The following is a 104,661-nucleotide window of genomic DNA, read 5'->3' on the forward strand; positions in this document are numbered from 1 at the left end:
CGTTGCTCTTGGTCGCCACCGTCAGGCGCTGGCGCGGGCGGCTGGCGGCCAGCTCGAAGGCGTACTGCAGCACCCGGTCGGCGCCGAAGCGGCTGAAGACCGATTCCTGGATGACGATCTCGCGCTCGGTGCCGGCGAACATCGTGCCGCCGAGGTTGGTGTACTCGCCCTCGGTGTTCTCGCGCACGATCATCATGTCGATGTCGCCGGGCTTCCTGCCCGCCAGCGGGCAGGGCACGCCGTCGAACAGCCGCGCCGGGCGCAGGTTGATGTACTGGTCGAACTCGCGGCGGAACTTCAGCAGCGAACCCCACAGCGAGATGTGGTCCGGCACCGTCGCCGGCCAGCCGACCGCGCCGAACAGGATCGCGTCCATGCCACCCAGCTGCGCCTTCCAGTCGGGCGGCATCATCTCGCCGTGCTCGACGTACCAGTCGCAGCTCGCCCACGGGAACTCGGTCGTCTCGATGTCGAGGCCAAAGCGCTCGGCGGCGGCGCGCAGCACGCGCAGGCCCTCGGGCATGACCTCCTTGCCGATGCCGTCGCCGGCGATGACGGCGACGCGAAAGGGACGGGAGGATTCGGTGGACGGCAGGCTCTGGGACATCGGTGACTCCGGAAAGGGTCGAAGAAGGAATGCAGCGATGCTAGGCCCGTGCTCACGGTTTCCAATGCCCCGAATCGTTCACCCATCTTCCACGATCGGTTGACAATTCGGAGGATGACGATCTCTCCGGCCACGCCCCACCCCGACGACCTGCGCCTGTTCCTGACGGTGGTGCGCCGCGGCGGCTTCTCGGCGGCCGCGGCCGAGCTGGGGCTGTCCACCGCCGGCGTGAGCAAGCGGGTGCGGCTGCTGGAGGCGCAGCTGGGCGCGCCGCTGCTGCACCGCACCACCCGCCGCATCGGCCTGACGGCGCAGGGCGAGCAGCTGTGCCTGCGCGCGCAGCCGCTGCTCGACGCGATGGACGATCTGGTCAGTCAGGTCTCGGCGGTGCGCGCCGAGCCGCGCGGGGCGCTCAAGGTGTGCAGCAGCTTCGGCTTCGGGCGGCGCCATGTGGCGCCGGCGCTGGCGGCGCTGGCGCGGGCGTATCCGCGGCTGACGGTGCGCTTCGAGGTGCTCGACCGGCTGGTGGACATCGCCGCCGAGGGCTATGACCTCGACATCCGCGTCGGCGACGAGATCGCGCCGCAGTGGGTGGCGCACCGGCTGGCGGCCAATCACCGGGTGCTGTGCGCCGCGCCCGACTACCTCGCGCGGCGCGAGCCCCCGCGCAGCCCGGCCGAGCTGGCCGGCCACGACTGCCTGGTGGTGCGCGAGCGCGATCATCCCTTCGGCGTCTGGCGACTGCAGCACGCGCAGCAGTCTGAGCGCGACGAGACGGTGCGCGTGACCGGCCCGCTGTCGACCAACCACGGCGAGATCGCGGTCGACTGGGCGCTGCAGGGCCACGGCATCGTGCTGCGCTCGCTGTGGGACGTGGCCGCGCCGCTGGCTCAGGGGCGGCTGGTGCAGCTGCTGCCCGACTGGCGCCAGAGCGCCAGCATCTGGGCGGTGCACGCCGGCCGGGCCGACGGCTCGGCGCGGCTGCGGGTGGCGCTCGACTTCCTGGCGGACTGGTTCGCGCGCCGCACCCCCGGCTGAGACCGGCGTCAGCTATGGATGTAGCTTTCGAGCTGGGCGATCATGAACTGCTGCTCGGAGATGATCTCCTTGACCAGGTCACCGATCGAGACCATGCCGACGACCTGCCCGGCGTCGAGCACCGGCAGGTGGCGCAGGCGCTTGTCGGTCATCAGCGCCATGCATTCCTGCGTGGTGGTGGCCGGACTGACGTGCAGCACGTCGGGCGTCATCACCTCGGCCAGCCGCGTGGTGGCCGAGGCACGCCCGCGCACCTCGATCTTGCGGGCGTAGTCGCGCTCGGTGAAGATGCCGACGATGCGCTCGCCCTCGGCGACCAGCAGCGCGCCGATGCGCTGCTCGGCCATCAGCTCGATGGCCTCGCGCACGGTGGCATCCGGCGGCAGCGTGCGCACCGGCTGATTGACGGGCTTGGACTTCAGGATCTGGGCAACGGTGCTCATGAAGACTCCTTGGCGGCGATCAGCGGATCAATGGCCCATCTTCGCGTAATCGCGGCTCCGGCGGGCTGATGGTCTTTCCGGATGTGTGCCGGAAATGAAACCTCAACCACCGGGCGATCCTCGGGATTCAGGAAACGCGACACGGGCGCCGATCTCATGCAAGGATCGCGCCCCTCAACCTCGAACCGACACGTCTCCCGATGGCCCAGTTTCCCCAGGGCTTGCGCCAGATCGAATCCCGCTGCAACGCCGGCGAGCGCCGCGTGCTCGACCAGCTGCGCCAGTGCCTCGACGACCAGCACCTCGTCTGGCATGACCTGCCGGTCGGCGAGACCGCGCGCCAGCCCGACTTCATCGTGCTTGGCCCCGGCCTGGGGCTGCTGCTGCTCGAGGTCAAGGACTGGAAGCTCGCGACGATCCGCCAGGCCACGCCCGACCGGGTCGAGCTGGCCACCGCCAGCGGCCCGGTGATGACCGCGCATCCGCTGCGCCAGGTGCGCGACCACGCGATGGCGCTGGCCGACGCGCTGCAGCGCGATCCGGCGCTGGTGCACGACGAGGGCCCGCACCGCGGCCGGCTGGCGCTGCGCTACGGCTGGGGCGCGGTGATGTCGAACCTGCGCCGCGCCGAGGTCGCCGCGCTGCCCGGCTTCGACGCGGTCTTCCCGCCCGCCCGCACGCTGCTGCGCGACGACCTCGACGACAGCGTCGACCCGGAGGCCTTCGTGCAGCGCCTCTCCGGCCTGTTCACCGTCGACATGGCGCAGCGGCTGACGCCGGCGCAGCGCGAGCGCATCCGCTGGCACCTGTTCCCCGAGCTGCGGCTGGGCGCACCGGCGCCCGTGCCGCCGGCCCAGGACAAGGCCGAACGGCCGGACCCGCGGCCCGACGAGGTGCCCGACCTGCTGCAGGTGATGGATCTGCAGCAGGAGCAGGTCGCGCGCACGCTGGGCGAGGGCCACCGGGTCATCCACGGCGTGGCCGGCTCGGGCAAGACGATGATCCTGGTGCACCGCGCCCGGCTGCTCGCGCACGAGGCCGAGCCGGCGCGCCCGGTGCTGGTGCTCTGCTACAACCGCGCGCTGGCCGACCGCATCGAGGCGCTGATCGCCCCCGACGAGGCCCTGCGCCCGCGGCTGCAGGTGCGCACCTTTCACGGCTGGTGCGCCGAGCTGGCGCGGCGCCACCGCATCGCGGTGCCCCCCGCGCCCGAAGGCCAGGACGACACGGACGCGCCGGCGCGGCTGGCCCGGGCGGTGATCGCCGCGGCCGATGCCGGCCGGGTGCCGCTGGGCGGCCACCACGCGGTGCTGATCGACGAGGCGCACGACTTCGAGGACGGCTGGCTGCGCCTGGCCGCAGCGATGAGCGATCCGGCCGCGCGCCGGCTGCTGGTGCTCTACGACGATGCGCAGTCGATCTACCAGCGCCTGCGCCAGCGCTTCAGCTTCGCCAGCGTCGGCATCCAGGCGCGCGGCCGCACCAGCGTGCTGCGGCTGAACTACCGCAACACCGCCGAGGTGCTCGGACTGGCGCTGCGCTTCGCGCGCGGCCTGCTGCCCGAGCGCGGCCGCGACCGCGAGGCCGGCCGTGGCGACGAGGACGGCGTCGCCGGCGTGGCGCCGAGCAGCTCCGGCCGGCGCGGCCCGCGCCCGGTGCTGATCCGCGCTCGCAGCGAGCATGAGGAAGCCGAGCTGCTGGCCGCGCGCATCGCCGACGCGGTGGCTGCCGGCACCGCGGCCGGCGAGATCGCGGTGCTGTGCCGCACCCGGGCGCAGATGGCGCCGATCGCCGAGGCGCTGGCGCGGCGCGGCCTGCCGCTGCAGTCGATGGGCAGCACCGGCTTCCAGCATTTCGACTGGAGCCAGGCCGGCATCCGGCTGGTCACGCTGCACAGCGCCAAGGGGCTGGAATTCGCGCATGTGCATGTCGCCGGCCTGCAGCGTCTGCCCTGGCGCGACGAGACGCTGGAGGACGCGGTGCGGCTGGTCTATGTGGCGATGACCCGCGCGACGCAGTCGCTGGTGCTGTCGTGCTGCGGCAGCTCGCCGGTGGTGGAGCGGCTGCAGGCGGCGCTGCAGGAGCAGGGACTAGAGCCTGCGCTCCAATGATTGCTGCAGTGCAGCAAAACCCTTGCACCCCGGACCGGGACGTCTCTATACTGAAGCCATGCTGCAGTGCAGCAAAACTTCTTCAGTTCTCATCCTCGCGGAGCCCGACCATGTCCCTGACGCCCGAACAAATCGCCGCTGCCAACAAGGCCAACCTCGAAGCGCTGGTGTCGCTGACCCACAAGGCCTTCGAGAGCATCGAGAAGCTGGTCGAGCTGAACATGCAGGCCGCGCGCAGCACGCTGGAAGAGAACGCCGCGCACGCCAAGGCGGTGCTGTCGGCCAAGGGCCCGCAGGAGCTGGCCGCTCTGCAGACCGAATACGTCAAGCCGGCCCAGGAAAAGGCGCTGGCCTATGGCCGCCAGGTCTATGACATCGCCGCCTCGACCCAGGCCGAAGTGAGCAAGATGGCCGAGGCCCAGCTGGCCACCGCCAAGGAAAAGTTCACCGAGCTGGTCGACCAGGCCGCCGAGAAGGCTCCGAAGGGCAGCGAGAGCGCCGTCGCCGCCGTCAAGACCGCGATGGCCAACGCCGACGCCGCCTTCGAGAGCGTGCAGAAGGCCGCCCGCCAGGCCGTCTCGCTGGCCGAGACCAATCTGAAGACCCTGAGCGAGACCGCTGCCAAGGCCACTGGCCGCCGCTGATCCGCGCTCCGTACCGCTTGTCTCCTCGGTACCTTTCTCGGTACCGTTCCATGCCCGACCCGATGACGGTCGGGCTTTTTTTCAAGGAGACAAGCCGATGACCCCCGCCTGGCAGGCCGCCCCCGGCCGCTACGAGACGATGCCCTACCGGCGCTGCGGCGCCAGCGGCCTGAAGCTGCCCGCGCTCTCGCTCGGGCTGTGGCACAACTTCGGCGACACCACGCCGCTGAGCGTGCAGCGCGAGATGGCGACCACCGCCTTCGACCTCGGCATCACGCACTTCGATCTGGCCAACAACTACGGCCCGCCCTACGGCAGCGCCGAGATCAACTTCGGCCGCCTGCTGCGCGAGGACTTCAAGCCCTACCGCGACGAGATGATCATCTCGACCAAGGCCGGCTGGGACATGTGGCCCGGCCCCTACGGCCAGGGCGGCGGCTCGCGCAAGCATGTGCTGGCGAGCCTGGACCAGAGCCTGAAGCGCCTGGGCCTCGACCACGTCGACATCTTCTACTCGCACCGCTTCGACCGGGACACGCCGCTGGCCGAGACCGCCGGCGCGCTGGCGCACGCGGTGCGATCGGGCAAGGCGCTGTACGTCGGCATCTCGTCGTACTCGCCGGGCAAGACGGCCGAGATGGCGGCGCTGCTGAAGGCCGAGGGCGTGCCGCTGCTGATCCACCAGCCGAGCTACAACCTGCTGAACCGCTGGATCGAGCGCGGCCTGCTCGACACGCTGGCGGCCGAGGGCGCCGGCTGCATCGCCTTCACCGCGCTGGCGCAGGGACTGCTGTCGGACAAGTATCTGAACGGCATTCCCGCGGACGCGCGCATCAACCGCCCCGGCGGCGGCTCGCTGATGCGCGAGCACCTGAGCGAGGCCAACCTGGCGCGGGTGCGCGCGCTCGACGCGATCGCGCGGCGGCGCGGCCAGTCGCTGGCCCAGATGGCGCTGGCCTGGGTGCTGCGCGACCCGCGGGTGACGACCACGCTGATCGGCGCCAGCAGCGCCGCGCAGATCCGCGAGAACGTCGCCGCGCTGCAGAACCTGCACTTCAGCGCCGAGGAGCTGGCCGAGATCGACGCGCATGCGCAGGACGGCGGCGTCGACCTGTGGCGGGCGCCGAACACCGACTGGGCGGACTGATCGGCATTCACGTCGAAGCGCGGTTCAACGCTCTCCGGCGCGATGTGGCCCCAGCCCGAGCCGCGCCAGCTTGTCGTAGAGGGTCTTGCGCGGCAGCTGCAGCCGCTCGGCCGCCCGGCTGACCTGGCCCTCGCAGACCGCCAGCGCCTCCTCGATGAGCAGCCGCTCGACCTGATCGAGCGTGTGCACCAGCCCCCCCGGCTCGGACAAGGTCTCTCCAGGCTCATCCAGCCCCAGGCAGAGACGATGAGCCACGTTCTTCAGCTCACGCACATTACCGGGCCAGTCGTGCGCCAGCCAGCGAGCCAGCTGCGCAGGCGACAGGACCGGTGCCTGGCGGCGGTAGCGTGCAGCCGCCTCGGCCAGGAAATGGGCCAGCAGCAGGGGCACATCCTCGCGGCGCTGGCGCAGCGGCGGCACCTGCAGCGGCGCCACATGCAGACGGTAGTAGAGGTCGGCACGGAAGGCGCCCGTCTCCGACAGCGCCAGCAGATCGACCTTGGTCGCGGCCAGGAGTCGACAGTCCACGGCGATGATCTGGTTGCTGCCGAGCCGCTCCAGCGTGCCCTGCTGCAGCACCCGCAGCAGCTTGACCTGCAGCGAGAGCGGCATGCTCTCGATCTCGTCCAGGAACAGCGTGCCCCCCTGCGCATGCTCGATGCGGCCGATGCGGCGCCGTCCTGCACCGGTGAAGGCCCCGCTCTCGTGGCCGAAGACCTCGCTCTCGAAGACCGATTCGGGAAGCGCGGCGCAGTTCAGCGCGACGAACTCGCCGCGCCGACCGCTGGCTTCGTGCAGTGCGCGGGCCACCTCCTCCTTGCCGCTGCCAGTTTCACCCTGGATCAACACCTCCACATCGAGGGGCGCCAGCGCCTCGATGTGGCGGCGCAGCGTGCGCATCGCCGGGGCGTCGCCGAGCAGCCTGCCACTGCCCTGTCCCCCGGCCGCCAGGCGCTCCAGCCGCGCGCGCAGGTCCTGGTTCTCCAGCGACAGCCGCTGGCGATCAAGCGCCCGGCGCACGCTCTCGACCAGACGATCGCCACCGAACGGCTTCTCGATGAAGTCGTAGGCCCCGTCGCGCATGGCCTCGACCGCCATCGCGATGTCGCCGTGGCCCGTCACCAGGATCACCGGCAGCGACAGGCCCTGCCGAGGCAGCCGCTGCAGCAAGACCCGTCCGTCCAGGCCAGGCAGGCACACATCGGAGACGACCGCCCCCCAGGCCAGTCCGTCGGGCAGCGGCGCGGCCAGCCGCGCCAGGCCCTCCTCGGCGCTGCCCACGGCCACGACCGGCAGATCGGCCAGATCCAGCGCCTGGACACAGACACGCCGCAGCACCGCGTCATCCTCGATGAGCAGCACCTGCAGCGAGCCTCCCGCGGTCGACGACAGAGGAGGCAAGGACATCGGATTCATGCAGAGGACTCCGGAGAAGACGGAGAAGGAGCAGGCAGCACCAGCGTGAAGATCGCCCCGGATCCGGCCTCGGGGGCGACATTGCCGCCCGACAGCTCGCCGCCCAGGCCCTGGGCGATCGCGCGCGAGATCACCAGCCCCAGCCCCAGCCCCCGGCTGCGGGTGGTGAAGAAAGGCTCGAAGAGATGCTCGCTGGCCGACGAGGACAAGCCCTGACCATGATCGCGCACCTGCAGCGCGATGCGGCCGTCTGATCGCCGATCGACATCGATCTCGACACGGCCGCAGACCCCGGCGGCAGCCATCGCGTCAAGCGCATTGCTCAGCAGGTTCACCAGGACCTGCTCGAGCCGGACCCGGTCGGCCAGCACGCGGCCGGCGTCGGCGGCGATCCGTCGCGCGATCGTGACCCCGGTCTCGCGCAGCCGGGGCGCCAGCATCGTCTCGGCCATGTCGAGCGCATCCGTCACTGCCACCGGCAGGCAGATGGCCGAGCCCGCCCGAGCAAATCCCTTCAACGGCGCCACGAGGGCTCCCAGTCGCCCCGCCAGTTCACCCACCAGGGACAGAGACTCGCGCAGATCGGCATGGCGCCCGCGGTCAAGCTGCTTGAGCGCGTTGTCCGCGCAGGTCGCCAGAGCCGCCAGCGGCTGGTTGATCTCATGCGTGACTCCAGCGGCGAGCTGCCCGAGCACCGCCAGCTTGCCGGCCTGCACGGCCTGATCTCGGGTGGCTTGGAGAATGCGCTCGGCCTCGTTCAGGGCCTCGATGCGCTGGTGCAGCGTCTCGTTGGCCGCCATCAGCTCGGCGGTGCGGCCAGCGACCTGCTGGGCCAGGTCTTTCTGGAGGGCCTCGAGCGCCAATGCGGCATGGCGGCGCTCGTCGAGCCGGCGACGCTGCAGCCACCACAGACCGCCCCCCGCCACCGCCAAGGCCCCCAGCAGACCGAGCGCAGCGGCCTCGATCGCCGCCGCCCGGTGCACCGGACGCAGATCGGCCGCCAGCAACAGCGTCCAGCCCCAAGCCTCGAGCCTGTGCGCCTGCAGCAGATGGCGCCCTTCGGAATCGATCACGTCGCGCTGCAGCCCGCCGGGGGACACCGGTGGCCACAGCGCCGCCAGCGGCGCCAGCTCCGGCAACCGCTGCAGATCATGCCGACCATACTGGCGCGACTCGGCCAGAGCGGCCCGGTCAGCAAGCGTCAGCGGCGCCAGCGTGCGATAGCGCCAGTCCTCGCGCGAGGCCAGGAAAAGCACCCCGCGCTCGTCGGCCAGCGCCAGCGGCTCGCCGCCGGTCGCCCAAGCCCGCTCCAGCGCCCCCAGACCGATCTTGACGACGACGACTCCGACCGCGCGGCCTTGCGCGTCGCGCAGCGCCTGCGACAGGAACAGCCCCGGGGCCTCGGTCGTCACCCCCACGGCATAGAAGACGCCCGCCCCCGCCGCCATCGCATCGCGAAAATAAGGCCGGAAGGTGTAGTTCCAGCCGACGAAGCTCGCCGGCGTGTCCCAGTTGCTTGCCGCCAGCACCAGGCCCTGACGATCCATCAGGAAGACGGCCTGCAGATCGAGCTGCTGACCGACGCTGGTCAGATGTCGGTTGACCACGTCGACAGCCGAGGCTGGCCGGTCGGGGCCCAGCACGGTCAGCAGCCGAGGATCCATCGCCAGCAGCCGTGGCAGGTGCCGGTGCTTGTCGAAGAGCTGCATCAGGCTGGCGGCCTCTCCGGCCAGCCGGGCTGCACCGTCGGCGCGCAGGCGTTCCCGCCCCGCCTCCAGCCGAGCGTTCCAGGCCAGCCATCCGCCGGCCAGCATCAGACCGGCCACCAGCCCCAGGGCCAGCAGCAGCACGATCGGGCGGCGACGCAGCGACGAGACGACGACAGGAGCGGGCGCGGTCATGGCCCGATTGTCGACGGCCTCAGTCGATCGTCGCGCCGCTGAGCTTGACCAGGCGGCTCCACTTCTCGGTCTCGGTGCGCACGAAGGCGGCGAAGGCCACCGGCGTGTCGCCGACGAAGTCCGAGCCGGTCTCGGCCAGCACGCGCTGGAAGTCGGGCGACTTCATCACCTTCAGCGCCGCCTCGCTGAGCTGCTGCACGATGGGCGCCGGCGTGCCCGCGCGCACGAACAGGCCGTACCAGCCGTAGGACTCGATGCCCGGCAGGCCGGCCTCGGCCAGCGTGGGCACCTGCGGCAGCAGCGACGAGCGCTTGGCGCCGGCCGTGGCCAGCGCGCGCACCTTGCCCGAGCGGATGTGCGGCAGGATCGACGACAGGCTGTCGAACAGCATTGGCACATGGCCGGCCATCAGGTCGGAGATCGCCGGGGCCGAGCCCTTGTAGGGTACATGCGTCATCTGCGCGCGGGCGGCGTCGGCGAACAGCTCGCCGGTCAGGTGCTGCGGCGTGCCGTTGCCCGAGGAGCCGAACACGAAGCCGGGCTTGGCGCGCACCTGCGCCAGCAGACCCTGCACATCGTTCACGCCCAGGCCGGGATGGACCACCAGCACCTGCGGCACCTTGATGACGTTGGTCACCGGGATCAGGTCCTTGGCCGGATCGAAGGCCATCTTCTTGTACAGGCTCGGGTTGATGACGATCGGCGCGCTGCTGGTCACCAGCAGGGTGTGGCCGTCGGCCGGGGCCATCGTCACGGCGGCGGTGCCGATGTTGCCGCCGCTGCCGCCGCGGTTGTCGATCACGAAGGGCTTGCCCAGCAGGTCCTGCAAGCCCTTGGCCAGCGGCCGGGCGGCGATGTCGGAGGGGCCGCCCGGCGGCCAGGGCACGACCATCGTGACCGGCTTGGCGGGCCAAGCCTCGGCCTGTGCGAACAACGGCGCGCCCAGACTGAGCGCGGCCAGGCCGCCGATCACGGTGCGGCGGGAAGGATCGAAGGATTCAGGGATGGACATGGTCAGGTCTCCTCTTGCGTTGGACGAATCTCGAAGCGGTCACGCCCTGCGAGACGCGTGCCAGCGCGCGCACGGGCTGCTGCATGGGCAGCGCGCTCACGCCGCGTGCGGCCTGCCGCACGCGCACCGGTACGCGCTGTGCGATGCCTCGGACAGATTCGCTTCAGTCCCCGCCCGGCACTGGCAGCGCCAGCCCGACCTTCAGCGGCTCGATGACCACCTGCGTGGTGATACGACCGATCTGCGGCACCTGCGCCATCAGCCGCGCGCAGAGCTGGTCGTAGGCTGGCATGTCGGCCACGCGCAGGATCACCACCAGATCGTTGTCGCCGGTGGTGCTGTAGGCCTGCTGCACCGCCGGCTCCGCCGCCAGGAGCGCGCGCAGCCGCCCCAGCGCCGCGTAGTGCTCGCGCTCGAAGCCGATGCCGGCGATCAGCGTGAGACCCGCGCCCAGCGCGGCCGGATCGAGCAGCGCGACCTCGGCGCGGATCACGCCGCGCTCGCGCAGGCGCCGCAGCCGGCGCTGCACCGCCGAGGCCGACAGGCCGATCTCGGCGGCGATCGACTCGGCCGGGCGGTGGCAGTCCTGCTGCACCCGCGCGAGGATGCGGCGGTCGAAGGCATCGAGCGCAGGGCCGGGCTCGGCGGCGCTCAGGTCATCGGAATCGGACATGGAGGCGCAGTCTAGCGGCGCGCGGCCGCGCCAGGATGCCGCGCCGCAGCGCCGCGGCCCCGGCGGATGCGGCCGCACCGCGCATCACCGCCGCGAGACTGACGGGCATGAACGCCCCCTCCGATGCCCTGGCCACGCTGGCGCTGCACGCCGGCCTGCAGATCGACCCCACCACCGGCGCAATCGCGCCCGGTCTGTGCGCCTCGGTCAATCATCTGGTGAAGCCGGGCGAGGCGGCGTTCTCGGCCGAGGGCGTCGAGGATCTGGCGCAGCTGCCCTTCATGTACGCGCGCTGGACCAACCCGACGGTGCGCCAGCTCGAACAGCGCCTGGCCGCGCTGGAGGGCGGCGAGGACGCGCTGGCCACCGCCTCCGGCGTGGCCGCGATCGCCGCGGTCTGGCTGTCGCTGCTGCGCGCGGGCGACCACCTGATCGTCAGCGACGTCTGCTACGCCGGCGCCCGCGAGCTGGCCTCGCGCATGCTGCCGGACTTCGGCATCGAGGTGAGCGCCGTCAACCTCGCCGACCCGGCGGCGCTGGAGGCCGCGCTGCGCTCGAACACCCGCTGGGTCCATGCCGAGACGCCCTGCAACCCGCTGCTGCGCCTGACCGACCTGCGCGCGCTGGCCGAGCGGGTGCATGCGCACGGCGCGCGGCTGTCGGTGGACTCGACGCTGGCCACGCCGGTGGTGAGCCAGCCGCTGGCGCTGGGCGCCGATCTGGTCATCCACTCGCTGACCAAGTTCATCAACGGCCACGGCGACGCGCTGGGCGGCGCGGTGATCGGGCCGCGCGCGCTGATCGCGCAACTGCGCGCCCGCGCCGGCGTGCACCTGGGCGCAGCGCTGTCGGCGCAAGCCGCGTGGCTGATCCTGCGCGGCATCGACACGCTGGACGTGCGGCTGCGCCGCGCCTGCGACAGCGCCGGGCGCCTCGCGCGCTGGCTGCAGACGCACCCCCAGGTCGAGGCGGTCGTCTGGCCGGGCCTGGAGAGCCACCCGCAGCACGCGCTGGCGCAGCGGCAGATGCCGCTGGGCGGCGCGGTGCTGACCTTCCGCACCGCGCGGCCGCAGGCGATGGCGCGCCAGCTCGCCGCGCGGCTGCGCCGGGTGCACTACGCCTTCTCGCTCGGCCACCAGCGCAGCCTGGTCGTGCTGCTCGACACCGCGGCGATGATGGAGAGCTCCTACGATCTGCACGGCGAGGCGCTGGCCGACTACCGCCGCTGGGCCGGCGACGGCATCTTCCGCCTGAGCGTCGGCCTGGAGCACCCGGACGACCTGATCGCCGACCTCGACCAGGCGCTGAGCACGCCCCTCGACACCGAATGAATCCCGCCATGACCTCGCCCCTGACCCCGACGCCGCCCGCCGCCGAGCCCATCGATCCGATCGCCGAATGGCTGGCGCGGCGCCCGCACCTGATCCTCGACGGCGCGCTGGCCACCGAGCTGGAGCGCCGCGGCGCCGACCTGCGCGACGCGCTGTGGTCGGCGCGGCTGCTGATCGAGCAGCCCGAGCTGATCCGCGCGGTCCACCTCGACTACTTCCGCGCCGGCGCCGATGTCGCCACCAGCGCCAGCTACCAGGCCACCTTCGAGGGCTTCGCCCGGCGCGGCCTGGACGCGGAGGCCGCCGCCGCGCTGATGCGGCGCTCGGTCGAACTGGCGCAAGAGGCCCGCGCACAGTGGCTGCGCGAGCGCCCAGGCGACGACCGGCGTCCTGCGCCGCTGGTGGCCGCCTCGGTCGGCCCCTACGGCGCGATGAAGGCCGACGGCTCGGAATACCGCGGCGACTACGGCCTGGACGAGGCCGCGCTGATGGCCTTCCACCGCCCGCGCCTGGAGGTGCTGAAGGCCGCCGGCGCCGACCTGATGGCCTGCGAGACCCTGCCCTGCCTGGCCGAGGCGCGCGCGCTGGCGCGGCTGATGGACGAGCTGGGCCTGCGCGGCTGGATCAGCTTTTCCTGCCGTGACGGCGGCCACACCAGCCAGGGCGAGCCGATCGGCGACTGCGCCGGGGCGCTGGCGCCCTTCGCCTCGGTGGTGGCGATCGGCGTCAACTGCACCGCGCCGCAGCACATCGCGTCGCTGGTGCGCGCGATCCGCGCCCGCACCGAGCGGCCGGTGCTGGTCTACCCGAACGCGGGCGAGGTCTGGGACGCGCAGGCCAAGGTCTGGCGCGCCGGCCCCGAGTGCGCGCACCGCGCCTTCGACGCGCAGGCGATGGACTGGTCGGAGGCGGGCGCGCGGCTGATCGGCGGGTGCTGCCGCACCTCGCCGGCCGACATCGCCGCGCTGTGGCGGCGCTGGGCGCAGCAGGGCTAGGGCTGATCAGGGCCGAGCCGCCCCACCCGGCCGTTAGCTGACCGGCAGGAAGCCCAGCGGCGCATTGGCCGCGGTGACGAAGCGCGACAGATTGGGCAGCACCGTCGTCAGGTCGGAGGCCGAGGCGCCGAACCAGCGCGCCAGCGTCGCCGCATAGCGGTCGACCGGCGTGGTCGGCAGCAGCCGGCCCTGGCCGACATCCTCCGGCCCGCCCAGCGCCACCGTCGGCCACTGGCCGTAGAGCCGGTTGCCGTTGACCGCGCCGCCCATGACGAAATGATGGCTGCCCCAGCCATGGTCGGAGCCCCGGCCGTTGGACTGCAGGCCGCGGCCGAAGTCCGAGGCGGTGAAGGTGGTCACGTTCGAGGCCACGCCCAGCTCGACGGTGGCCTCGTGGAAGGCGGCCATCGCGCTGGCCAGCTCGCCCAGGCGCAGCGCCTGGTTGTCGAGCAGGTTGTCGTGGAAGTCGTAGCCGCCCTGAGCGACGAAGAAGATCTGGCGCCGGTGGCCCAGGCCGCTGCGCGCGGCGATCAGCTGCGCGACCATGCGCAGCTGCGCGGCCAGACCGTTGGCCGGAAACACGGTCGCGAGGGCCGGCACCGACGCCAGCGCCTCCTTGGCGCGCTGGCCGGTGGCGATCGAGCGCGCACCGATGGTGGTGTAGGCCTGCTCGAGCATGTGGCTGCGCGGCTCGGTCAGCAACTTGTTCATCGCCGTCGCCATGGCCGGATCGTGGCGCCAGTGGCCGGGGCTCATCGTCTCGATCACCACCGGGCCCTGGGTGGTGACCTGGTACTGCACCACCGAGGCGCCGGCCTGCATGATGTTGTTGCCGGCCAGGGACATGCACATCGACACGCCCGCGCCGGCGTTGTAGGCGCTGCTGGTCATGTCGGCGACCCGGCCGAGCCAGCCAGTCGTCGAGGCCCGCGTCGGCAGACCGGTCTGCCAGGAGGACTGCTGGTCCGAGTGCGAGTACAGGCCCAGCGGCGTCTGCACCGTGCGGTTCTTGTACTGGGTCAGCGTCGTCGGCCAGGCCAGCGTGCCGACATTGGCGACGATGGCGCAGCGGCCGGCATCGAACAGCGGCCGGATCGGCGCCAGCGCCGGATTGAGGCCGAGCTGCGGCCCGGTGAAGCCGCTCAGCGTCAGCGGCAGCAGCGTGGCCTGCGGCAGCGCGATCGCCGGGCGGGCGCTCAGGTAGCGCGAGTAGGCGCTCGACTCGACCGGCACGATGGTGTTGCTGTTGTCGTTGCCGCCGTGCAGGAAGATGCACACCAGCGCCTTGTGGTCGCCGGCGGTCTGCGCTGCCGCCGCACCGATGACGGCGAGGTTGGCGGCGAAGGGCGTGCCGGCCCAGGCCGTCGCCAGGGCCGTGCGGCGCAGGAAGTCGCGGCGGGCCAGATGCTTGTGGATGTAGCTCATGGGGAAGGGTCCTGTCCGTCGCGCGTTCAGCGCTGCACCACGTACTCGGGCGAGGTCATCACCAGATAGACCGCCTTCCAGACCCGCAGCCGGCGGGCGTTGGGCAGCGTCACCGGCAGGGTGTTCATCACCTCGGTGATGGTCGCCTTGGTCGAGGCGCTCATCTGCCCGGCGGTCAGCTCCAGGTCGAGCAGGCTCAGCAGCGTCTCGGCGTTGTCGGCCACCGCCTCGTAGCGGCTGTAGCTCGGCAGGATCTTGCCGCCGAAGCCGCGCTCGGCCAGGTAGGACATGAAGTTGCTGTAGCCGGTCAGCGTCGTCTCGTGGGTGATCTGGAACTCCGGCGCGGTCAGGCCGGCGCTCAGGATCGGGCCCGGCGGCGCATAGTCGGGCCGGAAGAAGTTGAAGACGCTGGGCGAGCGCTGCGGGTTCTGGCCCAGGCTGGTCACCGGATCTTCCAGATTCCAGATCGTCCAGACGCCGTCGTTCGGCTGGGCATTGAAGGCGCGCAGCCAGTGGCCGAAGCGGATCATCGGCTCGCGCAGCTTGCCGTGGCGGGCATCGGCCAGCATGGTGTCGCTGCGGGCTTCGGTGTCGAGCAGGATGGCGCGCAGCACCGCCGCCAGATCACCGCGCACGCCGCGGCCGTTGTTGGCCCAGACCGCCGCGACCCGGGCCACGTAGGCGCGGCTCGGATTGCTGGTGACGAAGCGCTTGATGAGCTGCTCGCTCATGAAGGGCGCGACGTTCGGATGGTTGGCCAGCGTGTCGAGCGCGATCTTCAGCGAGGTCGGCCCGTCGGTGCCGGCCGGGATCACCACCCCGTTGACGATCGCCTTGGCCGAGGTCGAGGTGATCGCCGGGTTGTTCATCATCGGCGCGTTCCAGGCCCGCACGCCGTTGAAGGTCCAGCCGGTGAAGACCTTGGCCATGCCCATGACCTCGGGAATGCCGTAGGTCGGGATCGGGTTGCCGCTGGCGTCGAGCTGGCGCGAGCCGTCCTGGTTGAGCTGCCACAGGCCGATGCTGAAGAGCTGCATCACCTCGCGCGCATAGTTCTCGTCGGGCAGGCGGCCGGTGGCGGCGTCTTCCTTCTGATTGTTCATGTGCGACAGGTAGATGCCCATCGCCGGACTGAGCGACACCGCCTCGAGCAGCTGGCGGTAGTTGCCGAAGGCGTGCCGGGCCAGCAGGTCGATGTAGGCGGCATGCGCGGCCGGCTGGGTGTCGATGCCGCTGTTGACCGCGCTGGTGACGAAGATCTCGGCCAGCGCGGTGGTCATGCGCTGGCGCAGCTGGTCCTGGCCGGTCACCGCCTGCGACCAGAAGCTCTCCATGAAGGCGTTGATGTGCTCCGAGGTGCCCAGCGGGCCCTTCATCGCCACATAGTCGAAGTGGCTGGGCGTGCTCAGCGGCCGGGCCAGCTGGTCGTCGATCCAGGCGGCCGGCGTCATCGTCGCGGCCCGGGCGATCTCGCTGGCGGTCGCTCCCCAGGTCGCCTGGTTCAGCAGCCGGGCGGCCTGCTTCTGCGCGGGCGTCAGCGGCGCCGGATACGGCGTGGTCGGCGGAATCAGCACCGTCGAGGCGGTGGCGTAGCAGAACTTCTTCTTGCCGAAGGCCGGATCCTTGCCGAAGGCCGGGCTGGAGCAGGCCTGGCTGCCGGTGGCATAGCGGTAGAGCCACTTGCCCGGAATGCCGTAGGCGATGCGGCGGGTGCCCTGGAAATAGCAGGTGCCCCACTCGGCAGCGCAAGGCGCGCTGGTGTAGGGCACGCCATCGATCAGAAAGGTGGTGCCGGTCTGGGCGACGGCTGGGGCGCCCGCCAGCAGCAGGCCCCCCAGTGCGGTCGCCGCGCGGGCCGCGAGGCGGATCGGCAGACGCCCGGGGCGCCGCTGTCGTCGTTCTTCCACGATCTTCTCCAAATCCTGTTGCCGCGCGAACTCCCGTTCACGCCCGATGCTTTTGCATTTTCGGCAACAGTCCGTGACATATCAGTAACCGAGCGTCAGGCGGCTGGCGAGATGCCCCCCGCAAATCAGGTGCCGGACGAGAATTCGTGTGATGCGTCACGCCCGGACACCGGGGCCAGTGTTGTCCGGGCAGCACACCCGGTCGGGCAGAGCCGGCGGGATGCGCCTATCGTGGCGCCATGCTGATGCGCATCGTCTCGATCCTGTTCCCGCTCTTCGCGATCACCGCGCTGGGCTATCTCGTCGGCCGGCGCTACCGACCCGACCTGGCCGAGGCCAACCGGCTCAACATGGAGGTCTTCACCCCGGCGCTGGTCTTCGCCGCGCTGGCCGGGCGCGAGGTCCGGCCAGCCGACGATCTGCCGCTGCTGGGTGCGACGCTGGCGGTGCTGGCCGGCAGCGGCGGCGTGGGCTGGGCGGTGGCGCGCTGGCGCGGCATCGACCCGCGCACGCTGGTGCCACCGATGATGTTCTGCAACAGCGGCAACCTTGGCCTGCCGCTGGCGGTGCTGGCCTTCGGCCCGGAGGCGCTGGCGCCGGCGGTGGTGATGTTCGCGGTGACCAATCTGGTGCACTTCTCCTTCGGCGTCTGGCTGCTGGATCACCGCGCGCGGCTGGTCGACGCCTGGCGCTCGCCCTCGGTGCTGGCGGCCTTTGCGGGCGTGGCGGTCAGCCTGTCGGGCCTGGGCGTGTGGCCGCCGCTGATGACCGCGATCCGCATGGTCGGCGACATCGCGGTGCCGCTGATGCTGCTGGCACTGGGCGTGCGGCTGGCGGACTCGCGCATCGCCGCGGTCGGCTTCGGTCTGGCCGGCGCACTGCTGCGGCCGCTGGCCGGTGCCGGCGTCGCCTGGCTGGCCGCGCTGGCCTTCGGCCTGCCCGAGCGCGAGCAGGCGATGCTGCTGATCTACGGCGCGCTGCCGCCGGCGGTGCTGAACTACATGTTCGCCGAACGCTACGCTCAGGAGCCTGACCGGGTGGCGTCGATCGTGCTGCTCGGCAACGCGATCGCGCCGCTGGTGCTGTCGGTCGCGCTGGCGGTGGCGCTGCGCTGAGCCACCACGCACAGCGCGGCGCACAGCCAGGCGCTCCACAGCGTGTGGCTGGGGTAGTGCGCGCCGCGCAGCGTCTGCGCCAGCCCGAACAGCGCCCCGGCCAGCAGCGTGCCGGCCAGCCAGACCCGCGCCAGCCGCGGCCGGTGCGCACGCAGCAGGAAATGGCCGCTCAGGAAGCAGAAGGCGCCGGCCGCGTGGCCGGACGGAAAGCAGTGGCCGGCCCCGCCATCGAACACGCCCCATGCCCAGTGCGAGACATGCAGGACCGGTGCGGCCGCCTGACCTCCGAACTCAGTCAGATCCCAGGGACAGCTGGTGGTGCTGATGCGCTTGAGGCCCGGCACCAGCAGCGCCGCGGCCAGCGTGACCGCCAGCCAGCGGCGGCGCTCGGCGCGCGACGGCCCGGCCAGCAGCGGCCGCCAGGCATCGACGGCCAGCAGCGCCAGCAGCACCCAGCCGAGCCGGCGGCCGCCGTCATGCAGCAGCGTGCTGGTCCACCAGGCCTGGCGCAGCGGAAAGCCGCCGGCATCGCCCAGCAGGCGCATCACCGTCAGGTCCAGCCCGGAGGCATCCCAGGCCAGCACCGCCAGCAGCGTCGCCAGCAGAATCTGCAGGTCACGCCGGTGCACGGCCATGGGTGTGGGCGTCACGAGCGGCGGCATCCGGCCAGCAGGTCCAGCGCCGGCTCGTGCAGCGCGGTGCGCACGTCGAGCAGGCCCAGCAGCGTGTGGAACAGATGGTCATGCGCGGCCGGCTGCGCGGCGCGCCGGCGCAGGCAGTCGAGATCGATCCGCTCCTGGCGCGCCAGGCCGTCGGAGAACCACATCACCATCGGCACGCGCTTCTGCACCTCCGGCGCGATCGCCCAGGGCAGGCCGTGCAGATAGAGGTTCGACTCGCCCAGCGACTCGCCGTGGTCGGAGAGATAGATCATCGCGGTGTCGACCTGGTCGGACTGCGCCTGCGCCTTCAGCCGCACGATCAGCGTCGCCAGCACATGGTCGGTGTAGAGCAGCGCGTTGTCGTAGGCGTTGGCGATGGCGGTGCTGTCGCACTGGCGCAGGTCGTCGCTCGGGCAGGCCGGCTGGAAGCGGGCGAAGCGCTCGGGGTAGCGGCGGAAATAGGCCGGGCCGTGGTTGCCGAGCATGTGCAGCACGATGAGGCCGCTGCCCTGGGCGCGGGCCAGCCGCTCGTCCAGGCCCGCCAGCAGCGCCTCGTCGAGGCAGCGGCCGTCGGCGCACAGGCCCGGCGGGTTGATCTGGACCATCTCCTGGCTGGGCAGGCCGTCGCAGACGCCCTTGCAGCCGGACTGGTTGTCGCGCCACAGCACCTCGACGCCGGCCCGCGCGAGCACATGCAGCAGCGACTCGCTGCCGCGGATGCGCGCCTCGTCGTAGTCGCGTCGGCCCACCGGCGCGAACATGCACGGCACCGAGACCTCGGTGTTGGTGCCGCAGCTCGACACCTGCGGGAAGTTGATCAGGCCGGGCACGGCCGCCAGCTCCGGCGTGGTCTGGCGCGCGTGGCCGTTCAGACCCCAGTTGGCGGCGCGGGCCGTCTCGCCGACGACCAGGACGACGCGCATCGGCCGGGTGCGCGCGCTCATGCGCGGCCCCGGCGCGGCGTCCAGACCGATCGCCTGGCGCGGCTTGGCCGCGCCCTTGAGGTCGGCGGCGACGACGCTGCCGGTCGACCAGACCAGATTGGCCGGCGTGACCAGATAGCGCAGATCACGCTGGTTGCGCATCATCGACGACAGCGGCCGGAACTCGACCAGGATCGCCGCCACCAGCAGCAGCAGCGCGCCCAGCAGCCACAGCGCACGCCGGCCCTGCGCGCGCCAGAACGGCAGCCGGCGCAGCGGCACCCGCCACATCAGCGCCGCGGGCAGCACGCCCTTGAACAGCAGGCTGGCCAGCAGCGCCAGGCCGATCAGCTCGCCGGCCTCGGCCGGATCGGTGCGCAGCGCGTTGCGCAGCATCGACGGATCGAGATAGATGCCGAAGGTCGCGATGAAGTGGGAGCCGCCAGCGGCGAGCAGGATCAGAAGCGCCGCCACCGGCTTGAGCAGCCGGCCGTGGCACATCAGGCCCAGCACCAGGAAGTTCAGCGCCAGCAGCGCCACGGCCAGCGTCAGACCCCAGCCCCAGGAGGACGGATCACCGAGCGAGCGGCCGGTCAGCGCCTGACGGAAGAAGGCGGAGTTGGCGCTGAGCAAGAACACGCTGATGGCCAGCAGCAGCCCTTCCGCCGACCACGATCGGCGCCAGGACGGCGGCAGCCGCACCGGGGCGGGAAGAGCGAAGAAGGCGGAAAGATTCATGCAGTCGACATGTCCAGGGCGCCCGATTGCGCCGAGCACCGATGAAGCCAGCCTGAACCTGCGTGAAGGTGCAGCCGCCCGCCGGGACATCGCCCCGCAGCGGGGGCGGAAATGCTAGCGTCGCGCGTCATGAGACTGCTCCTTCTTGAAGACGACCCCATCCTCGGCGAAGGCCTGCGCGATTTCCTGCGGGTGGAAGGCCACGGCGTCGACTGGTTCCAGCGCCTCGGCGACGCCATGCTGATGGCCGGCGAGCCCTATGACGCGCTGCTGGTCGACTGGCAGCTGCCCGACGGCTCCGGCATCGACTGGGTGCGCACGCTGCGCCGGCGCGGCCTGAGCACGCCGATCCTGATGCTGACCGCGCGCGACCGGCTCGGCGACCGCATCAACGGCCTGGACGCCGGTGCCGACGACTACCTGGTCAAGCCCTTCGAGCCGGAGGAAATGGCCGCGCGGCTGCGTGCGGTCTGCCGCCGCTCGGCCGGCAGCGCCAGCGACGTGCGGCGCATCGGCGCGGTCGAGATCGAGCTGAGCGGGCGCACCGCCCGGCTCGAGGGCCGGCGCGTCGAGCTGACCGCGCGCGAATGGGCGGTGCTGGAGGCGCTGGTGCTGCGCGCCGGGCGCATCGTCTCGAAGACCGATCTGGACGCGCTGGTGCTGGGCAACGATGCCGAGGTCGTCAGCAATGCGCTGGAGGTGCACATCTCGGCGCTGCGGCGCAAGCTCGGCCGCGAGCTGATCGAGACGGTGCGCGGCATGGGCTACCGGCTGGCGACGGCATGAGCCGCACCGCCGCCGCAGTGCAGTCGATCGGTGCCCGGCTGTCGTCGGCGCTGCTGTGGATCGCCGTCACCTGGGGCCTGCTGGCGGCGCTGGCGGTCTGGCTGGTGGTCGAGCACGAGGTCGACGAGCTGCTCGATGACGCGCTGATCGCCTCGGCCGGGCTGATCTCCGGCCTGCTGCCGGATGCGGCCACCCAGGACGCGGTGCTGCGGCAGGCCGCGGCCACCGTCTCGCTGGCGCCGGGCAGCAGCCGCTTCTCCTGGCAGGTGGTCGACCGGGGCGAGCATGTGGTGATCCGCTCGTCGCGGGCGCCGACCGAGCCGCTGCTGCCGCGCCACCGCGAAGGCCTGAGCCATTCGCCCGAGGGCTGGCGGGTCTATGGCCTGGCGCTCGGCCGCGAGGGGCGCATTCTCTATGTCGCCCAGTCGCGCGAGGAGCGGCTGGAGGCGCTGGGCGATGTCACGCTGGGCACGCTGGTGGCGGCGCTGCTGGTCGGCGTCGGCGGCGCGACCGCGCTGCGCCGGCGCGCCCGGCGCGAGCTGCTGCCGCTCGACCAGCTCTCGGCGCAGGTGCAGCACCATGATCCGATGGACAGCGGCACCGCGCTGCCGCCGGCCGAGCGGGTGGAGCTGCAGCCGATCCGCGACGCGATCGACGAGCTGGGCCGGCGCCTGGCGCAGCGCATCCGCCAGGAGCGCGCGGTGGTCGCGCATGCGGCCCACGCGCTGCGCACCCCGCTGGCCGGCATGGACGCGCAGCTGGCGGTGGCCCTGCGCGAATGCCCGCCGGAGGCGAGCGGCACCCACCAGCGCCTGCAGCGCACCCGCGAGGCCGCCGCGCGGCTGGCGCGGGTGGTGACCGCGCTGCTGACGCTGTTCCGCTCCGGGGTGGACATCGAGCGCCGGCCGGTGGATGCCGCCGAGCTGCTGGCCGACATCCCGATGCCGGGCCTGCGGCTGGACTTTGCCCCGGCCTTCACGACGGAGGGACCGACACGCGCCGAACCCCTGTACGCCGATGCGGACCTGCTCACCGCCGCGCTGGCCAATCTGCTCGACAACGCGGTGCGCCACGGCGCGCGCCAGGTCAGCGTCGAGTCGGTCGACGCCGGCCTGCGTCTGATCGACGACGGACCCGGCATCGAGCCGGCGCGGCTGCAGGCGCTGCAGCAGGCGCTCGACACCCAGGCCTACGAGGGCCGCACCGGCCTGGGCCTGATGCTGGCCGACCTGGTGGCGCGTGCGCACGGCGGCAGACTGAGCCTGGGCCCCTCGCCCTACGGCTGCGGTCTGGCGGTGACGTTGACGCTGGGCGAGCCGGCAGATCAGCGCGACGACGGCGCCGTCGCGGCCGGCAGCGGACCGTACTCGGCCGGCACCCAGCGGTAGGCCTCGCCCTCGCGGCCGACCCGGCCCAGGCCGGGGAAGGGCAGGTGCGCGCCGGCGATCGACCAGCCCTCGCGCACCGCCTGCTCGAACACCTTGCGCCGGGTCGCGATCGCCTGCGCCGGATCGGTGTCGAACTCGATGCTGACCGCCGGCCGTGCGAACTGCACCGCATGCGAGTGCACCAGATCACCCCAGACCAGCAGCCGGCGCCCCTGCGACTCGACCAGGAAGGAGCTGTGGCCGGGCGTGTGGCCGTTCGTCGCCATCGCGGTGACGCCGGGCAGCAGCACCTCGCCCGGCGCGAAGGTCGACAGCCGGCCGGCCTCGCGGTAAGGCGCCACCGCCTCGCTCGCCATCCGGAAGAAGCCCTGCATCTCCTTGGGCGCACCGGCGGCGATCTTCTCGTCGAGCCAGAAACCGGCATCGCGTTCAGCCACCCGCACGGTCGCGTTCGGGAAGGCCGCACGGCCCTGCGCGTCGCGTAGGCCGCAGAGGTGGTCGGCGTGCATGTGGGTCAGCAGCACCGTGTCGACCTGCTCGGGCCGGTAGCCGGCGGCCTTCAGGTTGTCCTGGATGCGGCCCAGCGTCGGGCCGAAGCACGACGCGGCACCCGCATCGACCAGCACCAGCTTCTGCCCGGTGTGGATCAGGAAGGCGTTGACCGCGGTCTGCACGCCCGGCGTGCTCTCCAGGAACATGCGCGCCAGCAGCGTCTGGATCTCGTCGGCGGCCAGGCCCTTGAGCAGCCCCGGCGCCAGCGGCACGACGCCATCGAACAGCGCGGTGACCTCGAAGTCGCCGAAGGCGGCGCGGTAGTAGCCCGGCACCTGGCTGCGCTGCTGCGCGGGCGGCGCGGCCTGCGCCTCGGCCAGCGGGGCCAGCGTCGCGCCCAGCGCGACCAGCGGCAGCAGCGCGGCGGCCACGGCGCGGCGCAGCGGGAATCTTGTGGTCTTCTTCGTCGTCTTCGGCATGATCGTCATCGGAATCTCTCCTGGGAGGGTCGGCACATCGATGTCGACAGCGTAGGCGGGCCGACGTGCGTGCAGCGCTCAGAGTCGTGCGCGAAACGCTCAGGCCCGGTGCTCAGGCCGCCAGCGGCTCGGGCAGCGGCACGCCCAGGCCGAGGCGCGAGGGCTCGACGCCGTAGCGCTCGCCGAAGCGGCGCACGAAGCTCGACACCGAGCGATAGCCCACGCGCTGCGCCACCGTCTTGACCGGCAGCCGCGTGGTGTAGAGCAGCTGCAGCGCGCAGGCCAGCCGCGCCTCGACCAGCACCCGGCGCAGGCTGGTGCCCTCGTCGGCCAGGCGCCGGCGCAGCGTCGCGCCGCTCAGATGGGTGGCGCGCTCGATGTCGTCGGAGCTCCAGTCCCGCGCCGGGCGCTCGGCGACCATCGCGTGGATGCGTGCGGCCAGCCGCAGCTCGACCGGCGCGAGCAGGCCGGCGTGGCCCAGCTCGCACAGCCTCAGCACCAGCCCGAGCAGCGCATGATCGGCCTGCAGCGTGCGGCGCTGCTCGACGGCCAGCGCCCACTGCAGCCAGCCTTCGGCCAGCTCCGGGTGCGTGCCCAGCGTCAGCACCGCCGACACGCCGGGCTGCCCCGGCGGCGGCGCGCGCCAGAGCCGGCGTGCGGCCTCGCGCACCGGCTCTGGCACCACCAGGCCGATGGCGATGTATTCACCCGCGGCAGCATCGGGCAGGTTCTCCATGTCGATCTGACGCGCGCCCGGCACCAGCAGCAGCTCGCCGGAGCCGACAGCCAGCCGCAGTTCGCCGTCGCGCAGCCGCTTGTGCCCGACCAGCGGCAGCACCAGCAGCGGCCCGCCCAGCTCAGCCGACCTGATCGCATGGCCCTGCACCGCGCGGATGCAGCCGCACGGCGGCTGGCGCTCGTCGCGTGCCAGCGCCAGCAGTCGCGACAGCAGCAGATCGATCGGGGCGGCGGGAGCATTCATCGGCGGACCTCGGCAGATTCCCGCGCATGATGCCGCGGGCAGGCCCGGCACGCCGCTCAGGCGCCCGACGGACGCGGCGCCAGGTGAATGCCGGCGAGCATGCAGCGCACCGAGCCGCCGGCGCGCTCGATCGTCGGCACCGCCAGCGGCAGCAGCGGCGCGCTGCGCTCGATGCGCTGGCGCTGCGCCGGGGTCAGCGCCGCAGCCGCCCGCGCCGACAGCGCCAGCCGGCGCCCGCCCTCGCGGGTGGACAGCTCCAGCGCATTGCCGGCGAACTCGCGGATCTGTGCCTCGCTCAGCGTGATGATGTCGCGGCCGCTGTCGTGCAGCCGGCGCAGCACCTCGGCGCGCTGCCCCGGCGAGGCGATCAGGTCGGCGCCCACCAGCACGAAGTCGGTGGCGATGCACATCAGCACGTTGGTGTGATAGACCGGCCGGCCGTCGGCGTCGGCGGTGTCGAAGAGCACCGGCTCGTAGCCGAACTGGGCGCAGAAGCGCTCGAGCAGCACCGGATCGGCCCGCCGCGAGCGCGCCACCCAGGCCAGGCGGCCGACCTGGTCCAGCACCATCGCGCCCGTCCCTTCCAGGAAGCGGTCATCGGGCTCGTGGCCGCTGTAATCGACCACGTCGCTGACGCGGTAGTAGCGCTTGAGCCACTCGATGATGTCGGCGCGGCGCTCGCGGCGTCGGTTGGGCGAACACATCGGATAGAGCGCCACCCGGCCGCCGGCATGGGTGGAGAACCAGTTGTTCGGGAAGACCGCGTCGGGCGTGTCGTGGCGGCCGTCGTCGTCGAAGCGGTGCACGGTGACGCCGGCCGACTCCAGCCGGTGCACCGCCGCGTCGAACTCGTCGCGGGCCTGGCGGGCAATGCGGGCAGTCTCGGCCGACGCGCCACACGCGCCGCTCTGGAAGGCGTTGTCGGCCGCGGTCTCGGGATTGGGGTGGAATCGGTGCGGTCGCACCATCACCACGGCGGCTGGGGCCTGCACCGAGGCAGGCAGACGGGGGGCGTGCATCAGGGCCTCCATGCGAATCGCTCCCCGCTCAGGCCGCGCGGCGCAGCGCCCGGCGAGCGCGACCCCGGCGGGTGTGGCGGAACAGGTCCTTCGGATCGTCGGCCGAGGGCACCAGCTCGATCGTCTCGCCCAGGCCGAGCGCCTCGGCCCGGGCGGCCACCAGCCGCAGCGTCGAGAAGTCCTCCAGCGCGAAGCCGACCGAATCGAAGACCGTCACCTGCTCCGCCCGCTGGCGGCCCTCGACCTGGCCGGCCAGCACCCGCCACAGGTCCACGACGGGAAAGTCGGCCGGCAGCTGCTGGATGTCGCCCTCGATGCGGGTCTGCGGCTCGTATTCGACGAAGACCCGCGCTCCCCACAGCACGTCGGCATGCAGCTCGGTCTTGCCGGGGCAGTCGCCGCCAACGGCGTTGAGGTGCATGCCTGGCTCGATCATGTCCGGCGTCAGGATGGTGGCGCGGGTCTTGTCGGCGGTGATCGTCGTGACGATATCGGCGCCGCGCACCGCCTCATGCGTGCTGGCGGCGCGGCGCACCCGCAGGCGGGGTGCGGCCTGTGCGAGGTTGCGCATCAGCTTGTCGGTCGCGGCCGGGTCGACGTCGAAGGCGACGATCTCCTTGATGCCCAGGTGGGCGTGGAAGGCCAGCGCCTGGAACTCGGCCTGCGCGCCGTTGCCGATCAGCGCCAGCCGCCGCGCGTCCGGCCGCGCCAGCGCACGCGCGGCCATCAGCGAGGTCGCGGCGGTGCGCAGCGCGGTGGCCAGCGTCAGCTCCGACAGCAGCACCGGCCAGCCGGTCTCGACATCGGCCAGCACGCCGAAGGCCATCACGGTGTAGAGGCCGCGCCGGGTGTTGGCCGGGTGGCCGTTGACGTACTTGAAGGCGTAGCGCTGGCGGTCGGCCGCCGGCATCAGCTCGATCACGCCGACCTCGGAATGGCTGGCCACGCGGGCGGACTTGTCGAACTCGGGCCAGCGCACGAAGTCGGCGGCGATGGCGTCAGCCAGATCGCCCAGAAAGGTCTCGAGGCCGCATTCGGCCACCAGATCGGCCATCGTGGCCACGTCGATGAAGCGGGTCATGGGGGGCTCCCCTGCCGGAAAGGTTGTGGGATGCCTGAGATTCTTCCGGCGCCCTCTGCCAGAAAGAAGCCCACAGACCGATCGAAGTGCTCGCAAAATCGAGCATTCAGATCACCGCACCGCGCAACATGAGCCGTTCATCGACGAGCCTCGACGAGACCGACCTGAAGCTGATCGCGCTGCTGCGCCGCGACGCACGCACGCCGGTGGTGGCGCTGGCGCGGGCGCTGGGCGTGACCCGCGCGACGGTGCAGAACCGCATCGCGCGGCTGGAGCGCGAGGGCACGATCGTCGGCTACACCGTGCAGCTGCGCCCGGACGTCGAGCGCCACGCCATCCGCGCGGTCATGAGCATCGCGGTGGAGGGCAACCGCGCCGCCGAGGTCCGCCACGCGCTGACCGGCCACCCCAACGTCGTGGCGCTGCACACCACCAACGGCCGCTGGGACCTGATCGCCGAGCTGCGCACCGACAGCCTGCAGGCATTCGACCAAGTGCTCAACACGGTGCGGCTGCTCGACGGCATCTCGACGACCGAGACCAGCCTGCTGCTGGGGACCTACAAGTAGGCGGCAGGCGGCGCCGGACTCAGCTCAGGCGTCGCGGCCATCCTGGACAGGCAGGGCCGCCAGGGCCGCGACCGCGCCCTCGATGGCCTGGGGCGTCAGCGCCGCGAAGCCCAGACGCCAGCCCTCGGTACGCGGGGCCGCGTGATAGAGATCCCCGAGGCTGGGCGTGGCGATGCCCTGCTGCGCGGCGGCGCGCGTCAGGCGCTCTTCGCTGCCCGGCGGCAGGCGCACCGCCATCTGCAGGCCGCCGCGGCTGTCGAGCGGCTCGGCCCAGGGCAGACGGGTGTGCAGGGCCTGCAGCAGCGCGTCGCGCCGGCCGCGGTAGAGCTGGCGCATCAGCCGCAGGTGGGCCGCGAAGTGGCCCTGGTCCATGAAGTCCGCCGCCACCGCCTGCATCGGCTGCGAAGGGTGGCCGTCGCAAATGGTGCGCGCCGTCACCAGGGGCGCCACCAGCGCCTCGGGCAGCACCATGTAGGCCAGCCGCACCGACGGGAACAGCGACTTGGAGAAGGTGCCGATGTAGATCACCCGCCCCTGCTCGTCCAGCCCCTGCAGCGCGGGCATGGGCAGGTGGTCATAGAGAAATTCGCTGTCGTAGTCGTCCTCGATCAGCCAGGCGCTGCTGGTGCGGGCGTGGGCGATGAAGGCCAGCCGCCGCTCCAGCGACAGGGCCCGCCCGGTGGGGAACTGGTGCGAGGGCGTCAGGTAGACCAGGCACGGACGGGGACGCGACGGGTCCAGCGTGGCGCCGTGCTCGTCCAGCGCCATGTCCACCAGCCGGGCGCCGGCGGCGGCAAAGGCGGTGCGAGCGCCGGGGTAGCCGGGATCCTCCATCCACACCGCGTCGCCCTCGTCCAGCAGCGTGGACGCCAGCAGCTGCAGTGCCTGCTGCGAACTGGTCAGCACCAGCACCTGGGCCGCGGTGCAGCGCACGCCGCGCGACTGCGCGAGGTAGCGCGCGATGGCCTCGCGCAGCGCCGGCAGGCCTTGCGGGTCGCCGTAGAACATCAGCGCCGCCGCGTCGCGGCGCAGCCGCCGCTGCATGAGCTGGCGCCACAGGTCGGTGGGAAAGGCCTGCAGGTCCGGGCTGCCGGCCACGAAGGCACGCGGCCGGTCCGGCTCGGCGCAGCCGCCGGTGCCCACCATGCGCTGGCCGCGCCGTGACAGCAGCGCGGTGCCTTCCGGCACCGCCCGCGCCATCGCCGCGCGCACGGTGGCCCGCGTGGCCGCCGCGCCCATGTCGATGGCGATGAAGCTGCCCCGGCCGACCTGGCGACACAGATAGCCCTCGGCCTCGAGCTGGCCGTAGGCGGCCTCCACCGTCACGCGCGACAGGCCCAGGTCCTGCGCCAGATCGCGGCTGCTGGGCAGGCGCTCGCCCAGCCGGGTCTGACCGCTGCGCACCGCCTCGCGCAACGCCGCGCACAGGCGCTCGCGCCGGCCGTGACCGGTCTGGCCTTCGAACAGCTGCAGCAGCAGGCGCGGCTTCATGGCGGACAGTCTCCCAGGAAAATGGGTCTCATCAACTGCAACAGATTGGAATTATCGATAAGACCATGACGGCGCACACTGGCTGCATCCATCCCAAGCAAGCTGCTGACCCGAGAGGCCCACGATGTCATTGCCCGCCACGCCCGCCGCTGTCGTCTCCCATGTGCTGGCCTTTCCGGCACCCACGCCCGAGCAGTCGTGCGACTACATGGCCGCCAAGCTCAGCTACCACGCCGATGCCTGGGACGTGGCCGAAGACCTGCGCAACGGCATCGAGGCCATCGTCGTCATCGACACCCGCTCGGCTGCGCACTACGCCGCAGGCCATGTGCCCGGCGCGGTCAGCTTCCCGCACCGCACCATGGACGCGCAGAGCACCGCGCAGCTCGACCGCAGCAAGGTCTATGTGACCTACTGCGACGGCATCGGCTGCAACGGCTCCACCAAGGGCGCCTACAAGCTGGCGCGGCTGGGTTTCCAGGTCAAGGAAATGCTGGGCGGGCTGGATTTCTGGATCCGCGACGGCCAGCCGGTGGCCACCGGCCCCGAGCCGGGCCGGATGCCGGCCGCCCGGCCCGCCATCGAGTGCGCATGCTGACGCGGCGCCCGTCGCCCGCAGCGTGGCGGTTGCGCCCGGCCGATGCGGCCGACGCGCCGGTGCTGGCACAGCTCTGCGCAGCGCACGCGGAGCACGAGCGCATCCCGCACCGCACCGAAGGCCACGCCGATCGGCTGGCCCGGGCGCTGGAGGCCGGCCGGCTGCAGATGTGGCTGGGCCAGCTGGACAGCACGCCGGCGGGCTACGCCAGCGCCACGCTGGACTTCTCCACGCTGGCCGGCGCGCCGTTCCTGCATCTGGACTGTCTGTACCTGGTGCCCGCCGCGCGCGGCCGGGGCCTGGGCGCGGAACTGCTGGCCGCGGTGGCCGCCCAGGCCCGCGCCCAGGGCTGCCGGCAGATGCAGTGGCAGACCCCGGTCTGGAACACGCAGGCCATCCGCTTCTATGACCGGCTGGGCGCGACCCGGCGGGACAAGTGCCGCTACACGCTGGATCTTGCGCACTGAAGACCGCGGATCTACCCGAAGGCGTGCCGTGCCAGCTGCTCGGCCAGCAGCAGCAGCGCCACCGCGATCATCGCCACGCCCGACAGGCGGCTGACCCGGCGTGCGGCCGCCGGCCGGCTGCGCAGCACCCACCGCGAGGCCACCGCCACCAGCGAATAGACCACCGCGCAGTTGATCATCTGCACCAGCCCCAGCGCGCCGATCTGCAGCTCCACCGCCCACGGCGCCTGGGCGCGGGTGAACTGCGGCAGCAGCGCCAGCATCAGCAACAGCGCCTTCGGGTTCATGCCGCTGACGAAGAAGCCGCGCCGCACCCAGTCCTGCGCCCGCCCCGCCGCGCCCTGCCCCGCCTCGGGCACCGCCGGATGGCGGATGACCTGCGCGCCCAGCCACAGCAGATAGGCCGCGCCGGCCAGGCTCATCAGCGTCAGCAGCTCCGGGTGCCGGGTCACCAGCGCGCCGACCCCGGCCGCCACCACCAGCGTGATCGCCAGATAGCCCAGCAGCATGCCGGCGATCGCCGGCGCGATGGCGCGCTCGCGCAGGCCGGCGGCGATCGCGTAGGCCCAGTCGGCGCCGGGCACCAGCACCAGCGAGATCGACACGGCCCAGAACGCGAGCAGCAGAGCGGCGGACATCGTGGTTTCCTTTCATCCTGGTCAGGAATCGTAGGAATTCCGGCCGGGAAAGTGCTGCCGATCTTTCCTGCCGAGACACGCATCCTGAGTAGAATTTTCCACATGGATGCCATTGACCGGAAGATTCTTGCCGAGCTGCAGCAGGATGGGCGCATTTCCATCACCGACCTGGCGCAGAAGGTGGGCCTGAGCCTGTCGCCCTGCCACCGCCGGCTGCGTGCGCTGGAGGCCGGCGGCGTCATCACCGGCTACGCGCCGAAGATCGCCGCGGCGGCGGTCGGGCTGCAGTTCTCGGCGATCGTCTTCGTCTCGCTGCGCGACACCAGCGGCGAGCGCGTGCAGGCCTTCGAGGAGGCGGTGCTGGGCGTGCAGGCGGTGATCCGCGCCGAGCGCCTGTTCGGCGATCCCGACTTCATGCTCCACGTCGTGACCCGCGACCTCGGCGCCTTCCAGATGCTGTACGACCGCGAGCTCTCGCGGCTGCCGGGCGTGCTGCGCCTGTCGTCCACCCTGGTGATGAAGAGCATCATCGCGGACCGGCCGCTGCCGCTGTGAGCGACTGACACGGCCGCTTCACCGCGCTGTCACCCCCGCTTTACAGAATCTCCGTCGACATCGACACGCACGGAGACCCCTCATGCGCATGCGCATCCTGGTGACTGCCGCCACCCTCTCGCTGCTGCAGGCCTGCGGCGGCGGCGACGACGACACCGCCCCGGCGCCCGCCGCCGCACCCTACAAGACCCTGAGCGGCGCGGCCCCGCTGGTCATCGGCCACCGCGGCGCCAGCGGCGAGCTGCCCGAGCACACGCTGGCGGCCTACGAGCGCGCGATCGCGCGCGGCGCCGACTTCATCGAGCCCGACCTGGTGCTCACCAAGGACGGCGTGATGATCGCCCGCCACGAGCCGATGCTCGACGACACCACCGACGTCGCGACCCGGTTCGACGCCAGCCGCAAGACCACGAAGCTGGTCGACGGCGTCTCGACCACCGCCTACTTCGCCAGCGACTTCACGCTGGCCGAGATCAAGACGCTGCGCGCGAAGCAGTCGCGCGCCGGCCGCTCCACGGCCTATGACGGTCTCTACGAGATCCCGACGCTGGCCGAGGTGATCGCGCTGGCGCAGACCGAAGGCGCCAAGGTCGGCCGCAGCGTCGGCATCTATCCGGAGATCAAGCACTCGACCTTCCACAAGGGCCTGTTCGGCGCCAATGTCTTCGAAGACAAGCTGGTCGCCACGCTGCACCCGATCTACGGCAACACCGCGACGGCACCGGTCTTCATCCAGTCCTTCGAGGTCTCGAACCTGCAGTACCTGAACACCAAGACAAACATTCGCCTGGTGCAGCTGATCGACGCCGACGATGTCAAGGACGACGGCTCGATGTCGCTGGTGGCGCCCTACCGCCAGCCCTACGACTTCGTGGTGTCGGGCGACACGCGGCTGTTCTCCGACCTGCTGACCAGCACGGGTCTGGATTTCGTCAAGACCTACGCCGACGCGGTCGGCCCGTGGAAGCCCTATCTGGTCAAGACGGTCAACGACCAGGTCGATCACAACGGCGACGGCAAGATCACGATCAACGACCGCCGCGTCGACGGCAGCACCGGCGTGATCGAGATGGCACACGCCAAGGGCCTGATGGTGCACACCTGGACCTTCCGCGACGACGCCAGCGGCTACGGCTTCGCCGACCCGAAGGCCGAGATGCAGTACTACATGAAGCTCGGCATCGACGGCGTCTTCACCGACTTTCCCGCCGCCGGCGTGGCGGCGCTGAAGGGGCTCTGAGACGGGGCCGCTCAGTCACGCCGAGCACCCGGCTCGGCATCACGGCGGGAATGGCGATGTCCATCAGCGCCAACAGGGTCGGCGCCACGTCCCGGTTGCTGCAGTCGGGCAGACGCTGGCCGGCGGCGAGCGCTCCACCACCGACTGCACCACCCAGGCGCCCTGCTGGCGCAGCCGACGGAAGTTCGGCAGAAAATGCCAGTGGCAGAAAATCTTCAAAGATTTGCGGGGCAGCTTCAGATCGACAGGCAGGCGACAGATCGACAATTTTCCAGATCAGGTCTGGCTTCTTTCGGCATGAAGATCCCGATCTGAACCTTCTCGGAGAACAAGAGAAGCAACCCTGATGCGATCCGGCGGGCAAGCGGAAACATCATGAAACGAATCGGCCCGTGACCGGAAAAAGAGGCTCGCCTGCTGAGCCACCCAGTCCGGATCGTCCAGCGGCAGGTCGTGCCCGGCCTGAGGGTGCTCGAGCAGCGGCACCTGCCAGGCCCGGGCCAGCCGGCGGCTGCAGACGGGATCGACCAGCCGGTCGCCCGCGCCGGCCAGCAGCAGCAGCGGCACCGGCGGCGCCTGCTCCGGCGCATGAAAGCGCGCCGCGGCCAGCAGCTGGCGCAGCGCGTTGCTGTGGCGCACCGGCCAGGCCTGCTGCCAGCCGACCCAGTCGTCCAGCAGCGCCTTCACGCCGGGCGAATCGGCCGCGATGCGGCTGGTCAGCGCCAGGATGGCTGCCTCGCGCTCGGGCAGCGACATCAGGCCAAGCTGGCTGCGCAGCAGCACCGGCCAGGCGCGCGGCTGCAGGCGCTGCCAGAAGGGATTGAGCGGCCGCACGCTGGTGTTGATCAGCACCATGCCGGCCAGTTCGTCGGGATGGCGCTGTGCCCAGGCGATGGCCACCATCGCGCCCAGCGACATCGCCAGCAGATGCAGCGGCCGACCGCTCAGGCCCGCCGCGCCCAGCTGCGCGCGGACCTGCTCGCGCAGCGGCTCGACCATGTCCTCGACCCGGCTCGCGCTGGTCTGCAGATGCGCGCGGCCGTTGCCGGGCAGGTCGGGCCGCAGCAGCAGCGGCCGCTCGCCCGGCCAGGCCCGCGACAGCCGCGCCGGGAAATCGCCCCAGTGGCGCGCATCGCGGCCCAGCCCGCGCAGCAGCACGCAGACCGGCTCCGTGCCCGCGCCGGCCACCGATGCACCGGCCGGCACCCGCTCATCAGGCCGGCGTGACGTCATCTCGCTCAGGTCCATCATCGATCGCCTCATGCTCGGGCTTCATGCTCCGGATACCAGTGGGCCAGCGCCGCGCGGCGACAGCGCTCGCGCTCGGCGCCCTGCGGCAGCCACAGCGCATGACCGCTGGCCGCTCGGGTCAGGAAATCCAGCCAGCCGATGTGCCGCCGCAGCACCCGCTGCTGCCGATGCGCGATCAATGGATTGAACAGGCCGTCGCGCGAGAAGAGCTGGCGCGGGTTCTTGCGCACCCACAGCCAGGAGCCCATCTCCAGCGTCAGCGACAGAAAGACCGCTCGGGCATCGCGCGCCTGCGCGCTCAGGCTCAGGTGGTCCCACAGGTCCCCGTGCGCGAGATAGAGCCGGCTCTGCGGCTCGAAGACATAGGGGTGATGCACCTGGCTGGCGTCGAGCAGCGCCTTCAGCGCGTGCAGCTCCGGCAGCCACCCGATCGGCTCGCGGCGGCAGGCGTACGGAAACCAGATCCGGTCATGCAGCCCGAAGCCGGAATGGCAGTCCACCGCCAGGCTGAAGGGCCGGCCGAGCAGCTCCTGCTCGACCACCTCGCACAGCGCCTGGCTCTCGGCCTGCATCGGCGCGTCGGCCGGACCGCGGTACCAGGGCAAGGCCGCACTCAGGCGCTGGCCGCCCACCAGGAAGGGAACGCGGCCGACGGCATCCTGCGGCGCATTGCGCATCAGGTCGACGCCCTGCGGATTGGCGCGTGTGCCCAGCCACAGCCCGCCCGGATTGACCAGCGGCATGAAGACCAGCCTGAGCGACTCCAGCTGACGCTGCTGCACCCGGTCCCAGGGCAGACGGCTCACCAGGGTGCGCAGATAGGCCAGCACCACCTCGGCACCGATGCGCTCCAGGCCATGCACGCCGCCGAACAGGCCGACCGCCGGCGCCTGCGGGTCCTCGCTGCCCATCGTCACCACCGGCACCGGAAACCGGCGCCCCGCCACCTCGACCTCGCAGGCGGTGCGAACCCGAACCCAGGGGCCGGCCTCGGCCATCAGCCGCTCCAGCTCGACCAGCGCCGCCAGTTCAAGGCGTGCCGCCTGCCGATGGACCTGATCTGCTGCCGTCACTCCGCCCTTTCCGTGCTGCTCGTTCGTGCAGCTTCTTGTATCGCCTTCGGGTCAGACAGGCTAGCAACCGGAAATGACAGAACCGCGACAGCTCGCCCACGTCACGGCGCTGACATCGGCGCCCGCCACGATCGCGCCTTTGCCCACCCGCCCAGGAGCCCGCCATGACCCGTGCCCGCCTGCCTCTCACGATGCGCGTGCTGACCCATCCTCTGTTGATTCTCGGCGCCGCGGCGCTGGCCGGCACTGTGGAAATCTTCGCCCTGTGGAAATGTCGCCGCCAGCGTCAGCGCTGAGCCGATCCGAACTGTGGATAAGTCGAAAAAAACAGCAGGTCGTGCGGCTGCCCCCGTGAGCTCATTCTGTGGACAAGCTTGTGCATAACTCTGATGATCCTGTGCACAAGCATGATAGTTCCTGTGGACAAGTTGATCATCAGACTCAGCACGTCATATTTTTTATTAAATGAAATCAATGGCTTGTCATGATTCATCTGGTTGGATTGGACAAGTCTGTGCATGACCTGAAGAGAAGCTGTGCATAGCATGGATGATCTGATGGCTTCTGGATCACGTTCTTGCAGCAGCCTGTGGATAAATTTGTGGACAAGCCTGTGAATAACTTCACCGCTCCGCTGATCTTCTCCCCGCGAACACCGCACTGCAGTCGCTGACGACAGGCGGCCATGCTGTGGATAAGATGCCGTCGCCCCTCTGCCTTTCCGACGTTTCGATCTGTCTGTAGCAACCCCATGGCGACCGCACTTCCTCCCCTGTTCTGGACCGAACTGGACACCCCGCTCGGCACGATGATCCTGGCGGCTCGAGGCCGGGACGACCGGGCCGCGCTGGCCGGCGCCTGGTTCGTCGGCCAGCGCCATTTCGACGGACCGCAGGCCGACTGGCAGCGCGACGATGAGCACCCGCTGCTGCGTGAGGCAGCCACCCAGCTGCGCGACTGGCATGCCGGCCGGCGGATCGACTTCGACCTGCCGCTGGCGCCCGAAGGCAGCGCCTTCCAGCAGCGCATCTGGCAGGCGCTGGGCCGCATCCCGCATGGCCGCACCTGCAGCTATGGCGAGCTGGCCGCGGCGGTCGGGCGCCCAGGTGCGGCACGGGCAGTCGGTGCCGCCACCGGACGCAATCCGCTGTCCATCCTGGTGCCTTGCCACCGGCTGGTCGGACATGACGGCGCCTTGACCGGCTATGCCGGCGGCATCGAGCGCAAGCGCCAGCTGCTCGCCTTCGAGGCGGCCACCGGGCGCTGACCACCCTCGGCACCCCTCATGGACGATTGATCAATAATTCAGCCATTTTCTTGATTCTGGTTCAGGCTTCAGCCCCAGAAAAAATGGCTCAGAATGACCGTCTGGCAGCCCTTCTGCCGTGTTTTCCGCTGCGTGCCGGGCCGCTGACGGCCCTGGACCTGTCCTGCGGGCCCCAGGTCCTGACCGGTTCGGGCCGTCTGCACCTGCTGCTGCGCGGCCCGGTGCAGATCGAGGGTGATGGCGAGGATGCCCGGCGCCTGCCGCGCGAGCAGTGGCTGCAGCCGGCGCTGGTCTGGCTGCCGGCCCCCGCACGCCACCGGCTGATGCCGATGAGCGACCCACCGATGCAGGTCTTCGACGTACCTGTGGATTTCGGCGAATCCGGACTGAATCCGCTGCTCGATGCGCTGCCGCCCCGGCTGGTGCTGGCGCGGCGCGATCTGCCCGCCCCGATGGGCGCCACGCTGGCCCTCATCGTCGAGGAAGTGGAAGGCCAGGGCTGCGCGCACGCGCCGATGCTGTCGCGGCTGGTGGAGGTGCTGCTGCTGCAATGGCTGCGCCATCAGCTCGACAGGATGCGCGGCAGCAGCGGCAGCCTGCTGGCCGGACTGAGCGATCCCGCACTGCGCCCGGTGCTCGATGCGATCCACCGCCAGCCGGAGCATGCCTGGTCCCTGGCGGAACTGGCCCGGCTGGGCGGCCTGTCGCGCACCGCGCTGGCCGAGCGCTTCGCCAGCGTCGTCGGCCAGCCTCCGGGCGACTATCTGCTGGACTGGCGCCTGCGCCGCGCCCGGCTGCTGCTGCGCGAAGGCCTGGGCGTGGCCGAGGTGGCCACGGCCGTCGGCTATGGCTCGGCCGCGGCGCTGACCCGCGTCTTCAGTCAGCGTCTGGGCATGGCGCCGGCGCGCTGGCGTCGAACGGATGCGGATGCCCTCAGGACCACAGATTCCGCTCACTGAATAATTGCATGTCGGTCGTGTAAATCAGGGTAAACCCTTGAACTTTGCAGAGGAGCCCCCTACTAACCCGTCATCTCGGCCGAGATTCGTTCCGCTCCCCGGGCTGCCTTTTTCCAGACAGCCGGTCGCGCGGATTCAAACGTCATACCGCATGGAGTCCCGAATGAACGCGCATACCACTGCTCTGCTGAAGAAGACCCTCTCCGCCCTGACCCTGGCGAGCGTCATGGCCCTGCCCGCAGCCCATGCCGCACCGGCTGTCGATGACGCCACCCTGAGCAGCAAGATCCAGACTGCACTGCAGCAGGACCAGAAGCTGGTCAAGCCCGAGATCAAGGTCGAGGTGCAGCCGGGTGGCCGCATCCATCTGACCGGCTGGGTCCACAACACCGATGACATCAACGAGGCCGCCTATGTGGCCAGCCAGATCGAGGGTGTCAGCTCGGTGACGACCTTCCTGCGCTCGTGGACGACCAACGACTGAGGTCGCGCCTCACGCGCGCTCACATGCCGGCCTTCGCGCTCGGCCGTTCAGCGACGCGGTCGCGCCAGGCCTGCAGATTCGGCAGCCCCTGCTCGCCGGGCTGCCAGCGCATCAGCCCGCGCACGAACTCGATCGCGCAGAAGGCGGTGATGTCGGCGATGCTGAAACGCTCGCCGGCCCACCACGGGCGCGACGCCAGTTCGGCATCGAAGACCTGAGCGAACTCGCGCAGCTTGCCGGCCTGCGAGGCGGCGAAGTCCGGGAACTGCGGCTGCTCCAGCGGCGCCAGGCCAGGGTGGCCGTGGCGGATCCAGTTCGCGATCGGCAGCAGCAGGTGGAACTCGGCACGGCGGTCGTGCATCTCGATGAAGGCGCGCTCGTCGACATCCCGCCCCATCAGGTTCGGCTCGGGGTGATGGCCTTCGATCCAGGCGCAGATCGCACGGGTCTCGCCGAGACAGCGGCCGTCGTCGAGCTCCAGCACCGGCACCCGGCCGAAGGGGCTGCGTGCCAGCAGCTCGCCCGAGCGGTTGGCGACGCCGTCGAGCGCGACCTCGACCGTCTCGATCTCCAGGCCCTTCTCGGACAGGAACATGTGGACGCGGCGCGGGTTGGGCGCGCGGCGGGTGGTGTGCAGTCTCATCACGGGTCTCCTCGGTTCGGACCGGACAAGGATGAGGCCAGGCCTCGGGGCACGTCAGTCCGCTGCGCGACGCCCGGGCAGATCAGGCGGCGGGTCCGACTGCGGACAGGTCTGATCCTCCAGATGCCCGAGCCAGCGCAGCGCCTGCTCGCGGCTGCTGCCGCACATGTCCTCGTCTGGCTGCAGGCCGCCACAGACCGCCGGGCGCTCCGGTCGGCCGAACAGGCGGCAGCGCAGTTCCTCGTCGAGCTGCACGCAGGGCACGCCCGCCGGCTTGCCGTCCGGCATGCCGGGAATCGGGCTGGAGATCGAGGGCGCGATGCAGCAGGCAGCGCAGCGGGGGCGGCATTCCATGGTGATCCGATCGTGCCACACTGCGACCTCCCCTTCAGCGAGGCCAGACCCGTGAAATTGCCCCAGTACAACCCTGCCATCGACAACCCGCCGCTGACCGAGCAGGAGATGGACGAGCTCGACGAGCTGCTGTCCTTCATCGAGGCCGACGATGCGGTCGCCGACATGGAAAGCCTCGACGGCTACCTGACCGCGCTGCTGCTGTCGCCCGCGCTGCCCGAGGCCGATGTCTGGGTCACGCGCGTCTGGGGCGGCCAGGATCCCGCGCAGGCGCCCTTCGGCAGCGGCAAGCAGACCAAGAAGGTGGCCCAGCTGGTGCTGCGCCATCTGGCCTCGATCGACCGCCAGCTGCGCGCCGATCCGGAGGCGCTGGAGCCGCTGTTCGGCATCGCCGAAGTCGAGGCCGAGGACAGCGGCGAGGTCCAGGAGATCGTCGATGCCGAGCTGTGGTGCATCGGCTTCCTGCAGGGCACCGCCATGACGCCGGAGCACTGGAACCGCATCTTCGATGACGCCGAGCTGGCCGATGCGCTGACCCCGATCGTGCTGCTCGGCAGCGATCCCGAGACGCTGACGCCGCAGCAGCAGGAACTGGTCGGCTCGCCGGAAGGCCGCGACACCCTGAGCCGCCAGGTGCCGGAGGCCATCGCCGAGCTGGCGCGCCACCCGCTCTGCACCAAGGCTTGAGCGCATCTATCGCAGCCATTTGATAGTCTCATCCAATGATGCAGGTCGGCATGGGAAGATGCCTCCATCGCCATCCCGCCCGCATCACCAGGACAAGGAGACCCTCATGGCCAAGTCAGCGACCTTCGGCGTCATGCACATCGGCATCGCCTTCGGTGTCAGCTACTCGCTGACCGGCAGCTGGACCATCGCCGGCGCGATCACCTTCGTCGAGCCGGTGGTCAACACCGTGGCGCACTACTTCTTCGACCGCTGGTGGATGCGGCGCGAGGACAACAGCGAGATCGTCACCGCCTGAGGCCACCCCGATGCTGACGCGGAACGCGGTCAAACCTAGAATAGAAGGTTTGTCCGCGCGCCCCGCGCGGGCCCCATCTCAGGGAGCCCGTGATGCTCTACCCCCAGGAATTTGACGTCATCGTCGTCGGCGGCGGCCACGCCGGCACCGAGGCGGCACTGGCCGCAGCCCGCATGGGCTGCGCCACGCTGCTGCTGACCCACAACATCGAGACCCTCGGCCAGATGAGCTGCAACCCGTCGATCGGCGGGATCGGCAAGGGCCATCTGGTCAAGGAGGTCGACGCGCTCGGCGGCGCGATGGCGCTGGCCACCGACGAGGGCGGCATCCAGTTCCGCACCCTCAACTCGAGCAAGGGCCCGGCCGTGCGCGCCACCCGCGCGCAGGCCGACCGCATCCTCTACAAGGCCGCGATCCGCCACCGCCTGGAGAACCAGCCCAATCTGTCCATCTTCCAGCAGGCGGTCGATGACCTGATGGTCGAGGGTGACGGCGAGGGCGCGCGCGTGGTCGGCGCGGTCACGCAGATCGGCATCCGCTTCAAGGCGCGGGCGGTGGTGCTGACCGCCGGCACCTTCCTCGACGGCAAGGTCCATGTCGGCCTGCAGAACCATCCGGCCGGCCGCGCAGGCGACCCGCCGTCGGTGAGCCTCTCAAGCCGGCTGAAGGAGCTGAAGCTGCCGCAGGGGCGCCTGAAGACCGGCACGCCGCCGCGCATCGACGGCCGCTCGATCGACTTCTCGAAGTGCGAGGAGCAGCCCGGCGACCTCGACCCGGTGCCGGTGTTCAGCTTCCTCGGCTCGGCCGACCAGCACCCGCGCCAGGTGCCGTGCTGGATCACGCACACCAATCTGCGCACGCACGAGATCCTGCGCAGCGGCTTCGACCGCAGCCCGATGTTCACCGGCGTGATCGAGGGCGTGGGCCCGCGCTACTGCCCGTCGATCGAGGACAAGATCAACCGCTTCGCCGACAAGGACTCGCACCAGATCTTCCTGGAGCCCGAGAGCCTGACGACGACCGAGTTCTACCCGAACGGCGTCTCGACCTCGCTGCCCTTCGACGTGCAGCTGGCGGCCATCCGCTCGATGCCGGGCCTGGAGAACGCCTACATCACCCGCCCCGGCTACGCGATCGAGTACGACTACTTCGACCCGCGCGAGCTGCAATCGACCTTCGAGACGCGGGCGATCCAAGGCCTGTTTTTCGCCGGCCAGATCAACGGCACCACCGGCTACGAGGAAGCCGCCGCGCAGGGCCTGTTCGCCGGCATCAACGCCGCGCTCAAGGTACGCGAGCAAAGCCCCTTCACGCTGCGCCGCGACCAGGCCTATCTGGGCGTGATGGTCGACGATCTGATCACCAAAGGCGTGACCGAGCCCTACCGCATGTTCACCAGCCGCGCCGAGTTCCGTCTGCAGCTGCGCGAGGACAACGCCGATCTGCGCCTGACCGAGCTGGGCCGCGCCATCGGCCTGATCGACGACGCGCGCTGGGACGCCTTCAACCGCAAGCGCGACGCCATCGCCCGCGAGACCGAGCGGCTGAAGTCGACCTGGGTCTTCCCCACCATCCTGCCCGCCGAAGACGCCGAGCCGCTGCTGGGCAAGGCGATCGAGCGCGAGTACAGCCTGGCCGACCTGCTGCGCCGCCCCGGCATCACGCACGCCACGCTGACCCAGGTGATGCAGATCGCCGACCGGCACCGCGCGAATCCGGCACCGGAACTGATCATTTCACGTGAAACGCTCCGGGCCCAGCTCGGCGCGACGCTGGCCGACGCGGTGATCGAGCAAGTCGAGATCGCCACCAAGTACGCCGGCTACATCGACAAGCAGAACGACGAGGTGCAGCGCGCCAGCCAGTACGAGCATCTGAAGCTGCCGCCGGAGCTGGACTACGCGCAGGTCACCGCGCTGTCCTTCGAGGTGCGGCAGAAGCTCGACCGCCACCGCCCGGAAACGCTGGGCCAGGCCTCGCGCATTTCGGGCGTCACGCCGGCGGCCATCTCGCTGCTGCTGGTCCATCTGAAGAAGAACCGCTTCCGCGGTTTCACCCCCCAAGGAGCCGGCGATGTCGATGCGGCCTGAACTTCTGCGCGGCGCCGAGGCGCTCGGCTGCACGCTCGACGATGCCCAGGCCGATCGCCTGCTCGGCTACCTGGACCTGATGGCGCGCTGGAACAAGGTCTACAACCTGACCGCGCTGCGCGACCCGGCGCAGATGCTCACCCACCACCTGCTCGACAGCCTGGCAGTGGTGGCGCCGCTGCGCCGCCACCGCGCGCAGGCGGCGGGCGCCGACACGCTGCTCGATGTGGGCAGCGGCGGCGGCCTGCCCGGCGTGGTGCTGGCCGCCACCGACCCGGCGCTGCAGGTGACCTGCGTCGACGCGGTGCAGAAGAAGGCGACCTTCGTGCGCCAGGTCGCCGCCGAGCTGCGCCTGCCCAATCTGCAGGCGCTGCACGCGCGCGTCGAGACGATCACGACGCAGCGCTGGCCGGTGATCACCGCGCGCGCCTTCGCCTCGCTGCCCGACATCGTCGCGCTCACCCGGCCGCTGCTGGCCGAGGGCGGCGTCTGGATGGCGATGAAGGGCCAGCACCCGGCCGACGAGATCGCCGCGCTGCCGGCGGACATCGAGGTCTTCGCGATCGAGCCGCTGGCGGTGCCCGGCCTCGGCGCCGAGCGCTGCATCGTCTGGATGCGGCCGCGCTGAGCGCGCGTCCGCACCGATCGGAGCCACGCCATGCACGGCATCGCCGACTTCTGGGCCTTCTGCGCCGCCATCGTCGTCTTCCTGGCGCTGCCGGGGCCGGGCACCTTCGCGCTGCTGGGTGCGACCTCGAAAGGCGGCTTCAGGGCGGGCGCAGCGGCCACCTTCGGCCTGATCCTGGGCGACCAGATCCTGCTGTGGCTGGCGGTGGCCGGCGTGGCGGCGGTGCTGGCAGCGCATCCGGCCTGGTTCGAGGCGATCCGCTGGGCCGGCGCCAGCTACCTCGGCTGGATCGGCTGGAAGCTGCTGCGCGCCCGCGCTGGCGAAACCGCCAGCCCGGTCGAGATCACGCCCGGCCGCTACCTGCGCCAGGCGCTGCTGATCACCGTGCTGAACCCGAAGGCCATCGTGTTCTACATGGCCTTCTTCCCGCTCTTCATCGATCCGGCCCGTCACCAGGGCCTGCCGACCTACGCGGCGATGGCGCTGACGATCGCGCTGATCACCGCCGTCTGGTGCCTGACGCTGTGCGCCTTCGCCGAGCGCATCGCCGCGCGGGTGCGTGCGCATGCGCGCGTCGGGCTGGCCTTGCAGCGCCTCGCCGGCCTGTGCATGATCGGCTTCGGCCTGCGCCTGCTGCGCAGCTGAGGCCACCACAAGAACTCCATTCCTCTCCCACGACCCATGGCACGCATCTTCTGCATCGCGAACCAGAAAGGTGGCGTCGGCAAGACGACCACCACCGTCAATCTGGCCGCCGGCCTGGTGCGCATCGGCCAGCGCGTGCTGGTGGTCGACCTCGATCCGCAGGGCAACACCACGATGGGATCGGGCCTGGACAAGCGCGCGCTCGAGGCCACCGTCTACGACGTGCTGATCGGCGCCGCCCCGGCGGCCGACGCGATCCAGCATGTCGAGCGGGTCGGCTACGACGTGCTCGGCGCCAACCGCGAGCTGGCAGGCGCCGAGGTGGAGCTGGTCGAGATCGATCAGCGCGACCGGCGGCTCAAGCTCGCGCTGGCCGAGGTCCAGGACGACTACGACTTCATCCTGATCGACTGCCCGCCTTCGCTGAGCCTGCTGACCCTCAACGGCCTGACCTGCGCGCACGGCGTGATCGTGCCGATGCAGTGCGAGTACTTCGCGCTGGAGGGCCTGTCGGACCTGGTCAACTCGATCAAGCAGGTGCACGCCAACCTGAACCGCGAGCTGCACCTGATCGGCCTGCTGCGGGTGATGTTCGACCCGCGCATGACACTGCAGCAGCAGGTCAGCGACCAGCTGCAGGCGCATTTCGGCGACAAGGTCTTCAAGACCATCATCCCGCGCAATGTGCGCCTGGCCGAGGCGCCGAGCTACGGCCTGCCCGGCGTGATCTTCGATCCGACCGCCAAGGGCTCGATCGCCTTCATCGAGTTCGCGCGCGAGATGGTCGAGCGGGTCGGCGTGCGCAGTGGCCAAGCCCCCGCAGCCCCTGCGCCGACGCCGGCTGCCGCCCGGCGCAGCAAGGCCTGATCAGGCCGGCACGAAGCGCCAGACGCCATCGGCGCCGCGCAGCCGGCGCAGATCGCCCGCCAGCCACAGCGCATGCAGATGCGCGATCGCCTCGCCCATCGCGAAGGTGGTCTGGTGCAGGTCGAGCGCACGCCGGAACAGCACCGGCAGGATGTCCGAGGCCGAGCACGGCGCCTGCGCGCAAGCGCGCAGCACGTCGGCCAGCCGCTCCTCATGGTGCTGCTGCAGCTGCGCGATGCGCTCGTGCAGGCCGCGGAAAGGCTTGCCGTGCGAGGGCAGCACCAGCGTCATCGCCGGCAGCCGGCGCATGCGCTCGAGCGAGGCCAGGTAGAGCGGCAGCGGATCGGCCTCGGGCTCCAGGTCGATCACGCTGACATTGGTCGAGATGCGCGGCAGCACCATGTCGCCGGAGATCAGCAGGCCCAGCGCCTCGCAGTGCAGGCTGATGTGCTCGGGCGAGTGGCCGTGGCCGGCGTGACAGGTCCAGACATGCTCGCCGATGCGCAGCGCCTGGCCCTCCATCAGCCGGCGGAACTGGCCCGGCACCTCCGGCACCATGCTGCCGTAGTAGTTGCCGCGCTCGCGCACCTTCTGCTGCGCCACCGGATCGACCAGGCCGTGGCTGCCGAAGAAGGCCGCCGCCGCCTCGCCGCCAAAGCCGGTGGTCTGGCGCGAGGCGGTGCGCGCGGCGTTCCAGTCGGTGGCGCTGATCCACAGCCGGCAGGGCTGCTCGGGCGTGCTCCAGCGCGCGGTGATCCAGTGCGCCAGGCCGATGTGGTCCGGGTGCATGTGGGTGACGATGACGCGCAGCACCGGCAGGCCGTCGAGCCCCTCGGCGAAGATGCGCTCCCAGGCCTGGCGGGTCAGGTCGCTGGTGATGCCGCAGTCCACCACCGCCCAGCCCTCGCGGCCGTCGGGGCCGGCTTCGCGGTCGCGCAGCAGCCACAGGTTGATGTGGTCGAGCGCAAAGGGCAGCCCCATGCGCACCCAGCACACGCCCGGCGCGATCTCCAGCGTCGTGCCCGTGTCAGGCAGCTGGTCACCGAAGGGATAGGAGAGCTGATGTTCCAGCGGATTGGCCATGGAGAACTCCGGGCTAGACTATGACTTACGTTAACGTCAACGGCAGTGTATCCATGACCTCCCCCGCCCGAGATGTCGCGCCGGCGACTTACACCATCAGCGAACTGGCCGCCGAATTCGACATCACCCCGCGCGCGATCCGCTTCTACGAGGACATGGGCCTGCTGAACCCCTCGCGCGACGGACGCAACCGCATCTACTCGGTGCGCGACCGCACCCGGCTGAAGCTGACGCTGCGCGGCAAGCGCCTGGGCCTGAGCCTGCAGGAGATCCGCCAGCTGGTGGACATGTACGAGTCGCCTTCGGACACGGTGCAGCAGCTCACCGCCTTTCTCGCCATCCTGCAGACCCACCGCGACCAGCTCTCGCAGCAGCTCGAGGACATCCGGGTCACGCTCGAGGAGATCGAGCAGCACGAGGAACGCGCCCGCTCGCTGCTGGCCGAGGCCAGCCGCAGCGAGCCCGGCACGCCCGGATGAAGCCGCGCGACCTGCTCGACCTGACGCTGCTGGCCGCGCTCTGGGGCGGCTCCTTCCTGTTCATGCGCTATGCGGTGCCGGACTTCGGCGTGGTGCCGCTGATCTGGCTGCGGGTCGCAGTGGCCAGCGCCTGCCTGCTGCCGCTGCTGCTGATCAAGGGCCAGATGGGCGCCCTGCGCCAGCGGGCCGGCGCGGTGGCGGTCATGGGCCTGTTCAACTCCGGCCTGCCCTTCCTGCTGATCGCCTGGGCGACGCTGTCGATCACCGCCGGCCTGGCCTCGATCATGAACGCGATGACGCCGATCTGCACCGCGCTGATCGGTGCGCTCTGGCTCGGCGACCGGCTGGACGGGCGCCGCGGCCTGGGGCTGCTGATCGGTCTGGCAGGCGTCGCGCTGCTGGCCGCCGACAAGGCCGACTTCCGCCCCGGCGGCTCGGGCTGGGCGATCGTGGCGATGCTGCTGGCCACCCTCTGCTACGGCTTCGCGGCCAACCACACCCGCCGCTATCTGCAGGGCGTGCCGGCGCTGGTCAATGCCACCGGCACGCAGCTGGTGTCGGCGCTGGTGCTGCTGCCGCTGGCGCTATGGAGCTGGCCAGCTCGGTCGCCCGGCCTGGGCCCGTGGCTGGCCGCGCTGGTGCTGGGCGTGGCCTGTTCGGCGCTGGCCTATCTGCTGTTCTTCCGGCTGATCGCGCGGGTCGGCGCGAGCCGGGCGGTCACGGTCACCTTCCTGGTGCCGGTGTTCGGCACGCTGTGGGGGGCGCTGTTCCTGGGCGAGCCGGTCACCGCGTCGATGCTGGCCGGCGGCGCCGTGGTGCTGCTGGGCACCGGGCTGGCCACCGGCGTGATCGGCGGCCGGCGCTGAGGCTCGTCAGCGCCTCGGCACGTCAGATCACTTCGCTGCGCGCAGCTTCGTCAGCGCCGCCTGCGTCTCGTTCCACAGGTCCATGCCGACATTGACGCCGATGCTGGCGTTGACCCGCGTCAGGCGGTCGCGCATGCGCGCGGCCTCGGCCGGCGAAAGCTCGTTGATCTGCATGCCCTTGGCCTTGAGCTCGGCCAGCGCGCGGCCCGCCTCCTCGCGGGTGTCCTTGCGCTCGAAGTCGCGGCTGGCGCGCGCGGCATCCATCAGGATCTTCTGCTCTGCCGGACTCAGGCCGTCCCACCACTTCTTGCTGACGGTGATGATCCACGGGCTGTAGACGTGGTTGGTCACCGTCAGGTACTTCTGCACCTCGTGGAACTTGCTCGACAGGATGGTGTTGAACGGGTTCTCCTGGCCATCGACCGCCTTGGTCTCCAGCGCCGAGAACAGCTCCGAGAACGGCATCGGCACCGCATTGGCGCCCAGGCTGCGGAAGCTGTCGAGGAAGACGTTGTTCTGCATCACGCGCAGCTTCACGCCGTCCAGGTCTTCCAGCTTCGTGACCGGGCGCTTGCTGTTGGTCAGGTTGCGGAAGCCGTTCTCCCAGTAGACGAGGCCGACCAGGCCCTTGTCCTGCAGCCGGGCCTTGACCTTCTCGCCGATCGGGCCGTCAAGAATGACGTCGGCCTCCTTGGCGCTGTTGAACAGGAAGGGCGTGTCCCACAGCGCCATCTCCTTGGTGATGCCCACCAGCGTGGCGGTGGAGCCCACCATCATTTCCTGCGCGCCGCCGATCAGCGCCTGCTGCATCTGCGTGTCCGGGCCGAGCGCGGCGGCGCCGATGGCGCGCACCCGCATCTTGCCGCCCGAGGCCTTCTCGACCTGCTCGGCGAAGAACTTCACCGCGCGGCCCTGGTTGCTCTGCTCGTTCAGGCCGTAGCCGAAACGGATCAGGCGCGGCTTGATGTCCTGCGCGCTGGCCAGCAGCGGCGCGGCAAGGGCAGCCACCGCAGCAGCGGCGACGACGGCACGACGGATCGGATTCATCAGGTTCTCCTAGGGGGACGGGACAGAAGACAGGGACAGAAGATGCCAGGACAGGCTCAGCGCAGCCACACCAGCGGCGCGGTGACGATCTGCGGGAAGACCACGAACAGGGCCAGGATCAGCGCATAGGTGAGCAGGAAGGGATTGACGCCGCGCACCACCTGCGCCAGCGGCATGCGCCCCACCCCGGCCACGACATTGAGCACCGTGCCCACCGGCGGCGTGATCAGGCCGATGGCGCCGTTGAGCACGAACATCAGGCCGAAGTAGACCGGATCGATGCCGGCCTTGACCGCGATCGGCAGCATCACCGGCGCGAAGATCAGGATGGTCGGCGTCAGGTCCAGCGCGGTGCCGATCAGCACCAGGACGATCATCATCACCGCCATCAGCAGGCGCGGGCTCTCGACCAGGCCGCCCAGCCAGCCGGTCAGCACGCCGGGCAGATCGGCCAGCGTGATCATGTAGCTGGCGACCTGCGCGCCGGCGCACAGGAACATCACCACCGCGGTGGTGCGCCCGGCGTTGACCAGCACCGGCAGCAGCTCGGGCAGGCGCATCTCGCGGTGGATGAACAGCGCCACCACCAGCGCGTACATGGCCGCCACCACCGCCGCCTCGGTCGGGGTGAACACGCCGCTCTTCATGCCGCCGATGATGATCAGCGGCATCATGAGGGCCCAGAAGGCGCGGCCGGTGATCTTCAGGCGCTCGGCCAGCGGCACCTTGGGCTCGGCCGGCAGGTCGATGCCGCGCAGCACCCAGCGCCAGGCCAGGATCAGGCCTGCGCCCATGATCAGCCCCGGCACGATGCCCGACAGGAACAGCGCCGAGATCGAGGTGTTGGTGGTCACGCCGTAGATCACGAAGGGCATCGACGGCGGGATGATCGGCGCGATGATGCCGCCCGAAGCCAGCAGGCCGCCCGAGGTGTGCATCGGATAGCCGCGGTCGCGCATCATCGGCAGCAGGATGGTGGCCAGCGCCGCGGTGTCGGCCAGCGCCGAGCCGCTCATCGAGGCCATCAGCACCGCCGCGCCGATGGCCACATAGCCCAGGCCGCCGCGCACATGCCCGACCCAGGCCTGCGCCATGTCGATGATGCGCCGGCTGATGCCACCGGCGTTCATCAGCTCGCCGGCCAGCACGAAGAAGGGCACCGCCAGCAGCGCGAAGCTGTCGACGCCGCCCACCAGGTTCTGCGCCAGCAGCTGCGCATCCCAGAAGCCGAGCACCCAGGCCATGCCCGCGCCGGTCAGCACCAGCGCCAGGCCCATGTTCATGCCGATGCCCATCAGCACCAGCATGCCGACACAGAAGACGACGAAGGCCTGCGCCTCCGGCGTGAGTCCGAGGAATTCCATCACGTGATCCTTGGCGCCTGCGCGCTCATTCGATGTCGGCCGCGTGGCCGAGGTCCAGCGGCGTGCCGCGCAGCAGCTCGACCAGCGCACACGCGCCGATCACGGCCGCGCACAGCAGCGCCGGCAGCGGCAGCAGCGCCAGCGGATAGCCCATCACCGCCGAATGGCTGCCCCAGCCCACCGCCACCTGCTGCCACGCGCCCCAGCCCAGCAGCACGGCCGCCAGCAGCACCAGCAGCCGGATCAGCGCGGTGGCCAGGCGCAGCGCCAGCGGCCGGCCCTCCAGCATCGCCACCAGGCTGGTGAAAGCCATGTGCTCGCCGCGCGGATAGGCCGCGGCCGCCCCGATGAACACCATCCAGACGAACAGCAGCCGCGAGAGCTCCTCGCTGGCCGCGATGCCGCTGCCGAAGCCATAGCGCAGCACCACGTTCAGGAACACCGCCAGCGACATCACCGCCAGGCAGGCCGCCACCGCCCACTGCGCCAGGCGCAGCGCCAGCGGGGTCGGCGCGGGGGAAGACAGGTTCGGGGTCGGGGTCGGGCTCATCGGCAAACTCCAGCGACAGACACAGGTGCGGTGACGACCGCCGCGCACAGCGCCTCGATCGGCAGCGTGGCGGGCAGCGTCAGCACATCGGGCTCGGCCGCCGCCTCGGGCCGCTCCAGCGTCGCGAACTGGCTGTCGACCAGGCTGCTGGAAAAGAAATGCGACGCCCGCGACGCCACCCGGCGCAGCGCCTCGTCGCGGTCGAGATCGAGGAAGACGAAGCGCAGGCCCGGGCAGGCCGCACGCAGCCGGTCGCGGTAGGCGCGCTTCAGCGCCGAGCAGCTCAGCACCGCGCCGCCGTCCTGCGCCGCATGGCGCGCCAGCTCGGCCCCGAGCCGGTCGAGCCAGCCGGCGCGGTCGGCGTCATCCAGCGCGATGCCGCGGCTCATCTTGGCGCGGCTCTCGGCGCTGTGGTGGTCGTCGCCCTCGACCAGCGGCAGCGCCAGCGCCGCCGCCAGCGCGGCGCCCAGGCTGGACTTGCCGCAGCCAGCCACGCCCATGACGACGAAGGAGCGATGTCGGGAACGGGAATCGGTCATCGGGAAGGAATTCGTTCGGGATCTCGTGGCCTGGATAGCGCTATCCAGACCGGGAAAACAAAAAGGCGCTCAGGGAGAACCCGTCTGCCGCCTTGTTTGGACAGCGCTATCCTAGAAACGCCGTGCCACACTCCGCATCCGTGCTAACCCTGACACCCGCCGGTTCCAAGTTGCTGTCCCGATCTGCCGCATGAATTCCGATCCCCGCGCTTCTGCCCGCCGCCGCGCCACCGGGCGGGTCACGCTGGCCGATGTGGCCCAGGCCGCCGGCGTCAGCCCGATCACTGTCTCGCGCGCGCTGCGTGGCGAGCGCGCGGTCGATCCCGAGCTGGTCGAGCGGGTGCGCACGGCCGCCGCGCGCCTGGGCTATGTGCCCGATCCGGCCGCGCGCGCGCTGGCCTCGCAGCGCGGCACGCATGTGGCGGTGCTGATCCCGCTGCTGTCGAACAACCTGTTCGTCGATCTGATCGAGGCGGTGCAGCACACGCTGCGCCCGGCCGGCTACCAGGCGCTGATCGGCATCACCCACTACGACCCCTCCGAGGAGGAGCAGCTGCTGCGCGAGCAGCTGATGCACCGCCCGGCCGGCCTGATCGTCACCGGCCGCAGCCACAGCCCGGCCGCGCAGGCGCTGATCGACGCCAGCGGCGTGCCCTGCGTGCATGTCATGGAGACGATCGACCTGCCCGGCGTGCACAGCGTCGGCTTCTCGCAGAAGGCGGCGGGCGCGGCGGTGGTACGTCACCTGATCGCGCGCGGGCGCCGGCGCATCGCCTTCGCCGGCGCGCAGCTCGACGCGCGCACGCTGCAGCGCCTGGAAGGCTGGCGCGAGGCGCTGGACGAGGCGGGCCTGCACGACGCGCGGCTGGAGTGGCTCAACCCCGCGCCGTCGTCGATGGCGCTGGGCGCGCGGCTGCTCGAACAGATCCTGTCGATGACGCCGGCGGTCGATGCGATCTTCTTCTGCAACGACGACCTGGCGCAGGGCGCGCTGCTGGCGGCGCAGCGGCTGCGGGTGGCGGTGCCGACGCAGCTGGCCATCGTCGGCTTCAACGACCTGACCGGCAGCGACCAGATGGTGCCGGCGCTGACCACGGTGCGCACCCCGCGCGGCGAGATCGGCCAGCGCGCCGCGCAGATGCTGCTGACGCTGATGCGCGGCGGCACGCCCCCAGAGCGCAGCATCGACCTCGGCTTCGAGCTGGTGGTGAGAGAGAGCAGCTGAGCGCCAATCCGGCTCAGGCCGCCGGCACCGCCACCGGCAGCCGCGCCTGCGCCTTGATCTCGCGCAGCACCACGCTGGAGCGCACATGCGTCACGCCGGGCAGGCGGAACATGGTGTCGTGCAGGAAGCGTTCGTAGGCCTTGATGTCGGCCACCAGCACGCGCAGCACATAGTCGCTCTGGCCGGTGGTGCTGTAGCCGCTGACGATCTGCGGGCAGGCGGCCACCGCGCGCTCGAAGCGCTGCACCGTCTCCTCGGTGTGCGGCGCCAGATTGACCTCGGCGATCACGCACAGCGACAGCCCGGCCTTCTCGCGGTCGACCGTCACGGTGTAGCCGGTGACCACGCCGCGAGCCTCCAGCTCGCGCAGCCGCTTCCAGCAGGAGGTGGTGGACATGCCGACGCGCTCGGCGATCTGCGCCACCGACTGGCGCGAGTCGCGCTGCAGCTCGTTGAGGATCAGCGCGTCGCGCCGATCCAGCCTGTCGGTCTGATCGGGACTGTCCATTCATCGGTCTCCGCAGCAATCGGAATGCCTGTTCTCGAATCAGCCATCCTGCGCGAAACGAAAGAACGACGCTACCGGCATCGATCCCTAGAGTCTTGCGGCATCACGACAAGAACCGGAGACTGACGATGAATGCCCCTTTGCCCGCGCACACCCTGCTGCGCCCCGAGGTTCGGCTGGAGGACGCGCTGCTGGCGCGCAGCGGCACGGTGCTGCTCAGCGGCACGCAGGCGCTGGTCCGGCTGCCGCTGATGCAGCGCGACGCGGACACCGCACGCGGCCTGGACAGCGCCGGCTTCGTCAGCGGCTACCGCGGCTCGCCGCTCGGCCAGGTGGACCAGCAGGTCTGGAAGGCCAGGGCGGCCTATGACGCGGCGGGCGTGCGCTTCCTGCCCGCCATCAACGAGGAGCTGGCCGCCACCGCGGTGCTGGGCACGCAGCGCGTCGAGGCCGATCCGCAGCGCGAGGTCGAGGGCGTGTTCGCGCTCTGGTACGGCAAGGGGCCCGGCGTGGACCGCGCGGGCGACGCGCTGCACCACGGCAACGCCTACGGCGCCTCGCCGCACGGCGGCGTGCTGGTGGTCGCGGGCGACGACCACGGCTGCGTGTCCTCGTCGATGCCGCACCAGAGCGACCGCGTCTTCCAGGCCTGGAAGATGCCAGTGCTGTCGCCCGCCAACGTCGCCGAGCTGATCGAGTTCGGGCTGCACGGCTGGGCGCTGTCGCGCTTCTCGGGCGCCTGGGTCGGGCTGACGGCGCTCTCGGAGGTGGTCGAGAGCAGCGCCACCGTCGATCTGGACACCATCGCGCGGGCGACGGCGCGTTGGCAGGACGCCGAGGCGGTGCGGGCGCAGACCGGCTTCGCGCCGCCGGCCGACGGCCTGCACTACCGCTGGCCCGACCTGCCCTCGCTGGCGATCGAGCAGCGCCTGCACGCCAAGCTCGACGCGGTGCGCGCCTTCGCCCGCGTCAACCCGATCGACCGGATAGTGATCGAGTCGGCGCAGGCCACCGTCGGCATCGTCACCGTCGGCAAGGCGCATGCGGACCTGATGGAGGTGCTGCGCCGGCTGGCGCTGTCGCCGGCGCAGCTGGCAGCGGCCGGCGTGCGGCTCTACAAGGTGGGCCTGAGCTGGCCGGTCGAGCCCACGCGGCTGCGCGCCTTCGCGCAGGGCCTGAGCGAGATCCTGGTCGTCGAGGAGAAGGCGCCGATCGTCGAGGAGCAGCTGCGCGAGCTGCTCTATGCCGCGCCCGCCGACGCCCGGCCCGCCGTGCTGGGCAAGCGCGACCGCCACGGCGCGCCGCTGCTGAGCGAGCTGGGCGAGCTGCGCCCCTCGCGGCTGATCGAGCCGGTCGCGGCCTGGCTGGCCGGCCATGATGCGCGGCTGGACCGCCGCGCCCTCGTCGTCGACTTCACCGTGCCGCGCCTGCCCGCGGGCACGCCCGAGGCGCCGCGGCGCGCGCCGTGGTTCTGCGCCGGCTGCCCGCACAACCTGTCGACGAAAGTGCCCGAGGGCTCGCGCGCGCAGGCCGGCATCGGCTGCCATTTCATGGCGAGCTGGATGGACCGCGACACCGAGGGCCTGATCCAGATGGGCGGCGAGGGCGTGGACTGGGTCTCGCACGCGATGTTCACCCGCGAGCCGCATGTCTTCCAGAACCTCGGCGACGGCACCTATTACCACTCCGGCTACCTCGCGATCCGCCAGGCGGTGGCGGCGAAAGCGACGCTGACCTACAAGATCCTGTTCAACGACGCGGTGGCGATGACCGGCGGCCAGCCGGTCGACGGCACGACCAGCCCGGACCGCATCGCCCGCCAGGTCGAGGCCGAGGGCGTGACGCGCATCGCGCTGCTCAGCGACGACATCGCCCGGTACGACGGCCAGCGCGACCGCTTTCCGGCTGGCACCACCTTCCACGACCGCGACGCGCTCGACGCGGTGCAGCGCGAGCTGCGCGCCACGAAGGGCGTGACGGTGCTGATCTACGAGCAGACCTGCGCGGCCGAGAAGCGCCGCCGGCGCCGCAAGGGGGCGATGGACACGCCGGCGCGGCGGCTGCACATCCACCCCGGCGTCTGCGAGGGCTGCGGCGACTGCAGCGCGCAGTCCAACTGCGTCGCGGTGCAGCCGATCGACACGCCGATGGGCCGCAAGCGCCGCATCGACGCCTCGGCCTGCAACCTCGACGAATCCTGCGCCAAGGGCTTCTGCCCGAGCTTCGTCGGCCTGGTGGGCGCCACGCCCCGGCGGCGCAGCGGCGCGCTGACCGGCGCCACCGGCGCGGGCAGCAACTTCCGCCGCCGGGTCGAGGCGCTGCCCGCGCCCGTGCGGCCCGGCACGCTGGACGAGGCGCCCTGGGACCTGCTCGTCACCGGGGTGGGCGGCACCGGCGTCATCACCGTGGGCATGCTGATCGCGATGGCGGCGCATCTGGAGGGCCGCGCGGCCAGCGTGCTCGACTTCATGGGCTTCGCGCAGAAGGGCGGCGCGGTGCTGAGCTTCGTGCGCCTGGCCGACCGGCCCGAGCTGCTGCACCCGGTGCGCATCGACGCGCAGCAGGCCGACGCGCTGCTGGCCTGCGATCTGGTGGTCGGCGCCTCGCCCGAGGCGCTGCAGACGCTGCGCCACGGCCGCACCCGGGTGGTGGCCAACCGGCATGAGACGCCGGTCGCCGCCTCGATGCACCAGCCCGACGCGCAGGTGCCGGTGGCCGACCTGTGCCTGCGCCTGGAGCGGGCCGCCGGCGCCGACCGGCTCGACACGCTCGACGCGCAGCAGCTCGCCGAGGCCTTTCTGGGCGACACGATCGTCTCGAACATCGTCGCGCTGGGCTTTGCCTGGCAGCGCGGGCTGGTGCCGGTGGGCCTGGCGGCGCTGGAGCGCGCGATCGAGCTCAACGGCGTCGCGGTCGAGGCCAACCGGGCGGCCTTCGCGCTGGGCCGGCTGGCCGCGGGCGACGCCGAGGGCTGCCGCGCGCTGCTGGGCACGGCCACCGCGGCGCTGGCGTCCGCCGACGCGTCCGCCGACGCGTCTGCCGATGCGTCTGCCGATGCGTTCGCCGAGACGCTCGATGCGCTGCTCGCCCGCGGCACCGCGCTTCTGAGCACCTACCAGGACGCCGCCTGGGCCGCGCGCTGGCGCGAGCGCGTCGAGCGGGTGCGCGCCTTCGAGGCCGCCCTGCCCCCCTTGCCCACCACGCCCCCCTTCCGTCATTCCCGCGAAAGCGGGAACCCACCCCCCACCTCCACGCCCCCCCTGCCCCTCACCCACACCGTCGCCACCCAGCTGCTGCGCCTGATGAGCGTGAAGGACGAATACGAGGTCGCGCGGCTGCTGAGCGATCCGGCCTTCCTCGACAGCCTGAAGGCGCAGTACGAGGGCGACTGGCGGCTGGAGTTCCATCTGGCGCCGCCGTGGCTGGGCACAAAAAAGCGCCGCTTCGACGCACGCTGGATGCGGCCGCTGCTGCGGCTGCTGGCGCACGGCCGAGCCTGGCGCGGCCGCTGGTTCGATCCCTTCGGCCACAGCGCCGAGCGCCGGGATGAGCGCGCGCTGCTCGCCGCCTACGAGGCGCGGGTGGACGAACTGATCGAGGCGCTGCGCCAGGACGCCGCGCCGGCCAGGCGCCGGCTGGCGCAGCAGATCGCCGCGGTGCCGGCGACGATCCGCGGCTACGGCCATGTGCGCCAGCGCCACCAGGAAACCGCCCTGGCGCAGGAGGCCGAGCTGCTGCACCGGCTCGACCCGGCGCGCCACCCCAGGCCGGCCGGCGGCGCGCAGGCCGGGCAGTTCCGGGGGATCGCGATCAGCGCGACCCGCTGACAGGCCGTATCGGCCCGGCGCGATCTTCAGCCACGCGGCGAGCGCGCCAGCCGATAGCTCATGTAGTTGCCCTGCAGCAGCTGCGAGTACTGGCAGCTCTGCGCGTGGCCGCGGGCGCAGTAGGTGTCGAAATAGGCCAGGCCGTTGTAGAAGGCATCGCAGTCGCGCCAGTAGCTGTTGACCGCGCAGCCGTAGCCGGCGGTGTCGGTGCTGACGTAGTACTGGTAGAGCGCCAGGTCGGAGACCGGCGGTGCACTGCCGCCGCCCGAGGCTGGCGGCGGGCTGGCCGAGTCGTCTCCGCCTCCGCCTCCGCCGCAGCCGGACAGCGCCAGCGCCAGCAGCAGGACCAGAGGGCGGATCAGGCGCCGGGGTCGGGGGGTGGACATGGCAGGTCTCCTCGTCAGGCCGATGAATCGGCTCATTTGAAAAATCTCGATCAATCGGAAAAATATCACGACGTTCTTCACATGGGAGCAATGATTCCTGACGCAACGCCTGCAGCGATGTCCGGACACGACAGCGCCGCGCCCGGCCGCGCACAATCTCGCCATGAACACCCTCGACGATCCCCGCCACGACCGTGAAGCCGGCTCGCGCCGCAGCACCCGCGACACCACCCGCATCGACGACACCCGCATCGACGCGGTGCGCCCCCTGATCACCCCGGCGCTGCTGCACGAGCGCCTGCCCGTGAGCGAGGCCGCGCAGGCGCTGGTCGAGCAGGCGCGCAGCGAGATCGCCGACGTGCTGCACGGCCGCGACGACCGGCTGATCGTCGTCGTCGGGCCCTGCTCGATCCACGATCACGCGCAGGCGATGGAATACGCCGCGCGCCTGAAGCCGCTGGCCGACGAGCTGCGCGGCGAGCTGGTCACGGTGATGCGCGTCTACTTCGAGAAGCCGCGCACCACCGTGGGCTGGAAGGGCTACATCAATGACCCGCACCTGGACGGCAGCTTCGCGATCAACGAGGGCCTGGAGCGCGCGCGCGCCCTGCTGCTCGACATCCTGGGCGCCGGCCTGCCGGCGGCCACCGAGTTCCTGGACCTGCTCAGCCCGCAGTACATCGCCGAGCTGATCTCCTGGGGCGCCATCGGCGCGCGCACCACCGAGAGCCAGAGCCACCGCCAGCTCGCCTCGGGCCTGAGCTGCCCGGTCGGCTTCAAGAACGGCACCGACGGCAGCATCCGCATCGCCGCCGACGCCATCCTGGCCGCCAGCGCGCCGCACGCCTTCATGGGCATGACCAAGATGGGCGTGGCCGCCGTCTTCGAGACCCGCGGCAACGCCGACTGCCACGTCATCCTGCGCGGCGGCTCGAAGGGCCCGAACCACGGCACGGCCGATGTGGACGCCGCCTGCGCGATGCTGAAGACCTCGGGCCTGCGCGAGCAGGTGATGGTCGACCTGTCGCACGCCAACAGCAGCAAGCAGCACCGCCGCCAGATCGAGGTCGCCGAGGACATCGCCACCCGCATCGCCGCCGGCGATCAACGCATCACCGGCGTGATGATCGAGAGCCACCTGGAAGAAGGCCGTCAGGACCTGGTCGCCGGCCAGCCCCTGAAGCACGGCGTGTCGATCACCGACGCCTGCATCGGCTTCGCGCAGACCGAGCCGGTGCTGCGCCGGCTGGCCGAGGCGGTGCGCGCACGCCGCGGCTGATCGGCCGGGAAATCAGGCCATCAGCGGGCCGCGTCGAGCAGGGCGCCCGCCAGGGCCTGGCCCAGCACCGCCTCGAAGGGCTCGGGGCGGTGCAGCAGATGGCCCTGGGCAAAGTCGATGCCCAGCTCGCGAAGCTGCTCGAGCACGCCGGGCGCATCGACGAACTCGGCCACCGTCGTCATCCCGACCACCTGCGCGATGTCGCGGAAGCACCGCACCGTCGCCAGGTCCAGCGCATCGCGGCCCAGCTCGCGGATGAACTGGCCGTCGATCTTCAGCACATCCACCGGCAGCGTCTTCAGATAGCCGAAGGACGAGGCGCCGGCGCCGAAGTCGTCCAGCGCGATGCGGATGCCCAGCGCGCGCATCGCCGCCATGAAGCGCGCCGCATCATCCGGCCGGGTGATCGCCGCGGTCTCGGTGACCTCGAAGCACAGCGCCTGCACATCGAAGCGGGCCTCGCGCACCAGGTCGGTCACATAGTCGCGAAAGCCCCCGTCGCTGAGCGACTGGCCCGACAGATTGATCGCGACGCGCTCGGGGCGCAGCCCCGCAGCCGCGGCCCGGTCCAGCTGCGCGAACACCTGCCGCACCACCCAGCGATCGATGCGGGCGGCCAGCTGGAAGCGCTCCGCCGCCGGCAGGAAATGGCCGGGCGGCACCAGCGCGCCGTCGTCGCCGTCACGCAGCCGCAGCAGCACCTCGCAGTGCAGACCGCCGCCCTGCCGGCCGATCGGCAGGATGCGCTGCGCGTGCAGCTCGAAGCGGTCCTCGTCGAGCGCCTGCTCGAGCCGGCGCGCCCAGTGCATCTGGCCCTGGTGCTGGCGCAGCGTCTCGTCGGTGTCGAACCAGAGGTGCACCCGGTTGCGCCCGGCCTCCTTGGCGACATAGCAGGCCGAATCGGCCGCCTGCATCACCGCATCGGCCTGGCGCCAGCGTGCATCCAGCGGCACCAGACCGATGCTCGCCCCCACACGGAAGCGCCGGCCGTCATGCACGAAGCGGAATTCCTCCATGCGCTCGCAGATCAGCTGCGCGACACGCTGCGCCTGATGAACGCCGCAGCGCTCCAGCAGCACGCCGAACTCGTCACCGCCCAGACGCGCCAGCGTGTCGCCCGGACGCACGCAGCCGCCCAGCAGCTGGCCGATCTGCAGCAGCAGCCGATCTCCGGTCGGGTGGCCGCAGGCGTCGTTGATCAGCTTGAACTGGTCCAGATCGAGATAGAGCAGCGCATGGCGGGTGCCCTCCTCGCGCGAACGCTGCAGCACCTGCTGCAGGCGCCGGTCGAACTCGCCCCGGTTGAGCAGCCCGGTCAGCAGGTCGTGGCTGGCGCGCCAGCGCATCTCGCGGTCGAGCCGGCGCTGTTCGGTCACATCGTGGAAGACCAGCACCACGCCGGACAGCCGCCCCTGCGCATCATGGATGGGCGCCGCCGAATCCTCGATGCCGCATTCGTCGCCACTGCGAGAAATCAGCCGCATCGGCTGGCTGCCGCGCACCGCACGGCCCTCGGCCAGACAGCGCTGCAGGGGATGCATGCCGAGCGGCAGGCCCTGCTCCTCGTCGACCGGCTGGTAGACCGCCTCGACCGGCAGCCCCTGCGCCGCGCCATGACACCAGCCGGTCATGCGCTCGGCCGCCGGATTCATCCACAGCACATGGCCGGCGGCATCGGTGGTGATGACCGCATCGGCGATCGCATGCAGCGTGACCTGCAGCAGCTCGCGGCTGTGGTGCAGGGCCTCGACCGTCTGCGCCACCTGCCCGCGCAGCTGGGTCAGCTCGTCAGGGCAGGATGCGGTCAGGGTGTCGAGAATGTGCAGCGCGGACGTCAGATCGACAGGAGACATGGACGGTTCAGGGATTCAGGACGGCAAGGTTGATCTCGTCAGCCAGGTACAGCACTGATCCACGGGCCGAGTGTGTCTGCAAATGAAGAAATTCCCGTTCTCGCCATTGTTCCTGTTATGTGAACAAATTGCGAATTAATCAAAAAATGAATCATTCTTTGAACATGATCAAATCCGAATCCACACTGGCGGCCCTGCGGCGCGGCGACCTGGCCGGCACACGCCGGCTCGACCTGCGCGGCTGCAATCTCGAGCGGCTGCCCGAGGAGGTCTTCGCGCTGGCCGACACGCTCGAGGAACTCGACCTTGGCGACAACCGGCTGAGCACGCTGCCCGACACGCTGCCGCGCCTGCACCGGCTGCGGGTGATCTTCGGTTCCGGCAACCCGTTCACCGAACTGCCGGAAGTGCTCGGCGCCTGTGGACAACTTTCGATGATCGGCTTCCGCGGCTGCCAGATCGACACCATTTCCGGCGCAGCGCTGCCCCCACGGCTGCGCTGGCTGATCCTGACCGACAACCGCATCTCACGGTTGCCAGACGCCTTGGCTGAACGCCCCGATATGGAAAAGCTTATGCTGGCCGGCAACCGTCTCGAGGCCCTTCCCGACCTGTCGGCCAGCCCGCGTCTGGCGCTGCTGCGCCTGGCGGCAAACCACTTTTCCACAGCCCCCGGCTGGCTGGTCAGACACCCTGCCCTGGCCTGGCTGGCGCTGTCCGGAAATCCATTTGTCCACAGACTTTTCCACAGGCTTTCACCGTCCGGGATCACCACGCTATCCCCTTGTCAGATCAAGGAAGATCAGCTGATCGGTGAAGGCGCATCCGGACTTATCCACAGGGCATGGCTGAACGAGAATCCGCCCCTGCCGGCCCGCCCGGTCGCGCTCAAGCGCTTCAAGGCGGCGATGACCAGCGACGGTCTGCCCGACTGCGAACAGGCCGCCTGCCTGGCCGCTGCCGGCCATGCGTCGATCGTCGCCGCCGAGGCCCGGGTCGCCGATGCGCAGGGACGCACCGAAGCGCTGGTGCTGCCGCTGCTCGGCCCGGAATTTCGCCCGCTCGCCGGCCCGCCAAGCCTCGCCTCCTGCAGTCGCGATGTCTATGCCGACGGGCTGACCATGCCTGTGGACAAGCTGTGGATAATTCTGCAGTCGATCGCCTCCGCAGCCGCCCATCTTCACCGTGTCGGCCTGATGCATGGCGACCTCTATGCCCACAACATCCTGTGGAACGGCGAGGATCGTGCGCTGCTGAGCGACTTCGGCGCCGCCAGCTTCCTGCCCGAGGCCGCCGGACTGCGCGCCGGTCTGGAGCGGCTGGAGGTGCGCGCCTTCGGGCTGCTGGTCGAGGAGCTGCTGCAGCGCGCCGACGATCCGGCCGATGCCCGCTGCGCGCAGCTGGCCGCGCTGCGCGAGGACTGCCTGCAGCCGGAGGTGGCGCGGCGGCCGGCATTCGGCGAGATCAGCGCGCGGCTCGGGCCTGCCAGCGCGCGATGAAGCGCTCGAAGCCGTCGAGCATCGGCTGGTAGCGCGTCTCGTCCTGCTCCAGCTGCGCCAGCGCGGTGCAGACCGCCTCCAGCGTCGAGAGCTGGTCCGCCCGGCGGGCGCGGCGCATCGCGCGGTAGCGCGGCGGCGGCAGGTCCTGCAGGGCCAGCCGCGGCAGCGCCATCAGCGCTGGATTGAGATGCAGCATCTTCAGGCTCTTGCGCCAGGTCGCGTCCAGCACCACCAGCCGGCTCACCGCGCCCGCCTCGGCAGGTAACCGGAATTTCGTGTTTTCCACAGCCTGAGGCGATGTCGACGGCATCGGCGTCTGTGGATAAAGCAGCCGGGCGCCCGGGCCGAGCCCGTCCGACAGCGCCTGCGCATCGAAGCGCTCGCCGATCTCGAGCCGCACCCGGGTCAGGCCGAGCGCCAGCAGCGCCACGCTGTTCTTCGCCTCGTGCGCCTCCAGCGGATGCTGCAGGATCAGCACCTCGATGCGGTTGTCCACAGGCGTCACCAGATCGCACAGGCAGGCGGGCAGCGGCCGGATGCAGCGCGGGCAGAGCGGGCGACGGGGCTTCGCTGTGAGTAACTTTATTTCAAGAAAATCGGTCATGGGGACATGTTGCGGCCACGCGGACGCCGACGGCGATCCGGCGCAAGATGGCGCGATGATCCCAGCCTCCGAACCGATTCCGCTGTCCGTGCTCGATCTGGTGCCGATCGCCGAGGGCGGCGATGCCGCCACCGCGCTGAAGCACGCACTCGAGCTCGCCCGCCATGCCGAGCGCTGCGGCTACCGCCGCTACTGGCTCGCCGAGCACCACAACATGGACGGCCTGGCCTGCTCGGCCACCGCCGTGCTGATCGCGCACATCGCCGCGCACACCCGCACGATCCGCATCGGCGCCGGCGGCATCATGCTGCCCAACCATGCGCCGCTGGTGGTGGCCGAGCAGTTCGGCACGCTGGCGACGCTGCATCCGGGACGCATCGAGCTCAGCCTGGGCCGCGCGCCCGGTACCGACCGCGCGACGATGCGGGCGCTGCGGCGCTCGCTCGACAGCCGCGGCGAGGACGCCTTTCCCGAGGATGTCGCCGAGCTGATCGGCTACCTGGACGAGGCCCGGCCCGGCGCCCCGGTGCGCGCGCTGCCGGGCCAGGGCACGCAGGTGCCGATCTGGCTGCTGGGCTCGAGCCTGCACGGCGCGCAGCTGGCGGCCTGGCTGGGCCGGCCCTACGCCTTCGCGGCGCATTTCGCGCCCGACCTGCTCGAGCAGGCGGCCGAGATCTACCGCAGCACCTTCCGCCCCTCGCCGGTCTGCCCGCGCCCGCACCTGATGGTCGGCACGCAGGTCCTGGTCGCCGACAGCGACGCGGCCGCGCAGCGACTGTTCACCTCGACGCAGCAGCGCTTTCTCGGCATGGTGCGCAACCAGCGCGGCCCGCTGCCGCCGCCGGTGGACAGCTTCGACGCGCTGTGCAGCCCGCAGGAGCGTCGCCAGGTCGACCGCATGCTGGCCGAGGCCATCGTCGGCGCACCGCACACGGTGCGCGCCGGTCTGCGCGCGCTGGTCGAGCGCACGCAGGCCGACGAGATCATCCTGACCGGCGCGACCTTCGATCCGGCCGCACGGCTGCGCTCGCTGGAGCTGGCCATCGGCTGCGCCGATCCGAGTTGATCACATCTTGTCCACAGGCTTATCAACAAGCTTATCCACAGCATCGGCGGTGGCGGCTCCTGAAGAACTGCCGGATCCTGCATCCTCCTTTTGCAGGCGTTCCGGATCCAGAAGCTCGATGACACGACGGCGGCGGCGGATCAACCCATCCGCCTCCAGCCCGGCCAGCACCTCGTTGACCGTCTGGCGCGACAGCGACAGCATGCGCGCGAGCTGCTCCTGCGACAGCACGAGCTCGCGGCGCAGCGTCGGCCGGTCGACCTGGTGATCGGCGGCCATCATCACCAGCCGGCGCGCCACCCGGGCGCGCGGCGGCAGCATCTGCATCTGCTCGAAGGAGACAAAGACGCTGCGCATCTTGCCGGCCAGCATGCGCCCCAGATGCCGCCAGCCCTCGGGCTCGCGCTCGAGCACCGCCAGCATGGCGGTCTGCGGCAGATGCAGCAGCACGACGTCGGTCTCGGCGTGAACGTCATGGGTGCGCGGCGCACCATCGAACAGGCCCAGCTCGCCGAACCAGTGCGGTGGCTGGACCATCGCCAGCAGCGCCTCGCCCCCATCGCCGGTGCTGCCGACGCGCAGGATGCCGTCGGACAGGCCGTAGAAGCCGTCGGAAGGATCGCCCCGTGCGCACAGCCGCTCGCCGGCACGCAGATAGCGCGGCTGGACGCGCCAGGCCAGCTCGATCTGCAGCGCACGCGGCAGCGTCTGGAACCAGCTCTCCGGCGCCAGCATCGCGCGCGCGACGCGCGGATCACCGAAATCGCGATGCAGCGCGTTCATGACGCACCGCCTTGCCGGGACATCACCGCATGGCCCCCCTCCATGCGGTGCATCACTCGGCGGCTGCGGCGCGCAGCGTGTCCAGCGCCTGCGCCAGCTCCTCGGCCGCCACGCCCTCGCCCGGCATGACCGGCGCGCCCTCCAGCGCCGCAGCACCTTCGGTCTTCAGGCGCTTGACCCATTCGCCGGCCTCACGGCCGCCGGCGAACGCCGTGCTCTGCAGCAGCACGCGGCCGTCCGCGGCGGCGAGCTTGAAGTAGAACTGGCCGTCGGCCTCGCGGTACTGCTTGAAGACCGGCAGCGCGGCCTTCTCGGCCCGGGCCTTCGGCGCGGCGCTGACCGGCGCGGCCACCATGCGGCGCAGGCCGACGGCGTGGCGCAGCTCGGCCAGCAGCGGCGCGGCCGTCGCGCGGGCCTTGGCGGCGCCGGCCATCAGGATGGCCTCCAGCTCGGCCGGCTGCGCGATCAGCGCCTCGTAGCGCGCGCGCATCGGCGCGATCTCGGCGTCGATCAGCTCGAACAGGCGCTGCTTGGCCTCGCCCCAGCCCAGGCCGGCCACCAGCTCGGCGCGGAAGGCGGTGGCCTGCTCCGGCGTCGCGAAGGCCTCGAACAGCGTCACCAGCGAGGTGCTGTCCGGGTCCTTGGGCTCGCCCGGCAGCTTCGAGTCGGTGACGATGCGCGCGATCGCCTCCTTCAGCGCCTTGGCACCGCCCGCGAACAGCGGGATGGTGTTGTCGTAGCTCTTGCTCATCTTGCGGCCGTCGAGGCCGGGCAGCACCGCCACCTGCTCCTCGATCACCGCCTCGGGCAGCACGAAGAACTCGCGCCCGCTGGCCGCGCCGAACAGGTGGTTGAAGCGCTGCGCGACATCGCGCGCCATCTCGATGTGCTGGATCTGGTCGCGCCCGACCGGCACCTGGTGCGCGTTGAACATCAGGATGTCGGCAGCCATCAGGATCGGGTAGCAGTACAGCCCCATCGTCACGCCGGCGTCGGTGTCCTCGCCGGCGGCGGTGTTGGCATCGGCGGCGGCCTTGTAGGCGTGGGCGCGGTTCATCTGGCCTTTGGCGGTGACGCAGGTCAGCAGCCAGGTCAGCTCCGGGATCTCGGGAATGTCGCTCTGGCGGTAGAAGGTGACACGCTCCGGGTCCAGGCCCGCGGCCAGCCAGGTCGCGGCCAGCTCCATGCGCGAGCGCTCGATGCGCGCCGGGTCGTCGCACTTGATCAGCGCGTGGTAGTCGGCCAGGAACAGGAAGCTCTCGACCTCGGCCTGACGGCTCGCGGCGATGGCCGGGCGGATGGCGCCGACGTAGTTGCCGAGGTGGGGAGTGCCGGTGGTGGTGATGCCGGTCAGGACGCGGGTGGTGGGCATGGTGATCAGACGAGACAAAAGCCGTCGAGGCGACAGATCGCATGATTGTCGCGGGATCTGGCAATAACGACAGGATGTCGTCAGATTCGGATGAATCCACCGGGTCGCGCCGATCTCGCTGCGACCGACACAGCGCGGCACGGTCGGGGGAATGTTTCTGCACGCTTGTCCCCGACTCCGGCACGGCGCCCAAGACGGCCGGCGCAGGGCATCATCCCGTCGTCGAGATGAAGAACCGCTGCTGGAGGAATGCCGCCATGTCCCGCTCCCCGTCGTCCGTCGACCTGATGATCGCCCCGGCCCGTCTGCCCCGCCGCGGGCTGCTGGCGCTGGGCCTGCTCGGCCTGGCGCCGTTCGCGTGGCGCCCGGCCCAGGCGCTGGGCGAAGGCGAGGCCGCCCAGGGCCTGCGCGCGGCGCTCGAGCGCGGCGCGGGCGTGGCGGTCGACACGCTCGGCCGCGACGGCGGCTACCTGAACAACCCGCTGGTGCGCATCGCGCTGCCCGAAGGGCTGCAGCAGGCCGCGCAGCTGATGCGCACGCTCGGCCAGGGCGCGCGCGTCGATGCGCTCGAGACCGCGATGAACCGCGCCGCCGAGCAGGCGGTGCCGCAGGCGAAGTCGCTGCTGGTCGGCGCGGTCAAGTCGATGTCCGTCAAGGACGCGCTGCAGGTGCTGCAGGGCGGCGAGACCGCCGCGACCGAGTTCTTCCGCGAGCGCACCCGCACGCCGATGGGAGAGAAGTTCCTGCCCATCGTCACCGCCGCGACGCAGCAGGTCTCGCTGGCACAGAAGTACAACGCCATCGCTGGCCAGGCGCAGAAGCTCGGCCTGCTCGGCGAGCAGCACGCCAGCATCGAGCGCTACGTCACCGAGCGTGCGCTCGACGGCGTCTACACGATGATCGCCGAGGAGGAGAAGAAGATCCGCCAGGACCCGATCGGCACCGGCAGCCGGATTCTCAAGTCGGTGTTCGGCGCGCTGAAGTGAGCGGCGCTGACCGGCCTCAGCCCGCCAGCGCCGGCGTCTCGCCCGCCGGCCAGCCGAAGGCGGTGTAGGCCTTGACGAACGGGCCCTTGAGCGCCGCGCCGGCCTTCAGCAGCTCGGCCTCGGGCGCACCGGCGGCCAGCGCCTGCGACAGCCGGGCCAGCGCACGGTCCTCGTCGGCCAGGCCCTGGCGAAGCTGCGCCTGCCGCGCCGGCGACAGGCCCCAGCGCGCCGGGTCGAGCTCCAGCCGCTCGATGCGGCGCCACAGCGCCCGCGCGCGGGCGTAGTCCTGCTCGAGCGCCTCGCGCTGCGCCGTGGGCACCGCGCTGCGGTTGGCGATCGCCTCCATCGCGCCGTGAAAGGCGGTGAAGTCGTCGAGCGCGTAGTCGATGCCGAGCGCGCGCCGGGCCTCGAACAGCGTCTCGCGCACCCGCTCGAGCGTCTCGTGCGAGGTCTCCCAGCGGCGCTCGCCGACCTCGGCGCTCGCCCGGGCCAGATGGCGCTCCACCGCCACCAGCGCCTCGCGCCAGGGGCGCGCCGACGGCGCCAGCGCCAGCAGCGCGGCGCGCTGCTGCGGCCACGCCTGCTGCAGGCGCTGCATCGCCGCACCCGCGCGGGCGGGTCCGTCATCGGACTTGGGCGCAGCGCCCGTCAGGAACAGCGCCGGAATGTAGAGCCCGTCGAACGCGACCATCGCCGCCTGCGATCCCGGCGGCAGGGCCGCGCGCGCCGGGCGGGCGGTCGACAGCGCCAGGGCTGGCAGCGACAGCAGGGCCAGCGCCTGCGTCAGGCGGCGGCGCGAGACCGGCAGGGCAAGAGAGCGCGGAAAAGACGAGGCAGGCATGACGGACTCCGGCAGAACGGCCGCCGCAGGGGCAGCAGCCACGCCGTCAATATGCCCAAACGGGTATCAGGAGTCTTGATCGGCGTCACGCGCCGGTGCGCCCTCGGCCGGTCGGCCGGCGCGGTTCGAGCCCGCGACCAGATCGAAGCGCAGCAGCCGGCACTCGATCGGGCCGTTCCACATCGGCACGCGCCGGCTCTCCTTCAGGCGCATCGCCTGGCCGAGCTTGGCGTCGGGCGTGAGCACCCAGGCGGTCCAGCCGGCGTGGTGGCGCTTCCAGTGCGCCGCCAGCGACGAGAAGAAGGCCTGCGAGGTGCCGCCGCCCTCGAAGTCCTCGCGCACCAGCCGCGCGGCCTGGCCGGCCGAGCCGGTGCCCTTGGCGTCGATGCGCTCGCCGTAGGGCGGGTTGAGCACCAGCACGCCGCGCTCGGCCGGGCAGGGGCGCTGCAGCGCGTCCATCGTCTTGAACTCGATCGCGTGCGCCACGCCCGCGCGCTCGGCGTTGCGGGTGGCGAAGTCGGTCATGCGGAAGGACACGTCGCCGGCGAAGATCGGCACCGCCGGCGCATGCACGCGCGCGCGCGCCTCGGCCTTCATCGCCTGCCAGGCCGGCGCCTCCAGGCGGAAGGGCTGCAGGCGCTCGAAGGCGAAGCTGCGCTGCAGGCCCGGCGCGATGCCGCAGGCGATCTGCGCCGCCTCGATGGCGATGGTGCCGGCGCCGCAGCAGGGGTCGAGCAGCGCGCCATCCTCGGGGCGGCCGTGCCAGCCGGCGGCGGCCAGCATCGCCGCGGCCAGCGTCTCCTTCAGCGGCGCCTCGCCCTTGGCCTCGCGCCAGCCGCGCTTGAACAGCGCCTCGCCGCTGGTGTCGATCGACAGCGTGGCGTGGTCCTCGTGCAGGTGCAGCACCAGCGACAGGTCGGGGCGGTGCGGATCGACGTTCGGGCGCTCGCCGCTGTCCTCGCGCATGACGTCGCAGACGGCATCCTTGATGCGCAGCGAGGCGAAGTGCAGGCTGTGCAGCGGCGAGCGCACCGCGGTGGTGTCCACCCGCAGCGTCTGGCGCGGCGTGATCCACTCGGACCAGCGCACGCTGCAGGCCAGCTCGTAGAGGTCGCGCTCGTCGCGGTAGCCGCCCTCGGCCACCTGCCACAGCACGCGCTGGGCCAGCCGGCTCTCCAGATTGAGCCGCATCGCGGTGGCGGCGCTGCCGATCAGCGCGACGCCGCCCCGCTCGGCGCGCACCGACTCGGCCGCACGCGGCGCGCCGGCGGCGGTCAGGATGGCGCGCACCTCGTCGGCCAGCAGCGGCTCGACGCCGGCGGCGCAGGGAAGAAACAGGGGCGAGGGGTTCAGGACGGCAGGCATGGCGCGATTGTCGCCGCCCAGACCCGCCGCCATGCGGACAGACGCGATGCAAGGAACAGATACAGCCGTTGCAGCATGACGGCGATCTTCTTAAGCCAGCCGGAATCGAAGTGTCGTCAACCGCGACAGACTCTGCCGCGTCATAGAGACACCGGCCGGTTCCAGAACCATCAGGCCGGCCCACCTTGCCTGGAGAACACGCATGAACAAGACTTTCCTCCGTCCCGCATCGCCCGCTCTCGTCGCCACCGTCGCCGCCGCGCTGCTGCTGGGCGGCTGCGCGAACATGAGCGAGCGCCAGAAGGGCACCGCGGTCGGCGCGGGCATCGGCGCCGGCGTCGGCGCGGTGATCGGCAAGACCACCGGCGGCAAGGCCGGCACCGGCGCGGTCGTCGGCGGCGCCATCGGCGCGGTCGCCGGCAACCTGTGGTCCAAGCGCATGGAGGACAAGCGCCGCGAGATGGAGCAGGCCACCGCCGGCACCGGCGTGACCGTGGCCCGCACCGACGACAACCAGCTGCGCGTCAATCTGCCCGGCGACATTTCCTTCGACACCGGCCGCTCCAACATCCGCCCCGACATGGCGCCGATCCTGAGCAAGTTCGCGCAGGGTCTGGACGGCTCGATGAACGTGCAGATCACCGGCCACACCGACAGCCAGGGCAGCGACGCGATCAACAACCCGCTGTCGAAGGACCGCGCCGACGCGGTGCGCGACTATCTGGTCGCCCAGGGCGTGCCGGCCACCCGCATCAGCACCGTCGGCCGCGGCGAGCACCAGCCGATCGCCGACAACACCACCGCAGAAGGCCGCGCCAAGAACCGCCGCGTCGAGATCTTCCTGCGCGAGCCGGCCAAGACCGGCGGCTGAGGCCGGCTCAGTCCCACATCAGCAGTTCGGCCAGACGGCGCGTCACCCAGCGCGCCTCGTCCGCGGAGAAGCCGGACTCGGGCTGCGCCAGCCCCTGCTCGATGCGCGCCAGCACCTCGTCCTCCGACACGCCGAGGTCGAAGTGGATGTGCTGCGCCTGCGCCACCAGCTGCTGCGACAGGTCCTCGCACAGCTCGTAGCGCTCGCGCACCTGCGCCACCGGCGTGCGCAGCCGGGTGCGGCTGCGGTCGCGGTGCAGGTCGAGGAAGGACTCGGGGATGAGGATCTGGTTCTCGTCGGACATGGCCGGATCAGTGTAGTGCCGCGCCGGCCGGCGTCTGGCGCAGCGCCGGACGACCGACAAGAAGGGCCAGCAACGCGCAGCCCGCCACGCCGGCCACCATCGGCAGCGCGCCATGCGCGTGGCCGCCGAGGGCCGACACCAGCGCCATCACCAGCGCGCCGCAGACCATCTGCACCGTGCCGATCAGCGCCGAGGCGGTGCCGGCCACCGCGCCGTGCTGCTCCAGCGCCAGCACCGGCACCGTCGGCGCCACCAGCCCCAGGAAGCCATAGGCGACGAACAGCAGCGCCACCAGCACCTCGAGGCGGTCGATGCCGGCCAGCGTCAATGCCAGCAGCAGCGCGCTGGCGGCCAGATAGCCGCTCAGCCCGAGGCGGATCACCGCCGGCAGGCCCAGACGCCGGCACAGCCGCGCGTTGATCTGCGCCGCGCCGATGAAGGCGGCGGCGTTCAGGCCGAACAGCATCCCGTACTGCGTCGGCGTCACGCCGTGGTGCTCGATGATCACGAAGGACGAATGGCCCAGATAGGCCATGAAGCCCGACATCGCGAAGGCACCGGTCAGCGCCAGCGCGATGAAGTGGCGGTCGCGCAGCAGCTCGGCCACCGCCGCGAGCGTGCCCGCCAGCGTGGTGCCGCGACGCGCCTCGACCGGGCGGCTCTCCTGCAGCGCCCACAGCACCAGGCCCAGCGCGAGCAGCCCCAGCACGACGATGCTGCCGAAGATCCAGCGCCATCCCGCCAGCGCCACCACCAGGCTGCCGGCCAGCGGCGCCAGGATCGGCGAGACGCTGAACACCAGCATCAGCATCGCGCCCAGCCGCGCGGCCTCAGCGCCGGTGTGCAGATCGCGCACGACCGCGCGCGGAATGACCATGCCGGCGCAGGCGCCCACGCCGGCGATGAAGCGCATCACGATCAGCGTGTGGGCGTCGGGCGCCAGCGCGCAGCCCAGGCTGCCCAGCACGAACAGCCCCAGCCCCGCCATCAGCGGCACCCGCCGCCCGAAACGATCCGACAGCGGCCCGTAGAGCATCTGGCACAGCCCGAGCGCGATGAAGAAGGCGGTCAGGCTCATCTGCACCTCGCCCGCGCTCGCGCCCAGCGCCTGCGCCATCTGCGGCATCGCTGGCAGGTACATGTCGATCGCGAACGGCCCGATCGCGGAGATCAGGCCCAGGATCACGGCGTGGCGAAGCAGGGAGGCGTCAGCGGACGGGGATGAGGCGGGCATCGGGCAACAGCGCGGGCAAAGAGGGCATTGCACCATCTTCCGCGCGGCCGCGTCGTCACAGGCATGGGAACATCGCCGGATCCGACCCGTAGCCCCACCCATGAGTGACTCCCATACCTCCCTGACAACCAGCAAGATTGCAGCACTGCTTGCCACCTCGGAAAGCAAGTCGTTGGACTTCAAGCGCATCAGTGGCAAGCAGACACGGCTCTACGAGACTGTCTGCGCATTCGCCAATACCGATGGTGGCTGGCTGGTCATCGGTGTCGGAGACGCCAAAGCCACGAAGCCTGGCGACAAGCCAGCCTCCCGTCTGTATGGCGTTGAGGAGAACCCCGAAGGCTTCGATGACTTTCGGCGTGAATTGCTGCAACGCTTCACGCCCGCGATCGCAGGACTGCACTGGCAGCTTCTCCCCTGTGCTTTGCGCGACGGGAAGCCAGGGCATGTGGCACTGCTGAAGGTGGACAAAAGCGAGCAGGTTCACTCCATCGTCGGCAACGGAACATGGACTCGCATGGATGCAAGCAATCGCGAACTCAGTGCGATGGAAATCGCTGAGCTGGCGTACCAGCGTGGAGTGAGAAGCGCAACAGCCGAGGTCGTGCCCATCCGGCTCAGCCTGCTGGAAACAGGCACCTGGAGAACTTTTCTGGCCTCGCGTGGCCTGCGCAGCGGCACCTTCGCCGAGCAGCTGCAGCGTCTGGGCCTGGCAGATGAAGTGGGAGGAGAGATTCGCCCGACTCGTGCGGCTGTTCTTCTTTTCGCAGAGGAGCCCGGCAGCCTGCTGGCGGCTCACGACACCCGCGCCGACATTCGCGTGATGGTGTACGACGGCAAGCAGCCTGTCCCCGGCGCCACACCCAACCTCCGCAAGCCCGCCAAGACAGTTCGAGGTCCGCTGGTAGAACAGATCGACACGGCAGTTCGGCTTGTGCTGGATGAGCTGGCCGCTGGCTTGACCTTGGGCAGCAGCGGGTTCAAGGCACGGCATGTGTACCCGGAGCGGGTCGTGAAGGAGGCCATCGTGAACGCGGTGATCCACCGGGACTATCGTCTCAACAGGGACATCTTCGTACGCATCTTCGATGACCGCATCGAAGTGGAAAACCCGGGGTTGTTCCCTGGGCGCATCACCCCGGACAACATCGCCAAGGCGGGCAGCAAGGCTCGCAACCCCCTCATCGCGCAGAACCTGCGCGAATTTCCTGTGGCACCGAACATCGATGCCGGTGAAGGGGTGAAGATGATGTTTTCGGAGATGGCTGCAGCTCAGCTCTATCCGCCGCAGTATCGGCAATCCACGGAAGCCGCCATCGAGAGCGTGACCGTGACACTGCTGAACCTCGAACGCCCCAGCATCTGGGACGAGGTGAGTGACTGGATCGACAGGGAAGGCTCGATCCAGAACGCCAAGCTGTGCGAGATCGCCAAGATCGACACACTCCGAGCGTCGAAGATGCTTGGAGTCTGGCGCGATCAGGGTCTGCTGGTCCCACTGCCCCACAGAGCCAAGCGGAACATGGCCTACACCAAGCCAACCCGAAGCGAGCCGACGCAGTCTGACTTGTTATCTACCTTCGAGGAAAACAACGGTTCACAGAGGAAATAACCCTTTCAGATCAACATCTTGCTGATCACGTTGTTTTCCGAAGGCTCGCAATGAAAAGCGGCGCCCCGCAGGGCGCCGCTCGTCGAGTCGACGGTGTTCTCTGATCAGGCCTGACCGGCCTTCACCTTCAACCGCCACGCATGCAGCAGCGGCTCGGTGTAGCCGCTGGGCTGTTCCTTGCCCTTGAAGACCAGGTCCAGCGCGGCCTGGAAGGCGGCGCCCTGCGGGTTGGCGACCAGCGGCTTGTACGCGGCGTCACCGGCGTTCTGCACGTCCACCTTGGCGGCCATGCGGGCGAAGCTCTCGCGCACCTGCGCCTCGGTCACCACGCCGTGGTGCAGCCAGTTGGCGACGTGCTGGCTGGAAATCCGCAGCGTGGCGCGGTCTTCCATCAGGCCGATGTCGTTGATGTCGGGCACCTTGGAGCAGCCCACGCCCTGGTCGACCCAGCGCACCACGTAGCCCAGGATGCCCTGGATGTTGTTGTCGATCTCCTGCTGCTTCTCGGCGTCGGACCACTTGGCTTCGGCGACGACGGGGATGGTCAGCAGGTCGGTCAGCAGCTTCGTGGTGACGTCGGCGTTGCCGGCGTCGCCGCTGGCCTCGATCGCCTTCTGCACGTCGGACACCAGCACCTGGTGGTAGTGCAGCGCGTGCAGCGTGGCGGCGGTCGGGCTCGGCGTCCAGGCGGTGTTGGCGCCGGCCTTGGGGTGACCGATCTTCTGCTTGAGCATCTCGGCCATCAGGTCCGGCATGGCCCACATGCCCTTGCCGATCTGGGCGCGGCCGCGCAGGCCGCACTGCAGGCCGATCAGCACGTTGCGGCGCTCGTAGGCGGCGATCCAGGCGCTGGTCTTGATGTCGCCCTTGCGCATCATCGGGCCGGCCAGCATGGCGGTGTGCATCTCGTCGCCGGTGCGGTCGAGGAAGCCGGTGTTGATGAAGGCCACGCGGCTGGCGGCGGCGGCGATGCAGGCCTTGAGGTTGACCGAGGTGCGGCGCTCCTCGTCCATGATGCCCAGCTTGACGGTGCTGTCGGCCAGGCCCAGCAGCTGCTCGACGCGGGCGAACAGCTCGCAGGCGAAGGCCACTTCGGCCGGGCCGTGCATCTTCGGCTTGACGATGTAGACCGAGCCCTTGCGCGAGTTGCGCAGGCCCGGCGTGCCCAGGCCCTTGAGGTCATGCAGCGCGATGGTCGTGGTGATGACCGCGTCCATGATGCCCTCGGGGATCTCGCGCCCTTCGTCGCCCCACAGGATGGCCGGGTTGGTCATCAGGTGGCCGACGTTGCGCACGAACAGCAGGCTGCGGCCGTGCAGCACGACCTCGCCCTGGCCGTTGGCGGCCGCGTAGACGCGGTCGGCGTTCAGGCCGCGCGTCATTTCCTTGCCGCCCTTCGAGAAGGTCTCGGTCAGCGTGCCGCGCAGGATGCCCAGCCAGTTGGTGTAGCCGACCAGCTTGTCCTCGGCGTCCACCGCGGCGACCGAGTCTTCCAGGTCGAGGATGGTCGACAGCGCGGCTTCCACCACCACGTCGGCCACGCCTGCGGCGTCGCTGGCGCCGATGACGGTCGAGCGGTCGATGCGGATGTCGATGTGCAGGCCGTTGTGCGCCAGCAGGATGCTGCTCGGGTTGGCGGCGTCGCCCTGGTAGCCGATCAGCTGGGCCGGGGTCTCCAGGCCGGTGAGGGCACCGCCGGTGGTCTTGACCACCAGCTGGCCGGCCTCGACCGCGTAGCCGGCGGCCGCCTTGTGGCTGGCGTTGACCAGCGGCGCGGCCTGGTCGAGGAAGTCGCGGGCGAAGGCGATGACCTTGGCGCCGCGCGCCGGGTTGTAGCCGCGGCCCTTCTCGGCGCCGCCGTCTTCGGAGATGGCGTCGGTGCCGTAGAGCGCGTCATAGAGCGAGCCCCAGCGCGCGTTGGCGGCGTTCAGCGCGTAGCGGGCGTTGAGGATGGGCACCACCAGCTGCGGGCCGGCCTGGATGGCCAGCTCGTCGTCGACGTTGGCGGTCGTGGTCTGCACCTCGGCCGGCACCGGCACGATGTAGCCGATCTGCTCCAGGAAGGCGCGGTAGGCGGCCATGTCGGCCACCGGGCCGGGGTGGGCCTGGTGCCAGGCATCCATCTCGGTCTGGAGGCGGTCACGCTCGGCCAGCAGGGCGGCGTTCTTCGGCGCCAGGTCACGCACGATGGCATCGAAACCCGCCCAGAAGGCCGCGGCATCGACACCGGTTCCCGGCAGGACCTGGTCCTCGACGAAGCGGTACAGCGCGGTGGCCACGTGCAGGCCGTGGATCTGGGTGCGGTCGGTCATGGTGTCAGCCTCGGATGAACGGTGATGAAGGTGGAACGGATCAGAAGACGATCAGAAGAAGCCGAGCACGTCGCGCAGGCTGGTGCCGGTGCGGGTGGGCTCGGTGCCGAGCGGGTCCAGCGGCAGGCCGGCGCGGTTGACCCACAGCGTGGTGTAGCCGTGCCAGGTGGCGCCGATGGCGTCCCAGCCGTTGCTGGAGACGAAGAGGATCTGGCGCGCGCTCAGGCCCAGCGTCTTCGGGCCGAGCGCGTAGGCGCGCGGGTCGGTCTTGAAGGCGCGCGCCGGCTCGACGCTGATGACATGGTCGAGCAGCGGCCCCAGGCCGGCGCTGCGCACCGCGATGCCGAGCATGCCGGGGTCGCCGTTGCTCAGGATGCCGGCCGGGATGCCGCGCGCCTTCAGGCCTTCGAGCACCTCGCGCACCTCGGGGAAGGCGCTCAGGTGGCGGTACTGGTTCATCAGCGCCAGTTCGGCGTCGGTGTCGAGCACCTGGCCGAGCCGCGCGCAGGCGAAGCGCAGCGCATCGCGCGTCAGCTCCCAGAACGGGCGGTAGCGCGAGCCGTCGGGCGCACTCATCGTCACCAGCCGGGTGTATTCGATCTGCTTGTCGCGCCACAGCAGCGCCAGCGCCTCGCCGCGGCCGGGAAAGCGCTGCTCGGCCACCAGCGCCACGCTGTAGACATCGAACAGCGTGCCGTAGGCGTCGAACAGGACGGCCTGGGGGGCGGTGGCGGCGGACAGCTTGTGCATGGTGGCATCACTTTATTGCAACCTTGCAAGATCATTGATGGCGCAAAAATTCAATGATTTGTGACTGAAATGCGTGTAATTCCTGAACGGAGGACTTGTCGCCGGTGCACTCCGAGGGACCTGAGGGAGGGAAGGAGGGAGCGAAGGGGCAAGCCTCGACCCTGCACGCGGCGGCGATCACGCCGGCGTGTCGGGCTGGCCCCTGACGGAACGGCGTGACGCGGACCCTCGGTCGGTCAGTCGGTCGCATTCGGGGGTCGCGGGCGGTTTCGACGCGCGCGACAGGCTGCCTTCAGGGCTCGAACGCCCCACCACACCCGTGGCAGCTTGCGCCTCTGGGTCGCCGGTGTCGTGGTTCCCGCTCTACCGGCGTGGGTGGCCCGCGCGCCGAGCCGGGACGCGCACAGGGGGCGACAAGTCCGTGGAAGAGAACCCCTGTGGCGTGACGTGCAAACGCGCGAACGCCGACGGGCGCCCCGAGAGTTCAGGGGGCGCGCGGAGTCGGTCGGTCCGTGGTGGGCGGGGTCAGCGCAGGCGTGGCGGGCGGCGCAGCCAGCAGGGGAGCAGACGAGCGGGGAAATGGAGGGCGTCAGCCATGAATGGCTCCTTGCGACAGGTTCGAACCTGCCTCCCTCCCTGCCAAGAGAGGGGTGGCAGACCGTGCGGGTTGGCAGACCGGGCAAGGACCGGCAGGGGTTGCCCCCTCCCGCACGGCCCGCCATAGACGAAGCCATGCGCGCAGCTCACGCCCCGTAGGGACGTGAAAAAGCCGCGTCGGGCGCGGCTGCTGCGCCTTGCTTCCGGGCTGCCAAGCCCGTGCTCGCAGTGGGTGCGAGCGGGGCGGATCTTACCCCAGGGCCGACGAGGCGCCGTCAGGGCGACTGCTAGACTTTTGCCCAGTCGGGGGCCGGGGGGACACGCCTTCGACTCCCCCACCCAGCACAAGAACGACACCCGGATTTGTCCATGAACATCCAGCAATTAGAGAACGAGCTGTGGGAAGCGGCTGACCAGCTGCGCGCCAATTCCAAGCTCACCGCCGCCGAGTATTCGATGCCCGTGCTGGGCCTGATTTTCCTGCGCCACGCCGACAACCGCTTCCAGGCGGTCCTGCCCGAGATCGAGAAGGACATCCCGCCGCAGATGCCGGCCGTGCAGCGCGAGGAGGTCATCAAGCTGGGCTTCCAAGGCAAGGCGGCGGTCTATCTGCCCGAGGCGGCTCGCTTCAGCCGCATCGTCGATCTGCCTCAGGGCGAGCAAGTCGGCACGGTCATCGACGAGGCGATGGACGCGATCGAGGCGGAGCACGAGGTGCTCAAGGGCGCCCTGCCGCGGGGCTACACCGCCTTCGAGCCGGGGTTGCTGGCCGAGCTGGTCAAGATCTTCGACCGGCCCGCGATCAAGGCCGCCACCGGGGACGTGTTCGGGCGCATCTACGAATACTTCCTGAACAAGTTCGCCATGACCGGCGCGCAGGAAGGGGGCGAGTTCTTCACGCCGCCTTCGCTGGTGCGGATGATCGTGAACGTCATCGAGCCGGACCACGGCGTGGTGCTCGATCCGGCCTGCGGCTCGGCGGGCATGTTCGTGCAGACCAGCCACTTCATCGAGGACAGCGGCCAGCCGGACGCGCCGCATCCGTCGGTCAATGACGCCGTGATCTTCCACGGCCAGGAAAAGTCCGACATCAACACGCGGCTGGCGCGCATGAACATGGTGGTGCACGGGCTGGATGCGACCCACATCCGCCAGGGCAACACCTTCTATGACCCGATCGAGCACCTGATCGGCGGGTGCGATTTCGTCATGGCCAATCCGCCGTTCAATGTGGACGGGGTGGACACCAAGCGGGTCGAGGGGCAAGTCGGGGAGCTGGGGGCGGATGGCGTGCGTCTGCCCTTCGGTCTGCCGGGCACGAATGGCAAGACGGGCGCCATCTCGAACGCCAACAGCCTGTGGGTCCAGTATTTCTATGCCTACCTGAACGACACCGGCCGCGCCGGGTTTGTCATGGCGTCCAGCGCCTCGGATGCGGGCAACAAGGACCGCGAGATCCGCGAGAAGCTGGTCAAGACCGGCCACGTGGACGCGATGGTGGCCATCGGCAACAAGTTCTTCTACACCCGCAGCCTGCCTTGCACGCTGTGGTTCTTCGACAAGGGCAAGCCGGAGGATCTGCTCGACCAGGTGCTGATGGTCGATGCGCGCAACGTCTACACGGTGGTGTCGGCGCGCTCGCATGTGTTCACGGATGAGCAGTTGGCGAATCTGAACGCGATCGTGTGGCTGTACCGGGGCGAGTCGGACAAGTTCGTGGCGCTGCTGGGGCGGCATCAGCAGCGGGCGGACGACGGGCTGGCGATGCTGCCGGCGCGTCTTGCGGCGGACACGGCGGCGGTCGGGCGGCTGGGGGCGGTGCTTCGGGCGTTTGCCGATGGCGCGGCGCTGGCGGATCTGAATGCCGACCCGGAGGATGTGCCGGTCACGCCGGCGGCGCTGGCGGCGTTCAAGGCCGATCTGGCCGCGGCCGAGGCCGAGGCGGCGACGACCCAAGCCGGTCTTGCCGCGATGCTGGCCGCCTGCGCGCAGGCCCGTGCGGCGGTGGCGGCCACCGGCAAGGAACACAAGGACAAGGTGCGGCTGCAAGCAACGCTGGAGGCGCTGGGGCCGCAGCTCAAGGCGGCAGGCAAGACGCTGGAGGCGCGCCACAAGGTCTGGCTGAAGTTGCAGGACACGGCGGAGAAGGGGCTGCGGGCGCGGCTGTCCAAGGCGTTCGACGGCAAGGCGGCGCGCGAGGCCAAGCGGGCGCTGCTGGCAGCGGACGGGCGGCGCGGCGAGGCGCCCACGGTGCGCGACGAGGTGCTGGAGGCGCTGAAGCAGGCGGTGTATTTCATCCACCAGGGGCACTGGCTGCACAGCCGCTTTCCGAATGCGCTGTTCGAGCGCGTGCCGGGGCTGTGCACGGTGGCGACGCTGGAGGAGATCAAGGCCAACGACTACTCGCTCACGCCCGGCCGCTATGTCGGCGTGGCGGCGGCGGGCGCCGAAGACGAGGACGACTTCGCCGAGAAGCTGCGCGAGATCCACGACGAGCTGACCGAGCTGAACGACAAGGCCGCCGCTTTGGCAGCAAGGATCGCCGGAAACTTTGAGGAGTTTTTGGCATGAGCTGGCCGCTTCGTCCCGTGTCCGAACTCTGCGAGTTCGCCGTTGACTGCGTCAACAAGACCGCTCCTGTTGTTGCGCAAGAAACCCCCTACAAGATGATTCGGACGACGAACGTCAAAGGGGGCTTCATTGACATCAAGGATGTCCGGTACGTCAGCAAGGACACGTTCGAAAAGTGGACTCGACGCTCTCGCCCTCAATTCGGTGATGTCATCTTGACGCGGGAAGCCCCGGTGGGTGAGGTCGGGCGCTGCACGTTCCCAGAGGACGAAAAAATATTCCTCGGCCAGCGGTTGTTTCATTTCAGAGCTGACCCATCCAAGCTGGACTGGAATTTTCTTGCCTACGCGCTCCAATCAGCAGAGGTTCAGGGCCGTTTGCATGGTCGGTCATTTGGCGCCACCGTACCCCATGTGAAGGTTGGTGACGCCGAATCCCTGCTGATACCTTGCCCCCCGCTAGATGAGCAACGCCGAATAGGGGGCGTCTTGGCGAACTACGACGACCTGATCGCCACCAACCAGCGCCGCATCACCCTGCTCGAAGACGCCGCCCGCCTGCTGTACCGCGAGTGGTTCGTGCATCTGCGGTTTCCCGGGCATGAGGGGAAAATTTTGAACAGCGGATTACCAATCGAATGGAAGAAAGGTACGGCGTACGACTTTGTGTTGGTACTCAGTGGCGGAACGCCCAAGACGAGCATGACAGATTACTGGGAGGGGGATATTCCATTTTTCACCCCAAAGGACAGTCCAGACGCTTTCTATGCCATCGATACTGAAAAACATCTGACCGAATCGGGCTTGGCAAGTTGCAACAGCGGCCTCTACCCACGCAACACGATCTTTATTACTGCGCGGGGAACAGTAGGAAAAGTTGCGCTTGCGCAGCGCCCCATGGCCATGAACCAGTCTTGCTATGCTCTTGCCCCTCGACTGCCCTATGACACATACTTTCTCTTCTTGGCTATCCGCGAAGCCGTAGAACACTTCAAACAGGTCGCCGTTGGCGGCGTCTTTGACGCCATCGTGGTGGACACCTTCAAGATTATTCCATTTTTATTACCGCCTGAGGCGTTGACCCGGCAGTTTGGTGAATTGGTGAAGCCCATGTTTGAGCAACTCGAAAAGTTGCTTCTTCAGAATCGTGGCCTCGCCCAAGCCCGTGACCTGCTGCTGCCCAAGCTGATGTCAGGCCAACTCGATGTCTCGTCCATCGCCCTGCCCGACGAGGTGCTGACGTGAAGCGCCGTCGCTGCATTCCCCGGTCCTGATCCCTCGAAGGAGCCTGCCATGCCCGTCATCTCGATGTTCTACGGCATCATCATTCGGCTGTACCTGCTGGACAACCAGCACCACAACCTGCCCCACATCCACGCCCGCTACGCGGAGTTCGAGGCCTCGCTGGGTATCGCCGAAGGCGACGTACTGGCGGGTGAGTTGCCGCGCAAGCAACTCCGTCTCGTGCAAGCGTGGATCGAGCTGCACCGCGACGAGCTGATGGCCGACTGGGAACTGGCGGCCAATGGCGAACTCCCCTACAAGATCGACCCGCTGTGAGGTGTGCCATGCACTGGGATGTGAAAACCGTCAAGCCGCTGCCGGAGTACCGCCTGTACGTGGAAATCGAGGATGGCCGGCGCGGCATCTTCGACATGAAGCCCTACCTGGAGCGCGGCGTGTTCCGTGAACTCAAGGATGAGCGCTATTTCAGGCGCGTCGGCATCCTCTACGGCGCCGTGACCTGGCCCCATGAGCAGGACATCGCGCCCGAAACACTGCTGGCCGAGATGATGCCGGTGCATGACACGCGGCAGTCCCAAGTCTGAACTGCAACACGCCCTCCCCGCCGCTCAAACGTCAATAGAGCAGCAAAGAACAATCGACAAGGAGGGCCGCCGATGGCCCGCAAGGACTATTCCGAAGACGTGATGATCCAGGCGCCCGCCGCCGAGTTGCTGGCGCAGCAGCTCGGCTGGGACAGCGTGTTCGCTCACAACGACGAGGACTTCGGCCCCGACAGCCTGCTCGGCCGCCAGGACGACACCGAGGTGGTGCTGACCCGCGAGGTGCTGGCAGCGCTGCGGCGGCTGAACCCTGGCCTGCCGGAAGACGCCTACCGCGACGCGCTGGCGCAGGTCGTGCGGCAGGACATCACCAAGACGCTGGTGCAGGTGAACCAGGAAAAGTACGGCCTGCTGCGCGACGGGGTGCCGGTGAAGGTGCGCGATGGCGCCGGCAGGCTGGTGGACCGGCGCCTGCGCCTGATCGACTTCAACGACGCGAGCCGCAACCGCTACCAGGCCGTGCGCGAGCTGTGGGTGCGGGGCCGACTGTGGCTGCGCCGACCGGACCTGATCGGCTTCGTCAACGGCCTGCCGCTGGTGTTCATCGAACTCAAACGGTTCGATGTCCACATCGACAACGCATACAGCAAGAACTACACCGATTACCTCGACACCATCCCGCACCTGTTCCACTGGAACGCGTTGGTGGTGATCTCCAACGGCCACGATGCCCAGTACGGCGCCATCACCAGCACCCGCGAACACTTCTACCGCTGGAAACGCCACGACGAGGACGACGCCGAACCCCGCGATGATCAGCCGCTGCTGCCACTCCTGCTGGCCGGGATGCTGGAACGCCAGCGCCTGCTCGACCTCGTCGAGAACTTCATCCTGTTCGACGCCAGCGAGGGCGGCCTCCACAAGATCGTCGCCCGCAACCACCAGTACCTGGGCGTGAACCGGGTCATCGCGCGGCTCACCTCGGACGATCCCAAGATCCAGGCCGAAGTGGCCGCCGGACAGCTGGGCGTGTTCTGGCACACCCAAGGCTCGGGCAAGTCGTACTCGATGGTGTTCCTGACGGAGAAGATCCACCGCAAGCTCTCCAGCCGCTACTCCTTCGTGGTCATCACCGACCGCAACGAGCTGGACGACCAGATCGCCTCGACCTACACCAACACCGGCCGCGCCAACAGCAAGACCGACCAGGCCACCAGCGGGGACGCCCTGCGCAGGAAGCTGCGCGACCAGAACCGCCGCTACGTGTTCGGCCTGATCCAGAAGTTCCACGAGCGTGTGACCGAGCCGTACTCGCAGCGAGACGACATCATCGTCATCTCGGACGAAGCGCACCGCACCCAATACGGCCGCCTCGCGCTGAACATGCGCCGTGGCCTGCCGAACGCCAAGTTCCTCGGTTTCACCGGCACCCCGCTGATCGAGCAGGACGAGAAGCAGTTGACCCGCCAGGTGTTCGGCGACTACGTCTCCATCTACGACTTCCAGCGCGCCGTTGCCGATGGCGCGACCCTGCCGCTGTTCTACGAGAACCGGGGCGAGAAGCTCAAGCTCGTCGATCCGACCCTCAGCGAACGCATCGAGCGCCACATCGAGGTGGCCCGACAGACAGCCACGCTGGACGACCCGTGGACCGACGACAAGGAGGACAAGCTCTACCGCGATCTGGCGCGCGACTATCCCGTCCTGACCTCGCCCACCCGGCTCGACACCGTGGCGCAGGACGTCGTCGATCACTTCCACCAACGCTGGCGGGTGGTCGAGAACGGTGGCGGCAAGGCGATGGTGGTCTGTCTGGACAAGCTCACCTGCGTGAAGATGCATGACCTCATCCAGGCCAAGTGGCGGGACAAGACCGCCGAGCTGGATGCGAAAGTGACCGCTGAGGAAGCGCTGTTCGCCGCCAAGGGCAAGGCGATGCCAGACCTGCTGAAGAAGCACCGCGAGCAGGTGATCTGGATGCAGGAGACGGAATGCTGCGTCGTGGTGTCGCCGGAGCAGAACGAGGTGGACCAGTTCGCCAAGTGGCGCAATTTCCGCGGCGAACCGCTCGACATCACGCCGCACCGCGAAAAAATGGTCCGGCGCGATCTGGAGCGCGAATTCAAGCGGCCGGAGCACCCGTTTCGCATCGCCATCGTCTGCGCCATGTGGCTGACGGGCTTCGACGTGAAGTGCCTGGCCACGCTGTACCTGGACAAGCCGATGCACGGCCACACGCTGATGCAGGCCATCGCCCGCGTCAACCGCGTCGGCGGCGGCAAGAAGCACGGTCTGATCATCGACTACAACGGGATGCTGAAAAGCCTGCGGCTGGCGCTGGCGACGTTTGCCCAGGGCGACCGGGCGGGCACAGGCAAGGGGGAAAGGGAAGGCGACACGGTGCGCGATGCGGCCGAAGCGCTGGCCGAGTACGTCGAGAGCCTGAAGCAGGCCCGTGACCATCTGACGGGGATGGGCTTCGATCTGGATGCACTGGTGAAGGCCCCCGCAGCCGAACAACCCACCCTGATCCTGCAGGCTGTGAACCTGCTGAGCGAAAGCGACGAGCGCCGCAAGACCTACCAGGTCATCGTGGAGGAGGTGCAGACCCGCCACCGAGGCCTGTTCCCTCATCCGGGTCTTTTCCCGCACCAGGCCGTGGAAAACGCCATCACCGCGATCCACGACAAGCTCCAGAAAGAACGCAAGACGCCGGACATCAGCGCGCTGCTGCAGTCGCTGTACGAGGTCGTCGATACCGCGCTGACGACGGATGGCCGGGCACCCACCCATGTGATACGACAGTCCGAGGCCCGCTACGACCTGTCCAAGATCGACTTCAACCGACTGCGCGCCGAGTTCGAGCGTGTCCCGTTCAAGCACATCGTCGCGCTGAACCTGAAGGACAAGATCGAGGCGCGTCTGGCCTCGATGGTGACCCGCAACCCGACGCGGGTCGATCTGTACGAGCGTTATCAGAAGATCGTGCAGGCCTACAACCAGGACAAGGATGCCACCCAGATCCAGACGGTGATGGACGACCTGTTCGCCTTCTACGACCGACTGGACACGGAAGAAAAACGCTACGAACGCGAGCAACTGGACAACGAGGATCAGCTCGCCGTGTTCGATCTTCTCAGCAAGGAAACGCTGACCAAGGGCAACCGGGACGCCATCAAGACGGTCGCGCGCGAACTGTTGAACAAGCTGATCCAGGGCAAGTTGCAGATCGACCACTGGCGTGAAAAGGCCACCGCGCAGGCCCAGGTGAAAGCCGAGATCCTCAACCACCTGTTTGCCCATCTGCCGTCAGACGCCTACGACGCCGACGAGATCAGCCTGAAGGCGGGCGCCTTGTTCACGCACATCTACACCTCGAATCTGGGAGGCGGCGCAAGGATGTACCACTGAAGGAATGCGTCGCGGGAGATCACCAGCGCCTTGGGGATGTGCTCCAGCGCATCAGCCGCTCATCTCCGTCCACCCGCCCCTTCCGCCGCTCTTGCCCACCCCCCACCCCACATGGACCGTCTCAAGCAGCTCGAAACCTTCGCCGCCGTCGTCAGCCGCGGCAGCCTGAGCGCCGCCGCGCAGGCCGAGGGCGTGGCGCCCGCCGTGATCGGCCGGCGCATCGACGCGCTGGAAGAACGCCTGGGCGTGAAGCTGATGGTGCGCACCACGCGCCGGCTCAGCCTCACGATTGAGCGACCCCATCGTCGATCCGGCTCCCCGTCAGCGCATGAGGAAAAACCTCGGGGGGCTGGCGGGGCGGCTTGGGGATGTCCCTTTCATTCGTTAGGCGTCACAGGTACAACTAGACTGCTATTTCTAGCCAAAATGCAAAACACCGAAGACAGAATTCGCGCGAGCTTTGTTGCACAAGGCTTGATGACAACCATCGGCGCCAAACTCGACCGTGTTGCCGACGGCGAAGTTCAAATTTCAATGCCTTTCTCAAAGTCACTGTCTCAGCAACAAGGCTTTGTTCACGCAGGCGCGATAACCAGCATCGTCGACAGTGCATGCGGGTATGCGGCCCTCACAAAAGCACCTGCTGGATTCGAAGTTGTCACAGCAGAGTTCAAAGTCAATCTGTTACGACCAGCGATTGGCACAAGGTTCGTAGCTATCGGAAAAGTCCAAAACGCCGGAAAGCTTCTCACTGTGTGCACGGGAGAGGTCCGCGCGTTCAAAGACAACGATGAGTCGTTCAAGGTCGTAGCCATCATGCAAGCTACTTTTGTGAACGTCAGCGCGTGAGGCCTAACAATTCGCTCAATCGGACCCATTGCGGCATACGGCCAGATCAAACTACAAGGGCATCCCCGCGAAGTCAACAAAGCCTCCCCGGGCAGGTTCTCTTGAAACCTGCCTGAGCAGAGTGCCCCGCCCAGAATCAACCGCATCAACCGGAGAATCCAATTGATACTGCGACTGACTCAGCAAGAAATAGAGCACTTTCTTGCCAATGATCCGGGTGTCGGTCCAAGCAAGTGGAAAATTCAGGACGGAAGGTTGCACATCTCGTTGTCATTTCCAGATTTTGTCAGCGCCTTTGCATTCATGACCGCCGTTGCAATCCTCGCTGAAAAGGCGGATCACCACCCAGAGTGGAGCAATGTCTACAACCGGGTGGACATCGGCTTGACCACACACGACGCCGGCGGCCTCACCAGCAGAGACATCAACCTCGCTCGCCAGATCGCTCGTGCCTACGCCCGTGGAAATACCGGCTGACAAAATCATGAATAGGTTTTTGTCGAAATCACGCCCCGGCCAAGCCGTGGATGCAGGGCTGAACCTGCTGGACACGGCGATCGGCTTTGGCCTGGTGTCCGTGGCCGCCGTGGCGGCGGTGTTTGGAAAATTCCTGCTCGGCGGGTTGCTGGCCGCATTGGCGCTGGGCGTATTTGTTCGTCTGAAGCGCCGCACGAAGTCCTGAGCGTCTGCACGGACGCGTCGTTTTCGATGTCGAACTGCGGAGCTCGAGGCCGCGCAAGCAACTCCGCCTCGTGCAAGCGCATCGGCCGCTCATTCCTGCCCCCGCCCCTTCCGCCGCTCTTGCCCATCCCCCACTCCGCATGGACCGTCTCAAGCAGCTCGAAACCTTCGCCGCCGTCGTCAGCCGCGGCAGCCTGAGCGCCGCGGCGCAGGCCGAGGGCGTGGCGCCCGCCGTGATCGGCCGGCGGCTCGACGCACTGGAAGAACGCCTGGGCGTGAAGCTGATGGTGCGCACCACGCGCCGGCTCAGCCTCACGCACGAGGGCAGCGCCTTCCTGGAGGACTGCACCCGCATCCTGGCCGACATCGCCAGCGCCGAGGCCAGCGTCAGCGCCGGCGGCGTCAAGGCCAGCGGCCATGTGCGCATCACCGCGCCGGGCGGCTTCGGCCGGCGCCATGTCGCGCCGCTGGTGCCGGGCTTCCTGGCGCAGCACCCGGAGGTGTCGATCTCGCTGAACCTCTCCGACCGGGTCATCGATCTGGTCAACGAGGGCTACGACTGCGCGGTGCGGGTGGGCGACCTGCCCGACTCCAGCCTGATCTCGGTGCGGCTGGCCGACAACCGGCGCCTGTGCGTGGCCGCGCCCGCCTATCTGGCGCGCGCCGGCGTGCCGCAGCATCCGCAGGAGCTGATGCGCGGCGGCCATGAATGCCTGACGCTCAGCTCCGAGGCCAGCCAGTCGCGCGGCTGGGCCTTCATGATCGACGGCACGGTGCAGCACCTGCGCCCGCCCGGCCGGCTCGACTGCACCGACGGCCAGGTGCTGCACGCCTGGTGCCTGGCCGGCCTGGGCCTGGCCTGGCGCAGCACCTGGGAGGTCGAGGCCGATCTGGCCGCCGGGCGCCTGGTCAGCGTGCTCGACGCCCACGCCGCGCCGCCCAACGGCATCTACGCGGTGCTGCCGCATGTGCGCCACCTGCCGCTGCGGGTGCGGCTGTGGATCGATTTCCTGAAGCACTCCTACGCGACACCGGGCTACTGGACTGCAGGATGAGCCGCGGCCGCCCGCTTCATGGCAGCATCATCTCCGGCAACAATTCACGAACCCCTGCGTACCAGGGCACGGACCGAGGAGAGCGACGATGAAGTGGGAAGGACAGCGCGAGAGCAGCCAGATCGAGGATCGCCGGGGCAGTGGCGGCGGCGGTCGGGGCGGCGGCGGCATCCGGGTGGGCGGCGGGCGCGGCGTCGGCCTGGGCACGATCGCGATCGCGCTGGTGGCCGGCTGGATCTTCGGCATCAACCCCGGCACGATCATCGGCGTGCTTGGCGGTCTGGAAGGCGCAGCGCCCGCCGCCACGCAGCAGGCCCCGGCGCCCGGCGCGACCCGCAGCGCGCCGCAGGACGCGCAGGCGCGCTTCGTCTCGACCGTGCTGGCCTCGACCGAGGAAGTCTGGGCCGAGACCTTCCAGGCCTCCGGCCGCGACTACCGCAAGCCGGTGCTGGTGCTCTACCGCGGCTCCACCCGCTCGGCCTGCGGCGTCGGCCAGGCGGCGATGGGCCCGTTCTACTGCCCCGGCGACCAGAAGGTCTACCTCGACCTCGGCTTCTTCGAGACGATGCACCGCCAGCTTGGCGCACCGGGCGACTTCGCGCAGGCCTATGTGATCGCGCACGAAGTAGGCCACCATGTGCAGCACCTGCTCGGCGTGACCGACAAGGTCGACGCGCTGCGCGGCCGCCAGAGCGAGGCGCAGGCCAACGCGATGTCGGTGCGGCTGGAGCTGCAGGCCGACTGCTTTGCCGGCGTCTGGGCCAGCCGCTCGCAGCAGGGCCGCCAGTGGCTGGAGCAGGGCGATCTGGAGGAGGCGATGAACGCCGCCTCGCAGATCGGCGACGACACGCTGCAGCAGAACGCGGGGGGCGCGGTGCGCCCGGAGACGTTCACGCACGGCTCGAGCGCGCAGCGCATGCGCTGGTTCCAGCGCGGCTTCCAGAGCGGCCAGGTGTCGCAGTGCGACACCTTCCAGGCGCGCAGCCTCTGAACAGAAACGCCGCTCAGCCCGGCGGCGTCATCTCGGCCTGGCAGCGCGGGCAGACGACGTAGTCGACCTGCAGCGGACGGGCCGCGTGAACATGCTCGGGCGGCTCCCAGTAGCCCTGGGGCGTGCAGACCCACAGGCAGATGCTGCAGCGCAGCCACGGCGGCGTGCCCGGACTGGGCAGCAAAACCGCGCTGCAGGTCTCGAAACGCAGTGCGGTGGCCCGTGGCCGGGCCTGAACAAGCATGTGCTCGACGCGCACCCAGCCGTCGGGCAGGGGCTGCAGCCGCATCTGCATCTGCCGCGACAGTGCGGGCGCATCGCAGCGGTAGTTCAGCAGGCGCGGCTGCTGGGTCAGCCGGACCGCCTGCAGCGCCGATTCGATGAACATGCGCGTCGTGTCGCCCGCCAGGAAGCGGCCCAGCGGGCGGCCGATCACGCCATCGCGGAAGGCATTGCCGCCGCCCTGGCCCGCCTGCGCCGCCGCATCCCAGTCCGGACTCACGTCGATGACCCGATTGTCCCGGTCGAGCAGATACCAGGAGGCCAGCGCCACCGCAGGCGCAGAGCTCACGGCGTGCATTCGAGCATCGCGGCCGAGGCCAGCCAGCGCCCGCACTCGCCGGCCGGCATCGGCCGCCCGCGCAGGAAGCCCTGCACCAGCAGATCCTGGCCGCGCTCGCGCAGGCACTGCTGCAGCACCTCGGTCTCGACGCCCTCGGCGACCAGCCGCAAGCCCAGCGCCCGGCCCAGGCCGATGACCGCCTCGACGATCTCGCGGTCGTCGCGCTGGTCCGCCATGCCCTGCACGAAGCTGCGGTCGATCTTCAGCTCGCGGATCGGCAGGTGGCGCAGCAGCGCCAGCGACGAGTAGCCGGTGCCGAAGTCGTCGAGCGAGAGCTGCACGCCCAGCATCTCGAGCCGGCGCAGCACCCGGTCGAGCGCCTCGTCGCGGCGCAGCAGCGCGCTCTCGGTGATCTCGAGCACCAGGCACTCGCCGGGCACGCCGTGCGCGATCAGCAGCTGCTGCAGCCGGTCGGGCAGGCCGGCGTCACGCATCTGGCGGGCGGCCAGATTGACCGACATGCACAGCTCGACATGGCCCTGCGCCCGCCATGCCGCCAGCTGCCGGCAGGCCTGATCGAGCACCCAGTCGCCGATGCGCTCGATCAGCGAGGACTCCTCGGCGATCGGCAGGAAGACCGACGGCGCGATCAGCGTCCCGGAGGGCGCCCAGCGCAGCAGGGCCTCCACGCCGTGCACCGCCCCCGTGCGCAGATCGACCTGCGGCTGGTAGTGCAGCACCAGCTCGTCGCGGCCGAGCGCCTGGCGCAGACCGCTCTCGATGTGCAGGCGCTGGCGCGCGCTGCTGCCGACCTCGCTGGCGTAGAACTCGCAGCGCCCGCGCCCGGCGTTCTTCGCCCGGTACATCGCCGCATCGGCATGGCTGAGCAGCGTGGCGGCATCGCTGGCGTCGCCCGGATAGAGCGCCACCCCGATGCTGGCGCTGGTCGACAGCAGCGTGCCGCGGAACGGAATCGGCTCGGCCAGCAGCAGCTGGATGCGCTCGACCGTCAGCAGGCACTCGTGGCGCGAGGTGTTCTCCAGCAACAGGACGAACTCGTCGCCGCCCAGCCGCGCCAGCGTGTCGCAGGCCCGCACGCAGCCGCTGATGCGCTGCGCGGCCAGCTTCAGCACCTCGTCGCCGGCGTCATGGCCCAGGCTGTCGTTGATGGTCTTGAAATGATCCAGATCGATGAAGCACAGCGCGATCTCGGTGCGCTGGCGGCGCGCGTTGTCGATCGCGTGGCTGGCGCGGTCCATCAGCAGGCTGCGATTGGGCAGCGTGGTCAGCGCGTCGTGGGTGGCCTGGTGGCGCATTTCCTCACGGGTGCGGGTCAGGTCGGAAATGTCGGTCAGTGCCACCACCACATGCGTGATGCCGCCCGTCTCGTCGGCCAGCGGACTGGCCGACATCCAGCAGGTCGCCGTCGAGCCGTCCGCGCTGCGTCCCAAGACCTCGCCCTGCCACCGACCCTGCTGACGCACCTTGGCCAGCAGGTCGACCAGGAAGCTCTCGTCATGGCGCTCGCCGTCCAGGAAGTCCGCAAGCTGGCCGAGCAGCGCCGCCTCGCTGCGGCCCGCGAGCTGGCACAGCGCCCCGTTGACCCGCTCGATGCGGCCCTCGGCGTCCAGGATCATCAGCCCCTCGGAGCTGACCTCGAAGACCTTGGCGGCGATGCGCAGCGACTCGTCGGCCTGGCGCATCGGCGTCAGGTCGACCGCCTGCATGCCGATGGCCTCGAGCGTGCCGGCGGCGTCATGCAGCCCGAAGCGGGTCGCCCACCACCAGCGCTTGCCGTTCGCGAAGACAAAGCTCTGCTCGGTCTCGGTGGTCGTGCCGTCGCGCAGCAGGTCGAGATCAGCCTGGCGCAGCAGGCTGGCGATGTCGGCCGGCATCAGCTGCGCGTCGGTGCGCCCGACCAGGCTGTCCGCCTCCAGCCCGAAGAACTCGGCGTAGCGCGCGTTGGCGAACTGGTAGCGCCCGCTGGTGTCCTTGATCGCCATCAGCGCCTGCCCGTGGCTGAGCACCGACAGCAGCCGCTGCTCGACCTGGCGTGTCTGGCGCTCGGCCCGGGCCAGATCGGTGTTGTCGACCACCGTCAGCACCACGCCACGGCGCTCGCCGCCCAGCACGTTGTGGCTGAGGTGCAGCACATACTCGCGCCCGTCCTCGCCGGGCGGCAGGTCCAGGGACAGCGGGCTGGCGCTGGCCTGGGCCTGCACGATGGCGGCCACCAGATCCGGAATGCCGCTGGGGCGGTACATCGTCGACAGCGGCAGCCCGGTCGCGCCCCGGCTGAGCCGGAACAGCCGCTCGGCCGCCAGGTTGTAGCGGTTGATGCAGAAGGTCTCGTCGATCACCAGCATGGGCATCGCGATGCTGTTCTGGATGCTCTGCAGCTCCTCGGCCAGCTGCTGGTGGCGCCGCCACTGGTGATTGAGCTCGGCATTGACGGTGGAGAGCTCCTGGTTGGTGGCCTGCAGCTCCTCGTTGGCCGATTCCAGCTCCTCGTTGCTGGCCTGCAGCTCCTCGTTGGTGGCCTGGGCCTCCTCGTTGAGCGCCTGCATTTCCTCGTTGAAGGACTCGAGCTGCTCGATCAGGCTCTTCATGCGCGCCCGCGCATCGGCCAGTTCGGCGGCCTCGGCCGCGCCCGACTCCGCAGGCGTGATGCGCCGGGTGCCCCGCGCGCGCATCGGCAGGAAGGCCAGCAGCACCAGCCGGCTGCCCGGGCTGGCGCCGGAGAAGGCCTGCAGCACCATCTGCCAGCGCCGACGCCGGCGCTGCTGCACCAGTGTGATCTCGGTCTGATGGGTGTCCTGCGAGCCATCGCCCAGCAGCGCGCACAGCAGCCGCAGCTCGGTCTCGATCTCGGGGCGGGCCATCGACAGCACGTCGAAGGTCTGCGCACCGGCGCGCAGCTGCAGGAAGTCCGCGACATCGCCATGCACCTGCAGCACCCGCAGCCGCTCGTCGAGCAGCACGCAGGGCGGCAGGTACAGCCGCGCCCCCTGGCGCAGCAGGGCCAGCTCCAGCTCGACCGCACTGGCCTGCGACGACAGGCGCTGCGGCGCAGGCGAAGCAGGCGGACGGGCCATCGTGCCCGGCATGGCCTCCTCCGGCGAGGCCGGCGGCATCAGGTCGATGGCCGCGCCGCCCAGCCGGGCGGTCAGCGCCCGCCCGACGCGGCGCTCGTACAGCCTCACCTCGCTGTCAAGCGAGCGGAACAGATCCTCGTGATGCAGCGCCGACTCGTTCTGGCCGAGCATCAGCAGCCCGCCCGGGCGCAACGCGAAATGGAACATGCGCATCACCCGCGCCTGCGCCTCGGGCTTCAGGTAGATCAGCACATTGCGGCAGCTGATCATGTCGAGCCGGGGAAACGGCGGATCGCGGGTCAGGTCATGCCGGGAGAAGACGATGCTCTCGCGCAGCGCCTTGTCGATCTCGACATGCTGGCCCAGCGCGTGAAAGTGCAGTGCGCGCAGGCGCTCGGGCAGCGCCGTCATCGTCGCCCCGTCGTACACGCCGCGCCGGGCCTGCTGCATCGCCTCCAGGTCCAGATCGGTCGCGAAGATCTGCAGCGGATGCTCGTCCAGCCGGTCGCCCAGCGCATCGCGCCAGACCATCGCCACCGAATAGGCCTCCTCGCCGGTGGCACAGCCTGCCACCCAGACGCGCACCGGCTCGCCGGCCGGCTTGCGCGCCAGCACCCGCCCGACCTGCGCGACCAGATGCTCGAAGGCCAGCGGATTGCGCCAGAAGGAGGTGACCGAGATCAGCGTCTCGCGCGCCAGCGCCTCGATCTCGTCCGAATCGGTGCCGAGCCGGTCGAGATAGGCCGACAGCGTGTCCGCCCCGACCGCCTGCATGCGCCGGGCCAGCCGTCGGCGCAGCGTCGGCTCCTTGTAGTCGGCCAGGTTGATGCCGCAATGCCGGCGCACCCGCTGGAAGAGCGCGTTCAGGTCGGCATCGGCCGGGATCGGCAGCACCGGGGCCAGCAGTTCATCATCGACCCGATCGGCCGCGGCCAGGATGTCGGCCTCGCCAATCGGCGGACTCATCGGCGCGGCCGCCCAGAGCGCCAGGGCACGGCCCATCGCCTCCAGGGACATGCGCCGGCTGCGCCCGACGATGCGCTCGGCGGCTTCGGGCATGCCGCTGTAACGGGCGCTGTCGGCGCTCTCCACCAGCACCAGTCCACCCGCATCCCGGATGCGCTGCATCCCGTTCGCGCCGTCGCTGCCGGTGCCCGACAGCACGATGCCCGCCGCCCGGGGCCCGATCTGCTGGGCCAACGACTCGAAGAAAAGATTGATCGACGGCCGCGGGATCGAGTGCGGCTCAGGCTCGGTCAGCCGCAGCCGGCCGGCCTCCAGCCGGATATGCGCATTGTTGGGCGTGACCAGCACGGTGTCGGAACGCGGCAGGTCGCCATCGCTGACCTCCTGCACCGTCATCCGGGTGTGCGGCCTCAGGATCTCGGCCAGAACCGAACGATGGCTCGGAGCCATGTGCTGGAGAAGCACGAAGCACAGCCCGGAATCGACAGGAAGCTGTGCGAGCAGCAGGCGCAGGCTTTCCAGCCCGCCGGCCGACGCTCCCACGCCAACGAGCCCCGTCAGCACAGGCGGGCTCTCCGTTTTCATCTCCATGTCGATCGGCTCCGTACTGCTTTTGCTGTCACGGCCACTTCTTTTTGGAGCAACCTGAACTTCTCATCCTGCCCTAAATTGATCAATTAATGAACACATTCATGTGACACCGTTCACGACTGGCTGGCGCCTGCCACCCCGAACCCCCACGCCACCAGCGTAAAGCTGCCAAAGGCCAGCACCGTCGAGGCCAGAATGATTCGGGCCACGCGGCCGTTGTCAGCGCGGTAGCGCTCGGCCAGCAAGGAGACATTGCTGGCACTGGGCAGCGCGGCCGCCAGCGTCAGCACCATCAGCTGGAAGTCGCTCAGGCCCAGGCCGGCCTGCTGGGCCAGCCGGCCGCCGCCCCAGACCAGCGCAGGATGCACGACCAGCTTGATCAGTGCCACCGGCAGATAGCGGCGCGGCGACATCGGCGGCGCGGGCTGCCCCTGCGCGTCCAGCCCGGAACGCCACAGCACGGCGCCGATGGTGAACAGCGCCACCGGGCTGGCGGCGTCGGCCAGCATCGCGATCACCCGGTCCACCGGCCCCGGCAGCGACAGCCCGGTCACCGACATCAGCGCGCCCAGACCGATCGACCACGGCAGCGGATTGGACAGCGCCGCGCGCAGCGAGCGCAGCACCGCCGCCCGCGCCGCCGCCGCGTCGCCCGCATGCGAGGCGGCCGGATCGTCGTGATGCAGCTGCGCGATGGCGATGCACAGCGAACTGGTGACGAACAGGTCCAGCAGCACCGTGGTGATCACCGGCCCGGCCGCCGCCGGCCCGAGCAGCGCCACCAGCAGCGGCACGCCCATGAAGCCGGTGTTGGGGAAGGCGGCCACCAGCGCGCCGAAGGCGGCGTCGCGCAGATTGCCGGCCGCGCGCCGGGTCAGCGTGATCGTCAGCGCCACCACCGCCAGCGCGCAGGCCAGATAGAGCCCCAGCACCGCCGGATCGAGCAGCTCGGCCACCGGCAGCCGCGCGCCGAAGCGCAGCAGCATGCACGGCAGCGCGAAGTACAGCACGAAGGCGTTGAGCCCCGGGACCGCCGCCAGCGGCAGCAGCCCGCGCCGCGCGGCGAGGTAGCCGATCAGGATCAGCGCGAAGAACGGAACGGTGACGGTGAGAATGGCCTGCATGGTCGGGCAGTATCCCAGCGATGTGCCGGGGTGACATCCGGATCGGCACACCGGGCGGCGACAATCGGCGACCCGTTTTTCCACATCCGCCGCCCGACGGAGACCCGCCCGTGACCCTCGCCTCCCCCGCCCTGCGCAGCCTGGCGCGCTTCGGCGTGATCGCCTCGACGCTGATGGCCGTCGCGTTCACCTGGCTCTACCACTTCGCGCCACGTCATCTGGCGCTGGTCGAGCTGACCCGCTATGCGCCCTTCCTGATCTACCTGGTGCCGGGGCTGATCGCCTGGGTGCTGTCCTGGCTGCTGGCGCCGCTGTGGCGCGTCGTCGCCACGCTGGCGGTGGCGCTGATGCTGACCGCGGTGATGGATGTCTCCACCGGCCTGAGGAGAGATGCGCTGCCACCCGACACGGCCGCGGCCGGCGTGCGGCCGGTACGGCTGATGACCTACAACATCAAGTCCTACCGCGCGGCCTTCCGCTGGGGCGGCTTCGTGCCGCTGAACAACGAGATCGCCTCGCAGCAGCCCGACATCCTGGTGATGCAGGACGCCCGCGAGGTCTCCCGCGCCGGCGATCTGCCTTTCGGCATGCGCGAGGTGCTGCCCGAGCACAAGCTCTACACCTACGGCCAGTACGCGATCGCCAGCCGCTTCCCGCTGTCGGACTGCCGGCGCGGCGACATCTCCTTCCGCGGCGAGAAGCACGAGTACATCCGCTGCACCGTCGACATCGGCGGCACGCTGGTCGACGTGATCACCGCCCACCTGCTGACGCCGCGCGCCGGGCTGAACGCCGCCCGCTTCGAACTGCACCAGGGCCTGGACGACTGGAACCACAATGTCGCCGACCGCATGACCCAGGTCGACGCGCTGGTGCGCGATCTGGTGCCGCTGCGCCGTCCGACCATCCTGGCCGGCGACCTGAACGCGCCCGAGCACTCGCCGGTGGTGCAGACGCTGATGGGTATCGGCCTGCGTGACGCCTTCTCCGCCGCCGGCCGCGGCTGGGGCTACACGCACGGCCATTCGCTCAAGCCCTGGGTGAGCTTCCTGCGCATCGACCACATCCTCGTCAGCCCGGAGATCGGCGTGACCTCGGCCCATGTCGGCTGGCGCGGCGGCTCCGAGCACCGCCCGGTCATCGCCGACCTGCTGGTGCCGGTGCGGCAGGGCCTGAAGAAATCTGTGGACAAGTCTGTGGATAAACCTGTGGATAAGCCTGTTGGCAAGTCGAAGTGAGCCGCCCTCGTCCCGACTGGACGCCGCCGATGCGCGAGGGCGTCGGCGCCAGCCGCGTGGCGGTGACGCCGGGCCCGTGGCGCACGGTGCTGGAGTTTCTGTGCGCGCGGCTGCCCGCGCTGGACGCCAGCGCCTGGCAGGCGCGCCTGGACGCCGGCGAGGTGCTGGCCGCCAACGGCCGGCCTGTGGACAAGTCCGAGCCCTGTGGACAACATCGGCTGCTCTGGTACTGGCGCCGCCTGGAGGCGCCCGAGCCGCGCGTGCCCTTCGACGAGGTCGTCCTGCACCGCGACGAGCGGCTGCTGGTGGTGGACAAGCCGCATTTCCTGCCGATGACGCCCAAGGGCCGCCACCTGCACGAGACGCTGCTGGTGCGGCTGAAGAAGGCCACCGGGCTGGACACGCTGGTGCCGCTGCACCGGCTCGACCGCGAGACCGCCGGCGTCGTGCTGTTCTCGCTCGATCCGGCCAGCCGCGGCGCCTACCAGGCGCTGTTCCGCGACCGTGCGATCGAGAAGGTCTACGAGGCGGTCGCGCCCTGGCGCGAGGCGCTGGGCGCGACGCTGCCACGCCTGCACGCCAGCCGCCTGGCCGAGCGCGAGGGCGAGCGCTTCATGCAGATGCACGAGGTGCCGGGCGAGCCCGACGCCTTCACCCGCATCGCGCTGATGGACCGCGACGCCGCCAGCGGCCTGGCGCGCTACCGGCTCGAACCCCTGACCGGGCGCAAGCACCAGCTGCGCGCGCACCTGGCCGCGCTGGGCGTGCCCATCGTCGGCGACCGCATCTATCCGGTGCTGCAGCCCGCGCCGGCGCCCGACGCGCCGCCCGACTGGCGCGAGCCGCTGCGCCTGCTCGCGCGCGAGATCGCCTTCGTCGACCCGATCGACGGCCGCGCCCGCCGGTTCGAGAGCCAGCGCACGCTCAGCCTGCTCAGCCCAGCGACGGCTTGAGGAAGATGTCCTTGTCCGGGAAGAACTGGGTGTGCAGCGGCAGCAGCGCGCCGCCCAGCGCCCGGGCATGCGCGCCGACCCGGCCGGTCAGCAGCGCCGGCGCGTGCAGGCCGTCGAAGCGGTAGACCGCCAGGCGCTGGCCGGTGCGCTCGATCAGCGCATCGATCAGCGGCCGCGCCAGCGAGCCGTCGACGATCACCGCATCCAGATCGAGCATGGCCGAGCCGCTGGCGGTGGTCATCGCCAGCGCCAAGCTGGCCTGCTCCAGCCAGGGCTCGACCAGCGCGGCGAAGCGCGGCTCGACGATGTCGTCGCGCTGCACCTGCAGCGGATCCAGCCCGGCCTGCAGCAGCGCCTGCTCCAGCTGCCAGCCCGAGGCGACTTCCAGCAGCTGCGGCGGTGGCTCGCCGCCGCGCGCCAGCCCCACCGGCAGCGAGCCGATCGCGCCGGCATTGCCGCGCTGGCCGGTCACGATGTGGCCCGACAGCACCAGGCCGCCGCCGACGAAAGTGCCGACGAAGATGTAGAGAAAGCTGCGCACCGCGGTGCCGTGGCCCTGCAGCAGCTCGGCCACGCAGGCGGCGGTGGTGTCCTTGGCGAAGCTCACCGGCAGATGCGTCAGCGCCTCGACCTCGCGGCGCAGGTCCAGATGCTCCCAGCCCGCCAGCGCGCCGTGCGCCTGCGAGCCCAGCACGCCCGACCACTTCTCCATCGACAGCGGCGAGCTCAAGCCCAGCCCCACCACCCGCGCCCACAGGCCGCCGAGCTGCTGCTGCAGCCGCGTCAGCCCCTCGGCGATGCAGGGCAGCACCCGCTGCGGATCGGGCAGCTCGTAGTGGAACTCATGGCGATGGCGCACCCGACCGACAAAGTCGCAGGCCAGCACCTCCAGGCTGCGCCGGCCGACCTGCACGCCCAGACTGATCGCGCCGTCCGGGTTGAGCGCCAGCGGCACCGAGGGCTGACCGATGCGCCCGCGCACCCGCTCCTGCTTGAGCAGCAGCCCGTCGTCGAGCAGCCGGCTGACGATGACCGAGACGGTCTGCGACGACAGCTGCGTCAGCCGCGCCAGATCGGCCTTGGCGATCGCGCCATGCAGGCGGATCGCCTGCAGCACGGTGCGCTCGTTGAACTGGCGCATGCCGCTGTGGTTCGACCCGCGAACGGCACGTTCGTCAGGCTCGAAGGCGGCGGCGGAAAGGGAGTGCATGGCGGCAGACAGGATCAGAGCGGCCCAGCATGCCCGAATCGGCGGCGCAGCTCCATTAGTAAATCACCTAGTTTTACTTAGATAGATCCCGAGACAAAAACCCTGCACCGTACCGCGAGAATAGCGGACATGGCCGATCTGCAGCACCCCGCCCCGCGTCACGACGCACGTCCCGACTTTCATCTCTGCCTTGACAGCGCCGATCTCGACGCGCTGCGCACCTGCCTGCCGCATCCGCTGGTGCACGGCGTGACGACCAATCCGACGCTGCTGCGCCGCGCCGGGCTGCGCCAGGCCGACCTGCCGCGCCTGGTCGGCACGCTGCTGGACTGGCGAGTGCGCCAGGTGCAGGTCCAGGTGAGCTGCGCGCAGACCGACGAGATGCTGCGCGAGGCCGACGGCCTGATCGCGCTGGCCGATCCCGGTCAGCTGGTGGTGAAGATCCCGGCCACCCGCGAGGGTCTGGCCGCCGGCGCCGAGCTGGCGCGCCGTGGCGTGCCGGTGACCTTCACCGCGGTGTGGGCGCCGGAGCAGGCGCTGTTCGCCGCGATGCTCGGCGCGGCCTACGCTGCGCCGTATCTCGGCCGGATGCAGGATGCCGGCCTCGACGGGCTGGCGCAGATCGCGCAGATGCAGGCACGCCTGGAGGGCAGCGCCGCGCCGACCCGGCTGCTGGTGGCCAGCCTGCGCAGCCGCCAGGCCTGCCTGGACGTGATCGCGCTGGGCGCGCGGGCGATCACCATTCCGCCCGCGCTGTTCGCCGAGCTGGTCGATCACGAGCCGACCCGCGCGGCCGAACGGGTCTTCCTGGCCGACGCGCAGGCCGACGACTGAGAGCGCGGCGCGGCCCGGCCCTCAGCCCTCGTCCGGATCGGGCGGACGGGCGTGGCCCCGGGCGGCCCGCTCCTGGGCAAACAGCTCCTCGAGCTGACGCCGCCCCTGGCGGGCCATCGACACCAGCATCTTCTCGTCGCGGTGATGCGGCCAGAGCTGCTCGAGCTGCTCGATCGAATGCGCCCGGAAGCGCGTCGCCAGCTCGCCCGCCTCCTGCGGCGTCCAGCCAAGCTGCTCGAGCACGCTGCGGGCACTGGCCAACGACGCGTCGAGCGTCTCGCGCTCGATCAGCATGACGCCCCGGTCGCGCAGCGCGAACCAGTGGCGCACATTGCGCGCCCGTGCCACCAGCACCAGATGCGGGAAATGCTCGCGCACCAGATCGACCAGCTTCAGGCTCTGTTCGACATCGTCGATCGCCACCACCAGCACCTTCGCGGTGGCCGCACCGGCGGTGCGCAGCAGGTCCGCGCGGGTCGCGTCGCCATAGTGGACGCGGAAGCCGAAGCGGCGCAGCACCGCGACCTGCTCGGCATCATGGTCGAGCACCGTCGGCGCGATGCCGTTGGCATCGAGCAGGCGCCCCACGATCTGCCCGTAGCGACCGAAGCCGGCGATGATGACCGGCGCGTCCTGCGGCGCCGACAGCGCATGCGGCGAGGTGGGCGGCTCGGCCGCGCGCTCGCGCCGACGTGCGCGCCGGTCCAGCACCAGCAGCAGCAGCGGCGTGAGCAGCATCGACAGCGCGACCGTGCCGATCAGCACCGAGGTCTGCGCCTCGTCGATCACCTTCAGGCCGGCCGCCTGCTGGAAGACCACGAAGGCGAACTCGCCCCCCTGAGCCAGCAGCAGCGCGAACACCGGGCGCTCGGGGCCGGGCACCTCGGCCTGGCGGGCCAGCAGCAGCAGCACGGCCGCCTTCAGCAGCAGGAAGCCCGCCAGCAGCCCCAGCACCAGCAGCGCCTGCGCGGCGATGACCTGGAAGTCGATCGACATGCCCACCGCCATGAAGAACAGGCCGAGCAGCAGGCTCTTGAAGGGCTCCAGATCGGTCTCGAGCGCGCGGCGGTACTCGCTCTCGGCCAGCAGCACGCCGCCGAGGAAGGCGCCCAGCGCCATCGACAGCTCGACCGCCTGCATCAGGCTGGCCAGCGCCACCACCAGCGCCAGGGCCGCCGCGGTGAAGATCTCCGGCGAGCCGCTGCGGGCGATCCAGCGCAGCGCATGGCGCAGCAGCAGTCGGCCGGCGATGATGATGCCCGCCACCACCGCCAGCGCACGTGCCGCCTCGATGCCGTGGCTGCCGGCCGCCTGCACCTTCGGCGCCAGCAGCGGAATCAGCGCCAGGATCGGGATGGCCGCGACATCCTGGAACAACAGGATCGCGAAGGCCGCCTGACCGCCGGACGTCGGCATCAGGCGGCGCTCCTGCATGACCTGCAGCGACACCGCGGTCGACGACAGTGCCAGCCCCAGCCCGACCAGCACCGACACCGGCCCCGGCGCGCCCAGCAGCCAGGCGCCGCCCCCCAGCACCAGCGCACAGCCCAGCAGCTGCACGCTGCCCCAGCCGAAGATGGCCCGGCGCATCGACCACAGCTTCGGAGGCTCCAGCTCCAGGCCGATCAGGAACATCATCAGCACGACGCCGAACTCGGCCACGCCCATGATCGCGTCGGGATCCCGCACCAGGCTCAGACCGAACGGCCCGATCAGGATGCCGGCGGCCAGGTAGCCGATGATGCTGCCCAGGCCGAAGCGGCGCGCCAGCGGCACCACCACGACCGCGGCAACCAGATAGACCAGCGCGGCCTTCAGCCAGAGGCTCTCGTGCGGCATCCTGCGCGGCTCCGGTTCAGTCGACGCTGCAGCCCGAAGGCAGCGCCCAGGTGGTCTGCGGCTTCATCGCCTTCAGCGCCGTCGAGGCGCTGATGCGCACGCTGGCCGCGCCCAGGCGCTGCTCCAGCTCGGCGATGCTGACGATGTAGCGGTCAAGCGCGCCCAGGCCGGTGGTGTTCGGGATCAGCCAGGCGATGGCCTTCTGCGCGCCAGTGGCCGGATCGGTGGTGATCAGCGCCTTCCACATGAATTCCGGCGTGCGGATGCCGTGGCTGCTCAGGTAGAAATCGTTGGTGTCGCTGGCGGTGTCGCCGTGGACCACGCCGCCGTAGACCTGCACCGGCGCCAGATCGCGATAGCACTCGGCCACCGTCTCGGCCTCGAGCCAGATGCCGCGGTTGAAGCCCGAGACCTGCGGCACGATGTTGGTCATGGAGTTGGCACGCCGGATCAGCGCGCTGTCGGAGTCCATGTGGTTGGACATCACCAGATGGCCGCGGTCATAGCCCGGATGCACGCTCTCGTAGCTGGCGGTGCTGGTCTGCTGCAGGCAGCCGGCCGGCAGCGTGGTGTCGAAGGTGAAGGCGCTCGGCCGCGCGGCGCTGCCGGTGTCGGCCTGCAGGGTGTAGCGGTAGTGCAGCGCGGTGCGGTCGGTGCAGTCGTAGATCAGCCGGAAGCCGTTGTAGTCCTGGTCGATGATCCAGTGCCCGGACGGGCCGGCGCGCTCGACGCTGGCCTCGGCACCCGTGTCGGCCGGCGTGCTGATGTCGGCCTGCGTCGTGTCGTCGCCCCCACCGCAGCCGGCCAGGACCAGCGCGGCCATCCACGCCAGCGCGGCCGACCTCAGCCGCAGGCGAGAGACAGAGGCGGGCGCGTGGGCCGCGGCGCGGTCAGAAATGGTCAGCATGGCCTTCCCCTTGAATTGAATGAATTGAGTGAATCGAATTAACTGAAATTACAGCACCCCCGATCCGGCCGCCGGCCCGCCCGCTCGCGGCATCGCGCCCGCGCCGAGAAGCAGGTCGCGGCACTGTTGCGCAGCTTGCGCCTCCAGCCGCCCGGCTTGCTCGGCCAGCGCAACCTGCGGCAGCGCAAGCCGGCGGTAGAAGTCGAGCGGATCGAGCGATGTCGGATCCAGGACCTGCAGCGCCGCCAGGTGAGTGCGCAGCACGCCGGTGTCGCCGCGCGCGATCGGCCCGGACACTGCGCCGGCCAGGCCACGGCCCTCGACCGCATCGAGCGTGCCGCGTGCCAGCGGCAGCAGCGCCGCCAGCGCCTGAGGCTCGTCCACGCCGAAGGTTTTCCACAGGCCCACCGCCTCGGCCAGCACCGGCAGCAGGAAGCTGGCGGCATAGCCGGCCGCGACGTGATAGCGCGCCCGCATGCCCGACGGCAGCACGATCGGGCGCAGGCCCAGCACCTCGGCCAGCGTCCGAAGCGCCTCGGCCAGCGCGCTGCCGGCCTCGGCCTCGATCGCCACCGTGCTGCCGGCCAGGCGCTCGGCCGCGCGCAGCGGGTCGGAGAAGATCTGCAGCGGATGAAAGCCGCCGGTGGCCGCGCCGGCCCGCGCCGCGATGTCCAGCGCCGCGACCTCGGTGGCGCCGCTGCAATGCACCACCGCCTGCCCGGGGCGCCAGCGCAGTGCCTCGGCGCAGGTCGCGATGTGATCGTCGGGCACCGTCAGCAGCACCAGATCGGCCCGGTCGACTGCCGCCTGTGGATAACTCGGCTGTGGACAACTCTCGGGCCAGCCTGGCCCGAGCGTCGGGCGTCGACTGCCGATGGCCGCCACCGCCACGCCACGGCGTGCCAGCGCGATCGCCAGCGCCTGCGCGACCCGACCGGCGCCCACCAGCGCGATCGAAGGCAGCGCCGCAGCGGGCCCGCCTGTGGATAACTCTGTGGGAAGGGGGATGCTTGCGTTCATGGCGCCATCATGCACACTGGCCCGCATGGATATCCACAGCCTGCAGACCCGCCTGCGCGCCTTCTCCGCCGAACGCGGCTGGGAGCCGCACCAGAACCCCAAGAACCTCGCGATGGCGATGGTGGTCGAGGCCGCCGAGCTGGTCGAGATCTTCCAGTGGCTCAGCCCGGCGCAGGCGGCGGACCTGGCCTCCGACGCCGCGCGCCAGCAGCATGCCGGCGAGGAGATCGCCGACGTTCTTGTCTATCTGCTTCAGATCGCCGATCGTTGTGGCATCGATGTCGAAGCAGCGGTCGAACGCAAGATGGCGCTGAACGCGCTCAAGTATCCGGTGCCGACGGCGTTGTCCACAGCCGCGCAGCAGGTGGCCGTGATCGACTGGCGCGCCGTCGATGCACCCGCCCGATTTGTCCACAGCCTGCTGCACACCGGCTTCGCGGTGCTGACCCATCACCCGATCGACACGGCGCTGCTGCGCCGGATCGAGGACGAGTGGGACGCCTGGCTGGCCTCGCCGGCTGTGGACAACTGTCGCTTCGATCCGCTGACCCAGGACGGCTATGTCGGCCCCGAGCGTTCCGAGACCGCCAAGGGCCAGACCGAGAAGGACCTGAAAGCCTTCTTCCACCACTATCCCGGCGGACGTTATCCACAGGAGCTGTCCGACGCCGCGCTGCGCTACCGCGCGCAGGCCGAGGCCCTGGCGGCGCAGCTGCTCGACTGGGTTCAGCAGCATGCCCCCGAGGCGGCACGCCAAAGTTTTCCACAGCCCCTGCCGGAAATGATCGCAGGCAGCCGGCAGACGCTGCTGCGCATCCTGCGCTATCCCCCGCTGCGCGGCGACGAGCCGGCCGGGGCGATGCGTGCGGCCGCGCATGAGGACATCAATCTGCTGACCGTGCTGCCCGCCGCGCGCGAGCCGGGCCTGCAGGTGCTCGGCCGCGACGGCCTGTGGCGCGATGTGCCGGGCGACGCCGGCTGGCTGGTGGTCAACACCGGCGACATGCTGCAGGAGGCCAGCGGCGGCGTCTTTCCGTCGACCACCCACCGCGTCGTCAACCCGGCGGGCGAGGCGGCGCGGCGCGCACGTCTGGCCATGCCGCTGTTCCTGCACCCGCGCCCGGAGGTGCGGCTGTCGGCGCGCCACACCGCCGCCAGCTACCTCGACGAGCGGCTGCGCGAGCTCGGCCTCAGAGCGCCCTGACCACCAGCTTGAAGTCCGGATCCTCGGGGAAGGGCCGGACCTCGTAGCCCAGGCCGCGCATCAGACGCAGCATGTTGGGGTTGTTGGCCAGCACCAGGCCCTCGATGTGGGCCAGGCCCTTGTCTCGGGCGAAGTCCTCGATCGACAGCATCAGCCGCGAGCCCAGGCCCTGGCCCTTGTAGTTGTCCGAGACCACCAGCGAGAACTCGCAGGTCGTCTGGTCCGGGTTGGTGATGTAGCGCGACACGCCGATGATCTTCTCGGTCTCGACGAACTCGCCGTCCTCGCCCAGCACGCGGTCGGTGTGCACCGCCACCAGCGCCATCTCGCGGTCGTAGTCGATCAGCGTGTAGCGCGCCAGCATGCGCGCGGGCAGCTCGTGCATCGCGCTGGCGAAGCGGAAATAGCGGCTCTCCTCCGACAGCCCGCGGGTGAAGGCCTGCAGCATGTCGGCGTCGTCCGGACGGATCGGGCGGATGGTGTAGAGGTCGCCGCCCTTCATCGGCCACTCGCGCTCGTAGCGGCTCGGGTAGGGCAGGATGGCCAGGTGCTGGTAGTCGCGCGCGGTCGGGCCGGCGTGGTCGATGACGATGCGCGCATCCACCGCGACCGCGCCGCTCTCGTCGACGATGATCGGGTTGATGTCCATCTCGCGCAGCTGCGGCAGCTCGCAGACCATTTCCGAGACGCGCAGCAGGATCTGCTCGACCGCCTCCAGATCGACCGCCGGCGCGCCGCGCCACTCGCCCAGCATCGTGGCGATGCGCGCACGCTCGATCAGCCGGTGCGCCAGGAACTGGTTCAGCGGCGGCAGCTCCATCGCACGGTCGGCGATCAGCTCGATCATCGTGCCGCCGGCGCCGAAGGTGATGACCGGGCCGAAGGGATCATCGGTGGTCAGGCCGATGAAGATCTCGCGGCCCCGGCGCTTGGCCGCCATCGGCTGGATGGTCACGCCGTTGATGCGTGCCTTGGGCTGCACCCGGCGCACCGCGGCGAGCATGTCGTTGAAGACATCGCGCACCTGCGCTGCGGTCGAGATGTTCAGCGCCACGCCCTGCACGTCGGACTTGTGGCTGATGTCGGGCGAGTCGATCTTGAGCGCCACCGGGTAGCCCAGCTGGCTGGCGATCAGCATCGCCTCGCCGGCGGTGCGCGCCAGCATGGTGCGGGTGACCGGGATGTGATAGGCCGCCAGCAGGGCCTTGGACTCCATCTCGGTCAGCACCTTGCGCCGCTCGGCCAGCACGCTCTCGATCAGCAGCCGCGCGCCTTCGGTGTCGGGATTGGCCAGCTGCGACAGCGGCGGCGGCGTCTGCTGCAGCAGCTGCTGGTTCTGGTAGAAGTTGGCGACGTTGGCGAAGGCGTCCACCGCCGCCTCGGGCGTGCGGAAGGTCGGGATCATCGTCGCATTGAGCTTCACGCGCGCATCGCGCACCCGCTCGTCGCCCATCCAGCAGGTCAGCACCGGCTTGGCCATGTGGTGGATGTGGTCGCAGACCACCTGCGCCACGCCGTCCGGGTCGCTGTCGAGCTTGGGGCTGTAGATCACCAGCACGCCGTGCACCGCGCGGTCCTTGGCGCAGGCCAGCAGCGCAGCCTTGAACTGCGCCGGCGTGGCCTCCTCGCCCAGGTCGATGACCGACTCCAGCGTGGCGTGCGGTGCCAGCGCCGGCGCCAGCTCGGTGCGGCCGGTGTCGACCAGATGCGCCACGTCCAGGCCGACCTCGTTGGCCCGGTCGGCGGCCAGCACCGCCGGCCCGCCGCCATTGGTGATGATCGCCAGCCCCTTGCCGACCGGCTTGTAGCGCGAGGCCAGGCACTTGGCGGCCGAGAACAGCTGCGTGAACGAACGCACCCGCACCACGCCGGCGCGGCGCAGCGCCGCCTCGAAGACATCGTCCGATCCCACGATCGCGGCCGAATGCGTCAGCGCGGCGGTCGAGCCCGCCGGCTGGCGGCCGGCCTTCATCACGACGACCGGCTTGGCGAAGGCGGCCGCGCGCAGCGCGCTCATGAAGCGCCGCGCGTCATGGATGCCTTCCATGTAGACCAGGATGCTCTGCGTGGCGGCGTCGTTGGCCAGGAAGTCCAGCACCTGCGGCAGATCGACCGCGGTGTTGGCGCCCAGCGAGACGACGGTGGAAAAGCCCACCGCGTTGCGCGCGGCCCAGTCGAGAATGGACGCGGTCAGCGCGCCCGACTGGCACACCAGCCCGAGCGGCCCCGGCGCAGCCAGCCGGCCGGCGACGCTGGCATTGAGCTTGAGCAGCGGGCGCTGGAAGCCCAGCGAGTTCGGCCCGAGCAGGTGCATGCCATGCCGGCGCGCGATGTCGTGCAGCTCGCCGCACAGCGGGGCCGGCAGGCCGGTGGACAGCACCAGCGCCGCCCGGCAGCGAATGCGCCCGGCGATCTCCACCGCCGCGGCGATGCGCTCATGCGGCAGCGCGATGATCGCCAGATCGGCACGCGAGTGCGCCAGATCGGACAATGTGCCGGTCATCTCGATGTCGAGAAAGTTCAGCGAGCCGCTGAACCCGCCCGCGCGCAGCTCCGCCAGCATCGTGCGCGTCAGCGCCGGAGCCTCTTCGAGGTGGTCGGGATGACCCGCGAAGACGACGATCGACTTCGGGGCGAACAGGGGGGTCAGGAAGTGGTGGTCCACAGGACAGCCTGCGTGGTGGGGGCAACGCGCAGCATACGGCAGGGACCTGCCAGGAATCGCGTGGGGGTGCGGAGATTTGCGCTGGGACAAGCCCCCCGATGCCATTCGACTTTCGATCGCGAAGTTATCCACAGGCATGAAAAAGGGGGCCGAAGCCCCCTCGTCGTGTCGTCGTTGCTGCTGCCACCGCGGACCCCGGATCCGCCCGACAGCGCAACGCCCGACGCTCAGCGCACGACGGCGATCTGCTCGCGGTTGCCACCCTTGTAGGTGAACATCGTCAGCGCGCCGTTCTTGATGTCGCCCTTCTCGTCGAAGGTGATCGAGCCGGTCACGCCCTTGTAACCCGAAGTCTTCGCCAGCACCGGCAGGTACTTGGCCGGATCGCTCGAGCCCGCCTTCTCCATCGCCGCCACCAGCACGTTCACCGAGTCGTACACATACGGCGCGTAGATCTGCACGTCCGCGTTGAACTTCGTCTTGAAGCGGGCCTTGAACTCGTCCATGCCCTTCTTCTGCTCGCCTTCGACGCCGCCAGCCTCGGCGCACACCACCTGGCTGTCCTCCATCGCGCCGCCCGACAGCTTGGGCAGCTCGCCCGAGCAGATGCCGTCGCCGCCCATGAACTTCGCCTTGATGCCCAGCTGCTTCATCTGCCGGATCATCGGGCCCGCCACCGCGTCCATCCCGCCGAAGAACACGATGTCCGGCTTCTTCGCCTTCAGGTTGGTCAGGATCGCGGTGAAGTCCGTCGCCTTGTCGTTGGTGAACTCGCGCGCCACCGTGCG

94 protein-coding genes and 1 pseudogene (1 of these 95 cut by a window edge) are annotated in these 104,661 nt (G+C 70.2%); 49 read left to right on the forward strand and 46 right to left on the reverse strand.

Annotation, left to right across the window (positions count from 1 at the left end; all coding sequences use genetic code 11):
- A protein-coding gene (locus tag BW996_RS09940; protein ID WP_037478349.1) for a tartrate dehydrogenase crosses the window boundary here: on the reverse strand, positions 1–607 show its 5' portion. The gene continues 509 nt to the left of window position 1, outside the view; 607 of the gene's 1,116 nt are visible here — the first part of the coding sequence; it begins with the start codon at positions 605–607; its stop codon lies beyond the left edge, outside the window.
- Positions 608–721: 114 nt separating this feature from the next.
- On the opposite strand from BW996_RS09940, the gene BW996_RS09945 reads away from it, so the two are divergent.
- The gene (locus BW996_RS09945; protein WP_051631558.1) at positions 722–1,645 is read left to right on the forward strand and encodes a LysR substrate-binding domain-containing protein; all 924 of its coding nucleotides are present in this window, start codon (positions 722–724) and stop codon (positions 1,643–1,645) included.
- Positions 1,646–1,653: 8 nt separating this feature from the next.
- On the opposite strand, the gene BW996_RS09950 is transcribed toward BW996_RS09945, so the two are convergent.
- A complete protein-coding gene (locus tag BW996_RS09950; RefSeq protein WP_037478345.1) occupies positions 1,654–2,088 on the reverse strand; it encodes a CBS domain-containing protein in 435 nt (144 codons plus the stop codon).
- Positions 2,089–2,288: 200 nt separating this feature from the next.
- On the opposite strand from BW996_RS09950, the gene BW996_RS22465 reads away from it, so the two are divergent.
- The 3 genes from BW996_RS22465 (at position 2,289) to mgrA (ending at position 5,990) form a co-directional block, all read left to right on the forward strand.
- Positions 2,289–4,199: a 3'-5' exonuclease gene (locus BW996_RS22465; RefSeq protein WP_051631557.1), complete on the forward strand. Its 1,911-nt coding sequence runs from the start codon at positions 2,289–2,291 to the stop codon at positions 4,197–4,199.
- Between the two features lie 110 nt (positions 4,200–4,309).
- Positions 4,310–4,843 (forward strand): phasin family protein, encoded by a 534-nt coding sequence (locus BW996_RS09960; RefSeq protein WP_037478343.1) that lies wholly within the window; start codon positions 4,310–4,312, stop codon positions 4,841–4,843.
- A gap of 97 nt (positions 4,844–4,940) precedes the next feature.
- Positions 4,941–5,990 carry an L-glyceraldehyde 3-phosphate reductase gene (gene mgrA, locus BW996_RS09965; RefSeq protein ID WP_037478340.1) on the forward strand — a complete coding sequence of 350 codons (1,050 nt, stop codon included), beginning with the start codon at positions 4,941–4,943 and terminating at the stop codon, positions 5,988–5,990.
- A 24-nt stretch (positions 5,991–6,014) separates the two neighbouring features.
- Here the strand turns inward: mgrA and BW996_RS09970 are convergent, their stop codons facing one another.
- The 4 genes from BW996_RS09970 to BW996_RS09985 all read right to left on the reverse strand — a co-directional run bounded on the left by BW996_RS09970 (position 6,015) and on the right by BW996_RS09985 (position 10,992).
- Positions 6,015–7,397, reverse strand: a complete 1,383-nt coding sequence (locus BW996_RS09970; RefSeq protein WP_051631565.1) for a sigma-54-dependent transcriptional regulator — start codon at positions 7,395–7,397, stop codon at positions 6,015–6,017.
- A 5-nt stretch (positions 7,398–7,402) separates the two neighbouring features.
- On the reverse strand, positions 7,403–9,307 hold the full coding sequence (locus BW996_RS09975; RefSeq protein ID WP_037478339.1) for a sensor histidine kinase: 1,905 nt from the start codon (positions 9,305–9,307) through the stop codon (positions 7,403–7,405).
- A gap of 19 nt (positions 9,308–9,326) precedes the next feature.
- The gene (locus BW996_RS09980; RefSeq protein WP_037478337.1) at positions 9,327–10,319 is read right to left on the reverse strand and encodes a Bug family tripartite tricarboxylate transporter substrate binding protein; all 993 of its coding nucleotides are present in this window, start codon (positions 10,317–10,319) and stop codon (positions 9,327–9,329) included.
- Between the two features lie 163 nt (positions 10,320–10,482).
- A complete protein-coding gene (locus BW996_RS09985; protein ID WP_037478336.1) occupies positions 10,483–10,992 on the reverse strand; it encodes an Lrp/AsnC family transcriptional regulator in 510 nt (169 codons plus the stop codon).
- Between the two features lie 107 nt (positions 10,993–11,099).
- Between BW996_RS09985 and BW996_RS09990 the strand changes: the two genes are divergently transcribed.
- Positions 11,100–12,323, forward strand: coding sequence for a trans-sulfuration enzyme family protein (locus tag BW996_RS09990; RefSeq protein WP_037478367.1), 1,224 nt, complete (start codon positions 11,100–11,102; stop codon positions 12,321–12,323).
- A gap of 8 nt (positions 12,324–12,331) precedes the next feature.
- On the forward strand, positions 12,332–13,318 hold the full coding sequence (mmuM, locus tag BW996_RS09995) for a homocysteine S-methyltransferase (RefSeq protein ID WP_051631556.1): 987 nt from the start codon (positions 12,332–12,334) through the stop codon (positions 13,316–13,318).
- Between the two features lie 33 nt (positions 13,319–13,351).
- Here mmuM and BW996_RS10000 read toward each other — a convergent pair whose 3' ends face one another.
- Both BW996_RS10000 and BW996_RS10005 read right to left on the reverse strand, forming a co-directional pair.
- Positions 13,352–14,743, reverse strand: a complete 1,392-nt coding sequence (locus BW996_RS10000) for a DUF1501 domain-containing protein (RefSeq protein WP_037478335.1) — start codon at positions 14,741–14,743, stop codon at positions 13,352–13,354.
- A 26-nt stretch (positions 14,744–14,769) separates the two neighbouring features.
- Positions 14,770–16,650 carry a DUF1800 domain-containing protein gene (locus tag BW996_RS10005; RefSeq protein WP_162177947.1) on the reverse strand — a complete coding sequence of 627 codons (1,881 nt, stop codon included), beginning with the start codon at positions 16,648–16,650 and terminating at the stop codon, positions 14,770–14,772.
- Positions 16,651–16,889: 239 nt separating this feature from the next.
- Between BW996_RS10005 and BW996_RS10010 the strand changes: the two genes are divergently transcribed.
- The gene (locus BW996_RS10010; RefSeq protein WP_037478334.1) at positions 16,890–17,765 is read left to right on the forward strand and encodes an AEC family transporter; all 876 of its coding nucleotides are present in this window, start codon (positions 16,890–16,892) and stop codon (positions 17,763–17,765) included.
- Here the strand turns inward: BW996_RS10010 and BW996_RS10015 are convergent.
- Together BW996_RS10015 and BW996_RS10020 are read right to left on the reverse strand one after the other, a co-directional pair.
- Positions 17,672–18,415: a phosphatase PAP2 family protein gene (locus BW996_RS10015; RefSeq protein WP_241461825.1), complete on the reverse strand. Its 744-nt coding sequence runs from the start codon at positions 18,413–18,415 to the stop codon at positions 17,672–17,674. The genes BW996_RS10010 and BW996_RS10015 overlap by 94 nt on opposite strands.
- Positions 18,412–20,088, reverse strand: a complete 1,677-nt coding sequence (locus BW996_RS10020; RefSeq protein WP_051631554.1) for a phosphoethanolamine transferase — start codon at positions 20,086–20,088, stop codon at positions 18,412–18,414. The genes BW996_RS10015 and BW996_RS10020 overlap by 4 nt, the downstream gene beginning before the upstream one ends.
- Positions 20,089–20,217: 129 nt before the next feature.
- Between BW996_RS10020 and BW996_RS10025 the strand changes: the two genes are divergently transcribed.
- Positions 20,218–20,874, forward strand: a complete 657-nt coding sequence (locus BW996_RS10025; RefSeq protein WP_037478331.1) for a response regulator transcription factor — start codon at positions 20,218–20,220, stop codon at positions 20,872–20,874.
- A complete protein-coding gene (locus BW996_RS10030) occupies positions 20,871–22,262 on the forward strand; it encodes a sensor histidine kinase (protein WP_076458868.1) in 1,392 nt (463 codons plus the stop codon). The genes BW996_RS10025 and BW996_RS10030 overlap by 4 nt, the downstream gene beginning before the upstream one ends.
- Here BW996_RS10030 and BW996_RS10035 read toward each other — a convergent pair.
- The 4 genes from BW996_RS10035 to ocd form a co-directional block, all read right to left on the reverse strand.
- A complete protein-coding gene (locus BW996_RS10035) occupies positions 22,199–23,242 on the reverse strand; it encodes an MBL fold metallo-hydrolase (protein WP_051631968.1) in 1,044 nt (347 codons plus the stop codon). The two genes, BW996_RS10030 and BW996_RS10035, sit on opposite strands and share 64 nt — an antisense overlap.
- 103 nt (positions 23,243–23,345) lie before the next feature.
- A complete protein-coding gene (locus tag BW996_RS10040; protein ID WP_051631969.1) occupies positions 23,346–24,215 on the reverse strand; it encodes a helix-turn-helix transcriptional regulator in 870 nt (289 codons plus the stop codon).
- A 56-nt stretch (positions 24,216–24,271) separates the two neighbouring features.
- Positions 24,272–25,234 (reverse strand): citrulline utilization hydrolase CtlX, encoded by a 963-nt coding sequence (ctlX, locus tag BW996_RS10045; RefSeq protein WP_037482449.1) that lies wholly within the window; start codon positions 25,232–25,234, stop codon positions 24,272–24,274.
- A 28-nt stretch (positions 25,235–25,262) separates the two neighbouring features.
- Positions 25,263–26,315, reverse strand: a complete 1,053-nt coding sequence (gene ocd / locus BW996_RS10050; protein WP_037482399.1) for an ornithine cyclodeaminase — start codon at positions 26,313–26,315, stop codon at positions 25,263–25,265.
- Between the two features lie 128 nt (positions 26,316–26,443).
- On the opposite strand from ocd, the gene BW996_RS10055 reads away from it, so the two are divergent.
- Positions 26,444–26,884: an Lrp/AsnC family transcriptional regulator gene (locus BW996_RS10055; RefSeq protein WP_037482451.1), complete on the forward strand. Its 441-nt coding sequence runs from the start codon at positions 26,444–26,446 to the stop codon at positions 26,882–26,884.
- 24 nt (positions 26,885–26,908) lie between these two features.
- On the opposite strand, the gene pdxR is transcribed toward BW996_RS10055, so the two are convergent.
- The gene (pdxR, locus tag BW996_RS10060) at positions 26,909–28,375 is read right to left on the reverse strand and encodes a MocR-like pyridoxine biosynthesis transcription factor PdxR (protein ID WP_051631971.1); all 1,467 of its coding nucleotides are present in this window, start codon (positions 28,373–28,375) and stop codon (positions 26,909–26,911) included.
- A 124-nt stretch (positions 28,376–28,499) separates the two neighbouring features.
- Between pdxR and BW996_RS10065 the strand changes: the two genes are divergently transcribed.
- Together BW996_RS10065 and BW996_RS10070 are read left to right on the forward strand one after the other, a co-directional pair.
- A complete protein-coding gene (locus tag BW996_RS10065; RefSeq protein WP_037482400.1) occupies positions 28,500–28,973 on the forward strand; it encodes a rhodanese-like domain-containing protein in 474 nt (157 codons plus the stop codon).
- Positions 28,967–29,440 carry a GNAT family N-acetyltransferase gene (locus BW996_RS10070; protein WP_037482401.1) on the forward strand — a complete coding sequence of 158 codons (474 nt, stop codon included), beginning with the start codon at positions 28,967–28,969 and terminating at the stop codon, positions 29,438–29,440. The genes BW996_RS10065 and BW996_RS10070 overlap by 7 nt, the downstream gene beginning before the upstream one ends.
- An 11-nt stretch (positions 29,441–29,451) precedes the next feature.
- Here the strand turns inward: BW996_RS10070 and BW996_RS10075 are convergent, their stop codons facing one another.
- Positions 29,452–30,078: a LysE family translocator gene (locus BW996_RS10075; RefSeq protein ID WP_037482404.1), complete on the reverse strand. Its 627-nt coding sequence runs from the start codon at positions 30,076–30,078 to the stop codon at positions 29,452–29,454.
- Positions 30,079–30,180: 102 nt separating this feature from the next.
- On the opposite strand from BW996_RS10075, the gene BW996_RS10080 reads away from it, so the two are divergent.
- Positions 30,181–30,633, forward strand: coding sequence for an Lrp/AsnC family transcriptional regulator (locus BW996_RS10080; protein WP_037482406.1), 453 nt, complete (start codon positions 30,181–30,183; stop codon positions 30,631–30,633).
- An 82-nt stretch (positions 30,634–30,715) separates the two neighbouring features.
- Complete coding sequence (locus BW996_RS10085) at positions 30,716–31,873, forward strand: glycerophosphodiester phosphodiesterase (protein WP_139330825.1); 1,158 nt, start codon at positions 30,716–30,718, stop codon at positions 31,871–31,873.
- Between the two features lie 276 nt (positions 31,874–32,149).
- Here the strand turns inward: BW996_RS10085 and BW996_RS10090 are convergent, their stop codons facing one another.
- Positions 32,150–33,136, reverse strand: coding sequence for an alpha/beta fold hydrolase (locus tag BW996_RS10090; RefSeq protein WP_241461979.1), 987 nt, complete (start codon positions 33,134–33,136; stop codon positions 32,150–32,152).
- The gene (locus tag BW996_RS10095; protein ID WP_051631979.1) at positions 33,133–34,122 is read right to left on the reverse strand and encodes a M14 family zinc carboxypeptidase; all 990 of its coding nucleotides are present in this window, start codon (positions 34,120–34,122) and stop codon (positions 33,133–33,135) included. The genes BW996_RS10090 and BW996_RS10095 overlap by 4 nt, the downstream gene beginning before the upstream one ends.
- 239 nt (positions 34,123–34,361) lie before the next feature.
- Here BW996_RS10095 and BW996_RS22395 point away from each other — a divergent pair, with 239 nt between their 5' ends.
- The 4 genes from BW996_RS22395 (at position 34,362) to BW996_RS10110 (ending at position 36,907) form a co-directional block, all read left to right on the forward strand.
- On the forward strand, positions 34,362–34,493 hold the full coding sequence (locus BW996_RS22395) for a hypothetical protein (protein ID WP_259373326.1): 132 nt from the start codon (positions 34,362–34,364) through the stop codon (positions 34,491–34,493).
- Between the two features lie 455 nt (positions 34,494–34,948).
- Complete coding sequence (locus BW996_RS10100) at positions 34,949–35,464, forward strand: methylated-DNA--[protein]-cysteine S-methyltransferase (protein WP_037482409.1); 516 nt, start codon at positions 34,949–34,951, stop codon at positions 35,462–35,464.
- Positions 35,465–35,547: 83 nt separating this feature from the next.
- On the forward strand, positions 35,548–36,423 hold the full coding sequence (locus BW996_RS10105) for an AraC family transcriptional regulator (RefSeq protein WP_037482412.1): 876 nt from the start codon (positions 35,548–35,550) through the stop codon (positions 36,421–36,423).
- Between the two features lie 163 nt (positions 36,424–36,586).
- Positions 36,587–36,907: a BON domain-containing protein gene (locus BW996_RS10110; protein ID WP_037482415.1), complete on the forward strand. Its 321-nt coding sequence runs from the start codon at positions 36,587–36,589 to the stop codon at positions 36,905–36,907.
- A 19-nt stretch (positions 36,908–36,926) separates the two neighbouring features.
- Here the strand turns inward: BW996_RS10110 and BW996_RS10115 are convergent, their stop codons facing one another.
- On the reverse strand, positions 36,927–37,550 hold the full coding sequence (locus BW996_RS10115) for a glutathione S-transferase family protein (protein WP_037482418.1): 624 nt from the start codon (positions 37,548–37,550) through the stop codon (positions 36,927–36,929).
- A 54-nt stretch (positions 37,551–37,604) separates the two neighbouring features.
- The gene (locus tag BW996_RS10120; protein ID WP_051631972.1) at positions 37,605–37,904 is read right to left on the reverse strand and encodes a YkgJ family cysteine cluster protein; all 300 of its coding nucleotides are present in this window, start codon (positions 37,902–37,904) and stop codon (positions 37,605–37,607) included.
- A gap of 51 nt (positions 37,905–37,955) precedes the next feature.
- Here BW996_RS10120 and BW996_RS10125 point away from each other — a divergent pair, with 51 nt between their 5' ends.
- From BW996_RS10125 to BW996_RS10150, 6 genes are all read left to right on the forward strand, one after another.
- The gene (locus BW996_RS10125) at positions 37,956–38,591 is read left to right on the forward strand and encodes a UPF0149 family protein (RefSeq protein ID WP_139330826.1); all 636 of its coding nucleotides are present in this window, start codon (positions 37,956–37,958) and stop codon (positions 38,589–38,591) included.
- Positions 38,592–38,697: 106 nt separating this feature from the next.
- On the forward strand, positions 38,698–38,889 hold the full coding sequence (locus BW996_RS10130) for a DUF2061 domain-containing protein (RefSeq protein ID WP_037482420.1): 192 nt from the start codon (positions 38,698–38,700) through the stop codon (positions 38,887–38,889).
- A 92-nt stretch (positions 38,890–38,981) separates the two neighbouring features.
- Positions 38,982–40,979, forward strand: a complete 1,998-nt coding sequence (gene mnmG, locus BW996_RS10135) for a tRNA uridine-5-carboxymethylaminomethyl(34) synthesis enzyme MnmG (protein ID WP_037482422.1) — start codon at positions 38,982–38,984, stop codon at positions 40,977–40,979.
- Positions 40,963–41,607: a 16S rRNA (guanine(527)-N(7))-methyltransferase RsmG gene (rsmG, locus tag BW996_RS10140; protein ID WP_037482424.1), complete on the forward strand. Its 645-nt coding sequence runs from the start codon at positions 40,963–40,965 to the stop codon at positions 41,605–41,607. Before mnmG ends, rsmG begins: the two co-directional genes overlap by 17 nt.
- Positions 41,608–41,637: 30 nt before the next feature.
- Positions 41,638–42,252, forward strand: coding sequence for a LysE family translocator (locus tag BW996_RS10145; protein WP_037482426.1), 615 nt, complete (start codon positions 41,638–41,640; stop codon positions 42,250–42,252).
- A 36-nt stretch (positions 42,253–42,288) separates the two neighbouring features.
- Positions 42,289–43,119 (forward strand): ParA family protein, encoded by an 831-nt coding sequence (locus tag BW996_RS10150; protein WP_051631974.1) that lies wholly within the window; start codon positions 42,289–42,291, stop codon positions 43,117–43,119.
- Here BW996_RS10150 and BW996_RS10155 read toward each other — a convergent pair whose 3' ends face one another.
- On the reverse strand, positions 43,120–44,202 hold the full coding sequence (locus tag BW996_RS10155) for an MBL fold metallo-hydrolase (RefSeq protein WP_037482429.1): 1,083 nt from the start codon (positions 44,200–44,202) through the stop codon (positions 43,120–43,122). It abuts the gene before it with no gap.
- 53 nt (positions 44,203–44,255) lie between these two features.
- On the opposite strand from BW996_RS10155, the gene BW996_RS10160 reads away from it, so the two are divergent.
- Both BW996_RS10160 and BW996_RS10165 read left to right on the forward strand, forming a co-directional pair.
- The gene (locus tag BW996_RS10160) at positions 44,256–44,681 is read left to right on the forward strand and encodes a MerR family transcriptional regulator (RefSeq protein ID WP_037482431.1); all 426 of its coding nucleotides are present in this window, start codon (positions 44,256–44,258) and stop codon (positions 44,679–44,681) included.
- Positions 44,678–45,547: a DMT family transporter gene (locus tag BW996_RS10165; RefSeq protein WP_037482433.1), complete on the forward strand. Its 870-nt coding sequence runs from the start codon at positions 44,678–44,680 to the stop codon at positions 45,545–45,547. The genes BW996_RS10160 and BW996_RS10165 overlap by 4 nt, the downstream gene beginning before the upstream one ends.
- 27 nt (positions 45,548–45,574) lie before the next feature.
- Here the strand turns inward: BW996_RS10165 and BW996_RS10170 are convergent, their stop codons facing one another.
- Genes BW996_RS10170 through BW996_RS10185 form a run of 4 tightly spaced genes read right to left on the reverse strand, consistent with a single transcriptional unit; the run spans position 45,575 to position 49,047 of the window.
- Positions 45,575–46,594: a TRAP transporter substrate-binding protein gene (locus BW996_RS10170; protein ID WP_037482436.1), complete on the reverse strand. Its 1,020-nt coding sequence runs from the start codon at positions 46,592–46,594 to the stop codon at positions 45,575–45,577.
- 56 nt (positions 46,595–46,650) lie between these two features.
- Positions 46,651–47,958: a TRAP transporter large permease gene (locus tag BW996_RS10175; RefSeq protein WP_051631975.1), complete on the reverse strand. Its 1,308-nt coding sequence runs from the start codon at positions 47,956–47,958 to the stop codon at positions 46,651–46,653.
- Between the two features lie 25 nt (positions 47,959–47,983).
- Positions 47,984–48,508, reverse strand: a complete 525-nt coding sequence (locus tag BW996_RS10180; RefSeq protein WP_051631976.1) for a TRAP transporter small permease subunit — start codon at positions 48,506–48,508, stop codon at positions 47,984–47,986.
- Positions 48,505–49,047 carry a gluconokinase gene (locus BW996_RS10185; RefSeq protein ID WP_037482438.1) on the reverse strand — a complete coding sequence of 181 codons (543 nt, stop codon included), beginning with the start codon at positions 49,045–49,047 and terminating at the stop codon, positions 48,505–48,507. Before BW996_RS10185 ends, BW996_RS10180 begins: the two co-directional genes overlap by 4 nt.
- Positions 49,048–49,237: 190 nt before the next feature.
- Here BW996_RS10185 and gntR point away from each other — a divergent pair, with 190 nt between their 5' ends.
- Positions 49,238–50,272, forward strand: coding sequence for an HTH-type transcriptional regulator GntR (gene gntR / locus BW996_RS10190; RefSeq protein WP_037482440.1), 1,035 nt, complete (start codon positions 49,238–49,240; stop codon positions 50,270–50,272).
- Positions 50,273–50,285: 13 nt separating this feature from the next.
- Here the strand turns inward: gntR and BW996_RS10195 are convergent, their stop codons facing one another.
- A complete protein-coding gene (locus BW996_RS10195) occupies positions 50,286–50,780 on the reverse strand; it encodes an Lrp/AsnC family transcriptional regulator (protein ID WP_051631977.1) in 495 nt (164 codons plus the stop codon).
- Between the two features lie 128 nt (positions 50,781–50,908).
- Here BW996_RS10195 and BW996_RS10200 point away from each other — a divergent pair, with 128 nt between their 5' ends.
- Positions 50,909–54,607 (forward strand): indolepyruvate ferredoxin oxidoreductase family protein, encoded by a 3,699-nt coding sequence (locus tag BW996_RS10200; RefSeq protein ID WP_076458871.1) that lies wholly within the window; start codon positions 50,909–50,911, stop codon positions 54,605–54,607.
- A gap of 26 nt (positions 54,608–54,633) precedes the next feature.
- Here the strand turns inward: BW996_RS10200 and BW996_RS10205 are convergent, their stop codons facing one another.
- Positions 54,634–54,993 (reverse strand): hypothetical protein, encoded by a 360-nt coding sequence (locus BW996_RS10205; RefSeq protein ID WP_076458872.1) that lies wholly within the window; start codon positions 54,991–54,993, stop codon positions 54,634–54,636.
- A gap of 163 nt (positions 54,994–55,156) precedes the next feature.
- Here BW996_RS10205 and BW996_RS10210 point away from each other — a divergent pair, with 163 nt between their 5' ends.
- The gene (locus tag BW996_RS10210; protein WP_076458873.1) at positions 55,157–56,272 is read left to right on the forward strand and encodes a 3-deoxy-7-phosphoheptulonate synthase; all 1,116 of its coding nucleotides are present in this window, start codon (positions 55,157–55,159) and stop codon (positions 56,270–56,272) included.
- Positions 56,273–56,292: 20 nt separating this feature from the next.
- Here BW996_RS10210 and BW996_RS10215 read toward each other — a convergent pair whose 3' ends face one another.
- Positions 56,293–58,125: an EAL domain-containing protein gene (locus BW996_RS10215; protein WP_051632038.1), complete on the reverse strand. Its 1,833-nt coding sequence runs from the start codon at positions 58,123–58,125 to the stop codon at positions 56,293–56,295.
- A 164-nt stretch (positions 58,126–58,289) separates the two neighbouring features.
- On the opposite strand from BW996_RS10215, the gene BW996_RS10220 reads away from it, so the two are divergent.
- Positions 58,290–59,624, forward strand: coding sequence for a protein kinase (locus BW996_RS10220; RefSeq protein WP_037483169.1), 1,335 nt, complete (start codon positions 58,290–58,292; stop codon positions 59,622–59,624).
- Here the strand turns inward: BW996_RS10220 and BW996_RS10225 are convergent.
- On the reverse strand, positions 59,590–60,129 hold the full coding sequence (locus BW996_RS10225) for a DTW domain-containing protein (protein ID WP_241461998.1): 540 nt from the start codon (positions 60,127–60,129) through the stop codon (positions 59,590–59,592). The genes BW996_RS10220 and BW996_RS10225 overlap by 35 nt on opposite strands.
- A 154-nt stretch (positions 60,130–60,283) precedes the next feature.
- Between BW996_RS10225 and BW996_RS10230 the strand changes: the two genes are divergently transcribed.
- Positions 60,284–61,294 carry an LLM class flavin-dependent oxidoreductase gene (locus tag BW996_RS10230; RefSeq protein ID WP_037483115.1) on the forward strand — a complete coding sequence of 337 codons (1,011 nt, stop codon included), beginning with the start codon at positions 60,284–60,286 and terminating at the stop codon, positions 61,292–61,294.
- On the opposite strand, the gene BW996_RS10235 is transcribed toward BW996_RS10230, so the two are convergent.
- The gene (locus BW996_RS10235) at positions 61,295–62,077 is read right to left on the reverse strand and encodes a Crp/Fnr family transcriptional regulator (RefSeq protein ID WP_051632040.1); all 783 of its coding nucleotides are present in this window, start codon (positions 62,075–62,077) and stop codon (positions 61,295–61,297) included.
- A 52-nt stretch (positions 62,078–62,129) separates the two neighbouring features.
- Positions 62,130–63,449, reverse strand: a complete 1,320-nt coding sequence (locus tag BW996_RS10240; protein WP_037483118.1) for a tryptophan--tRNA ligase — start codon at positions 63,447–63,449, stop codon at positions 62,130–62,132.
- A 257-nt stretch (positions 63,450–63,706) separates the two neighbouring features.
- Here BW996_RS10240 and BW996_RS10245 point away from each other — a divergent pair, with 257 nt between their 5' ends.
- Complete coding sequence (locus BW996_RS10245) at positions 63,707–64,435, forward strand: DUF4197 domain-containing protein (RefSeq protein ID WP_241461999.1); 729 nt, start codon at positions 63,707–63,709, stop codon at positions 64,433–64,435.
- A 16-nt stretch (positions 64,436–64,451) separates the two neighbouring features.
- Here the strand turns inward: BW996_RS10245 and BW996_RS10250 are convergent, their stop codons facing one another.
- Both BW996_RS10250 and BW996_RS10255 read right to left on the reverse strand, forming a co-directional pair.
- The gene (locus tag BW996_RS10250; protein WP_037483120.1) at positions 64,452–65,276 is read right to left on the reverse strand and encodes a hypothetical protein; all 825 of its coding nucleotides are present in this window, start codon (positions 65,274–65,276) and stop codon (positions 64,452–64,454) included.
- Positions 65,277–65,342: 66 nt separating this feature from the next.
- Positions 65,343–66,641: a THUMP domain-containing class I SAM-dependent RNA methyltransferase gene (locus BW996_RS10255; protein ID WP_037483177.1), complete on the reverse strand. Its 1,299-nt coding sequence runs from the start codon at positions 66,639–66,641 to the stop codon at positions 65,343–65,345.
- A gap of 202 nt (positions 66,642–66,843) precedes the next feature.
- Here BW996_RS10255 and BW996_RS10260 point away from each other — a divergent pair, with 202 nt between their 5' ends.
- On the forward strand, positions 66,844–67,512 hold the full coding sequence (locus BW996_RS10260; RefSeq protein ID WP_037483123.1) for a YiaD family glycine zipper/OmpA-like lipoprotein: 669 nt from the start codon (positions 66,844–66,846) through the stop codon (positions 67,510–67,512).
- 7 nt (positions 67,513–67,519) lie between these two features.
- Here the strand turns inward: BW996_RS10260 and BW996_RS10265 are convergent, their stop codons facing one another.
- Both BW996_RS10265 and BW996_RS10270 read right to left on the reverse strand, forming a co-directional pair.
- Entirely contained in the window at positions 67,520–67,816 is a 297-nt protein-coding gene (locus BW996_RS10265; RefSeq protein ID WP_037483125.1) for a hypothetical protein, read from the reverse strand.
- A gap of 7 nt (positions 67,817–67,823) precedes the next feature.
- Complete coding sequence (locus tag BW996_RS10270) at positions 67,824–69,086, reverse strand: multidrug effflux MFS transporter (protein ID WP_375131765.1); 1,263 nt, start codon at positions 69,084–69,086, stop codon at positions 67,824–67,826.
- Between the two features lie 64 nt (positions 69,087–69,150).
- On the opposite strand from BW996_RS10270, the gene BW996_RS10275 reads away from it, so the two are divergent.
- The gene (locus tag BW996_RS10275) at positions 69,151–70,662 is read left to right on the forward strand and encodes an ATP-binding protein (protein WP_037483127.1); all 1,512 of its coding nucleotides are present in this window, start codon (positions 69,151–69,153) and stop codon (positions 70,660–70,662) included.
- 104 nt (positions 70,663–70,766) lie between these two features.
- Here BW996_RS10275 and BW996_RS10280 read toward each other — a convergent pair whose 3' ends face one another.
- A complete protein-coding gene (locus tag BW996_RS10280) occupies positions 70,767–72,974 on the reverse strand; it encodes a malate synthase G (protein ID WP_037483129.1) in 2,208 nt (735 codons plus the stop codon).
- 51 nt (positions 72,975–73,025) lie between these two features.
- Positions 73,026–73,724 carry a haloacid dehalogenase type II gene (locus BW996_RS10285; RefSeq protein ID WP_037483132.1) on the reverse strand — a complete coding sequence of 233 codons (699 nt, stop codon included), beginning with the start codon at positions 73,722–73,724 and terminating at the stop codon, positions 73,026–73,028.
- A 966-nt stretch (positions 73,725–74,690) separates the two neighbouring features.
- Between BW996_RS10285 and BW996_RS10290 the strand changes: the two genes are divergently transcribed.
- From BW996_RS10290 to ypfJ, 11 genes and pseudogenes are all read left to right on the forward strand, one after another.
- On the forward strand, positions 74,691–76,892 hold the full coding sequence (locus tag BW996_RS10290; RefSeq protein ID WP_037483135.1) for a type I restriction-modification system subunit M: 2,202 nt from the start codon (positions 74,691–74,693) through the stop codon (positions 76,890–76,892).
- Positions 76,889–78,136 (forward strand): restriction endonuclease subunit S, encoded by a 1,248-nt coding sequence (locus tag BW996_RS10295; RefSeq protein WP_076458874.1) that lies wholly within the window; start codon positions 76,889–76,891, stop codon positions 78,134–78,136. Before BW996_RS10290 ends, BW996_RS10295 begins: the two co-directional genes overlap by 4 nt.
- Before the next feature lie 48 nt (positions 78,137–78,184).
- Positions 78,185–78,451 carry a DUF4160 domain-containing protein gene (locus BW996_RS10300; protein WP_037483138.1) on the forward strand — a complete coding sequence of 89 codons (267 nt, stop codon included), beginning with the start codon at positions 78,185–78,187 and terminating at the stop codon, positions 78,449–78,451.
- Between the two features lie 8 nt (positions 78,452–78,459).
- On the forward strand, positions 78,460–78,720 hold the full coding sequence (locus BW996_RS10305; protein ID WP_037483140.1) for a DUF2442 domain-containing protein: 261 nt from the start codon (positions 78,460–78,462) through the stop codon (positions 78,718–78,720).
- A gap of 72 nt (positions 78,721–78,792) precedes the next feature.
- Positions 78,793–82,089, forward strand: coding sequence for a type I restriction endonuclease subunit R (locus BW996_RS10310; protein ID WP_037483142.1), 3,297 nt, complete (start codon positions 78,793–78,795; stop codon positions 82,087–82,089).
- Positions 82,090–82,200: 111 nt separating this feature from the next.
- A pseudogene (locus BW996_RS21685) lies at positions 82,201–82,383 on the forward strand (helix-turn-helix domain-containing protein); the annotation flags it as partial.
- Positions 82,384–82,515: 132 nt separating this feature from the next.
- Positions 82,516–82,938, forward strand: coding sequence for a PaaI family thioesterase (locus tag BW996_RS21690; RefSeq protein ID WP_076458879.1), 423 nt, complete (start codon positions 82,516–82,518; stop codon positions 82,936–82,938).
- A 165-nt stretch (positions 82,939–83,103) separates the two neighbouring features.
- Positions 83,104–83,415 carry a 4a-hydroxytetrahydrobiopterin dehydratase gene (locus BW996_RS10325; RefSeq protein ID WP_375131775.1) on the forward strand — a complete coding sequence of 104 codons (312 nt, stop codon included), beginning with the start codon at positions 83,104–83,106 and terminating at the stop codon, positions 83,413–83,415.
- A gap of 46 nt (positions 83,416–83,461) precedes the next feature.
- Entirely contained in the window at positions 83,462–83,620 is a 159-nt protein-coding gene (locus BW996_RS10330; protein ID WP_241462002.1) for a hypothetical protein, read from the forward strand.
- Between the two features lie 139 nt (positions 83,621–83,759).
- Positions 83,760–84,674: a LysR family transcriptional regulator gene (locus BW996_RS10335; protein WP_037483150.1), complete on the forward strand. Its 915-nt coding sequence runs from the start codon at positions 83,760–83,762 to the stop codon at positions 84,672–84,674.
- An 88-nt stretch (positions 84,675–84,762) separates the two neighbouring features.
- Positions 84,763–85,665, forward strand: coding sequence for a KPN_02809 family neutral zinc metallopeptidase (ypfJ, locus tag BW996_RS10340; RefSeq protein WP_037483152.1), 903 nt, complete (start codon positions 84,763–84,765; stop codon positions 85,663–85,665).
- A 13-nt stretch (positions 85,666–85,678) separates the two neighbouring features.
- Here the strand turns inward: ypfJ and BW996_RS10345 are convergent, their stop codons facing one another.
- The 3 genes from BW996_RS10345 to BW996_RS10355 all read right to left on the reverse strand — a co-directional run bounded on the left by BW996_RS10345 (position 85,679) and on the right by BW996_RS10355 (position 92,003).
- Positions 85,679–86,236, reverse strand: a complete 558-nt coding sequence (locus tag BW996_RS10345; RefSeq protein WP_139330827.1) for a hypothetical protein — start codon at positions 86,234–86,236, stop codon at positions 85,679–85,681.
- Entirely contained in the window at positions 86,233–90,879 is a 4,647-nt protein-coding gene (locus tag BW996_RS10350) for an EAL domain-containing protein (protein ID WP_081838175.1), read from the reverse strand. Before BW996_RS10350 ends, BW996_RS10345 begins: the two co-directional genes overlap by 4 nt.
- Positions 90,880–90,992: 113 nt before the next feature.
- Positions 90,993–92,003, reverse strand: coding sequence for an AEC family transporter (locus BW996_RS10355; RefSeq protein WP_037483157.1), 1,011 nt, complete (start codon positions 92,001–92,003; stop codon positions 90,993–90,995).
- 110 nt (positions 92,004–92,113) lie between these two features.
- On the opposite strand from BW996_RS10355, the gene BW996_RS10360 reads away from it, so the two are divergent.
- Both BW996_RS10360 and BW996_RS10365 read left to right on the forward strand, forming a co-directional pair.
- Entirely contained in the window at positions 92,114–93,241 is a 1,128-nt protein-coding gene (locus BW996_RS10360; RefSeq protein ID WP_037483159.1) for an endonuclease/exonuclease/phosphatase family protein, read from the forward strand.
- Positions 93,238–94,194: a pseudouridine synthase gene (locus BW996_RS10365; RefSeq protein ID WP_241462003.1), complete on the forward strand. Its 957-nt coding sequence runs from the start codon at positions 93,238–93,240 to the stop codon at positions 94,192–94,194. Before BW996_RS10360 ends, BW996_RS10365 begins: the two co-directional genes overlap by 4 nt.
- On the opposite strand, the gene BW996_RS10370 is transcribed toward BW996_RS10365, so the two are convergent.
- Positions 94,175–95,404, reverse strand: coding sequence for an ROK family transcriptional regulator (locus tag BW996_RS10370; RefSeq protein ID WP_076458875.1), 1,230 nt, complete (start codon positions 95,402–95,404; stop codon positions 94,175–94,177). The genes BW996_RS10365 and BW996_RS10370 overlap by 20 nt on opposite strands.
- A 129-nt stretch (positions 95,405–95,533) precedes the next feature.
- On the opposite strand from BW996_RS10370, the gene BW996_RS10375 reads away from it, so the two are divergent.
- Positions 95,534–96,238: a transaldolase family protein gene (locus tag BW996_RS10375; RefSeq protein ID WP_051632072.1), complete on the forward strand. Its 705-nt coding sequence runs from the start codon at positions 95,534–95,536 to the stop codon at positions 96,236–96,238.
- A gap of 21 nt (positions 96,239–96,259) precedes the next feature.
- Here the strand turns inward: BW996_RS10375 and kefC are convergent, their stop codons facing one another.
- Genes kefC through BW996_RS10390 form a run of 3 tightly spaced genes read right to left on the reverse strand, consistent with a single transcriptional unit; the run spans position 96,260 to position 100,004 of the window.
- A complete protein-coding gene (gene kefC / locus BW996_RS10380) occupies positions 96,260–98,077 on the reverse strand; it encodes a glutathione-regulated potassium-efflux system protein KefC (RefSeq protein ID WP_037483444.1) in 1,818 nt (605 codons plus the stop codon).
- A gap of 16 nt (positions 98,078–98,093) precedes the next feature.
- On the reverse strand, positions 98,094–98,984 hold the full coding sequence (locus tag BW996_RS10385) for a DNA/RNA non-specific endonuclease (protein ID WP_206539521.1): 891 nt from the start codon (positions 98,982–98,984) through the stop codon (positions 98,094–98,096).
- Positions 98,985–99,032: 48 nt separating this feature from the next.
- Positions 99,033–100,004, reverse strand: coding sequence for a Rossmann-like and DUF2520 domain-containing protein (locus BW996_RS10390; protein ID WP_162177990.1), 972 nt, complete (start codon positions 100,002–100,004; stop codon positions 99,033–99,035).
- A gap of 25 nt (positions 100,005–100,029) precedes the next feature.
- On the opposite strand from BW996_RS10390, the gene BW996_RS22470 reads away from it, so the two are divergent.
- On the forward strand, positions 100,030–101,208 hold the full coding sequence (locus tag BW996_RS22470; RefSeq protein ID WP_162177989.1) for a 2OG-Fe(II) oxygenase family protein: 1,179 nt from the start codon (positions 100,030–100,032) through the stop codon (positions 101,206–101,208).
- On the opposite strand, the gene BW996_RS10405 is transcribed toward BW996_RS22470, so the two are convergent.
- On the reverse strand, positions 101,195–103,873 hold the full coding sequence (locus BW996_RS10405) for a bifunctional acetate--CoA ligase family protein/GNAT family N-acetyltransferase (protein WP_037483443.1): 2,679 nt from the start codon (positions 103,871–103,873) through the stop codon (positions 101,195–101,197). The genes BW996_RS22470 and BW996_RS10405 overlap by 14 nt on opposite strands.
- A gap of 227 nt (positions 103,874–104,100) precedes the next feature.
- Positions 104,101–104,661, reverse strand: a 561-nt coding sequence (locus BW996_RS10410) for a branched-chain amino acid ABC transporter substrate-binding protein (RefSeq protein ID WP_175619111.1), incomplete at its 5' end; no start/stop codon positions are given.

The organism is Sphaerotilus natans, from assembly GCF_900156335.1.
Lineage (GTDB): Bacteria > Pseudomonadota > Gammaproteobacteria > Burkholderiales > Burkholderiaceae_C > Sphaerotilus > Sphaerotilus natans.

What these genes read in the sequence shown, in the direction of transcription:
- BW996_RS09945 (WP_051631558.1), top strand. Translation starts at nt 722, where the DNA reads ATGACGATCTCTCCGGCCACGCCCCACCCCGACGACCTGCGCCTGTTC.
- BW996_RS09950 (WP_037478345.1), bottom strand. Translation starts at nt 2,088, where the DNA reads ATGAGCACCGTTGCCCAGATCCTGAAGTCCAAGCCCGTCAATCAGCCG.
- BW996_RS22465 (WP_051631557.1), top strand. Translation starts at nt 2,289, where the DNA reads ATGGCCCAGTTTCCCCAGGGCTTGCGCCAGATCGAATCCCGCTGCAAC.
- BW996_RS09960 (WP_037478343.1), top strand. Translation starts at nt 4,310, where the DNA reads ATGTCCCTGACGCCCGAACAAATCGCCGCTGCCAACAAGGCCAACCTC.
- mgrA (WP_037478340.1), top strand. Translation starts at nt 4,941, where the DNA reads ATGACCCCCGCCTGGCAGGCCGCCCCCGGCCGCTACGAGACGATGCCC.
- BW996_RS09970 (WP_051631565.1), bottom strand. Translation starts at nt 7,397, where the DNA reads ATGTCCTTGCCTCCTCTGTCGTCGACCGCGGGAGGCTCGCTGCAGGTG.
- BW996_RS09975 (WP_037478339.1), bottom strand. Translation starts at nt 9,307, where the DNA reads ATGACCGCGCCCGCTCCTGTCGTCGTCTCGTCGCTGCGTCGCCGCCCG.
- BW996_RS09980 (WP_037478337.1), bottom strand. Translation starts at nt 10,319, where the DNA reads ATGTCCATCCCTGAATCCTTCGATCCTTCCCGCCGCACCGTGATCGGC.
- BW996_RS09985 (WP_037478336.1), bottom strand. Translation starts at nt 10,992, where the DNA reads ATGTCCGATTCCGATGACCTGAGCGCCGCCGAGCCCGGCCCTGCGCTC.
- BW996_RS09990 (WP_037478367.1), top strand. Translation starts at nt 11,100, where the DNA reads ATGAACGCCCCCTCCGATGCCCTGGCCACGCTGGCGCTGCACGCCGGC.
- mmuM (WP_051631556.1), top strand. Translation starts at nt 12,332, where the DNA reads ATGACCTCGCCCCTGACCCCGACGCCGCCCGCCGCCGAGCCCATCGAT.
- BW996_RS10000 (WP_037478335.1), bottom strand. Translation starts at nt 14,743, where the DNA reads ATGAGCTACATCCACAAGCATCTGGCCCGCCGCGACTTCCTGCGCCGC.
- BW996_RS10010 (WP_037478334.1), top strand. Translation starts at nt 16,890, where the DNA reads ATGCTGATGCGCATCGTCTCGATCCTGTTCCCGCTCTTCGCGATCACC.
- BW996_RS10020 (WP_051631554.1), bottom strand. Translation starts at nt 20,088, where the DNA reads ATGAATCTTTCCGCCTTCTTCGCTCTTCCCGCCCCGGTGCGGCTGCCG.
- BW996_RS10025 (WP_037478331.1), top strand. Translation starts at nt 20,218, where the DNA reads ATGAGACTGCTCCTTCTTGAAGACGACCCCATCCTCGGCGAAGGCCTG.
- BW996_RS10030 (WP_076458868.1), top strand. Translation starts at nt 20,871, where the DNA reads ATGAGCCGCACCGCCGCCGCAGTGCAGTCGATCGGTGCCCGGCTGTCG.
- BW996_RS10035 (WP_051631968.1), bottom strand. Translation starts at nt 23,242, where the DNA reads ATGACGATCATGCCGAAGACGACGAAGAAGACCACAAGATTCCCGCTG.
- BW996_RS10040 (WP_051631969.1), bottom strand. Translation starts at nt 24,215, where the DNA reads ATGAATGCTCCCGCCGCCCCGATCGATCTGCTGCTGTCGCGACTGCTG.
- ctlX (WP_037482449.1), bottom strand. Translation starts at nt 25,234, where the DNA reads ATGCACGCCCCCCGTCTGCCTGCCTCGGTGCAGGCCCCAGCCGCCGTG.
- ocd (WP_037482399.1), bottom strand. Translation starts at nt 26,315, where the DNA reads ATGACCCGCTTCATCGACGTGGCCACGATGGCCGATCTGGTGGCCGAA.
- BW996_RS10055 (WP_037482451.1), top strand. Translation starts at nt 26,444, where the DNA reads ATGAGCCGTTCATCGACGAGCCTCGACGAGACCGACCTGAAGCTGATC.
- pdxR (WP_051631971.1), bottom strand. Translation starts at nt 28,375, where the DNA reads ATGAAGCCGCGCCTGCTGCTGCAGCTGTTCGAAGGCCAGACCGGTCAC.
- BW996_RS10065 (WP_037482400.1), top strand. Translation starts at nt 28,500, where the DNA reads ATGTCATTGCCCGCCACGCCCGCCGCTGTCGTCTCCCATGTGCTGGCC.
- BW996_RS10070 (WP_037482401.1), top strand. Translation starts at nt 28,967, where the DNA reads ATGCTGACGCGGCGCCCGTCGCCCGCAGCGTGGCGGTTGCGCCCGGCC.
- BW996_RS10075 (WP_037482404.1), bottom strand. Translation starts at nt 30,078, where the DNA reads ATGTCCGCCGCTCTGCTGCTCGCGTTCTGGGCCGTGTCGATCTCGCTG.
- BW996_RS10080 (WP_037482406.1), top strand. Translation starts at nt 30,181, where the DNA reads ATGGATGCCATTGACCGGAAGATTCTTGCCGAGCTGCAGCAGGATGGG.
- BW996_RS10085 (WP_139330825.1), top strand. Translation starts at nt 30,716, where the DNA reads ATGCGCATGCGCATCCTGGTGACTGCCGCCACCCTCTCGCTGCTGCAG.
- BW996_RS10090 (WP_241461979.1), bottom strand. Translation starts at nt 33,136, where the DNA reads ATGAGGCGATCGATGATGGACCTGAGCGAGATGACGTCACGCCGGCCT.
- BW996_RS10095 (WP_051631979.1), bottom strand. Translation starts at nt 34,122, where the DNA reads ATGGCCGAGGCCGGCCCCTGGGTTCGGGTTCGCACCGCCTGCGAGGTC.
- BW996_RS22395 (WP_259373326.1), top strand. Translation starts at nt 34,362, where the DNA reads ATGACCCGTGCCCGCCTGCCTCTCACGATGCGCGTGCTGACCCATCCT.
- BW996_RS10100 (WP_037482409.1), top strand. Translation starts at nt 34,949, where the DNA reads ATGGCGACCGCACTTCCTCCCCTGTTCTGGACCGAACTGGACACCCCG.
- BW996_RS10105 (WP_037482412.1), top strand. Translation starts at nt 35,548, where the DNA reads ATGGCTCAGAATGACCGTCTGGCAGCCCTTCTGCCGTGTTTTCCGCTG.
- BW996_RS10110 (WP_037482415.1), top strand. Translation starts at nt 36,587, where the DNA reads ATGAACGCGCATACCACTGCTCTGCTGAAGAAGACCCTCTCCGCCCTG.
- BW996_RS10115 (WP_037482418.1), bottom strand. Translation starts at nt 37,550, where the DNA reads ATGAGACTGCACACCACCCGCCGCGCGCCCAACCCGCGCCGCGTCCAC.
- BW996_RS10120 (WP_051631972.1), bottom strand. Translation starts at nt 37,904, where the DNA reads ATGGAATGCCGCCCCCGCTGCGCTGCCTGCTGCATCGCGCCCTCGATC.
- BW996_RS10130 (WP_037482420.1), top strand. Translation starts at nt 38,698, where the DNA reads ATGGCCAAGTCAGCGACCTTCGGCGTCATGCACATCGGCATCGCCTTC.
- mnmG (WP_037482422.1), top strand. Translation starts at nt 38,982, where the DNA reads ATGCTCTACCCCCAGGAATTTGACGTCATCGTCGTCGGCGGCGGCCAC.
- rsmG (WP_037482424.1), top strand. Translation starts at nt 40,963, where the DNA reads ATGTCGATGCGGCCTGAACTTCTGCGCGGCGCCGAGGCGCTCGGCTGC.
- BW996_RS10145 (WP_037482426.1), top strand. Translation starts at nt 41,638, where the DNA reads ATGCACGGCATCGCCGACTTCTGGGCCTTCTGCGCCGCCATCGTCGTC.
- BW996_RS10150 (WP_051631974.1), top strand. Translation starts at nt 42,289, where the DNA reads ATGGCACGCATCTTCTGCATCGCGAACCAGAAAGGTGGCGTCGGCAAG.
- BW996_RS10155 (WP_037482429.1), bottom strand. Translation starts at nt 44,202, where the DNA reads ATGGCCAATCCGCTGGAACATCAGCTCTCCTATCCCTTCGGTGACCAG.
- BW996_RS10160 (WP_037482431.1), top strand. Translation starts at nt 44,256, where the DNA reads ATGACCTCCCCCGCCCGAGATGTCGCGCCGGCGACTTACACCATCAGC.
- BW996_RS10165 (WP_037482433.1), top strand. Translation starts at nt 44,678, where the DNA reads ATGAAGCCGCGCGACCTGCTCGACCTGACGCTGCTGGCCGCGCTCTGG.
- BW996_RS10170 (WP_037482436.1), bottom strand. Translation starts at nt 46,594, where the DNA reads ATGAATCCGATCCGTCGTGCCGTCGTCGCCGCTGCTGCGGTGGCTGCC.
- BW996_RS10175 (WP_051631975.1), bottom strand. Translation starts at nt 47,958, where the DNA reads ATGGAATTCCTCGGACTCACGCCGGAGGCGCAGGCCTTCGTCGTCTTC.
- BW996_RS10180 (WP_051631976.1), bottom strand. Translation starts at nt 48,508, where the DNA reads ATGAGCCCGACCCCGACCCCGAACCTGTCTTCCCCCGCGCCGACCCCG.
- BW996_RS10185 (WP_037482438.1), bottom strand. Translation starts at nt 49,047, where the DNA reads ATGACCGATTCCCGTTCCCGACATCGCTCCTTCGTCGTCATGGGCGTG.
- gntR (WP_037482440.1), top strand. Translation starts at nt 49,238, where the DNA reads ATGAATTCCGATCCCCGCGCTTCTGCCCGCCGCCGCGCCACCGGGCGG.
- BW996_RS10195 (WP_051631977.1), bottom strand. Translation starts at nt 50,780, where the DNA reads ATGGACAGTCCCGATCAGACCGACAGGCTGGATCGGCGCGACGCGCTG.
- BW996_RS10200 (WP_076458871.1), top strand. Translation starts at nt 50,909, where the DNA reads ATGAATGCCCCTTTGCCCGCGCACACCCTGCTGCGCCCCGAGGTTCGG.
- BW996_RS10205 (WP_076458872.1), bottom strand. Translation starts at nt 54,993, where the DNA reads ATGTCCACCCCCCGACCCCGGCGCCTGATCCGCCCTCTGGTCCTGCTG.
- BW996_RS10210 (WP_076458873.1), top strand. Translation starts at nt 55,157, where the DNA reads ATGAACACCCTCGACGATCCCCGCCACGACCGTGAAGCCGGCTCGCGC.
- BW996_RS10215 (WP_051632038.1), bottom strand. Translation starts at nt 58,125, where the DNA reads ATGTCTCCTGTCGATCTGACGTCCGCGCTGCACATTCTCGACACCCTG.
- BW996_RS10220 (WP_037483169.1), top strand. Translation starts at nt 58,290, where the DNA reads ATGATCAAATCCGAATCCACACTGGCGGCCCTGCGGCGCGGCGACCTG.
- BW996_RS10230 (WP_037483115.1), top strand. Translation starts at nt 60,284, where the DNA reads ATGATCCCAGCCTCCGAACCGATTCCGCTGTCCGTGCTCGATCTGGTG.
- BW996_RS10235 (WP_051632040.1), bottom strand. Translation starts at nt 62,077, where the DNA reads ATGAACGCGCTGCATCGCGATTTCGGTGATCCGCGCGTCGCGCGCGCG.
- BW996_RS10240 (WP_037483118.1), bottom strand. Translation starts at nt 63,449, where the DNA reads ATGCCCACCACCCGCGTCCTGACCGGCATCACCACCACCGGCACTCCC.
- BW996_RS10245 (WP_241461999.1), top strand. Translation starts at nt 63,707, where the DNA reads ATGTCCCGCTCCCCGTCGTCCGTCGACCTGATGATCGCCCCGGCCCGT.
- BW996_RS10250 (WP_037483120.1), bottom strand. Translation starts at nt 65,276, where the DNA reads ATGCCTGCCTCGTCTTTTCCGCGCTCTCTTGCCCTGCCGGTCTCGCGC.
- BW996_RS10255 (WP_037483177.1), bottom strand. Translation starts at nt 66,641, where the DNA reads ATGCCTGCCGTCCTGAACCCCTCGCCCCTGTTTCTTCCCTGCGCCGCC.
- BW996_RS10260 (WP_037483123.1), top strand. Translation starts at nt 66,844, where the DNA reads ATGAACAAGACTTTCCTCCGTCCCGCATCGCCCGCTCTCGTCGCCACC.
- BW996_RS10265 (WP_037483125.1), bottom strand. Translation starts at nt 67,816, where the DNA reads ATGTCCGACGAGAACCAGATCCTCATCCCCGAGTCCTTCCTCGACCTG.
- BW996_RS10270 (WP_375131765.1), bottom strand. Translation starts at nt 69,086, where the DNA reads ATGGTGCAATGCCCTCTTTGCCCGCGCTGTTGCCCGATGCCCGCCTCA.
- BW996_RS10275 (WP_037483127.1), top strand. Translation starts at nt 69,151, where the DNA reads ATGAGTGACTCCCATACCTCCCTGACAACCAGCAAGATTGCAGCACTG.
- BW996_RS10280 (WP_037483129.1), bottom strand. Translation starts at nt 72,974, where the DNA reads ATGACCGACCGCACCCAGATCCACGGCCTGCACGTGGCCACCGCGCTG.
- BW996_RS10285 (WP_037483132.1), bottom strand. Translation starts at nt 73,724, where the DNA reads ATGCACAAGCTGTCCGCCGCCACCGCCCCCCAGGCCGTCCTGTTCGAC.
- BW996_RS10290 (WP_037483135.1), top strand. Translation starts at nt 74,691, where the DNA reads ATGAACATCCAGCAATTAGAGAACGAGCTGTGGGAAGCGGCTGACCAG.
- BW996_RS10295 (WP_076458874.1), top strand. Translation starts at nt 76,889, where the DNA reads ATGAGCTGGCCGCTTCGTCCCGTGTCCGAACTCTGCGAGTTCGCCGTT.
- BW996_RS10300 (WP_037483138.1), top strand. Translation starts at nt 78,185, where the DNA reads ATGCCCGTCATCTCGATGTTCTACGGCATCATCATTCGGCTGTACCTG.
- BW996_RS10305 (WP_037483140.1), top strand. Translation starts at nt 78,460, where the DNA reads ATGCACTGGGATGTGAAAACCGTCAAGCCGCTGCCGGAGTACCGCCTG.
- BW996_RS10310 (WP_037483142.1), top strand. Translation starts at nt 78,793, where the DNA reads ATGGCCCGCAAGGACTATTCCGAAGACGTGATGATCCAGGCGCCCGCC.
- BW996_RS21690 (WP_076458879.1), top strand. Translation starts at nt 82,516, where the DNA reads ATGCAAAACACCGAAGACAGAATTCGCGCGAGCTTTGTTGCACAAGGC.
- BW996_RS10335 (WP_037483150.1), top strand. Translation starts at nt 83,760, where the DNA reads ATGGACCGTCTCAAGCAGCTCGAAACCTTCGCCGCCGTCGTCAGCCGC.
- ypfJ (WP_037483152.1), top strand. Translation starts at nt 84,763, where the DNA reads ATGAAGTGGGAAGGACAGCGCGAGAGCAGCCAGATCGAGGATCGCCGG.
- BW996_RS10350 (WP_081838175.1), bottom strand. Translation starts at nt 90,879, where the DNA reads ATGGAGATGAAAACGGAGAGCCCGCCTGTGCTGACGGGGCTCGTTGGC.
- BW996_RS10355 (WP_037483157.1), bottom strand. Translation starts at nt 92,003, where the DNA reads ATGCAGGCCATTCTCACCGTCACCGTTCCGTTCTTCGCGCTGATCCTG.
- BW996_RS10370 (WP_076458875.1), bottom strand. Translation starts at nt 95,404, where the DNA reads ATGCACTCCCTTTCCGCCGCCGCCTTCGAGCCTGACGAACGTGCCGTT.
- BW996_RS10375 (WP_051632072.1), top strand. Translation starts at nt 95,534, where the DNA reads ATGGCCGATCTGCAGCACCCCGCCCCGCGTCACGACGCACGTCCCGAC.
- kefC (WP_037483444.1), bottom strand. Translation starts at nt 98,077, where the DNA reads ATGCCGCACGAGAGCCTCTGGCTGAAGGCCGCGCTGGTCTATCTGGTT.
- BW996_RS10385 (WP_206539521.1), bottom strand. Translation starts at nt 98,984, where the DNA reads ATGCTGACCATTTCTGACCGCGCCGCGGCCCACGCGCCCGCCTCTGTC.
- BW996_RS10390 (WP_162177990.1), bottom strand. Translation starts at nt 100,004, where the DNA reads ATGAACGCAAGCATCCCCCTTCCCACAGAGTTATCCACAGGCGGGCCC.
- BW996_RS22470 (WP_162177989.1), top strand. Translation starts at nt 100,030, where the DNA reads ATGGATATCCACAGCCTGCAGACCCGCCTGCGCGCCTTCTCCGCCGAA.